This window comes from Citrobacter sp. Cpo148 (assembly GCF_030332375.1).
Taxonomy (GTDB): Bacteria; Pseudomonadota; Gammaproteobacteria; order Enterobacterales; family Enterobacteriaceae; genus Citrobacter; species Citrobacter portucalensis.
Map to the genome: position 1 here is coordinate 113133 of NZ_JAOWHY010000049.1, position 115343 is coordinate 228475.

A 115343-nucleotide genomic window follows, 5' to 3' on the forward strand; every position below is an offset into this window, starting at 1 on the left:
GATTAGCGCATCCGGAAACAGCGGCGCAAACCAGGTGCCAATTTCGCCCATAGCAACCGGGTTATCGCCGACGCCATGAAACAGCAGCAGTAGCTGTTGAGCGGGTTTATCGGGACTTTGAACAACAAAATGGTCATGTTTCATGGCGTTCTCCTTAGCTGATGAGAATCATTCTACGCCGCTTAACCGCAATGACCATGCCAGGAAATTGAAGAAGTTAGTGAAAAAATTGCCATTGCATAATGCGATTATGTAGCCGCTGTTCACGCTCTGCATCCAGCTGATTTAATGCCTGCGCCGCTTCGGCGCGCTGAATGACCAGCAACGCTTTACGACCAGAAATCTTGAGCTGTTGGCACAATTCGGCGTCGCTACGTTTAGCCTGGATGCGTCCGCGCAAGGCCGGAAGAGGTAACTCACTGTGCTCAAGCAGACGACTCAGACAGCCTAGCGACGTCAATAATGGCCGATGCGCGAAGGCAAACCCAGCCAGCTCAGCCCAGTCATCCTCATTAAGCGTAGTCTCTTTCAGCGGGACCAGCGGAATGCTCTCACCGTTCCATTGCGCAAGGATTTCCGCATCACGACGCAAATGCTGGTGCTCCCGCTCGGCAAGGCGTTTCCCCGCTTCGCTAATGGGAAGTAACGCCATGGCGGTATAACAGCCGCTGCTGGCTTCCCGATGATTTCCCATTCGCACCAGCACAAAACCGCAGCGTTGCCAGAAACGCCATAGTTCAGCCGTATAACCAAAGCTGACGGACAGATAATCACACTGCATGGAATAACGCAGGGCCTGCATAATCAACTGCTGTCCGATACCTTCTCGCTGGCGAGCAGGATGAACCGCAATTCGACTGACCCGTCTCCCGACGAGCGTCGCCGCCAACGGGTCACCACCGTGCGCCGCCAGCGACTGCGCAACCAGATTCCCTCTCGGTCGACGATATCCGGCCCAGACGGCCTGGCTTAATTCCGCGGATAGTCCCCCTTCATCGACCAACCAGACAGCCCCCGCCACTGAGTCAGCGGTTGATGCCTGAAGAAAATGCTGACCAGGCGCGTCCATCATCCGCCGCAGGTCCAATGGCGAGGTGCGATAATGCGCTCCAGAAAGCAGCAGGTATACCGCTAACGGCAGCGCCGGATTAGCATGCCAGGACTGTTGCTCAAATGCCGAGAAGTGAAGCTCCCCCAATGGGGCATGCGTGAACGTTTCATCATCAAACACCAGCGCATCGCTGACGATTTGCTCCAGCGGACATCCCTGCGCCCAGCGTACCGGTTGCTGCAACTCATAGCGTTGAAGATTGGGGAAGCGAGCACAGAATTTCAGCAGGAAGCCTCTCCCCGTTCCCTCGTAGCCTTGTACTGTAGTGGTTAACAGCGTACGAGGAAAACGCGCCACCAGTTGGTACAGCAGCGGCGCGGGGATCGCGGCGGCTTCATCCACAATTAGCCAGTCTGCGATTGCAGAACTGCTTAACAGCGCATCCGGGGCCATAAAACGGTAACGCTCTCCGGCAAATTGCGCCAGCACATCGGTTGCCGCTTTGGCAGGCGCTGTCACAATCGCAGTGCCGTTAATCCGCGCTATGAGTTGCCCTGCCAGAGCAGACTTGCCCCGACCCCGTGCGGCCGTCACCGCAACCACACCGGGAGGCATAGCCAGCAAATGATTTAATATCATCGCCTGTTCTGGCTGGGGTTCGCCGGTTGCCGCATGCCAGGCTGCGCGAGCAGGAAAATGCGGACAGGCAACCGGCTGATGCTGTTGCCAGTGCAGAGCCTGTCTATCGCGGGAAATCACCCGTTTGACGTGTTCAATAAAGTGCGGTGTAGGGATAGGTTCAGCACAATCGCTCCAGCGTAGTGAATCCGCGTCCGGATGCGTGTGCCAGGAATGCCAGGGTGGGGTCAGCAAAACCAGCCAACTGCCAGCAAGCAGTGTGCCGCTTAAGGCGGCAAACGCCGCAGCGTCAAAACCCTGCCCTGCGTCAAAAACCGCATGACGAAACTCGCGCCCTAATAATGTTTTTAGCGCCTGCGGCGTACAGCACGGCTCGGTAGGGGCTTGCTCCCCTACCCACAGCCAGTCGCCGGGTAACGTGCTACGTAGCGCTAATGCCTGTTCCTGACACCAGTTATCCTCGCCGCTGATAATCAGCAGACGACGGATCCCTTCGTGGGTCATTTGTTCGGTTAACGCGCTCAGCGCCGTGTTATCGGACATCCCTGCCACAGAGTCTTAAATACCTTTACCAAAAGTATTACATTGCCCCGGATCGCCGCTGTCAAAACCGCGTTTGAACCAGGTAAAACGCTGTTCAGAGGTTCCGTGAGTAAAGCTGTCCGGCACGACGCGTCCTTGTCCCTGCTGTTGCAGACGATCGTCACCAATGGCCTGTGCGGCGTTCAGTGCCTCTTCCAGGTCACCAGACTCCAGTACGCCCTGCTGCTGCATGCTGTGGCCCCAGACACCGGCAAAGCAGTCTGCCTGCAGTTCCATTCGAACGGAAAGACGGTTCACTTCTGCCTGTGAGGCATTCTGCTGCATCTGACGAACTTTAGGTTCAATGCCCAGCAGTTTCTGCACGTGATGACCCACTTCATGGGCGATAACATAGCCCTGAGCAAAATCACCATCAGCGCCCAGCTTGTTTTTCATGTCGTCATAGAATGAAAGGTCGATGTAAACCGTACCATCTGCCGGGCAATAAAACGGCCCCATCACGGACTGACCCGCACCGCAGCCGGTACGCGTCGCGCCCCGGTACATCACCAGCTTCGGCTGTTGGTAGGTGCGGCCCATTTTTTCAAACTGCTGTCCCCAGGTATCTTCTGTTGTAGCCAGAATCACCGAGGTAAATTTTGCCGCTTCATCATCGTTTGGGCTGATGGAGCGTGATGATTGCTGTTGGGAGACCGGCTGGCCAGTCATTAGCCCGGTGAGATCCACGCCATAATAACCCGCCACCAGCACCACAATCAGCAGGATGATGCCGCCTTTACCACTGGGCAGACGAAAACCGGGCCCACCCATAGAGGGGCCGCCGCCAGAGCTGTTTCGTCTGTCTTCCACATTGTCACTTTCACGACGCCCTTGCCAGCGCATAATCACCTCAACTTTTTATTCATTATGATGATGATCGTAGGCGGTTCGGAACAGGATTACCATAAGAAATAGTAATCAAATCAGGTGGGGTTAATGAGCCGGAGAGCGATCGCCGGCTCAGGGGAAGATTAGTCTAACTTCACACCCAGGCGATGCGCGACGGCTTCATAGGCTTCGATCAGGCCGCCCAGACTCTGGCGGAAGCGATCTTTGTCCATTTTATCCAGCGTTTCTTTGTCCCACAGGCGGCTACCGTCCGGTGAGAATTCATCACCCAGGACCACTTCACCTTTATACAAACCAAACTCAAGTTTGAAGTCGACCAGAATCAGACCAGCATCATCAAACATCTTTTTCAGCACGTCGTTAGCTTTGTAGGTCAGCTCTTTCATACGCGCCAGATTCTCTTTGCTCACCCAACCAAAAGTTTCGCAATAGGAATCGTTAATCATTGGATCGTGCATAGCATCGTTTTTCAGGAACAGATCAAACAGCGGCGGATTCAGTTCAATACCTTCCTCAACGCCTAAACGCTTAACCAGAGAGCCTGCCGCGCGGTTACGTACCACACATTCAACCGGTACCATCTCCAGTTTTTTCACCAGACATTCGGTATCAGAAAGCAGTCGCTCCATCTGGGTAGGAATACCCGCTTCTTGCAGTTTAGTCATAATGAAATGGTTGAATTTGTTGTTCACCATGCCTTTACGGTCAAACTGTTCAATGCGCACGCCATCCCCTGCTGACGTATCATTGCGGAATTCGAGCACCAACAGGTCCGGGTTTTCCGTGCTGTATACGGTCTTCGCTTTACCACGATACAACTCAGCTTGCTTTTGCATCTTTATTACTCCTGGGTGTGAATTAACGATAAATATTGCGTTTTTCTGCCGACGCACACGTTTGCGTATCATATCAGAAAAAAAGGGCTGGAGTTATCCAGCCCTTTATTTTTACTTACTGAACGCTGCCTGGAAGACGGCGACCAGCGCGTCGTTCTGGCTTTGCGTCAGGGTATGCCCCTTCGGATCGATAAACTGCAAGCTGCTGCGGTTGTCTAAATCACCGACCTGCAGTTTATAGTCGCCGGATACCAGACCCGGATCGCTTGCGCCCAACTCCTGCCAGTTGCTATCGGACAGTGGTTTGTAGGTCACCGCGATGCTGCCCTGAGAACGGGTGCTGTCGGTTACCTTCATCCCCACTTTCTCAAGCGCTGCCGGCAGACGCTGCCACACCACGTTGAACGGTCCACGTACCACCAGCATTGGTAAACCGGTGTCATCGGCGGCGCTCTGAACATCCATGGTGGCTGCAGAGCGGTTCTGCGCGGCATTCGCGGCGTCGGTGGCGTTCTTATCCAGACCAGCAGAGATAACGTTCATCATCTCAGCGCTGTAACGCTGCATTGATGCCGCATCGGCTACGGGTTTACCCGCCTGCTCGAGGTTAACCAGTTTCACCGTTACCGCTTGCTGATAGCCCTGCGGTTTAACCGAGATTTGATAACGTCCACGGTACTGCTCGTCTTCATCCAGACGGTTCCAGTCAACCCAGTCGGTGGTCAACGTCTGGCTGGCATCATCACGTTTGGTGATCGTGTAGTTTTTAGACTGAATGACGCTAACGACCTGCGGCCACAGTGTGTTGCCACGACCGTTTTCCACCAGTAATGTCGACGTATCACCCGCGATCTGTGTGCGAGCACCGGTGACTAATGCTAACGGCTGAGCCGGTGGACGAATATCCAGCGCTTTACCCACGGCACCACTGCCGTTGGTTACCGGGATATTATAGTCGCCCGACATAACCGGCAAAATCATCCCAGCTGGAGCATGAAGCTCAGCAAGCGGTGCGGCCTCCAGATAGGATTCATCACCGCTCACCTGGCGCTTATAGCGCGAGTCAGAGCTACAGGCCGCGAGCAACATAACAAGCGAAACACCCGCAACCTTGGCCAGGCGCGACTTTTGTACTGAGTAAGCCATCAAATCTCCCTAAACTTTACAGCAAACCGGCATGCTTAAGCGCCGCTTTGACGATTTCACGAGCATTGTCCGTGATTGGCGTCATCGGCAGACGTAGCGTATCGGTCGCCACAAGTCCCAACTCCTTACACGCCCATTTCACGGGGATAGGATTGGGTTCGACAAATAGTTTGTTGTGTAACGGCATCAGACGCTGGTTAATCACCCGCGCCTCGGCAAATTGCCCGGCTGCCGCCAGTTTGCACATTTCAGCCATATCACGTGCCGCAACGTTAGACGTTACGGAAATCACGCCATGACCACCGAGCTGCATAAAATCCAGTCCGGTCGCGTCATCACCGCTGAGCAGAATAAAGTCGTCCGAAACCAGCTCTTTGATCTGGTGAACGCGACTTAAGTTCCCCGTGGCCTCTTTAATAGCGATAATATTTTTAACTTTCGCCAGACGACCAACGGTTTCCGGCAGCATATCGCAGCCAGTACGGGACGGCACATTATACAGAATTTGCGGCAGGTCAGTATGCTCAGCGATGGCTTTGAAATGCTGGAACAAACCTTCCTGGGTTGGGCGGTTGTAGTAAGGCGTCACCGTCAGGCAGCCGACAACACCGCTGTCGTTGAAACGCTGCGTCAGACTAATGGCTTCCGCGGTCGCATTGGCGCCGGTTCCGGCAATCACCGGAATACGCCCGTCAGCCAGTTCCAGCGTCATCATCACCACATCGCCATGTTCATCATGACTCAGGGTGGCGGACTCACCGGTGGTGCCAACAGAAACGATCGCCGAGGTGCCGCTGGCGACATGATAATCAATCAGTTTTTTCAGGCTCGACCGGCAGACTTTACCTTTCTCATCCATCGGCGTAACAAGCGCGACAATACTTCCCGTGAACATGGGCCATCCTCTGTGCAAACAAGTGTCTCAATGGTACGTTTGGTACGACAATAAAAGCAAGCGACCAGAGCCGTTCTGATTGTTGTATGCATGTTTTTTTTATGCTTTCCTTATGATTACCTCACCGCTCAAAGGAAGAACAGGTTTGACATCGTCATCGCAACACTATCTGGTCATTACTGCGCTGGGTGCCGATCGCCCAGGAATTGTGAACACCATCACGCGTCATGTCAGCAGTTGCGGCTGTAATATCGAAGACAGCCGACTGGCCATGCTGGGTGATGAGTTCACGTTTATCATGTTGCTGTCGGGCACCTGGAATGCCATCACCCTGATTGAATCAACCCTGCCATTAAAAGGCGCAGAGCTGGATTTACTCATTGTGATGAAGCGCACGACCGCGCGCCCCCGTCCGGCAATGCCTGCTACGGTATGGGTGCAGGTCGATGTCCCTGATTCTCCCCATTTGATTGAACGCTTCACCGCTCTGTTTGACAGCCACCAAATGAATATTGCGGAACTGGTTTCACGCACGCAACCGGCTGAGAATGGAAAGGCGGCGCAGTTGTTTATTCAAATTACCGCACATAGTCCTGCGTCACATGATTCGGCAAATATTGAAGATGCGTTTAAAGCACTCTGTACAGAACTCAATGCGCAAGGCAGTATTAACGTCGTCAATTACTCACAGCATGATGAACAGGATGGAGTTAAGTAATGAACCCACTGAAAGCCGGTGATATCGCACCGAAATTTAGCTTGCCGGATCAAGACGGAGAACAAGTAAATTTAACCGACTTCCAGGGACAGCGTGTTCTGGTTTATTTTTACCCGAAAGCCATGACACCCGGCTGTACCGTACAGGCCTGCGGCCTGCGCGATAACATGGATGAGTTAAAAAAAGCGGGTGTTGAAGTGCTGGGGATCAGCACTGACAAACCAGAGAAGCTTTCCCGATTCGCGGAGAAAGAAGTCCTGAATTTCACGCTCCTGTCCGATGAAGATCATCAGGTTTGCGAGCAGTTCGGCGTCTGGGGTGAGAAGTCATTTATGGGCAAAACCTACGATGGCATCCACCGCATCAGCTTTCTGATTGATGCCGAAGGGAAAATTGAGCATGTGTTTGATGACTTCAAAACCAGCAACCACCACGACGTGGTAATGAATTGGCTGAAAGAGAACGCCTGACCGTGAAATGCCGGATGGCGGCGTGAACGCCTTATCCGGCCTACAAATGCACGCGCGTAGGCCGGATAAGACGCGTTAGCGTCGCCATCCGGCAGATGACCGCCCGGTTACTCAAACGTCCCTTTCACACACGCTTTCTGCTCCCTGACTACGGCTTTTCCCTTCGCCCACAGGTGATGAACTTCCAGCGCGCCGTTGAGCACCAGAATGTCCGCATCGCATCCCACCGCCAGACGCCCTTTATGCTCCAGTGCCAAAAATTCTGCGACCGTACGCGTCAGCGGACACAGCGCCTGTTCCAGCGGTATGGCATGAACCTTCACCAACTGGCGCACCGTCTCAGCCAGTGATTCAAACCCCGCAACACCGATGCCGGTGAGATTGCCAAGCTCATCAAATTCCGGCTGGCTGCCGTTGCCATCCGAGCTCAGGGTAATGCGCGACAGCGGCACGTTCTGGCGCAGCGCCGTGGCGATAGCCGTGGCGGGGTCGACGGGCTCATCAATGCTGCTGGTAATGTCGATATAACCACCTTTACGGGCATACTCCAGCGCCGCCTGGAACAGCGGTTCCGCACGGTTAACGTGTGTCGGCAACAGTTTAGTAATCGGCACATCGCAACAGTCAAGGATCTGGTACAACGGTTCCAGCATGCGCTGGCTGTCGCCCATATGGAAAACGCTGATCCCCGGTTTGCGCCCTAACAATCCGCCGACACGCGACTGCGCCGCCATATTTGCCAGCGCCGAGGTATCCGGGGCTGAAGAACGATGGTCCGAAACCGCACACTTCACGCCAATCACTTTATCGATCAGCGCCACGTCGCGATCGATGCTGCCGGTGATAGTCGGGGAAGGCAGAGAGTACGCCCCGGTCAGCATCCAGGCGCTGATGCCTTCAAACTCCAGCGCGCGGGTTTTTGCCAGCAGCGATTCCGGGTGACGGGTAATGCCATCGGTACCCAGCAAACCCACCACCGACGTGACGCCAGCTTCAACCAGCCGTGACAAGCGCACTTCCGGCGTGCGGGTATGCGGCCCCGCCTCCCCGCCGCCGCCAATAAGATGGACGTGTTGATCGATAAATCCTGGGCACACAATCGCGCCGTCAAGATTGATACACTCGCAACCGGGAAAGTCTTCAGGAGAAATTGACGGGGCGATGGCAACAATTTTGCTGCCGGAGACCAGTATATCCTGTCGCCCTAAATCTTCCGGCGCATACACGTGTCCCTGCTGGAACAACGTCAAATCAAGAATTGAACAGTTCATAACCTTCCTTGTCAGGCAATAACCTGCATAACCCAAATAGAGAGCAGCGCATTAATGACGCATACCGCAATAATTAGCGGGTAATAACGAGGATGAACCCCCGCGGTCCCCAGACAACGGCCCACATTTTGCACCGGATTGCCCATCAGGTAGATAGCCGGTAACAACACCGTGGCATCATGTCCCGAAAGCGTACCGGCGACAACCAGACTGGCGCACACGCCGACGCCGCCTCCCATACTCATCACCGCTGCCAGCAGCACAGTGGCAGATTCCCCTGGCAGCCCCCACAGCGCCATTACCGGCTCGCATACCCGCCCGACAACCTCGAGCAGCCCTGTCACCTTCAGCGCCTGAATAATCACAAACGCCATCACCACGTTAGGCAACAGACTGGTTGTTGCAATGGTAAACCCGCGCCGTGCGCCATCGATAAACATATCCATGACGTTTTTACGTACCTGTGTTGTCATCTCACGCCTCCTGCTGCATACGGCGATTTTCCAGCTGCGCGATCCACACACGCAACAGGTTCGCACCCACAAATTTGAAGACAAGGATCACCGCCAGCGGCGTAATCACCGGAACGGTCACCATCGTAAACAGCGCTGCGCCAGAAGAAAAATAGTTGGTAATGCACGCGCTACCGCTGGTTTGCCAGCAGGCAAAAATAGCGCGTTCCTGCTCTGTGATAATGCCCTCTTCCGCCATTTCTTTGGTCATCCCGGCCGCGGCATCGGTATTTTGCAAATTCGCAATCAACGCCAGCGAACAAATACCCGGAATGCCCAGTAACGGACGCAGGACAGGCGTCATCAGCTGTTGTGCCGCACGTAAACCACCCAACCCTTCGGTGACGGAAATGATCCCGAGTGAAAGAATGACGGAAGGCGCCAGCTCAAGCGCGAATAAGAAGCCGTCTTTTGCCCCCATCCCCCCAGTGCCACGAAAAGAGACTGCCGTGTCGCCCGCATCATTAATCTGCCCAAACGCACCGTTGAGGACGGTGAAGTCAAAGACCCGCCACCATTCGGTACTTTTCGCAAACATGCCGGAAAAAAGAATAATCGTAATAAAAAAAGCGAGATAACCGCCCCATCCCACCTTTTGCTGCGTGTGTGTGCTGTGACCCATTTTGTTCTCCTGTTGGCCTTAATCCTTGTGTGACTAAAAGACATCACGATGGTCAAGTTAAAGACAAACGCGGAGAAAAACGACACCAAAGGAGATTATTCAGAAAGAGTGGATAGAGGTCAGACAAGTTCAGATCCGGCGACATGATATCGCCGGATCTTGCAGATTAGGGTTCGTCAACGACCTGACCATCCGGCCAGGCATGCATTACCGCTTTGATTAACGTCGCCAGAGGAATCGCAAAGAATACGCCCCAGAATCCCCACAGACCGCCGAAAATCACCACGGAGAGAATAATCACCAGTGGATGCAGATTGACCGCCTCGGAGAACAGCACGGGAACCAGCAAATTGCCGTCCAGTGCCTGGATTATCAGGTACACAGCAAAACAGCTCCAGAACTCAGTGCCAAGCCCGAACTGGAACAGCGCCACGCCAACCACCGGAATCGTCACCACAAAAGCGCCGATATACGGGATCAGCACAGAGAACCCGACCAGTACCGCCAGCAACAGCGAATAGTTGAGACCAAACAGCAGGAAGCCGAGCCAGGTCGCTACGCCGACCACCACCATTTCCAGCACCTTCCCGCGGATATAGTTGGTGATTTGCTGATTCATCTCTTTCCATACCTGCCCCGCCAGCCCGCGGTTACGCGGCAGCACCCGGCGCACGGCGTTCAGCATCTGGCCTTTATCTTTGATCAGGAAGAACACCATCAACGGGACAAGCACCAGATAAACCGCCAGCGTGAGTAATCCGACCAGGGAGGCTAACGAATATTTCACCACTGAATCCCCCATGGTGAGCATTCGTGAGCGCATATTTTCCGCCATCGCATCAATGATGCCCGCATCCATCAGCGCCGGGTAACGTCGTGGCAAGGTGGCGGCAAAATCAGACAATTTATTGAGCATGCCGGGCATGTCGCGGATCAGGTAAATTCCCTGCTGCCACGCAACAGGCATCACAACAAAGGCCATCAGCAGTAAAATACCGACAAATACCACCAGCACAATCGATGTCGCCCAACGCCGTGAACACCCAATATGTTCCAGCCGCACTGTCGGCCATTCAAGCAGGTACGCCAGCACAATGGCGACCAGCAGCGGCGCCAAAAGACCGCTAAAGAAAAACAGGATGCCAAAACCGGCAACAAGAATAATCAGCAGGGCGATGGCTTCGGGGTCGCTAAAGCGGCGACGATACCATTGCATCAACATTTCGAGCATAAAACCCTTCCATGAACCCAATAGCGGGATTGCGATCCCGAATTGTATCGAAATGTCACAAAAAAGACTTCGCTTTTTATGGCTGATTACGCAAAGTGAAAAGACATTTTTCCTGGGTGTTCATCGTCAGGTTTCGCAGTTACACTCCGTAAGCTTGCGGAGTGTGAACGATACTTCACAGCATCGGTCAAATGGCTATCTCAAAAAAGAATACAGGACAGAGGTTATGTTCAGGCAGTTGAAAAAAAACCTGGTTGCTACCCTCATTGCCGCACTGACTATCGGTCAGGTTGCGCCCGCATTTGCTGATACTGCGGACACCCTGCCTGATATGGGAACGTCGGCAGGCAGTACGCTTTCCATAGGACAGGAAATGCAGATGGGCGATTATTACGTACGCCAACTGCGCGGCAGTGCGCCATTAATTAACGATCCATTGCTCACCCAATACATTAATGCGCTGGGGATGCGTCTGGTCTCGCACGCCGACTCGGTAAAAACGCCCTTCACCTTCTTTTTGATTAACAACGATGAAATCAACGCCTTTGCTTTCTTTGGCGGCAACGTTGTCCTGCACTCCGCACTATTCCGCTATTCCGACAACGAAAGCCAGCTGGCATCGGTTATGGCGCACGAAATTTCCCACGTCACGCAACGCCACCTGGCGCGTGCCATGGAAGACCAGAAACGTAGCGCACCGCTAACGTGGGTTGGCGCATTAGGTTCAATTTTATTAGCAATGGCCAGCCCGCAGGCGGGTATGGCGGCGCTGACCGGTACGCTGGCGGGTACACGTCAGGGAATGATCAGCTTTACGCAGCAAAACGAACAGGAAGCAGATCGCATTGGTATTCAGGTACTGCAACGCTCGGGATTCGATCCCCAGGCCATGCCAACGTTCCTGGAAAAACTGCTCGACCAGGCTCGTTACTCTTCGCGTCCGCCGGAAATTTTGCTGACTCACCCCCTGCCGGAAAGCCGTCTGTCTGATGCCCGTAACCGCGCCAACCAGATGCGCCCGGTGGTCGTCCAGTCGTCAGAAGATTTTTATCTGGCTAAGGCACGAACCTTAGGCATGTACAACTCTGGTCGTAACCAGTTGACCGATGACCTGCTGAGTAGCTGGTCGAAAGGCAACGTACGTGAGCAACGTGCGGCGCAGTATGGCCGGGCATTGCAGGCGATGGAAGCCAGTAAATACGACGAGGCGCGTAAAGCGCTGCAACCGCTGCTGGCGGCAGATCCTAACAATGCCTGGTATCTCGACCTGGCAACGGATATCGATCTCGGCCAGAAGAAAACCAGTGATGCCATTAACCGCCTGAAAAACGCCCGCGACCTGCGCACTAACCCGGTTCTGCAGCTCAACCTGGCGAATGCCTATTTACAGGGTGGACAAGCCAAAGAGGCGGCGACCATCCTGAATCGCTATACGTTTAACCATAAAGATGACCCTAACGGCTGGGATCTGTTAGCGCAAACGGAAGCCAACCTGAGCAACCGCGATCAGGAGCTGGCGGCGCGCGCGGAGGGGTATGCCCTCGCGGGACGTCTGGATCAGGCTATTTCGATGCTCAGCAGCGCAAGCTCTCAGGTGAAACTGGGTAGCCAGCAGCAGGCCAGATACGATGCCCGTATTGACCAGCTACGCCAGCTGCAAGAACGCTTTAAACCGTACACGAAAATGTAATTATCGAACCCTTGCCGGATGGCGACGCTGTAGCGTCTTATCCGGCCTACGTCAGACGCAATATGTAGGCCGGATAAGGTCTTTTGGCCGCCATCCGGCAGTATTGTTATGCAAGGAGAAGTCATGTCAGACGCGATTAAAATCTACCATAACCCACGCTGCTCCAAGAGCCGTGAAACGCTGGAATTACTGAAGTCCAACGGCGTGGACCCGGAAGTGGTGTTGTATCTGGAAACGCCGGCTGACGCAGCAACCCTGCGCGAACTGCTGCAAATGCTCGGTATGTCCAGCGCGCGTGAACTGATGCGCCAGAAAGAGGATCTCTATAAATCGCTTAACCTGGCGGACAAAAATCTGAGTGAAGATGCGCTGATTCAGGCAATGGTGGAAAACCCGAAACTGATGGAGCGCCCGATTGTGGTTGCCAAAGGTCAGGCTCGAATTGGACGCCCGCCTGAGCAGGTACTGGAAATCGTCGGTTAACCTGCAACCTGCCGCAGTCTTCTCGGCTGCGGCGCTTACAGCTTCAGAATTTCTTTTACGAACGGAATGGTCAGCTTACGCTGGGCGGTGATCGACGCATGATCTAACTGATCCAACGTCATAAACAGCGTTCGCATTTCACGATCCAGACGCTTCAGCAGAAAACGTCCCACATCTTCCGGCAGTTCAAATCCACGAAGTCTGGCGCGTAATTGCAACGCCTGCAGCTTATCTTCATCGGAAAGCGGTTGTAGCTTGTAGATTTGCCCCCAGTCCAGGCGTGAGGCGAGATCCGGCAACCCCAGATTCAGCTGTCTTGGCGGACGATCGCCGGTGATCAGCAAACGCGTTTTCCCCGACTCCAGGATACGGTTGTAGAGATCAAAGATCGCCATTTCCCACAGCGAATCACCGGCCACACATTCGATGTTATCAATGCAAACCAGCGATAAATGCTCCATCCCGTCGAGCACCTCGGGGACGAACCAGGTGCGTTTGTCGAGCGGCACGTAGCCTACCGCATCGCCGCGCGCGGAGAGTTCCGCACAGGCTGCATGCAGCAAATGACTACGGCCAGCGCCTTCACGCGACCAGAGATAAATATACCCGCTATGTTCCTGACGCAGCACGTTTTGCAGTGCAGCCAGTAAAGAGGAGTTATCCCCCGGCCAGAAACTTGCGAAAGTTTCGTCGTCAGGAAGATAAAGTGGCAAAGAGAGCTGTGCCGGTGTGTTCAGAGATACCTCAACCCAGGATTTCATAAAATCGCGTTGAGTTTAACACAGAAATACGTCGCGATAGAACCGGGCAGCGCTGCCGCCCGGTCAGAGATTTACTGTTGCGGACTGTCTGCATCTTTCGCGTCAAGCACAACTTCTTCCGGACGCAGCAGGCTGATAACTTTGAAAATCAGGCTCAGACAGACACCAACGATGGTCGCCAGCGCCATGCCTTTCAGCTCTGCGGCACCGATGTGAACTTTCGCGCCACTTACGCCGATGATCAAAATAACCGAAGTCAGGATCAGGTTCTGCGCCTTGTTATAGTCAACCTTCGACTCGATCAGTACGCGAATACCAGAAGCGCCAATCACACCGTACAGCAGCAGCGATACGCCGCCCATAACCGGCAGTGGGATAATTTGGATCGCCGCCGCCAGTTTACCCACGCAGGAGAGAAGAATGGCGAAAATTGCCGCACCACCGATAACCCAGGTACTGTAAACGCGGGTGATCGCCATTACGCCGATATTTTCGCCGTACGTGGTGTTCGGCGTAGAGCCGAAGAAACCAGAGATTACCGTAGACAGACCGTTGGCAAACATAGAACGATGCAGGCCAGGATCGCGAATCAAATCTTTTTTCACGATATTCGCCGTCACTACCAGATGCCCGACGTGTTCGGCGATGACCACCAGCGCCGCTGGCAGGATGGTCAGAATGGCAACCCATTCAAAACGCGGCGTGTAGAACGTCGGCAGCGCGAACCAGTGGGCCTGCGCAATCGGCGTAGTGTCCACAACGCCCATCACGAAGGAAAGCGCATAACCGGCCAGCACCCCGATCAGAATCGGGATAATCGCCATAAAACCGCGGAACAATACGGAACCAAAGACCGTTACCGCCAGCGTTACCATAGAAATGATGATGGTTTTTGAATCCGGTAATTGCCCCTCAGCAGGCAGTAACCCCGCCATACCCGCAGCAACGCCAGCCAGCTCCAGACCGATGACGGCAACGATTGCGCCCATCGCCGCAGGCGGGAACATGACATCCAGCCAGCCGGTTCCTGCCTTCTTAACAATGAAAGAAACCAGGCAGAACAAGACGCCGCACATAATGAAACCGCCCAGCGCCACTTCATACCCTAACGGCAGCAGCAGCAGTACCGGGGAAATAAAGGCAAAGCTGGAACCCAGATATGCGGGAATTTTACCCTTACAAATAAAGAGATACAGCAACGTACCAATGCCGTTAAACAGCAGAACGGTAGCCGGGTTGATGTGGAACAGGACTGGCACCAGTACCGTTGCGCCAAACATGGCGAACAGGTGCTGCAAACTAAGCGGGATTGTCTGTAAAAGCGGCGGTCTTTCACTCACCCCGATAGCACGGCGCGTCATAGTGTTTTCCTCTGAGTGTTGTTTGTTATTAGCCATTGGGTTGTTTTATTCAAAAAAAAGCCGACTCTTAAAGTCGGCTTCTTTTCACTTATTCGTTTACTTAGTACCAAAAATCTTATCGCCGGCATCGCCGAGCCCCGGAATAATGTATCCGTGCTCGTTCAGTCCCTGATCGATGGAGGCGGTGTACAGCTCCACATCCGGGTGCGCTTTTTCCAGTGCCGCGATACCTTCCGGTGCCGCAACCAGGACCAGCACTTTAATGCTGGTGCAGCCTGCATTTTTCAGCAGATCGATAGTGGCGATAACAGAGCCGCCGGTTGCCAGCATTGGGTCAACGATCAGCGCCATACGCTCATCGATGTTAGAAACCAGCTTCTGGAAATACGGAACCGGCTCCAGCGTCTCTTCGTTACGGTACATACCAACAACGCTGATACGCGCGCTCGGAACGTTTTCCAGAACGCCTTCCATCATGCCCAGGCCCGCACGCAGGATAGGCACAACGGTGATTTTTTTGCCTTTGATTTGGTCAACTTCAACTGGACCGTTCCAGCCTTCAATGGTCACCTTTTCGGTTTCCAGACCAGCGGTTGCTTCATAAGTCAGCAGACTGCCAACTTCCGAGGCGAGTTCACGAAAGCGTTTAGTGCTGATGTCGTTTTCACGCATCAGTCCCAGCTTGTGTTTGACGAGTGGGTGTTTGACTTCCACGATCTTCATACTCTTCTCCTTTCCTCAGACGAATGGCAACCACAAAAAAAATCGCCGGATTATACCGCTTTTCCTCTCTGGCGCAACACTGCATACGCTTGATATGGATCAACCAAAGTCATTTGCGTCTGAATGATGAGTATAAAACAAGCCCCGCACTGATGGCGGGGCTTGCTGTCAATACTATGAATTTTAAAGATATTCAGCATTGGTCTGGATGACTTTTTGATACCACGAAAAAGATTTTTTAGGTGAGCGCGTTAATGTCCCGCTACCGTCATTATTTTTATCGACATAGATAAACCCGTAGCGTTTTTTCATCTCCCCTGTCCCGGCAGAGACTAAATCAATGCAGCCCCACGGGGTATATCCCATCAGATCCACGCCATCTTCCACCACCGCTTTTTTCATCTCACGTATGTGGGCGGCAAGGTAGTCGATACGGTACTGGTCGTTAACTGTACCATCGTCCTCGCGCACATCAATGGCGCCAAATCCATTCTCCACAATAAATAGTGGCAGTTGATAATGATCCCAGAACCAGTTCAGTGAATAACGTAGGCCAACCGGATCAATCTGCCAGCCCCAGTCCGATTTCTGCACGTACGGGTTGGAAACCAGGCTTTTCGACTCGTCGTAATCCAGCTGTGGGTTGTCCGCCGTTGCCTGGGTCGCGAAAGACATATAATAGCTAAAGCCGATGTAATCAACGCAGCCCTTGGCCAGCGCCTGACGGTCTTCCTCGGTGATATCCAGTTCAAAGCCACGACGGGCAAAGTAGTTGAGAAGATGCCGCGGGTATTTGCCGCGCACATGGACGTCAGTAAACCAGTAACGCCGGTGCATGGCATTCATCGCCATCATCATATCGTCTGGCGCGCAGGTCAGCGGATAGATTGGACACATGGCAATCATGCACCCTATTTGTAATTCCGGGTTAATCTCACGCGCGACCTTTACCGCCAGCGCGCTTGCCACCAGCTCATAGTGCGCCGCCTGGTACATGACCGGCTCGCGGTCTTCGCCAGGCTGGTATTTCAGACCTGAGTTAGTAAAGGGCGCGAAATCTTCGTGATAATTTGCCTGGTTGTTAATCTCATTAAACGTCATCCAGTACTTCACTTTGTGCTGGTAACGAGTGAATACCACCCTGGCAAAACGGACAAAGAAATCGATAAGCTTGCGGTTGCGCCAGCCGCCGTACTCCGTCACCAGATGGTAAGGCATCTCAAAATGCGACAGCGTAATCACCGGCTCAATGCCATATTTCAGGCATTCGTCAAACAGGTCATCATAGAACTGTAGGCCAGCCTCATTGGGTTGTTCTTCATCGCCTAAGGGGAAAATACGTGTCCAGGCAATAGAGGTGCGAAAACATTTAAAACCCATTTCGGCAAACAGCTTTATGTCGTCTTTATAGCGATGATAAAAATCGATGGCCTCATGGTTAGGGTAATTTTTACCGGCAATCACACCGTCGGTAATTTCACGCGCCACCCCATGCGCTCCCGCGGTCATGACATCGGCAACGCTGACGCCTTTTCCGCCCTCCTGCCAGCCACCTTCCAGTTGATGAGCAGCGACAGCACCACCCCACATGAAATCTGCTTTAAATCCTGACATACCCTTCCCCTATCGTGATGACTCTGCGCAAAACGCTGTTGATGAGGTCCGCAACAGAAAACAGAAACCGGTTTCAGTACGATACTGTGCATTCGGCTAACAGGATTCAAGCACAAGACTGTACCCGGTTTCATTTTCGTGGCGCAGCTCAAACAAATAGATAAATGATTGTAAAATGCTGAAAAAACCAGCAGATAAAACTTGATGCAGAGCAGGCTCGCAAACGTTTGCTTTCCCTGTTAGAATTGCGCCGAATTTAACTTTTACTGCAAGTAAACATGTGGGGAAGCAGGCAGTGACCGATAAAACCTCTCTTAGCTACAAAGATGCCGGTGTTGATATTGATGCAGGTAATGCTCTGGTTGATCGAATCAAAGGCGTAGTAAAGAAAACTCGTCGTCCGGAAGTTATGGGTGGTCTGGGTGGCTTCGGTGCGCTGTGCGCATTGCCGCAAAAATATCGTGAACCGGTACTGGTTTCCGGCACTGATGGCGTTGGTACAAAACTGCGTCTGGCGATGGATCTGAAACGCCACGACACTATCGGCATTGACCTCGTCGCAATGTGCGTCAACGACCTCGTGGTTCAGGGCGCTGAGCCGCTGTTCTTCCTCGACTACTATGCAACCGGCAAACTGGATGTGGACACCGCAGCCAGCGTCATTAACGGGATTGCCGAAGGCTGCCTGCAGTCTGGCTGTGCGCTGGTCGGCGGGGAAACAGCTGAAATGCCGGGGATGTACCACGGCGAAGATTACGACGTGGCAGGTTTCTGCGTTGGCGTCGTCGAAAAATCAGAGATTATCGACGGTTCAAAAGTGGCTGACGGTGACGTACTGATTGCGCTCGGCTCCAGCGGCCCGCACTCCAACGGCTACTCTCTGGTGCGTAAAATTGTAGAAGTCAGCGGTTGTGACCCAGAAACCACCGAGCTTGAAGGCAAGCCGCTGGCCGATCACTTACTGGCCCCTACCCGCATTTACGTGAAATCCATTCTGGAACTGATCGAGAAGGTTGATGTGCACGCCATTGCCCACCTGACCGGCGGCGGCTTCTGGGAAAATATTCCACGCGTTCTGCCAGACAACACGCAGGCAGTGATCGACGAATCTTCATGGCAGTGGCCAGCCGTCTTCAACTGGCTGCAAACGGCGGGTAACGTCAGCCAGCATGAGATGTATCGCACCTTTAACTGCGGTGTAGGTATGGTTATCGCCCTGCCAGCTCCGGAAGTGGACAAAGCCCTTGCTTTGCTCAATGAGAAAGGTGAAAACGCATGGAAAATCGGTATCATCAAAGCTTCTGATTCCGAACAGCGTGTGGTCATTGAATGAAAAACATTGTGGTGCTCATTTCCGGCAACGGAAGCAATTTGCAGGCGATAATCGACGCCTGCGAACAGAAAAAAATCAATGGCACCATACGTGCAGTATTCAGTAACAAGGCCGATGCGTTCGGCCTTGAGCGCGCACGCGAAGCGAATATTCCGGCACACTCGCTGGAAGCCGCCCAGTTTGCCAGTCGCGAAGCATTCGACCGCCAACTGATACAAGAGATTGACGCCTATGCACCCGATGTCGTGGTGCTGGCCGGTTATATGCGTATCCTCAGCCCGGCGTTTGTCGCTCACTATGCTGAACGATTGCTGAATATCCACCCGTCTTTATTGCCGAAGTATCCCGGCCTGCATACGCACCGCCAGGTACTGGAAAACGGCGATGAAGAACATGGTACCTCAGTCCATTTCGTGACGGATGAGTTGGACGGCGGACCGGTCATTCTCCAGGCCAAAGTTCCAGTATTTGAAGGCGACAGCGAAGATGATGTCACGGCACGGGTTCAGGCTCAGGAACATACCATTTACCCGCTGGTGGTAAGCTGGTTTATCGATGGTCGCCTGAAGATGCGTGATAACGCTGCATGGCTGGATGGCGTTCGTTTGCCTCCACAAGGCTACGCCGCCGACGAATAATAAAAAAACCAACCTGTAAGCCGAATGTCACCATCCGGCTTACAGGCATAACTACCTTTTCCGGTTAATACCACCGGTATTCATCTACGCTCCCCCTTTCTCTTTGCTATCAGACGGTTTATTGTCATATTTTTCTGGCACAGTTGGACATCTGAGAGCAATGCTCGCCATAATAAATCGGTAGTGTCCCGTGAATGAAACGGAGTAAAAGTGGTAATGGGTCAGGAAAAGCTATACATCGAGAAAGAACTCAGCTGGTTAGCGTTCAACGAACGTGTACTCCAGGAAGCTGCTGATAAGTCAAACCCGTTGATCGAACGGATGCGTTTCTTAGGCATCTATTCCAATAATCTCGACGAGTTTTATAAGGTTCGTTTTGCCGAACTGAAGCGCCGAATCATTATTAGCGAAGAACAGGGTTCAAACTCTCACTCCCGCCATTTGTTAGGCAAAATCCAGGCCCGCGTATTAAAAGCCGATCAGGAATTTGACGGCCTGTACAACGAGTTGCTGTTGGAAATGGCGCGCAATCAGATTTTCTTAATCAACGAACGCCAGTTGTCGGTCAATCAGCAAAGCTGGTTGCGTCATTACTTCAAGCAATATCTTCGCCAGCACATCACGCCGATCCTGATTAACCGCGAGACGGATTTAGTCCAGTTTTTGAAAGATGATTACACCTATCTGGCGGTAGAAATTATCCGTGGTGATACGATCCGCTACGCGCTGCTGGAAATCCCTTCCGACAAGGTTCCCCGTTTTGTGAATCTGCCGCCGGAAACCCCGCGCCGTCGCAAACCGATGATCCTGCTGGACAACATCTTACGTTACTGCCTTGACGACATTTTCAAAGGGTTCTTTGACTACGATGCACTGAACGCCTATTCGATGAAAATGACCCGTGACGCCGAATACGATTTGGTGCACGAGATGGAATCGAGCCTGATGGAGCTGATGTCATCCAGCCTGAAACAGCGTCTGACCGCAGAACCTGTACGTTTTGTCTATCAGCGTGACATGCCCAATGCACTGGTCGAAGTACTGCGTGAAAAACTGACGATTTCTCGCTACGACTCGATTGTTCCCGGCGGGCGTTACCATAACTTCAAAGACTTTATTAACTTCCCTAACGTTGGCAAAGCTAACCTGGTGAACAAACCGCTGCCACGTCTGCGCCATATCTGGTTCGACAACGAGAAATTTCGTAACGGCTTTGACGCCGTTCGTGAACGCGACGTGCTGCTGTATTACCCCTATCACACCTTTGAGCACGTTCTTGAACTGCTGCGCCAGGCCTCTTTCGACCCGAGCGTGCTGGCTATAAAGATCAACATCTACCGTGTGGCAAAAGATTCACGCATCATAGATTCAATGATCCATGCCGCGCACAACGGTAAGAAAGTCACCGTGGTGGTGGAATTGCAGGCCCGCTTCGATGAAGAAGCCAACATCCATTGGGCCAAGCGTCTTACCGAAGCAGGCGTTCACGTCATCTTCTCCGCGCCAGGCCTGAAAATTCACGCCAAACTGTTCCTTATCTCGCGTAAAGAAGGTGATGAAGTCGTGCGCTATGCGCATATCGGGACGGGGAACTTCAACGAAAAAACGGCACGCCTGTATACCGACTACTCGTTGCTAACTGCCGATTCGCGCATTACCAACGAAGTGCGTCGGGTGTTTAACTTCATCGAGAACCCGTATCGCCCGGTGACGTTCGATTATCTGCTGGTTTCCCCGCAGAACTCACGCCGTCTGCTGTACGCGATGATCGACAAAGAGATCGCCAACGCGCAGCAAGGACTGCCTTCCGGCATTACGCTAAAACTGAATAACCTGGTTGATAAAGGTCTGGTTGACCGCCTCTATGCGGCCTCAAGCTCAGGTGTGCCGGTCAATTTGTTGATTCGTGGTATGTGTTCTTTGATTCCGAATCTGGAAGGTATCAGCAACAATATTCGCGTTATCAGCATCGTTGATCGCTATCTTGAACATGACCGGGTCTATATCTTCGAGAACGGGGGTGACAAGCAGGTGTATCTCTCCTCCGCAGACTGGATGACCAGGAATATCGACTATCGTATCGAAGTCGCCACGCCGCTGCTGGACCCGCGTCTTAAGCAACGCGTGCTGGATATTATCGATATCCTGTTCAGCGACACGGTGAAAGCCCGCTTTATTGATAAAGAACTGAGTAATCGCTACGTACCGCGCGGAAACCGCCGTAAGGTTCAGTCACAATTGGCGATTTACGATTACATCAAATCACTCGAGCAACCTGACTAAAGATATGCCAATACACGACAAGACTCCACGACCGCAGGAATTTGCTGCGGTAGACCTTGGTTCAAACAGTTTCCATATGGTCATTGCCCGCGTGGTTGATGGCGCAATGCAAATTATTGGGCGACTGAAACAACGCGTACATCTGGCGGATGGCCTCGGCGAAGATAACAAGCTGAGCGAAGAGGCCATGGAGCGCGGGCTAAGCTGTTTATCACTGTTCGCCGAACGTTTGCAGGGGTTTCCTCCATCAAGCGTATGTATCGTGGGAACCCATACTTTGCGTCAGGCACTGAATGCGACTGATTTTCTCAAGCGAGCGGAAAAAGTCATCCCCTACCCAATTGAGATTATTTCCGGCAACGAAGAAGCCCGATTGATCTTTATGGGCGTTGAACATACGCAGCCGGAAAAAGGTCGCAAGCTGGTTATCGATATCGGCGGCGGCTCAACAGAACTGGTGATCGGGGAAGATTTCGAGCCAAAACTGGTCGAAAGCCGCCGTATGGGTTGCGTCAGCTTTGCCCAGATGTATTTCCCGCGCGGTGTAATTAACCGCGAAAACTTCCAGCGTGCCCGCATGGCGGCTGCGCAAAAGCTCGAAACCTTAACCTGGCAGTTTCGCATTCAGGGCTGGAACGTTGCGCTGGGCGCATCGGGCACCATTAAAGCAGCCCATGAAGTGCTGCTGGAGATGGGTGAAAAAGACGGTTTTATCACCCCCGAACGTCTGGACAAGCTGACATCTGAAGTGTTGAAGCACGCGTCATTTGATGCGCTCAGCTTGCCGGGGTTGTCAGAAGAAAGAAAAGCAGTGTTTGTACCCGGACTCGCGATTCTGTGCGGCGTTTTTGACGCGTTAGCTATTCGCGAACTTCGCCTTTCTGATGGTGCGTTACGTGAAGGCGTGCTGTACGAGATGGAAGGCCGTTTTCGCCACCAGGACGTTCGTAGCCGTACCGCCAGCAGCCTGGCGAACCAGTACAACATTGACAGCGAACAGGCCCGGCGCGTACTAGAAACGACGATGCAAATGTACGACCAGTGGCATACGCAGCAGCCAAAGCTGGCCAATCCCCAACTGGAAGCGTTACTGCGTTGGGCAGCAATGCTGCATGAGGTTGGGCTGAACATCAACCACAGCGGTTTGCATCGCCACTCTGCGTATATCTTACAAAACAGCGATCTACCTGGTTTCAATCAGGAACAACAGCTGATGATGGCAACATTAGTTCGTTATCATCGCAAAGCGATTAAGCTCGACGACTTGCCCCGCTTTACGCTGTTTAAGAAGAAACAGTTTCTGCCGTTAATTCAGCTGCTGCGCCTGGGCGTGCTGTTGAATAATCAGCGTCAGGCGACCACCACACCGCCGACTTTGACCCTGATAACCGACGACAGCCACTGGACCTTACGCTTCCCGCATGACTGGTTTAGCCAAAATGCGCTGGTGCTGCTCGATCTGGAGAAAGAGCAGCAATACTGGGAAGCCGTAACAGGCTGGCGACTCAAAATTGAAGAAGAGAGCTCACCCGATATCGCCGCATAAGATCTCAGCAGGTGTCAGTTCATCTGGCACCTGCTTTTCCAGAGTTTCACTCAACGGCAGTGGCTCACCAATCAGATACCCCTGCATGTAATCAATCCCCAGTGAAATCACCGCACTGCGTATTTCTTCGCTTTCGACGTACTCCGCAACCACCAGCATTCTTTTCATCCGCGCCAGATGGCAAATAGAGGCCACGATTTGGTAGTCGAGGCTGTTCGAAACAATATTGCGAATAAAGCTACCGTCAATTTTCAGGATATCGGCATTCACATTTTTCAGCCGCGCATAGCTGGCATACCCAGTACCAAAATCATCAATCGCAATCTGACAGCCCAGTGATTGCAGCTGCAGCAACGTTGCCTGTGCCTGTTCCGCATTGGTCAAGGCATTGCTTTCCGTCACTTCAAAGATAAGTTGCCATGCTTCAACCTTGTACTTATTCAGTAACTGATTGATGTCATTAGGAAGTCGCGCGCGACATACTGAGGTGGGTGATAAGTTGATAGCAAACCGGTGGGCGGGCATTTTTTCCCGATTCTGCGCCATAAATTTCAACGTATTTTCAATCACCCACAGATCGATACGGGATGACAAACCAAACTCATGGGCTACCGGCAAGAAGTTATCAGGGGCAATAGTTTCACCGTCATCCCCCTCAAGCCGCAGCAGGATTTCGTGATAAACGTCGCCACGCACGCCAAAAATCGGCTGCGCCTTCAGGAAAAAACGATTGTTCTCCAGCGCCTGCTGAATACGGTTCATCATCGCAACTTTATCTTTCAGGTCACGTTGCAGGTGCATCACACCACGCCGCTGCAAATTCTCTGGTGAATTGGTTGCCAGCGATAATTCGGCAATGGTACTTAACTCTCCCAGCAACAAATAGATATGGTTAACAGGAGAACGGACATAGCAAAAGCTGATCCCAACCTGCGGTTGCAAAGGCATTCCGTCCCAGACAAAACGAAACTGCTTGATATGCCTGTCCAGTGCTTCAATGCGTTCCTGGTGTAGCTCAGTGTTAAAACGCAGGATTAAATCATTACCTGACAATTGATAGACATGCTCATCCTGTTCAAGCAACGGTGTTATCCACTGAGCCAGTTTTTGCTTGTACTGGATACGCAGCATAATGCCGTAATTTTTCACCAGCAGCTCCATGCCCGGAACACCCAAAAAGCAAAGCACTGACCATGGCGCGTTTTTCAAATCCCGGTTCAAAGCGCGCAAATTCGGAATATGCACCATAGGGTCAAAGAAGGCCAGGCGATGGTTGCGCCGGGTAACAAAACGTTGACGCGTTGCCAGGACAGCAATGAAATTCACGATGAAGGAAAAAACCAGATAACTTGATGAGGTAATGGCAAGCTGCGTATCGTAACCCGAATACCATGGCATATAGCGCTGATAATAATGAATTGCGGTAATAAGTACGACCGCCCATATCAACGAAATAAATCTATAACCGTAACGCATTGCCCCCCAAAGCATGACGGGAAGTAACAGTGACAAGGTATAATTCGTGCTAAATATTGAGCTTTGTTCATTGAGCGGCATACACAACATTGCCATTAGCACAGTCAATATAATCAACCAGACCGCAAACTCTGTTTTAGTCACTTTGGTATCAAACTGCTGCTTTAACTGAGAAAAATAGCCTCTCAGATGCAAGGGGTTGCGAATTGTTCGAATGATGAAATAACACAACGGCACACCTACAAGATTCCCCGCGAGTATGGACTGATAGTTGATCAATGTGCCTGTATTGAAGGGCATAACGCCCACCATGCCGGATTTGCTTTCATAGACACCCACAAATGCAGCAAACTGGAAGAGTATCAGAAACAGCGTTGCCGGGCAGAAGACCTGCCAGAACATACGCTGAAACATCAGGTGAGAATCCCCGTGGGAAACGTTGTTTCGTCGGGGAGAAAATACTTTATATCCTCCCCAGCTAAGCACGATTGTAACTATAAAGTGCGAAATTATTGAAAGTGTTTCAAATAACCCGACCTGCGGATATTTGTACCAGATAATGGAAATGATAATACCTGGCAATGCCGCCCAGCCAAAAAAAAGCATCAGGCTAATCATCAGCGCTAACGGCAGGTAGAAAAGAATTACGGTCCCCGTACTAATATGGGCATAGGTGGTGGCAGTGCTCAATATAGGCAACAACAAAGAAGGTAAGATGAGAGGTAATGCCCACCATCTATCTCTAATACCAATATAATTTTTATTGAGTTTCATAGATGCTCAGTAGAATCCCACACATCCTGTAGGGGGTATTCAGACAGGCATCCCACCTGACTTTAAAACGATAAAGTAAAATACATCACAATGATTCATCGATTTTAGTTGTCAGCAAAGTGTGATGCTTGATACATATCAAAAAACATGCCCCTCATTCATCAATTATTACTCTTTTCATTATTTTTTATCGTTAATACATTATTCATGCAAATAATAATATTAATTTCCATAACATAAGAAGAAAAAACAACTGAAGCAATTTTACATAAGGAAGAATTGACCATTCCCTCTCAGTGTGCCTTAATGTGAGTATCGCCCTCAGTTGGGTACACTACAAGGAACCTTTTGTGAGCCAGGTTACCAGCCTACGCAAACGACACCGATTTAACAGTCGCATGATCCGGATCGTACTGCTTATCAGCTTTCTCTTCTTCTTCGGACGCTTCGTCTACTCCGCCATTGGTGCGTGGCATCACCACCAGGACAAAAAAGAATCTCAGCAGACCACTCAGCCGCAACAGACAGCTCCTGCACAAACCGACGAACATTGATCGCTCGCGCCTGTGATACCCCCAGCATTAAGATTCCTTACCGGATGGCTAATCGCCTGACATTTAACCATCCGGTAAGGGATTTGAGTGACGAAACTTTACACATATCCCCCTCTCCCGCTTAATTATCAGATAATCGGCCGTATTTTTCGCACAAATGCACAATCTTTTCATCCCACTTCACCGCACCATTCGCGCTGATTTTTACGTTCCGGTTTAGCGGACATAAAAAGACAAACAGTACTCAAATAAACGCTAATTAATATCACCAGCAAATATCACTGACGAAAGCATTTATATTTCGCATGAAAATTAAATAGTTATTTGAATTGTTATCATTTTTAAATACTACAGGGTAATACCATGAGTGGTTTTTTATTATTCCCGAAAATAAGAAGCGGCCTTGAGTGGATCGCCGGGCACAGCGATGCTGTCATTCAATTCGGCTGGAATATCGTTGCCGCCGTGATCTTATTGTTTATCGGTAAATTTATCGCTCGTCTGCTCTCTCGTGGGCTGGAAAAGTTACTGCTTAAACGTAAAGTCGACAGAACGATCATTCAGTTCTTCACCGCGCTGGTACGTTACATTACCCTCGCCTTTTCCGTCGTCGCCGCATTAGGTCGCATCGGTATTGAAACATCCTCCATTATTGCCGTCATCGGTGCCGCCGGACTGGCCATTGGCCTCGCGTTACAAAGCTCGCTTTCCAACTTTGCCGCTGGCGTGCTGTTGGTTTCCCTGCGGCCTTTTCGCGCCGGAGAAGTAGTGCAGATTGGTGCAGTCACCGGAACAGTAGAAAAGGTGCACATCTTCTCCACCACCCTGCTAACCGCGGACAGCAAAGAAGTGGTGATTCCAAACGGTAAGATCATCGCTGACAACATCATTAACTATTCCCGTCACCCTTTTCGTCGTATCGATCTGGTGATTGGTGTGGGTTATCAGAGTCGGATTGCAGAGGTTAAGCAAGTTATTAATCACATTATCGAGCAGGACAGCCGCATCGATAAGCAACGTGGGGTAACCGTTCGTCTGGGCGAACTGGGCGCTTCAGCGTTGAATTTTTACGTGCGCGTATGGGTTCCCAATATCGAATACTGGAACACCTATTACGATCTGCTGGAAAACATTAAAGAGGCGCTGGACGCCAACCACATCGACCTGCCCTATCCGCAGATGGATGTGCGTATTCAGAATGTCGCACCTCAGCAGCAGCCTCAGCTGCAACTGGTCGATTAGCGTACTTTCCTGCAGAACATGCGCCTGAAGTATTTGCTGAAATGCGTGCAATAAAAAACCCTCTGTAAACAGAGGGTTTTTTGCATATTACCGGTTCAAAAACCGCTAACGGAAAGGGATATTATTCCCACTCAATGGTAGCTGGCGGCTTACCGCTGATGTCATACACCACGCGGGAAATACCGTTCACTTCGTTGATAATGCGGTTAGAGACGCGGCCTAAGAAGTCATACGGCAGGTGTGCCCAGTGCGCGGTCATAAAGTCGATGGTTTCGACCGCACGCAGGGAAACAACCCAGTCGTACTTGCGGCCATCGCCCATCACACCAACGGAACGAACCGGCAGGAACACGGTGAACGCCTGGCTTACCTTGTTGTACAGGTCAGCTTTGTGCAGCTCTTCAATGAAGATAGCATCCGCGCGACGCAGCAGGTCGCAGTACTCTTTCTTCACTTCGCCAAGCACACGCACGCCCAGACCCGGTCCCGGGAACGGGTGACGGTACAGCATGTCGTACGGCAGGCCTAGCTCCAGACCAATCTTACGCACTTCGTCTTTGAACAGCTCACGCAGCGGTTCAACCAGACCCATCTTCATCTCTTTCGGCAAACCGCCCACGTTGTGGTGAGATTTGATAACGTGCGCTTTGCCGGTGGCAGATGCCGCGGATTCGATCACGTCCGGGTAGATGGTGCCCTGCGCCAGCCACTTAACGTCTTCCAGCTTCAGCGCTTCTTCATCGAATACTTCCACGAATACGCGGCCAATGATTTTACGTTTAGCTTCTGGGTCGTTCTCGCCTTTCAGCGCGTCCAGGAAACGCTTTTCGCCTTCCACGTGAACGATGTTCAGGCCAAAGTGGTCGCCGAACATATCCATCACCTGCTGAGCTTCGTTGAGACGCAGCAGACCGTTGTCGACGAACACGCAGGTCAGGTTTTTGCCGATTGCACGGTGCAGCAGCATCGCGGTCACGGAGGAGTCAACGCCGCCCGACAGACCGAGGATAACTTTATCATTGCCAACCTGCTCACGAATGCGGGCAACGGCGTCATCGATAATTTTTGCCGGCGTCCACAGCGCTTCACACTGGCAGATGTCGCGCACAAAACGCTCCAGCATGCGCATGCCCTGACGGGTGTGGGTAACTTCCGGATGGAACTGCACGCCGTAGAAGCGTTTTTCTTCGTGCGCCATGATAGCGAACGGGCAGCTGTCGGTGCTGGCAACGGTCACGAAACCTTCCGGAATGGCGGTCACTTTGTCGCCGTGGCTCATCCACACGTCCAGCAGCGGTTTGCCGTCTGCGGTCAGGGAGTCTTCAATACCGCGGACAAGCGCGCTGTCGGTCTGAACTTCAACCTGCGCATAGCCGAATTCACGTTCGTTAGAACCTTCAACATGACCACCGAGCTGCATTGCCATGGTCTGCATGCCGTAGCACACGCCGAACACCGGCACGCCCGCATTGAAAACGTATTCCGGCGCACGCGGGCTGTTTTCTTCGGTGGTACTTTCCGGACCACCGGAAAGAATGATACCGCTTGGGTTGAATTCGCGAATTTGTGCTTCCGTAACATCCCATGCCCACAGTTCACAGTAGACGCCCAGTTCACGTACGCGACGTGCAACCAGCTGAGTGTACTGCGAGCCGAAATCGAGGATGAGAATGCGATGTTTATGAATATTGTCTGTCATTGACGCTAATTCCGAGGCAAGTGAAACAAATTCGCCCGGCATATAGCCGGGCGCGGAAACTTATCAGGAGCCCATGCGGTAGTTAGGGGACTCTTTGGTGATGGTCACATCGTGAACGTGACTTTCCTGAATACCCGCACCGCTGATGCGTACAAACTCTGCTTTCGTTCGCAGCGCGTCGATAGTACCACAGCCGGTCAGACCCATACAGGAGCGCAGGCCGCCCATCTGCTGGTGAATGATCTCTTTCAGGCGACCTTTATAGGCAACGCGACCTTCGATACCTTCCGGGACCAGTTTGTCAGCAGCGTTATCGCTCTGGAAGTAACGGTCAGAAGACCCTTTGGACATCGCGCCCAGAGAACCCATACCGCGGTAAGATTTGTAAGAACGGCCCTGGTACAGTTCGATTTCGCCCGGGGATTCTTCAGTACCCGCCAGCATGGAGCCAACCATCACTGCGGCAGCACCAGCAGCAATCGCTTTAGCGATGTCGCCGGAGAAACGAATACCGCCGTCGGCGATAACCGGAATACCGGTGCCTTCCAGCGCTTCAACGGCATCAGAAACGGCAGTGATCTGCGGAACACCGACGCCGGTCACGATACGAGTAGTACAGATGGAGCCAGGGCCGATACCCACTTTAACTGCGCTACAGCCAGCTTCAGCAAGCGCGCGAGCACCTGCGCCCGTAGCAACGTTACCGCCGATGATCTGCAGGTCAGGATATTTAGCGCGAGTTTCACGGATACGCTGCAGAACGCCTTCAGAGTGGCCGTGAGAGGAGTCAATCAGCAGAACGTCTACGCCAGCGGCAACCAGCGCGTCTACACGCTCTTCGTTACCTGCGCCAGCACCTACCGCTGCACCAACGCGCAGACGACCATGCTCGTCTTTACAGGCGTTAGGTTTACGTTCTGCTTTCTGGAAATCTTTTACGGTGATCATGCCGAGCAGGTGGAAGCTGTCATCAACAACCAGCGCTTTCTCAACGCGTTTTTCGTGCATTTTGGCAAAAACGACATCGCGCGCTTCGCCTTCACGAACGGTCACCAGACGCTCTTTTGGCGTCATATATACGCTAACCGGCTGGTTCAGGTCAGTCACAAAACGCACGTCACGGCCGGTGATGATGCCGACCAGTTCGTTATCTTCAGTCACTACCGGGTAGCCAGCAAAGCCGTTACGCTCGGTCAGTTCTTTCACTTCGCGCAGAGTAGTGGTTGGCAGTACGGTCTGTGGGTCAGTTACCACGCCAGATTCGTGTTTCTTCACGCGGTGAACTTCTTCAGCCTGGCGCTCGATGGACATGTTTTTGTGGATAAAACCGATGCCGCCTTCCTGGGCCAGGGCAATTGCCAGGCGCGCTTCCGTCACGGTGTCCATTGCTGCGGAGAGCATAGGAATGTTCAGGCGAATGGTTTTCGTCAACTGGGTGCTGAGGTCAGCAGTATTCGGCAGAACGGTAGAATGAGCGGGAACGAGGAGGACGTCGTCAAACGTCAGGGCTTCTTTTGCGATACGTAGCATGGGCAATATCTCACCTGGGAGGTTATTAAATATTGCCGCGGCATTATACAGAGCGTAACCGATTGCATCCACACTTTTTTGCAAAAAAACCTTGCGCTCCTCTGTGAGCATGTTACTTTCGACTGAATAACTTGCTGATTTAGAATTTGATCCCGCTCACATGTTATCCTCTCAGACCACCTCAATTTTTACCGTAAGCCGCCTAAATCAGACGGTTCGTTTGCTGCTTGAGCAGGAAATGGGACAAGTTTGGATCAGCGGTGAAATCTCGAATTTCACTCAACCGTCCTCCGGTCACTGGTATTTCACGCTCAAAGATGACACCGCCCAGGTACGCTGCGCGATGTTTCGCAACAGCAATCGACGGGTAACGTTCCGCCCACAGCACGGTCAGCAGGTCCTGGTACGCGCCAACATTACGTTGTACGAACCGCGTGGCGACTACCAGATAATTGTTGAGAGCATGCAGCCAGCTGGTGAAGGTTTGTTGCAGCAAAAATATGAGCAACTCAAAGCCAAACTGCAGGCTGAAGGGCTATTCGATCAGCAGTTCAAAAAATCACTACCCTCACCGGCTCACTGCGTTGGGGTCATTACCTCGAAAACCGGGGCTGCGCTGCACGACATTCTCCACGTGCTGAAGCGCCGTGACCCATCCCTGCCCGTTATTATCTACCCGACCGCGGTCCAGGGCGACGATGCGCCAGGACAGATCGTTCGCGCCATTGAGCTGGCGAACGCGCGGGGCGAGTGCGATGTGCTTATCGTCGGGCGCGGCGGCGGTTCTCTGGAAGATTTGTGGAGTTTTAACGATGAACGCGTAGCACGGGCAATCTTTGCCAGCCGCATTCCGGTAGTAAGCGCCGTCGGCCACGAAACAGATGTCACTATTGCCGATTTTATTGCAGATTTACGGGCGCCTACGCCATCAGCAGCGGCGGAAATTGTCAGCCGCAATCAACTGGAACTGCTGCGTCAAATTCAGCATGGCCAGCAGCGTCTGGAGATGGCGATGGACTACTACATCGCCAACCGTACTCGTCGCTTTACCCAGCTTCATCACCGTTTGCAACAGCAACATCCGCAACTGCGTCTGGCCCGTCAGCAGACCGTGCTGGAGCGGCTGCGTCAGCGGATGAATTTCGCTCTTGAGAATAAGATTAAGCAGGCCAATCAGCGCCAACAGCGCGTAAGTCAACGCCTGAGCCAGCAAAACCCACAGCCGCGAATTTATCGGGCGCAAACCCGTATTCAGCAACTGGAGTACCGTCTGGCAGAGAATATCCGCGCGCGTTTAAGCGCACAGCGAGAACGCTTCGGTAATGTGGTGACGCACCTTGAAGCGGTGAGTCCTCTCTCGACGCTCGCTCGCGGCTATAGCGTCACTACCGCGACGGACGGCAAAGTGCTGAAGCAGACCAAACAGGTAAAAACCGGTGATGTGCTCACTACCCGCCTGTCAGACGGCTGGGTAGAGAGCGAAGTGAAAGGCGTAACGACGGCAAAGAAAACGCGTAAGAAAAAGCCAGATTAAACCGGCACAAATTCCACACGTTTCTTCGAGATCAGACCATGGCCATTCTGACAGAAGTAGTCCACCGCACCGCAGGCTTTTAACACCTGGAGTGGCTGATGGCACTCCGGGCAGCGCGCTTCTAACGGAATATCTTTTTTACAGTTTTCACAGTGTGCCACACCGTTTTGTGGTTCCAGTTCTGCATGACAATCCGGGCAGGTCATCGACATGGTGACTCCTTTAAATGGCGTTCAATTCTGCGCTAATTTTACCATGATACGCTTAGTGTGAACCACGCAACTGTTGCTGTAGGATCAGTAATCGTTCTACCTCCTCCAGCCTGCGCTGCGTCGTGCGGCTCACCTCCTGCGGGCTGCGTTCAAACAGACTTTGCGTCCCCAGAATATGTTCCGCCAGACAATGGGCATAAATCGTACCAGGCAGACACCAGCGTTGCACAACATCACCGTCAATCAATTCGAGCACATCGTCGGCACCCCGTCGGTCGTAGCTGATGATACGCCCATCACGCAGATAAAGGCGCAGACCTTTTTGTCCGCCAGCAGGCCCCGCGTATTTATTCAGCCAGATATCCAACGGTACACCGCTAATCAGTCCTTGCAGATGCGCCTCTCCTTCAGCCGTGGTCAGGTCACCCTGGATGATGTTACGTCCCAGACGGTCTTTAGCGCTCTTCACCTGCAGGGTCATGCTGTCATTACCGCCCAGGTAACGCACTGTTTCACGCAGCATGGCCAGTACGTGTGTGCCAATGTCCAGAATCACACCGTCCGGGTGGCGAAGCTCACGCGTATCTGGCTCACCGGTGGCAAAGTTGAGCGCGATCGGCTCTCCTGTAGCGTTAAATCCGCTCGGCTCCTGCAAAAAACCGTCGATTTTAACAACGTCTGAAAAGTGAGAGACAAGTGCCTGTTGTGGGTTATCGCCCTGCCACTGCGCACCGAGTTTTCCCAATGCCAGCTGCATTACGCCATTACGCGCCATCCAGTGGTCGAGCGCCAGCACACGGTCGGCAGCGTCGGGTTGCTCCAGCAGCGTTTTCAGTTTTTCAATTTGGGAAAGCGTGGCAACAATCGGTTTTTCAACCACGATTCGTGCGATGGGAGCGGCCAGCGCCTGTTCAAGCACATCGAGATGATGCAGAGAAGCGGTGGTGATAAACAGGGTATCAAGCGGTGTTGCAAGAAGTTCAGCGAGCGATGCACAGCGTGTCACACCAGCGGGCTGTTTTGCGGGTTGCACGTCAAATCCCACACAGCACAGGGAATCACCGTAAAGTTTACGCAATGCGGGCAAGTATGCCGTTTCAACGACTGCGCCAAGCCCAACAAACCCTAACAGCATGTTCTCACCTCGTAAATGAATTGGCCGGGACATCACGTCTGCCCCGGCACAATCGAGGTGTTATCAGGCGCTAGTAGCCGGTTTAGTTTGCGTATTCTCCAGCATGCGACGGATCGGCACAATGAGGACGATCAGTACCGCAGCGCAGATAAGCAACGCAATCGAGCAGCGAGCGAAGAGATCCGGCAGCATATCCAGTTGGTCGGCCTTCACATGACCACCAATCAGGCCTGCGGCCAGGTTACCCAGCGCACTGGCGCAGAACCACAGGCCCATCATCTGCCCGCGCATTCTTTCCGGGGCCAGCAGCGTCATGGTCGCCAGACCGATCGGGCTCAGGCACAGCTCACCAAGCGTCAGCATCAGGATACTGCCCACCAGCCAGAATGGGGAGACGCCTGCGCCACCGTTACTGAGAACGTTTTGCGCTGCCAGCATCATCAGACCAAAGCCTGCAGCGGCACAGAGAATACCGATAACGAACTTGGTGATGCTGCTCGGGCGAATATTCATGCTCGCCAGTTTCGGCCACGCCCAGCTGAATACCGGTGCCAGTAGAATGATAAACAGTGCGTTTATCGATTGGAACCAGACCGCCGGGATTTCAAAATCGCCGATCATACGGTTAGTGTAGTCGTTAGCGAACAGGTTGAACGAGGTTGGCTTCTGCTCAAATGCAGACCAGAAGAACGCGGCGGAAACCAGCAGGATAAAGCAGACCAGCAGTCTGGCGCGCTCTTTTCGGTTCAGACCAGCAAAGACAAACAGGTAGATAAAATAAAGCGCGACGGAGGCGGCAATCACATACACCAGCATACTGGCAACCGCGACCGGATTTATCACAATCACGCCCTGCGCAATCAGCGTAACGATAACAGCTACGCCGACGGCCAGCGCCAGCAGCCATGCGCCCACACCGTTACGTTTCACTACCGGGCTGTTCCAGGTTGAGTCCAGACCCACTTCGCTGTCATAACGTTTCATCGATGGAACGGCAAACACGCGGAAGATGATCAACGCCACCAGCATCCCGATACCACCGATGCCAAAGCCCCAGTGCCAACCGTGGGATTTAATCAGCCAGCCGGAGATCAGCGGCGCGATAAACGATCCCATATTGATGCCCATATAGAACAGCGAGAAACCGCCGTCGCGACGCGCATCGCCTTTTTTATACAGCGTGCCAACCATCACTGAGATACAGGTCTTAAACAGACCGGAACCGAGCACGATAAACATCAGGCCGATAAAGAACAGGTTGTTCCCCATAATGGCCGAGAGCGCGATCGACAAGTGACCGAGCGCAATCAAAATGGAACCGTACCACACCGCTTTCTGTTGGCCGAGCCAGTTATCCGCCAGCCAGCCACCAGGCAACGCGGCGAGATACATCGTACCGGCAAAGATACCCACAATCGCCGAGGCATTTTCACGCGCCAGCCCCATGCCGCCGTCATAAACGGTAGCAGCCATAAACAGGATCAGTAACGGGCGAATGCCGTAAAACGAGAAGCGCTCCCACATCTCTGTGAAGAACAGCGAGCCGAGCGGGTAAGGATGACCGAAGAAAGTTCGGCTTTCTTTTTGATTAACAGAGGATTGCATAATTCTCCCGAAAGTTATGTCGTCGTGCGTGTAAACACCGCGATGTACGCCAGCCAGTTACGTATCTGACCGATTTTTTACATGCGGCGAAAAGTTATTTAACCATTTGATAACCTAAGGCTAGTTTTGTCTAGTACCAGCCCCCGGACTTTAAGATGAAAACTCGACAAATGTCTACTTTCTTAGATTTAAACTTGGCAAAAAACGAATAGTGATTGACTTTACACAGGGGGAGATCAGCAATGGGCAGACGAAAAAAAACCCGCGACAAGCGCGGGTTTTTATCTGCATCAGCAACAGTTACTTGCTTTTTTTGATGTGCTTAATCAGACGCTTACGCTTACGCATCTGAGTCGGCGTTAATGTATTACGTTTGTTCGCAAACGGGTTCTCCCCTTCTTTGAACTGAATACGGATCGGCGTCCCCATTACGTCCAAAGACTTGCGGAAATAGTTCATCAGATAGCGCTTGTAGGAATCCGGCAGGTCTTTGACCTGGTTGCCGTGAATCACCACGATTGGCGGGTTATAACCACCGGCATGGGCATATTTCAGCTTCACACGACGACCACGCACCAGAGGCGGCTGATGATCTTCTACTGCCATGGTCATGATGCGCGTCAGCATCGCGGTGCTCACGCGACGTGTAGAGCTATCGTATGCTTCACGGACCGATTCAAACAGGTTACCCACGCCGCTACCGTGCAGAGCTGAGATAAAGTGTACGCGCGCAAAATCAATAAAGCCCAGACGGAAGTCCAGCGTCTCTTTGACCTGCTCTTTTACTTCCTGCGTCAGGCCATCCCACTTGTTCACAACGATAACAAGTGAGCGCCCACTATTGAGGATAAAGCCCAGCAGCGACAGGTCCTGATCGGAAATCCCTTCACGCGCGTCAATCACCAGCATCACAACGTTGGCATCTTCAATTGCCTGCAGCGTTTTGATTACTGAGAATTTTTCTACCGCTTCGGTAATTTTGCCGCGCTTACGCACGCCCGCGGTATCGATGAGCACATATTCGCGTTCATCGCGCTGCATCGGAATATAAATACTGTCACGCGTGGTTCCCGGCATGTCGTAAACCACCACGCGGTCTTCGCCGAGAATACGGTTAGTAAGCGTGGACTTACCTACGTTCGGACGGCCGACGATTGCCAGTTTAATCGGCAAATCCTGCGGGTTGAAATCGTCCTCAGGCTCTTCTTCGCCGTTTTCTTTGGCTTCAAGCTGCGCCCAGTATTCTGCGTCTTCATCCACTTCTTCCTGAGGAGCAACGTCATCCATCCACGGCAGCAGAACATGCTCCAGCAGGCTGAGAACACCACGACCATGGGACGCCGCAATCGGATAAATTTCACCCAGACCCAATGAGTAGAAATCAACAACCGCCTGGTCAGGATCGAGTCCGTCAGTTTTGTTGGCGACCAGGAACGTCGGTTTCTGGCGCGAACGCAGGTGTTTAGCAATAGCTTCATCCGCTGGCATCAGGCCAGCACGCGCATCCACCATGAACAGCACAACGTCTGCTTCTTCGATAGCCAACAGCGACTGTTCCGCCATACGGGTTTCAACACCGTCTTCGGTGCCATCAATACCGCCGGTATCAATACAGATAAACTCACGGCCTTCAATTTCCGCACGACCGTACTTACGGTCACGAGTCAGACCCGGGAAATCCGCAACCAGCGCATCTCGGGTGCGAGTTAGACGGTTAAATAACGTGGATTTGCCAACGTTAGGGCGCCCGACAAGCGCGACCACAGGTACCATGTTTAAAGCCTCATTTAAAAAATCATCAGACAACGGGCACATTTTTTGCCCCGTTGTTAAAAACAGTAAAACGGCCCCTGCACCAGGAGCCGTTTTTCAAAGCGAGCGGCCGGGACGATTAACGCGTAATAGAGTACAGCGTACCGTCTTTCGCCTGGATCAGCAGTTTACCATCAGCAGAGACCGGCTCGGTCAGGAAACCTGAGCTGTCGACTTTCTGCTGGGCAACAAAACGACCATCGTCAACGTTAATCCAGTGCAGGTAGCCTTCGCTATCACCGACGACCAGATTGCCATTATACAATACCGGGGACGTCAGCAGACGGTGCAGCAGATCGCTTTGCGTCCACAGCGTCACGCCGCCATCGGTGGTCAGCGCCAGTACGCGGTCATTCTGGTCAACCAGGTAGATACGGTTACCGTCGACGATGAAATCATTCACCGAGCCCAGTTCGCGTTTCCACATAATCTGACCGCTGCGCAGATCCAGCGCCGTCAGGTTACCATTATAAGCCAGCGCGTAAACAACGCCATTGACGATAACCGGCGTGGTATCAACGTCGCTCAGACGATCGATTTCCGTTGGGCCTGTCGCCTGTGAGATACGCTGCTGCCAAATCATCTGGCCTTGCTGCATCAGCACGGCGCTCACGCGACCGTTATCACCGCCGACAATAGCTGCGCCAAAGGCGGTTGCCGGAGCGGATTCACCACGCAGAGACAGGGAAGGCATGTCGAGGTTAACGGTCCATTTGATGGCGCCATCAGCTTCGTTTAATGCCTGCAACTGGCCGTTGCTGGTGTGGATCAAAACAACGCCATCGCTCACAACAGGACGAGACAGCGCTTCACCGGCGACTTTCGTCTGCCATGCGGTGGTACCGTCGCTGGTATTCAACGCATAAACCTGTGCTTTTTCGCTGCCAATGTAAACATGTCCGCCGGACACGGTTACACCGCCAGAAAGCTGTGCAGATGCACGGGAGAACCAGCCGTCTTTCTCCCCCAGATTCACAGACCAGACTTCTTTACCGTCGCCTGCGTTCAATGCTTTCACTACACCAGCGCGATCGGCTGCATAGACAACGTTATCCGCCAGCGCAGGGTGAAGATTGGAATAGAAATCACCAATACCGTTACCTACGGAGGTGCTCCATTCCGTAGACGGAGTAAACTGGTTTTCAACCACCGGTAATGGGGACATCTTAACGACATCTTCTTCGCCACTAAACAGTGAACAGCCGCTCAATAGGGTAACGGAAAGCAGCCCTGGCAGAAGTAATTTACGCAATTGCATCGGGTCCCTCTCAGATGGACAAATTATTGATTTTCATCTGCATCATTTCGCTCAGAGCAGGAGAGGCATCGCTTTTCACACCCGCTTCCCATGCGCTACGCGCACCTTGTTTGTCGCCTTTGCTCAGCAACGCTTCACCGCGCAGATCGGCAACAATGGCCGTCCACCCTTCACCTTTAATGGTGTCGAGTGTTTTCAGCGCGGTATCAGCCTGTTTAAGCTGAACCTGAACACGAGCCAGACGCAGGTTAATCACCGCTTTGAGATTTTCATCGCTGGTCGCAGCCAAGCCCTGTTGCAGCTGACTTGCGGCTTTCTCAAGTTCATTTTGGTCAACAAACTGCTGCGCAAGTTCCAGTGAAGCTAGCGCGCCGTAGGTATTTTTATTCTCTGCAGCAAATTTCTCAGCGGCAGGAATGCTGTCCGGTTTACCCGCGCTAACCGCAGTCACCGTATTTTGATATGCCAAAGAAGCAGAGCGTGCGGACTCCGTCTGATGGCTGGTCCAGTAACGCCAACCAACCAGCGCGCCAACCCCTAAAATGATCCCAACAGCCAGCGCCTTGCCGTTTTCAGCAAAGAAGCGTTTTACCGCATCAACCTGGTCGTGTTCGTTCTCGTAAATTTCCACGCTGTCCTTCTCCTTAGCCCAGTAAAGTGCGCAAATGCGCGGCAACGCTATCCTGCGCTACTGCCGTTTGCTCACCAGAGCGCAAATCCTTCACTACAACAGTACCGTCAGCCACTTCGGACTCGCCCAGTACCAGTGCAACGCGGGCGCCCCACTTATCGGCACGGGCAAACTGTTTCTTAAAGTTGCCGCCACCGTGGTTTGTCATCAGTTTCACACCAGGAACTTCATCGCGCAGACGTTCTGCAAGCGTCATTGCCGCCGACTGCGTGTCCGCCCCTGAAGCGACCAGGTATATATCGACAACAGGATCTGCGTTAAATTCCGGATTAACTGCCTGAACTAACAAAACAAGTCGTTCCAGCCCCATAGCAAAGCCCACGGCTGGCGTTGCACGACCGCCAAGTTGCTCTACCAGACCGTCGTAACGACCACCGGCACACACGGTGCCCTGAGAGCCCAGGCTGCTGGTGACCCACTCAAATACGGTGCGGTTGTAGTAATCAAGACCACGAACCAGACGCTGATTGACGGTGTAGGCAATGCCTGCGGATTCCAGCAGTTTGCACAAGCCCGCGAAGTGCTCGCGAGAGTCGTCATCAAGATAGTCGCCCAGTGCAGGCGCGTCGTTGAGCAGCGCCTGTACTTCCGGGTTTTTGGAGTCGAGAACGCGCAGCGGATTGGTGTACATACGACGCTTGCAGTCTTCGTCCAGTTTCTCTTTATGCAGTTCCAGGTAGGCGACCAACGCATCACGGTAGTTAGCGCGGGCTTCAAGCGAACCGATTGAGTTCAGCTCAAGGCTAACATGCTGAGAAATACCCAGCGCGCGCCACCAGCGAGCGGTCAGCATAATCAGCTCCGCATCGATGTCCGGGCCTTGCAGGCCAAATACTTCGACACCCAACTGATGGAATTGACGATAGCGTCCTTTCTGCGGACGTTCGTGGCGGAACATCGGCCCGATATACCACAGACGCTGTTCCTGATTGTACAGGAGACCATGTTCGATGCCGGCGCGTACGCAGCCCGCAGTCCCTTCAGGACGCAACGTCAGGCTGTCGCCATTACGGTCCTCAAAGGTATACATCTCTTTTTCAACCACGTCGGTGACTTCACCGATCGCGCGTTTGAATAACGGGGTCTGCTCTACAATCGGCAAGCGGATTTCACTGTAACCGTAGCTACCGAGCACGTTTTTGAGAGTGCCTTCAATGCGCTGCCAGATGGCGGTTTCGCCAGGCAGATAATCGTTCATGCCGCGAATGGCTTGAATGTTTTTTGCCACGTTTATTCTCTTTATGAATATAAAAATGAACCCTCAGCGCTAACCCGAACAATGCGGGCGCCATGCGGGTTCAATCATACACGGGAAGCACGCCGCTTCCCATCACGTTGTTATTTTTCAAGCTGCTGCACGTCGATACGACGCGCTTCGTCCAGAATACTCGCTTTAGCGCGGATGCGGGCTTCAAGCTGCGTAATCATGTCGTCGTTATCGAGTCTGTCCTTACGCACGCCGTCTTCATACAGGCCGCTTTTCTTGTTACCGCCCGTCACGCCCAGCGTAGAAACCAGCGCTTCACCAGGACCGTTTACCACGCAACCGATGATCGAAACGTCCATTGGCGTAATGATATCTTCCAGGCGTTGCTCCAGCGCGTTAACCGTACCAATAACGTCAAACTCCTGACGCGAACAGGTTGGGCAAGCGATGAAGTTGATCCCGCGCGCGCGAATGCGCAGCGATTTCAGGATATCGAAACCCACTTTGATCTCTTCCACCGGATCGGCTGCCAGAGAAACACGCAGCGTATCGCCGATCCCTTCAGATAACAGCAGGCCAAGGCCGATCGCGGACTTCACCGAACCACTACGCAGGCCACCGGCTTCGGTGATCCCCAGATGCAGCGGTTGATCGATCTGTTTCGCCAGCAGGCGATAGGATTCTACGGCGAGGAAAACGTCAGACGCTTTAACACTGACTTTGAATTGATCGAAGTTCAGACGATCGAGGTGATCCACATGGCGCATAGCGGATTCCAGCAGCGCCTGCGGCGTCGGTTCACCGTATTTTTCCTGCAGATCTTTTTCCAGCGATCCGGCGTTGACGCCGATACGGATAGGAATATTTTTATCACGAGCGCAATCCACCACCATGCGAATACGCTCTTCACTGCCGATATTACCTGGGTTAATACGCAGGCAATCAACACCGTATTCCGCTACCTTCAGCGCGATACGATAGTCGAAGTGAATATCGGCAACCAGCGGGACGTTAACCTGCTGTTTGATAAGCTTGAACGCTTCTGCGGCATCCATTGTCGGTACAGAGACACGAACAATGTCTGCGCCTACGCGTTCCAGCGCTTTAATCTGATTAACCGTCGCTTCCACATCCGTGGTACGCGTGTTAGTCATAGACTGTACGGCGATGGGCGCACCATCGCCGATCGGCACGTTCCCAACGTAAATGCGTGTCGATTTTCTACGTTGAATTGGAGCCTGGTTATGCATTAAAAAATCTCCCGCATTGCCGTCTGTTACTGAGCCGGTGATTGTTCGGCATTAACGGTCAGACGCGCAACCTGGTTAGTTCTGATAAAACGACTCAGATCGACAGGTTTACCCTGGAACTGAATCTGCACTGCCGCCGGGGCGCCAATTTTCAGTTTGTACGGCGCTTGACCGGTCAGGTTTAGATTGCCGTCTTTACGCTGCATCCCGCTGAACAGTTTTTTACCGGTCGCATCGGTTACTTCCAGCCAGCAATCGGCGGTAAAGTTCATCACCAGCGCGTTAGGATCGGCTACAGGTGTAGTCACACCTGCCTGATCGGTCGGCAGAGGAGCCGCTGTAGCTGGCGCTGTTGGCGCTGCGGTTGCGGTATCGACGTTAGCCTGAGATGGGGCAACAACGGCGTTCTGTTGCGCATCAGCGGCGGGTGCCGGGGTCGCAGCAACGTCTGGCGTTGGCGCTGCGTCCGCTACCGCACCATCGTCAGGAGCCGGAGGGGTATCCTGCCCTGCTGCTGCGCTGGTATCTAACGGTACGTTCTGCGCACCCTCTTTACCGGCATTCAGCTCAGCAGAGGATTGATCGGCCATGGTGGTGATCTCTTCCTGCTGTGCTTTATGGTTCTGCCACCACCAGGCGCCTGTCAGTCCGACAACGACAAACAGTACCAGCCAGGTAAAGGTCATTAACCAGCCGTCGCGTTTCTTACGACGTTTGCCGAGCGAGAAGCTCTGCATCGGTGCGACTTTAGCTGGTCGAATCGGAGCCTGTTTTTCCAGCCCTGGCAACAGTTCTTCTTCAGGAATATGCACCAGACGCGCATAAGAACGGATATACCCGCGCAGGAATGTTGAAGCAAGATCGGCTGGCGCCTTATCCTCTTCAATATCGCGTACCGTGGAGACCTTCAGGCAAAGTCGCTCCGCGACTGCCTGCTGGCTGAATCCGAGTTGTTCACGGGCATTGCGCAGACGAACGCCGGTGGATAGTGTTTCATTTTTGTCGTGCGTGGCTTCAGTATTCATTCGCTACAGCTGCGTAAATTTGGGTTCTGATGCCGGCGAGCCACAATGCTCACCCACACCGCGAAACATCTGGTCAGTTAACCTTCGTCAGACAGTATAAAACGGTCAGACTATCAATGACAAAACGGCGTAAACCTGAGGGCTAAACACTTGTTACGCCGTTACATACTGCCTTAAAGTCGACAAAAACGCACCGTTATTATTGACCTGACGACGACAACAAAAAACCTCATATGGCTTACGTTGCACTACGGTACAGGAATTATACCGTAGTGCGCCAACATCAAACGGTCTTAATCTCGATAGCGTCGCCCTGCATACGCTTACGCAGAGTACGCTTGGTACGGTCGATAACGTCGCCCGCCAGCTGACCGCAGGCTGCATCGATGTCATCACCACGTGTTTTACGCACGATGGTAGTGAAACCATAGCTCATCAACACTTTGGAGAAACGATCGATACGGCTGTTAGAACTACGGCCATACGGCGCGCCCGGGAACGGGTTCCACGGGATCAGGTTGATCTTACACGGCGTATCTTTCAGCAGTTCTGCCAGCTGATGCGCGTGTTCAGTGCCATCATTGATGTGATCTAACATCACATACTCAATGGTTACACGACCCTGGTTAGCGTTGGACTTCTCCAGATAACGACGAACCGCGCCAAGGAATGTTTCGATATTGTACTTTTTGTTGATAGGTACAATTTCGTCACGAATTTCATCGTTCGGCGCATGCAGAGAAATCGCCAGCGCGACGTCAATCATATCACCCAGCTTATCCAGCGCAGGGACAACGCCTGAGGTGGAGAGCGTGACGCGACGCTTGGACAGCCCAAAACCGAAGTCATCAAGCATGATTTCCATCGCCGGAACCACGTTGGTCAGGTTGAGCAGCGGCTCGCCCATCCCCATCATCACCACGTTGGTAATAGGACGCACGCCCGTAGCCTTTACCGCACCAACGATCTTCGCCGCGCGCCAGACCTGGCCAATGATCTCAGATACCCGCAGGTTACGGTTAAAGCCCTGTTGCGCCGTAGAGCAGAATTTACACTCTAATGCGCACCCGACCTGTGAAGAAACACACAGGGTCGCACGATCGTCTTCCGGGATATACACCGTTTCAACGCGCTGATCGCCAACCGCGATAGCCCATTTGATCGTACCGTCAGAAGAACGCTGCTCTTCCACCACTTCCGGGGCGCGAATTTCAGCCACTTCTTTCAGCTTGTTACGCAGCACCTTGTTGATGTCAGTCATGTCATCAAAGTTGTCGCTGCAATAGTGGTACATCCACTTCATGACCTGATCGGCACGAAACGGTTTTTCGCCCATCTCTTTGAAGAATTCGCGCATTTGCTGACGGTTCAGATCCAGCAGGTTAATTTTTCCATTTTTATTTGGAACCGCAGGAATGACGACTTCAGAGGTGTTAACTAATTCAGACATAATTTTTTCCGGCCTCGTTGTTACACGTTGTGGCCCGTGGAGGGTTAAAAAGAAACGCCCCGGCAAGCGATCTGCTCTTCCGGGGCGTTGCATTGTACAAAGTCTGGCGCAGGGATGCCACGTTTGCACGAAGCATTAGCGAAAATAATATGTAAAGGAAGATCGTAGGCCTGATAAGACGCATCAGCATCGCCATCAGGCAAAGCAGAGCCGGATGCGCAAATGCTTATCCGGCCTACCCCACGAGCTTATTAGCGAGTGCGCGGGCAAACCTCACCTTCACCAAAGAAATAGGCAATTTCGCGCGCCGCTGACTCAACGGAGTCGGAACCGTGAGTACCGTTCTCGGTGAAGCTGTCAGCATAGTCTGCACGCAGAGTACCGGCCAGCGCATTCGCCGGGTTGGTTGCGCCCAGCAGATCGCGATGACGCTGTACGGCATTTTCGCTTTCCAGAACAGAAACAACGATCGGACCGGAGGTCATGAATTCAACCAGACCGTCAAAGAACGGTTTGCCATCGTGCTCAGCATAGAAGCCACGTGCCTGCTCAACGGTCAGGTGCAGCATTTTAGTGCCGACAATTTTGAACCCTGCTGCTTCAAAGCGCGCAAAGATGCTCCCAATAACGTTTTTTGCCACCGCGTTTGGTTTGATGATGGAAAAAGTACGTTCAATAGCCATGATAACCTCTGTAATGTGTTCTGTTGTTGTCTATATAGATGTACGACCTGGCGCGGATTATAAAGAGCATCCCGGCAATTGACTATTGATGAAGGTAACATTTCTTTAAAATAAGATGAATTTTAGCAACAAACAGTCACCAACTGGTCTACTGCATCGAAAATCTCACCGTCGCTACCTGACCAGCGTCATCCATCACCAGCAGTTGATAATCCCCTTTAGTCGCCAGCCGTAGCGTAAGACGACGTCCGCGTTCATCCAGCCTTTCACCGTTAAGAAACCACCAGCGTTCACCGCTCCCACCGCTGGTTTGCACCGGCAATGAGGCCTGAGCAGAACCGGGTAAACGCTTCACAATCGCGCCATCACGAATGCCTGTCAACTGCAACGGCTGTGAAGCGCCTTGTCCCAGCGGCGGACACGTGGCAGAAACTGGCGGTAATCTCGCCCCACGGCGTTCTGATTCCGGTAGCCATGGCTCCAGCGGCAACGGCCAGACGATTAATGTTTGCTCGTGCGCCTGCGGGCAATCCGCCGCCACACGTTTGCCTTCATCATCCAGCCAGACAGGAAAACGAATGCCATTAACCCCTTCCTGCTCGGGCAATAATAACGTTGGCGGCTGACTGCCATCCAGTAACCAGGTTGCCAGACGGCGACGGCAGTTGCTGTCTCCTGGGGCAAGGGATTGCCCGCCCGGCCAGCACACCACGCCGCGACTCACGGAATCAGGACGTGGATCTTCCGGCTGATTGGTCCCGCGAGAGAGCAAAAGATTGTTGACCTGATTGAGCAGCGGCACGGCGCTGGCAAATCCAAACTGGCCCACCACCGGCGTTCCGTCTGGTCTGCCAGTCCAGATACCGATCACATAACGAGCGTTAACGCCAATCGCCCACGCATCGCGATAGCCATAGCTGGTGCCCGTTTTCCACGCCAGCGGAACCACTCTGCTCAGTGCGTTATCCGGCAGCGGTTGCGCTTCGTCGGCCATAATACGGCGAATAATCCACGCCGCACCCGCCGACATCAACGGACGTTCAAGCAGTGGGTCACCCGGCTGCAGACGTAGTTTTCCCGCTTTTCCCTGGCGGGCAAAGGCGCTGTACGCTGCGGCCATATCTTCCAGCCTTGCCCCCGCACCACCTAAAATCAGCGACAGATTTGGCGCAGCCCCTGCGGGCAGATACAGCGGTAAGCCGACGTTACGTAACGATGCGGCAAAGCGCTTCGGACCATAGGCTTCGAGCACCTGCACGGCGGGTAAATTCAACGACCTTACCAGCGCTTCACTCATGCTCACCGGGCCATGAAAACCGCTGTCAAAATTCCCCGGTCGATAATCTCCGGTTCGCCGCGGGACATCCTGCAACAACGAAGCGGGATGAATGAGTCCGTCATCCAGCGCCAGACCGTAAACAAACGGCTTCAGCACCGAGCCTGGCGAACGGATCGCATTCACCATATCCACATGACCAAAGCGGGAGTCGTCATTCATATCTACCGACCCCACCCAACCACGCACGCTCATATCGGTGTGATCGACCACAATCATTGCCAGCGAACTGCGTGCAGGTAAGCGCCCCTTCCAGTTCTGCGCCAGCTCTTCCAGTTGACGCTGCAATCCGGCATCAAGGGTAGTCACGATTTTATCGCTCCGGCTTTTTCCCAGCATCATGCGTGAGAATAACGGCGCTAACTGCGGCATTTGCCGGGGCGCCAGCCAGACCGGTTCTTCACGTGACTCCTGTACCTGTCTGGCAGGCCAAATACCCTGGCTCGCCATACGCTCGAGCACTTTATTACGCGCTGCTTGGGCACGGTCCGGCCAGCGATCTGGACGCAGGCGACTTGGTGCCTGTGGTAAAACAGCCAGCAGCGCGGCATCGGAGTAACTCAATTGCGCGGGTGATTTGCCAAGATAGGCCCAACTTGCCGCCCCCACGCCCTGCAGCGTACCGCCAAACGGCGCACGGTTGAGATACAGTGTCAGGATGTCGCGTTTGGAGAGATGCCATTCCAGCTGCAATGCGCGCCAGAGCTGGCGAAACTTGCCGCCGAAGGTTCGCGGATGGGGATCGAGTAATCGTGCGACCTGCATGGTGAGCGTACTGCCGCCCGAAACCACACGCCCAGAGGAGAGGTCCTGCCATGCTGCGCGCAGTACTGAAAACGGATTGACGCCGGGATGCTTCCAGAACCAGCGGTCTTCATAGTTAATTAACGCCTCAAGGTAGCGGGGCGACACCTCATCAATCGTTACCGGATACCGCCAGATACCTTCGGCATCGGCAAAGCGCCAGAGTGGCGTACCATCATGTGCCACCACGACCCGTGCCGGATCGACTTCGCGCAAAGGCAGCGGCCAGATTTTATCTGCCGCCCAAACTGCCGCCACAATCAATAGCGCAACGGCTGCCAGCCAGAGCCAGCAGCCGCGTTTACCCAACCGGCGCATCATTTACGGTCTGACAATCAAAAGTCCCTCTGTCGCACCGGTCGCGCGCCACTGCGGAACATACATTGATTCCACCTGTGGGACGGGAACCTGGTAGGTCCCCGGCGTTACCGCTCGCGCCAGATACACCAGCGTAACCGGTTGTCCTTCATTGACCGCCACCGCAGCGACAAAACGATCGTCACGGAACTCAACGTGCTGGATATCTGCCTGCTGCATCTGATTAAGCAAATTCGCCACTTCGCTACCGCTATCCTGCAGGCTGGCGCTGCCGTTGGCCAGATTCTGGTTTTCCAGTTCCAGTCCTGCTGGCAGTAAGTCAACCACCAGTGCATCCGGCACGTTCTGGCTGGCTTTCACCTCCAGCCAGACCAGCACCAGCTCGCCGCTGCGCAGAGAATCCAGTGATTTACTGTTTCCGTCGAGCCCCAGGATTTGACGCTCAATATGCAGAACGTTGCTGGCAGGTGTCGGTGAGGTTTGCGGATAACCGCTCACATCCAGACGCAGCCACAGCGGTTGATTACCGGTATTGGTGACGCTCAGCGTAGACAGCGCATCGGCATCCAGATTACGCGTCTGTGATTTCTCCCCGGCTAACGGTTGCTCCGAGAGTGACGTTTGCGCCTGCCATGTGCCTGGCAAGTCCTGTAACGTACGGGCGGCAAGGAACAACGCATTATTTTCCTGAGTCGAGAGCCAGCGCTGCCCAAAGGCCTGTTCTGACAACGTGTTCAGCAGCGTATTCTGCACGTCAGGTTTGAGCTTGTTCTCTTCGAGCAAGGCCATCATCAACGCGTTATCCCGTAACGCACTGCCGTAATCCGCCATCCACTGTTGCGTATCGCGGCGCGGCGTATTCAGCGCCAGCGTCAACGCCTGTTCACTGCGGTTAGCATCGCCCATATTTTTCAGCGCGATCCCCAGTTGTAACAGCGGTAAACCAGAGGCCGCTTGCGCACGACGCTCCCAGATCTCACGCAATGCGCCGAGCGGGGCTTTTTGCTGACGCGCCAGAACCAACGCAGCGTAGGCTTGTACGGCAAACCGGCTTGCTGAAGAGTCGTCGGTATAGCGAATCGACAACATTCCGGGATCCTGCAAATAGCGCAGCAGCCGCTCGTTGCCACGGTTAATGACCTCTACCGGGACGCTGTAGCCCTGTTCATTTGCCCGAACGAGGAAATCCATGACATACGCGGTCAGCCAGTACTCTTCCGACCCGTTTTTATCCCACAACGCGAAACCGCCGTTATCACGCTGCATCTGCACTAAACGAGAAATCCCAATATCGACTGCCGCGCGGCGTTTTTCATCGCTGTCGCCCACAATACCTAACGCCTTCAATTGCGCAGCGTTGGTGTATAAGGATGGGAACAACCCGCTCGCAGTTTGCTCCAGGCAACCGTAAGGGTAAGCCTTCAGTTCGCGGATATAACGCGCCAGATTTAGCGGCGGCTTACCGCTGAACAGCAGTTGTCCCTGCATCGTTGCAGGGGAGAAGTTGGTCAGTTCTTCGCCCGGAAGCTGCCAGGTTGCGCCCGGCTGAAGTGCGACACCGTTATTAACGGTTTGCGCCGGGAACGCCGGACGCACGCCAATCTTCCACTGTTTATGCTGAACTGGCAGCGTTTCACCCGGTAAAGTCAGACCGCTAATTTCTGCCTGAATTTCGCCATCGCCAAACCCCTCCCGCGCACGCACCGGAATAAACAACGTAGTCCGTACGCCTGGTGCCAGATTCAATGGAGCAGGATCTTGCCCCATCAGCTCCAGTAAACCGCTGGCCGCGAGCTTAATATTCAGTGTTTGCGGTTTGTCAGTCAGGTTAGTCACGTCCAGCGTCAGTCGCGAGGTATCGCCTCCAGCCAGAAAACGCGGCATATTCAGTTCAGCAATTACCGGCGCGGCAACAATCACCTTGCTTTCACTGCTGCCAAAGTCATCCGCCGTCCAGGCCTGTGCCATTACCCGTAGCTCGCCGTTGAAATCACCAATCGGTAGCGTCACCGTACCTTCGCCCTGCTCGTTGAGCGTGACCGGCAGCGCCTGTTGCGCCACGATATTGACGTGATTGACCGGTGGCTTACCGCCGCGTTTTAATTCATCGCCATCACCACCAAAACGCAGCGCCGCCAGCCGCCCTTGCCCTTCGATCACCTGGCCGTAAATATCATAAATATCCGCGCCATAGCGTTTTTGTCCGAAAAATGCCTGCCACGGATCTGGCGTGGCGTAATCGGTAATGTTCAACACCCCGCTATCAACGGCAGAGACCAGCACGTTGACCTGTTTTGGTATGTCGCCATTTTTGACGCTGGCTTTAATCTTGACGGTCAACGACTGGTTTGGACGTATTTTCGCCGGGTTTTCCAGCGCCAGCGCCAGACGACGGTTTTCATCACCTAACGGCAAATGCAGTAAACCAACCGCCCGTTTTGGCGTGGCCGAACGGGACTTGTCGCCAGGACGAACCACTAGCGCACTGAGATACAAATCGTGGCGATTCCAGGTTTTATCAATCGGGATGGAGATATCGAGACCATCCGCCGGTACGTCTATTTCTTGCCACCACAGCGGGCCTTCGCTGGACTCCACCATCGCATAACCTTTGCCAGCAGCAGGAGCGGCAACGTGCAGCTTCATGGTATCGCCAGGACGATAGCTGGGTTTGTCCAGTTTCAGAGTCACGCGATCGGGACGCACAGCCCCACTGCCGTCGCTGTTATCCTGCCAGCTATAACCTGCCCAGAAGCGTACGCTGCTCACCGCATCATTCGGGGCTTTCACTTCCAGACGATAGGCACCCCACTCAACCGGGAAGCTGACTTTACCGGTTTCATCGGCCTTAAGATCCAGAGTCTGCTCACCTTCAACCAGATCCTTTTGATCGAACTGTGATTGCCAGCCCTCGCCTTCAGACCAGTTCCAGTAATAATCCCGGCGCTCGCGGATCAAACGCACCTGCAAACCGGACACCGCTTTTTTCTCGCCCTGCGCATCGGCATAAACAATGTCGAAAGCGGCGTTGCTGTTTTCATCAACGATAGGCTGATTCACAGTGGTATCAGTGCGGTAGTCATAGACGGCTTTTGCCGCAAACTGCGGACGAATACCCGGCAGCGTGTCCGCAGGCCAGATGGCTTGTTCAGCCCGACGCGTCACCGGGCGGCCACCTGACTCCAGCAGGCTGGCTTGCAGGATCACCTGTAACGGGGAATGCGTCTCCTGCCATTGGCTGTTGGTGGTCACTTCGCCGCGACCGTGTTCATCCAGCGTAAGCTGAACTTCATCGAGGCTGCGGGACAGGTTTTCTTCGGCAATATTACCAAATTGGAACCCCGGCAATGCCTGCACCGCTTCGCGCAGCGGGCGCAGGAAAAGCTGCCCTTGCAGAGCATTGCCGTTAGCGGGCGCGCCGTACAGGTAGTAGCCCACTACCGAGAACTTCACTTCATCAGCCGGAGCCACCGGAATCTTATTAGCGGAGAGATTGAGCGCCATCCGCTCAGGCATAAAATCTTCGACGTGGAAATCCCACATACGTGACTGGTTGTCGCCCGTATTAGCACGAATATGCCACATACCGGTTGGCGCGTTGGTGTCCAGCGGCCAGCTAAAACGGTACAGACCGTTCTCCGGCTGGCTAACCACCGAACGTAACACTTGCCCGTCGGGCTTCACGACCTCCAGCTTCACCGGCTGGTCGGGCAACGTTTTGCCGTCGCTGTCACGCAGTAATCCGTTGAGGATCACCATTTCGCCAGGACGATAGAGGTCACGGGGACCAAACATAAAGAACTGTTTGCTGTATCCCGGTGCACCGGCAATATCAAATTCAGCCAGATCCAACGCCGGGAGTTTCAGATCCAGCAGCGTGGTTTGCCCGTCTTTGCGGGCCAGCAATAAAGCCGCATCTTTATCAGTCTCCAGTTTGACATGACCCTGCGCGTCGCTGGTAGCCTGCGCCAACGTCTGTCCTTTTTCGTTGAGTAAGGTGACCTCTATACCCTGCTGCGCAGCGCCGTTTTCCAGACTCTGCGTAAAGACATCCAGTTGATTATGGTAACGGTGCGCAGACACACCAATATCGCTGAGCGTGAACAGCGTAGCGGCATTACTGTAGTTGTATTGTCCAGCCTGATTCATCACCGCGATGTAAACTCCTGCTTGCTGCAACGGCTTGATATCGCTCAGCGGCAGCAGCAGCTTCTCACGGGTGTTACGCGCAGGATTGAGGTCAAAGCGTCCGGTATACGCCAGTTCCGCCATTTTCAATAGATTGTCAGATTCCCAGTTCGTCAACGAATTGCGGTATTCCCACTGGCTGACAAATGCGCCGAGCGATTCAGGCTTCACACGAAAGAAGTTCACATCCACGCTGTTAACGTTGAGGGCCATTACCGGCAGGCCTTCAATTACTTTTCCCGGCAACAGCGAGCCGCGACTGGCAAACCCAACGCTTGGCTGTACATCGCGGGTGGTAATGTTTTTTTCATAATCAATAGCGAACGTCGCTTTATTCAGCGCCAGCAAATCACGCTCAATGGTCACCACCAGTTCCCGGTTAGGTTCCAGATGGCGTAAGCGCAGCTCTTTCAGATTTGGCACCAGCTCCCAGGCACCATCCACTTTGCCGCTTTTTTTATCAACAACATGCACGACGCGGGAAAAATCTTGTTCTGGATCGAGGGGAATGGAGAAGGTCAAAACGAGCGTTGCCGCACCGTCGAGCTGGACCTCTGAGGCATCCAGCAGCGTCAGCGACTTGCCCTGGCTTTGCTGCATCAGCTTTTGTAATTGAGCTTTATCTTTTGCTGGCGCAGTCTGTGCCGCAGGCGCATCAGGTTTCGCAGCCGTCGGTGATTTTTCGTTATTATTATCGCACCCGACCAGTGCCAGCATCAGCATGCAGGCCGCTACGCGTAAATGTTTCATTTTTCATCCCTGGCCGTAGTGGCCCGTTAGCTACGTAGAACAACTATTATGCGTCAGATTTCCGGCTGTGGAAGTCAGTAACTGAACAACGTTGTCTTAATTTAAGTGATTAATGTGGATTCACCTGACAAATCAGCCTGTTTTACTTGTCGCTTTACGGTAAACATCCGACAATTTGCCAAAACCTGGTAAAAATGGAGATGCCTATGACCACCGCCTTCTTTGTCGCTGCCGACTGGCTTGCCGAACACATTGACGACCCGGAAATACAAATTCTTGATGCCCGGATGGCACCTCCAGGACAGGAAGATCGCGATGTTGGCGAGGAGTATCGTGCGGGCCATATTCCTGGCGCAGTATTTTTTGATATTGAAGCGCTTTCCGATCATACCTCACCGCTACCGCATATGATGCCACGCCCCGAAGCCTTTGCCGTTGCGATGCGCGAGCTGGGCGTTAATCAGGATAAGCATCTGGTTATCTACGATGACGGTAATCTGTTTTCCGCGCCACGCGCATGGTGGATGCTGCGGACATTTGGCGTCGAAAATGTCTCCATTCTGGCAGGCGGTCTGGCAGGCTGGAAGCGCGATGAGTTAATGCTCCAGGAAGGCGATGAGGATTTACATGAAGGTGAATTTAACGTGGCCTTTACGCCTGACGCAGTTGTGCGCGTTACCGATGTACTGCTGGCCAGTCATGAAAAAACGGCGCAGATCGTCGATGCCCGTCCGGCTGCGCGTTTTAATGGCGAAGTTGACGAGCCGCGTCCTGGTCTGAAACGTGGTCATGTGCCGGGTGCGCTTAACGTACCGTGGACAGAACTGGTTCGTGACGGCGAACTGAAAACCACCGATGAGCTGGATGCTATTTTCTTCAGCCACGGCGTGAGCTTTGACCGCCCTATTATCGCCAGCTGCGGCTCCGGCGTAACGGCTGCCGTCGTCGTGCTGGCACTTGCCACGCTGGGCGTTTCTGACGTCGCATTGTATGACGGCGCATGGAGCGAATGGGGAGCGCGCAACGATTTACCGGTAGAACCGCAATTATAAAGCTGGAAAAGCCGGATAGCACTTCGCTTATCCGGCCTACAATTTAGATAATCCGGTTCTGTTTAAAGTCGCGCAGGAAACCGCCCCAGCGGCGTTCGTAGAACGGTGCGATATGCTCAGTGATAAAGTGGCTCACGCCCTTCTCACCCTTCTTCACCTGGCAGATATCAATAGGTTCATCGCCCGGCAGCGTATCGGTCGCGACGCTGCCAGCAGCGTGGATGATCTCTTCAATATCCCCTTCCGCTTCAATACCAATCAGCAGATTCGGCTGGGCTTCCGCGCTTTCTTTGATTGAGCAGAGAAACGCGCGTTTTACCGGCTTAATGGTTTTAAACAGCGTAGTCAGCGAGTCAATCATCTGCGCCGGAGGTTCAGCGACTTCAGAGAGGATCAGCGATTCACCGCCTTCCAGTACTTCCTGGGTGCTGAGCGGATTCCCCTCTTCCCCCATCAGCAGGCTGATTTCACGCGGCATAAATTCTTTGCCGGTCGGCAGTTTCGCGTTGAGAAAGAGCGTTTCGCCGAGCGTCATTTCAAACAACGTACGCACCGGCATAACGACAAATGCCTGCTCATCTTCCACCGCCTGCTGCAGGGCTTCCAGAGAAGTGAAGAACGGGATCACAGTCGTTCCGTCTTCTTTTTCCCAGTGCTGCAGGTCGAGAGCGCTGTCTTCAACCACCGCCTCGCCTTCTGCGGCAGTACCCGGCACCCAGACTGTGGATTCCAGTAAAGTACGGAAAAATGCCGGACGATGCGCAGGCTCTGTTGCCGCTTGTTCCAGCAATGTTTCTAATTCGTTTTTTGTTTCGGACATAAGTATCACAAATTGGATGAATACATGTAGGCCGGATAAGCGTAGCGCCATCCGGCAATACAGTAATAAATTATGCGGTCAGCAGATTCGCAATCGTGCGCACACCCAGACCGGTTGCGCCCGCAGACCACTGCTCAACCGGCGCTTTGCGATAGGTTGCAGAGCAGTCGATATGCAGCCAGCCCTGCTGGTAGTTTTCCACGAAATGGGACAGGAAGCCCGCCGCGGTGCTTGCGCCAGCCGGGTAAGCCGCGCTACCGGTGTTATTCAGTTCGGCAAAGTTCGACGGCAACTGGCTACGGTGAAACTCTGCCAGCGGCAGACGCCAGAACGGTTCGTTTTCTTGCGCCGCACTTGCCAGCAGGCGAGCAGCCAGCTGATCATCAAAGCTAAACAGCGCGTGGTAATCGTTGCCCAGCGCGGTTTTCGCCGCGCCGGTCAGCGTGGCAGCATCAATGATCAGTTCCGGTTTCTGCGCGCTGGCATCGATCAGGCCATCGGCCAGCACCAGACGTCCTTCGGCATCGGTATTCATCACTTCAACTTTTTTACCGTTGCGATAGTGAATGATGTCGCCGAGCTTAAAGGCGTTGCCGCTAATCAGGTTATCCGCGCAGCACAGATACAACTTCACGCGCTTGTTCAGACCGCGGGTGATGGCAAATGCCAACGCGCCGGTGACCGTTGCCGCACCGCCCATGTCGGACTTCATTGAGTCCATAAATGCGCTTTGCTTGATGCTGTAACCACCGGAATCAAAAGTAATTCCCTTACCAACCAGGCAGGCATAAACCGGGGCTTCTTTGTCGCCTGTTGGGTTGTAGTCCAGCGCCAGCAGCACTGGAGGACGTTCAGATCCGCGACCCACGGTATGCAGGCCCATGTAGTTCTGCTCGCGCAGATCTTCACCTTTGGTGATGCGGTAAGAGACGTTATCGCACGCGACGGAGCACAGCAGATCAACAGCGCGCTGCGCCAGCTGTTCCGGGCCCAGCTCTTCTGCCGGGGCGTTAATGGTATCGCGCACCCAGTCAATAATCTTCAGACGGCTATCCAGCTCTTTGCGCTGCGCTTCGTCCAGAGCGGCCCACTCAACTTTGCGGGTGCCTTTTGGTCCCTTGTAGCCCTGCCAGAACGCCCAGCTGCGTTCGGTATCCCAGCCTTCACCGTCCAGTTGAACGTGTTTAATACCCAGGCCGTCGATTTTACGCGCGGCACGCTGGATAAGGCCGAGGTCATCTTTTCCGTTCAGGTGCAGGGTAATGCCGTCATTATTAATGCTGTATGTCGCCTTTTCACCCCAGCGGGCATCGGCGGGTTGCGTGGAAAGCGTAATTTTCATGGCTTCTGTCATTTTATTTATCCTTATTTTCGCGCATACAGGAAAACGGGCCACCCGTGGGCAGCCCGTTGACTTATTCGGCTTCGTCCAGCCAGACCAGCAAAATGGCCTCAAGGATTTTTTCGTTCGATGCCTGAGGATCATCATCGAACTCTTCCAGGTCACAGATCCACTGGTGCAGATCGGTGAAACGAACGGTCTTGGGATCGAGATCGGGGAAAGCGTCATACAGCGCCTCGCCGATTTCGCGGCTATCGGTCCACTTCAGTCCCATACTACCCTCTGTTAATGCTCACGCGCATGATTGATTGTGTAACGTGGGATTTCGACCACTAAATCGTCCTCGGTTACCCGCGCCTGACAGCTTAAACGGCTCTCCGGCTCCAGTCCCCAGGCTTTATCCAGCATGTCGTCTTCTTCTTCTGTGCTTTCCGGCAAAGAATCAAAACCTTCACGCACGATGCAGTGGCAGGTAGTGCAGGCACAGGATTTTTCACAGGCGTGTTCAATCTCGATCCCGTTACGCAGGGCAACGTCGAGAATGGTTTCGCCGGTCTCAGCTTCCAGAACTGCGCCATCGGGACAGAGATCCTGATGAGGCAAAATAACAATCTTTGGCATATTAAACCTCGTCCACGGAATGGCCTTTCAGCGCGCTACGGACGGATTTGTCCATGCGGCGAGCGGCGAATTCCTGGGTTTGTTTGTCTACGTTTTTAATGGCTTGTTCTATCGCGTCAACATCGTCACCCTGTGCAACCTCGCTCAAGTGCGCGGCGGCGGTGTCGATAGCCTGACGTTCTGCGGCGCTTAACAGCGCGGCATCAGCGTTCAGCGCACCGGATAAACTCTCCAGTACGCGTGCCGCTTCGACTTTCTGTTCTGCCAGCATACGGGCTTTAACGTCCTGCTCGGCAAAACTCATCGAATCCTGAATCATGGAGGCGATTTCACTGTCGGTCAGACCGTAGGACGGTTTAACCTGGATTGAGGACTCAACGCCTGTGGATTTCTCCATGGCGGTGACGCTCAGCAGCCCATCGGCATCCACCTGGAAGGTCACGCGGATATGTGCGCCGCCTGCCGGCAATGCCGGGATGCCGCGCAGCGCAAAACGCGCCAGTGAACGGCAGTCCTGCACCAGCTCACGCTCGCCCTGCATCACGTGAATGGACATCGCGGTTTGGCCATCTTTAAAGGTGGTAAAGTCCTGCGCGCGCGCCACTGGGATAGTGGTGTTACGCGGGATCACTTTCTCCACCAGACCGCCCATGGTTTCCAGTCCCAGAGACAGCGGGATAACGTCCAGCAGCAGCATTTCGCTGTCCGGTTTATTTCCGACCAGAATATCCGCCTGGATTGCCGCACCGATAGCGACCACTTTGTCCGGGTCAATAGAGGTCAACGGCGTACGGCCAAAAAATTCACCGACGCGTTCACGTACCAGAGGCACGCGCGTTGAACCGCCAACCATCACCACTTCCAGCACATCTTGCGGCTCCACGCCCGCATCTTTCAGCGCGCGACGGCAGGCCAGCAGCGTACGCTTGACCAGTGCGGAAATGAGTTCATTAAAGGTTTCACGGGTGATTTCACCCTGCCATCCTGCCACGTTAACCGTTACAGAATCAGCGTCGCTAAGCGCGATTTTCGCTGCAATCGCGGCATCCAGCAGTTCGCGCTGTACGCGGTTATCGCTGCGATCGGCCACGCCCGCCTGCTCGCGAATGTAATCGGCCAGCAGATGGTCAAAATCGTCGCCGCCGAGCGCGGAATCACCGCCGGTCGCCAGCACTTCAAACACGCCACGGCTCAGGCGCAGAATAGAAATATCAAAAGTACCGCCGCCAAGATCGTAGACTGCGATCACGCCTTCCTGACCGGAGTCCAGACCATACGCGATCGCCGCTGCGGTCGGTTCGTTCAGCAGACGCAATACGTGCAGGCCCGCCAGACGCGCGGCGTCTTTGGTCCCCTGACGCTGTGCATCGTCAAAGTAAGCCGGAACGGTGATTACCACGCCGTCCAGTTCGCCGGACAGCGATTCGGTAGCCCGCGCGGCCAGCGCTTTCAGAATATCAGCGGAGACGCGCACCGGATTAAGCAATCCGGCAGCGGTTTCAATCATCGGCAGACCGTTTTCGCTCGCCTGGAACGTGTATGGCAGATGCGGGTAACGCGCCTGGATATCCGCCAGAGAGCGGCCCATCATGCGTTTTACCGAGCTAACGGTGTTTGCCGTATCCAACGCTGCATTGGCGCGGGCATCGTAACCGACAGAGTAGCCCTGCTGCTGATAGTGAACCACTGACGGCAACAGGTGGCGACCTTCATGGTCTGCCAGCGTTTCGGCCTGGCCGCTGCGTACGGTAGCAACCAGGGAGTTGGTGGTGCCTAAATCGATACCTACCGCCAGACGACGCTGGTGCGGCGCGGCGCTCAGACCAGGCTCACTAATTTGTAATAAGGCCATTTTCGCTTCCGGAAATTAAAAATCGAGCAGTTTTTCTTCGAGTTGTTCTGCACTGCTTCGCAGTTTATCGAGAAAACGCAGCTTACGCACGGTATCTGCCGCTGCGTCCCACGTCTCGCTATCCAGCTGTTCCACCATCAGTTGATGGCGAACGTTATACATTTCGCTGACGCGTTTCATAAACGCATCTAAACGTTGACTGTCTTTTGCCTGTTCAATCTCGTCCAGCTCTTCACGCAGCTCAAGTTGCTCCATCAGGAACGCGGTATCGCGCACCGTGTGCTGCTCGCTGCGGATATCAAAACCGTGTAAAGACAATAAGTATTCGGCGCGCATCAAAGGATGACGCAGCGTTTGCCAGGCCTGGTTGATAGTGGCGGACTGCGAAACCGCAGCAAGTTGTTCCGCCTGGGAGCCGCTGGCGAATTTATCAGGATGATACTGACGTTGTAGATCCTGAAAACGTAGGCTCAGCGCCTGAGTATCGAGCTGATAACGGGCCGGTAAGCCAAAGAGGGTGAAGTAGTCCATAACATTCTCAGGGCATCGATTCTCTGTTGTTCGATGAGGCAAAACCAGAGAGTCAGGTAAAACAAACCCCACGCGCAGGCGACCACGGTGGGGTTATCAGTAAGCGCGTTACACGTGGAAGCTTTCGCCGCATCCACATTCGTCTTTCACGTTCGGGTTAGTGAACTTAAACCCTTCGTTCAGACCTTCTTTGACGAAGTCTAACTGCGTACCGTCGAGGAATTGCAGGCTCTTACCGTCGATCACGACTTTTACGCCTTTGTCTTCAAACACGGTATCTTCAGCCGCCGGCTCGTCAACAAATTCCAGTACATAGGCCATACCTGAGCAGCCGGAGGTTCTCACGCCCAGACGCAGACCAAACCCTTTACCGCGGTTTGCCAGGAAGGTATTTACACGCGCTGCTGCACTGTCGCTTAAGGTAATCGACATAATAAAACCTCAACTCTTAATTATTTTGCTTCACGTTTGCTTTTGTAATCCGCAATCGCGGCTTTAATCGCGTCTTCAGCCAGAATAGAGCAGTGAATTTTCACCGGTGGCAGTTCAAGCTCGTCGGCGATATCGGTGTTTTTAATCGCCTGTGCTTCGTCCAGAGATTTCCCTTTTACCCATTCGGTAACCAGAGAGCTGGAAGCAATAGCGGAACCGCAGCCGTAAGTCTTGAAACGCGCGTCTTCAATGATACCCTCATTGTTGACTTTGATCTGCAACTTCATCACGTCGCCACAGGCCGGTGCACCCACCATGCCGCTGCCCACGTTCTCATCGCTGTTATCAAAAGAGCCCACGTTACGTGGATTCTCGTAATGATCGATAACTTTTTCGCTGTAAGCCATGTTGAATTCTCCTTATCGGTGCCGAATTAGTGATGTGACCATTCAATGCTGTTCAGATCCACGCCCTGTTTGAACATTTCCCACAGTGGAGAAAGGTCGCGCAGACGGCCAATGGAGTTGCGAACCAGATTGATGGCATAGTCAATCTCTTCTTCGGTAGTGAAACGACCTAAAGAGAAACGAATTGAGCTGTGTGCCAGCTCGTCGGTCATCCCCAGCGCGCGCAGCACGTAGGATGGCTCCAGGCTTGCAGAAGTACATGCAGAACCGGAGGATACAGCCAGGTCTTTCAGCGCCATAATCAGCGACTCGCCTTCAACAAAGTTGAAGCTGACGTTGAGAATGTTCGGTGCGCCCTGCTCGAGGTCACCGTTGAGGTACACCTCTTCCATATCTTTCACGCCGTTCCACAGACGGTTACGCAGACTGCGCAGGCGCGCCATCTCGGTTTCCATCTCTTCTTTAGCGATACGGTATGCTTCACCCATGCCGACGATCTGGTGCACAGGCAGCGTACCGGAACGCATACCGCGCTCGTGACCGCCGCCGTGCATCTGCGCTTCAATACGAATACGCGGTTTACGACGAACGTACAGCGCGCCGATACCTTTCGGACCATAGATTTTGTGGCCGGAGAAGGACATCAGGTCAACTTTCAGTTGGCTCAGATCGATAGGCAGTTTGCCCACGCTCTGGGTCGCATCAACGTGATAGATGATGCCGCGAGCACGGCACATTTCGCCGATAGTCGCGATATCCTGCACCACGCCGATTTCGTTGTTCACGTGCATGATGGACACGAGGATGGTGTCGTCACGCATTGCCGCTTCAAGTTCTTTCAGGTCGATAATGCCGTTACGCTGCGGGGCGAGGTAGGTAACTTCAAACCCTTCACGCTCCAGCTGACGACAGGTATCCAGCACGGCTTTGTGTTCGGTTTTGCTGGTGATGATGTGCTTGCCTTTTTTCTGATAAAAGTTGGCTGCACCTTTAATCGCCAGGTTATCGGATTCAGTCGCACCGGAAGTAAATACGATTTCACGCGGGTCAGCGCCCACGAGGTCGGCAATCTGGTTACGGGCGATATCTACCGCCTCTTCAGCCTGCCAGCCGAAACGGTGTGAACGAGACGCTGGGTTACCAAAGTTTCCGTCCAGGGTCAGACACTGCATCATTTTCTCGGCAACACGCGGGTCCACCGGCGTGGTTGCGGAGTAATCGAGATAGATCGGTAATTTCATTGCTCTATAAACTCCGTACATCGCTTCAATGCAAGGAATCAGGCAACCGGCTGGATGTACGACCGAGTTAACGGGGTGTGTAGCACCCCGGCCTGATTCTAAAATACTTTTATTATGCGCGTAACTTAACGTCGATCGCGTCTTGAGCACGATTAGTGCGTGGAGCGTCATGGGTATGCTGGCGACCAGACACATCCAGGACTTCCTGATTATTTACCAGTTCGCCCAACGTAATGTTGTTGAGGAAACCGGTCAGACGATCGCTCAGATCGCGCCACAGCGCGTGGGTCAGGCATTTATCGCCGCCCTGACAACCGCCTTTGCCCTGGCAACGGGTCGCATCTACAGACTCGTCAACAGCGCTAATCACTTCACCTACTGCGATGCTGCCGGCATCTTTACCCAGCAGATACCCGCCGCCTGGTCCACGTACGCTGGAAACCAGACCGTTTTTACGCAAACGGGAAAACAGCTGCTCCAGATATGACAGGGAAATTCCCTGACGTTCAGAAATATCAGCCAACGGTACCGGGCCCGTTTCGGAGTTGAGCGCAACGTCCAACATTGCGGTCACGGCATAACGCCCTTTTGATGTCAGTCTCATGTCTTACTTAGCCTCAAACTCGCCCCTGCCCGGGGTTTTTTATTGTAAAATGGGGGTATTGCATAGCAGGGGCAAGTCTGACATTCCCGACTAAATCAGTCAACTATTTACTTGACTAATTTAGTCAGGTATTTAACCTTCAGTGCCATTTTCACTTGCCGGATGCGCTTCGTTTATCCGGCCTGCAAATCGTGCGGCCTGTAGGCCGGATAAGCGAAGCGCATCCGGCATTCGTACAGTTACTTGCTTTTATTCTGCTGCTCGATTGAAGCTAAAATCCCGCGCAGGATGTTCAACTCCTGGCTCTCTGGACGCGCACGGGTAAACAGACGGCGCAGCTTATTCATCACCTGCCCCGGGTGCCCTTCGCGGATAAACCCGGTCGATAGCAGCGTTTGCTCCAGATGACCGTAAAAACGCTCTAAATCATCGACCAGCGGATACTCTGCTTCTTCGTAATCTACGGTCTTGTCGCTTTCCTGCGTCGCCAGCCAGGCCATGCGCACTTCATAAGAGATGACCTGCACTGCCATCGCCAGGTTGAGCGAACTGTATTCCGGGTTCGCGGCAATGGCGACGTGATAATGGCACTTCTGCAGCTCTTCGTTGGTCAGACCAACACGTTCACGACCAAAGACCAGCGCCACCGGCGAGTTCGTCGCTTCAGAGACACTTTTTAAACCGCATTCACGCGGATCCAGCATCGGCCACGGCAGCGTGCGGGAACGCGCACTGGTGCCTACCACCAGGCTACAGCCCGCCAGCGCTTCATCGAGCGTATCGACGATCTGCGCGCTGCCGATCACATCACTGGCACCCGCTGCCAGGGCGATGGCCTGGGAGTCCGGTTTAACCAGTGGATTTACCAGCCACAGATTGGTTAAACCCATGGTTTTCATTGCGCGGGCTACAGAGCCCATGTTGCCAGTGTGAGAGGTTTCCACCAGCACGATTCGAATATTTTGCAGCATTGTATTTCTTCGGCTAAAGATTATTCGGGCATATTATCATAAAACGAAGACATATTCCGAACTCGCTGCTATACTCTGCGCCGTTTTCCCGTTCTTTAACATCCAGTGAGAGAGACCGATGCATCCGATGCTGACCATCGCCGTGCGCGCAGCGCGCAAGGCGGGTAATGTAATTGCCAAACACTACGAAACCCCAGACTCTGTAGAAACCAGCCAGAAAGGCAGCAATGATTTCGTGACTAACGTCGATAAAGCCGCCGAAGCGATTATTATCGAAACGATTCGCAAATCTTACCCACAGCACACCATCATCACCGAAGAAAGCGGTGAACATGTTGGTGAAGATTTGGATGTTCAATGGGTTATCGATCCACTGGATGGCACCACCAACTTCGTAAAACGTCTACCGCACTTCGCGGTATCCATCGCAGTACGCATCAAAGGCCGCACTGAAGTCGCCGTTGTTTACGATCCAATGCGTAACGAACTGTTCACCGCAACCCGTGGCCAGGGCGCACAGCTGAACGGCTACCGTCTGCGTGGCAGCACCGCCCGCGATCTGGATGGCACCATCATCGCCACCGGTTTCCCGTTCAAAGCCAAACAGCACGCCGCTTCTTACATGAAAATTCTGGGCAACATGTTTACCGAATGTGCGGACTTCCGCCGCACCGGTTCTGCTGCGCTGGATCTGGCCTACGTTGCCGCAGCCCGCGTTGACGGGTATTTCGAAATTGGCCTGCGCCCGTGGGATTTCGCCGCAGGTGAACTGATTGCCCGTGAAGCTGGCGCACTGGTTTGCGACTTTACCGGTGGTCATAACTACATGGCGACCGGCAACATCGTTGCAGGTAACCCGCGCGTAGTGAAAGCCATGCTGGCTAACATGCGTGATGAACTGAGCGATGCGCTGAAGCGTTAATCGTTTGATGCCGGATGGCGGCTAGCGCCTTATCCGGCCTACCAGGGAATTCCCCGTAGGCCTGATAAGCGAAGCGCCATCAGGCATTCATCCTACAACAGTGCTAAAACGGTCTTATCCCTCGCCCCACCGGCACCGCACTCATCCACATCACTACCGCAGCAGCGATCAGCACCGCACCACCGGCTAATGCCAGCGTCGTCCAGCCAATCTGTCGCCACAATACCGGCGCTTTATGCCCGCTAAGTTTCACCGCCAGCGAGCGGAAACTGTGTACCAGCAGAGCCAGTGACGTAATCGTCAAAGAGGTTCCTGCCGCCATCGCCAGCGCCGACGCCATACCCCAGCTAAACACGCCAACCACTTTGCTGAACAGTAAAACCATGATGGCCCCCGAGCACGGGCGCATCCCCATAGACAGCACGATCATCAACCGGGCACGCCAGTCATCACCATTTTGCAGCTGTTCAGGATCGGGCAAATGCTGATGCCCGCAGCCGCAACCCTCGTGATGCACATGATGCGGCGTGAAGGCAGTGAATTTTGGGCGGCGCAGCAGCTGGCGCAATTTCTTCAGCGCACGGACGCACAATAAAACACCCAACACGCCAACCAGAGCATAACTCCCTTTCTCCAGCCAGAAACTACTCATATGTAGCTGTCGTGTGGGCAACTGCAAGATGGTAAGCACCACAACCACCAGTCCGATGGCGACCAGCCCCTGTAATAAAGATGAGGCCAGCGTCAGGCCAATACTCGACTTCAGCTTCGAGGGGTGCGTTGCCAGCCAGGTGGTAATGACGACTTTTCCATGTCCCGGCCCCAGCGCGTGCAGAACGCCGTAGATAAAACTAAACAGCAGCAGCGATCCCCCGGCCTGGGCCGGCCTGGCGGCAACTGCTTTCAGCAACCCGCTCATCTGTTGGTTAACGTCGCGCTGCCAGACGACACTTTTCATCATCACCTGCGGCCAGGCCTGCCATAGCCACAGTATGCCGCCTGCCGCCAACAGCAAAAAGACAGCCAGCGGCCATAGCGTCAGCCAGCGACGTCTGGCTGCGCGTTGTTGATAAACTACTGACATTGCAGCGTTACCGTCTGTGCAAACTGTTTACCCAACTCCATATCCTCCGGCGGTGCGTCTTCTTTATCCAGCGACTGCGCAAAGCTCAGCGTTTGTTCATTGGGCGTCGGCGTATGTACTGAAATCCGACATTTCTGGCTTATGGCCTGCCCCAGCCTGGCGTCGCTGTCTTTGTCATAGCTCATATCAACGTAGTAGGTCGGGTCGAAGGTTGAAATGGTATATTTTTGACCACTCAGCGGCTGAGCTTCGGCCAGCGGCAAAACGAACGTCAGCACTGCCTGGTGTTCCACCCGCGCCATGCCATATTCCGTCGGCCTGTTTTTAAACTTTACCTTTTTCCCGTCGTGCCACACTTCGGTGAAATAGTGCTGCCCGAGAACGTTGGCCATCACTTCCGCCGCCAGTTTCTTCCAGATCTCATCACCAGGTTTGGCATTTCCCGCATCGTAAAGCAGATCCGCCGAGGTAATTTCATCCATCGTCCAGCGCATTTTCAGCGCGACGAACTGGTCATTCTCGCTCACTATCTCAGTTTTCAGATGGATAAAGCTGTGGGGATGCGCGCCTGCGCCAAAGGACAGGACAGCGAGAAACAACGTGATAATGATACGTTTAACGCCTTGCATGAGTTCTCCACGATGAAAATCTACACCGCCACAAATAATGATGCCGGGTTTGGCGAAAGTGTGCTGAGGATACCATTGAACGAAAAAATATTGAGCACCCTTTTCCGGTATCGATTCAGTTCTCAATTTCGATAATTTCTTCTTCGGGAAATTCCCCCCAAACACCTTTTAGGCGTCAAAACTTAAGTCAAATGATAACAAAATGTTAATTAATAGTTTCATTTTAATATTTAATTAACACTTAATTTGAAAACCTGAATGTAAAACTATGCAAATTTAACTAATTATTAACCATTTTATTTCTATAAATTCACAATAATGGGCGCATATCACATTTACCAAACTTATGATTCATTCCCTCTTCCATTCATTGTTAACTTCACGCCGTGACATGTCCTGCCCCCTACGAAAGGTACAACTATGAAATTCAAACTCGCATTACTCAGTGCAACCCTGGTTTCTGCATGCATGTTGTCCGGCACGTCCTTTGCGGCGGAAAAATATGAAATTGCTGTGGTTGCCAAAGTCACCGGGATCCCATGGTTTAACCGGATGGAAACCGGCGTAAATGAAGCAGCAAAAAAACTGGATGTGAATGCTTACCAGACCGGACCTTCAACGCCGGATCCGGCGCAGCAGGTGAAAGTGATTGAGGATCTGATCGCCAAAAACGTTAATGCGATCATCGTGGTGCCGAATGATGCCAAGGTCCTTGAGCCGGTACTGAAAAAAGCGCGCGATAAAGGCATCGTGGTGCTGACGCACGAATCCCCGGATGAGCAAATTGGCCAGTGGGATATCGAAACCATCGATAGTGAAAAATACGCACAGGCTAACGTCGATGAGTTAGCGAAAAATATGGGCGGCAAAGGCGGATATGCCATCTATGTTGGTTCGCTGACGGTCCCACTGCATAACGCGTGGGCGGATTATGCAATTAAGTACCAGAAAGAAAAATATCCGGAAATGTTCGAAGTCACTTCACGTCTGCCGGTCGCGGAAAGTATCGATAAATCCTACGCCACAACGCTGGATCTGATGAAAACCTACCCGCAGATGAAGGGCATTATCGGCTTCGGCTCGCTGGGTCCAATCGGTGCGGGTCAGGCTGTGCAGAAAAAACGCGCCAAAGATAAGATCGCCGTCGTCGGGATCGCTATGCCAGCGCAGGCAGCACCTTACCTGATGCGCGGTGATATCAAAAAAGCGCTGCTGTGGGATCCAAAAGACGCGGGCTACGCGCTGGTCACCGTTGCCGATCAGCTGTTGCAGGGCAAAGAAGTGAACGCCGATCTGAGTATCGATGGTTTAGGGAAAGCCGATATCGACACGGAGAAGAAAGTGATCCGCTTTAACAAGATCCTCGAAGTCACCAAAGACAACGCACAATCACTTGGTTTCTAAGGCTTTAGCCAACACCAGGGAACCTTAACGCCGACCGTCTGGTCGGCGCTATCAACCAAACTAACACTCAGCGTCCCCCCGGACGCGCGCAGGGGTATTGTCCATGGCAGACACCACCGCATTTATCACTCTTGAGAATATCAGCAAACAATTCCCGGGCGTGCTGGCGCTGGATAACGTGAATCTGACGCTGAGAAAAGGCGAAGTTCACTGTCTGGCGGGTCAAAACGGCTGTGGTAAAAGTACCATTATTAAAGTGATCTCCGGGGTTTATCATCCGGAAAAAGGCGCGCAGATTTTACTCGACGGAAAATTATTCCATCATCTGACGCCGCAGCTCTCTTCCCATTATGGCATTCAGGTTATTTATCAGGACCTGTCGTTGTTCCCCAACTTTAGCGTCGCAGAAAATATCGCGGTCAACCGCTATCTGCCGGGTGGTGATATCTGGGTGCGTCGTGGTGCCATGAAGCAGCAGGCGCTGGCAGCCATGAAACGTATTGGGGTGAATATCGATCCCGATAAAAAAGTTGAAAAACTCTCAATTGCTGATCGACAGCTGGTCGCCATTTGCCGGGCGATTGCCGCCGATGCGCGTCTGGTGATTATGGACGAGCCCACCGCCTCGCTAACCCGCCAGGAGGTTAATGGCCTACTGCGAGTAGTTAATGAACTGAAAGCGGCCGGAATTTGCGTCGTGTTTGTCAGCCATCGTCTGGATGAGGTGATGGAAGTGGCTGACCGCATCAGCGTAATGCGCGACGGCAAACTGGTGGGTACATACCCTGCCAGCGAACTCGACAGCCACGAGCTGGCCTTCCTGATGACCGGACAACGCTTCCACTACAGCCCGTTGCCGGAAAGGCCCGCGATTGAGCAAGAGCCGCTGCTTGAGCTGCGCAATCTGAGCCGCAGAGGCAAATACCAAAACATTAATCTGTCGCTGCACGGCGGCGAGATCGTCTCCATTGTTGGTCTGCTGGGTGCCGGGCGCACTGAGCTTTGTCTGAGCCTGTTTGGTATGACGCACCCGGAAAGCGGCGAGATTCGCATTAACGGTCAGCCGGTTACTCTGCGCAATAACCATGACGCCATCCAACACGGGATCGGCTATGTCTCAGAAGATCGCCTGACGCAGGGGCTGATCATGGAGCAGTCGATCTACGACAACACCATCGTCACGGTGTTTGATCAACTGCACACCGGTAGCGGTCTGCTCGATCATCGTAAAGCGCAAAAGTTGGTCGCCGATTTAATCCGCGAACTGAATATCAAAGTGTCCGATCCGCACCTGCCGGTCAAAACCCTTTCCGGCGGTAATGCCCAGCGTATCGCCATTGCCAAATGGGTGGCGACCAATCCCCGTATCCTGATCCTCGACTCGCCTACCGTCGGCGTAGATATCGCCAACAAAGAGGGCATTTACCAGATAGCCCGCGATTTGGCGGAACAGGGTATGGCGGTGCTGATGATTTGCGATGAAATCCCGGAAGCGTATTACAACAGCCACCGCGTGCTGGTAATGCGTCGCGGCAAGCTGGTGGCGGAATTTAATCCTCATCAATGCCGTGAAGAGGAGATTGCTGAAGTGGTCGAGGTAATCAATGAATAAGATGCATCTCTCCCGTTTAATCGGGCAACATGAGTTCTGGCTGGGCCTGCTGGTTGTAGCCCTTGCCGTTGGGCTGAGCATCACCACCGACGAGTTCTTGTCTTTGGGGAACCTGACGGATGTGGCCACCAGCTACGCGATTCTCGGCATCCTGGCCTGTGGGCTGTTTGTGGTGCTGATTTCCGGCGGGATCGATATCTCATTTCCGGCGATGACCGCGATAGCCCAGTATGCAATGGCCAGTTGGGTTATCGGTCACGGCGGCAACTTCGCGCTGGCGTTAATCATCGCCATTGCGGTGGGCCTGCTGCTTGGGCTGATCAACGGTTTTCTGGTCTATTGGCTACGCGTTCCGGCAATCATCATTACCATCGCCACGCTGAACGTCTACTACGGTCTGCTGGTTTACGCCACCAAAGGCACCTGGCTGTACGGCTTCCCGGACTGGTTTATGAACGGCATTAACTGGTTCTCGTTCACCGCGGCGGATGGCTACGACTACGGTTTGACCCTCCCCCTGCTGTGCCTGGCGGCGGTGATCATTTTTACCGCCGTGCTGATGAACTATACCCGTCTTGGCCGTCAGGTTTACGCCATGGGCGGCAACCGAGACGCGGCCTCGCGCCTGGGGCTGAATCTGCTGAAGCTGCATTTTTACGTCTATGGCTACATGGGCATTCTGGCAGGCGTTGCCGCCGTGGTTCAGGCGCAAATCACCCAGTCAGTTGCGCCCAATTCGCTGCTCGGCTTTGAGCTGACGGTGCTGGCGGCGGTAGTACTCGGCGGAACCAGCATGAGCGGCGGGCGCGGTACGTTGACCGGAACCCTGCTCGGCGTGGTTCTGCTGGCCTTCTTACAAAATGGCCTGACGCTGCTCAGCGTCTCCTCTTACTGGCACACCGTGTTCAGCGGCGCCATTATCCTGGTCAGCATTAGCGCCACGGCCTGGAACGAAAAACGCAAACTGGCAAGGGAGCTTTGAGATGAAAACAATCGCCAGATTTTTACCCGGTGATGCCATCATTCGTCTGCAATGCGTGATTATTGTGGTCGTCGCCCTGGTCTTCTCGGCCCTGCTCGGCAGCCGTTTTTTCAGCGTCGCTAACTTCCAGTCGATTGGCTCACAGCTACCAATCCTCGGCATGCTGGCCCTCGGGATGGGCATGACCATGCTGACCGGCGGCATTAACTTGTCGATTATTGCCGGGGCGAACGCATGCTCGCTGGTGATGGCGGCGATTATCGTCACCCATCCGGATAACCCGCTGTTTCTGGTGCTGGCGCTGCTGGCAGGCGCTGCCGTGGCGGTGGCTATCGGCACGCTCAACGGTGCGCTGATTGCCTGGGTCGGGGTTTCGCCTATTCTCGCCACGCTCGGCACGATGACGCTTATCTCCGGGCTGAATATTCTGCTTTCCAACGGGACGGTGATTTCCGGTTTCCCGACCGCCATTCAGTACCTTGGTAACGCCACGATTGCCGGTATTCCGGTGGCGCTACTGCTCTTTTTCCTGGTGGCAATCCTGCTGTGGGTACTGCTGGAACACACCACGCTTGGGCGCAGCCTGTATCTCGTTGGTTCCAATGAACAGGCTACCCGCTACAGCGGCGTAAATACCGTACGGGTACAAATTTCGGTGTACGTGATTTCTGCCCTGCTCGGCTGGGTCGCCGCCATTTTGATGATGGCGAAATTCAACTCAGCTAAAGCCGGATACGGTGAATCCTACCTGCTGGTCACCATCCTTGCCTCCGTCCTCGGCGGTATCAACCCGGATGGCGGCTTCGGGCGCATTATCGGCCTGGTGCTGGCACTGATTGTGCTGCAAATGCTGGAAAGCGGCCTTAACTTGCTGGGGGTCAGCAGCTATCTGACGATGGCGCTGTGGGGCGCGGTGCTGATCCTCTTTATCGCATTACAGAATCGTAAAGCCTGATTTCAGGAGAAAAAATTATGGCAAGTTACTTTATTGGTGTGGATGTCGGAACCGGAAGCGCCCGTGCTGGCGTGTTTGATCTCAACGGCAGAATGGTCGGTCAGGCCAGTCGGGCCATCGAGATTTACCGCCCGCAGGCCGATTTTGTTGAGCAGTCTTCCGATAACATCTGGCAGGCGGTGTGTAACGCGGTTCGCGATGCGATTAACCAGTCGGATATCAACCCTATCCAGGTGAAAGGTCTGGGCTTTGACGCGACCTGTTCACTGGTGGTGCTGGACAAAGAAGGTAAACCGCTGACCATCAGCCCGTCCGGGCGCAGCGAACAGAACATCATTGTGTGGATGGATCACCGCGCCATTACTCAGGCCGAGCGCATCAACGCCCTGCATCATCGGGTGCTGGACTACGTTGGCGGCATTATCTCCCCGGAAATGCAGACGCCAAAACTGCTATGGCTGAAGCAACATATGCCCAACACCTGGACCAATGCGGGATACTACTTTGACCTGCCCGATTTCCTGACCTGGCGCGCAACGGGCGATGACACGCGCTCATTGTGTTCGACGGTGTGTAAATGGACCTATATGGGCCATGAAGACAAATGGGATGCCAGCTATTTCCGCCAGATTGGGCTGGAAGATTTGCTGGAGCATGATGCCGCCAAAATTGGTCGCTACGTGAAAACCATGGGCGAACCGCTCGGTCACGGGCTATCTGCGCGCGCCGCCAGCGAAATGGGGCTGATTCCGGGGACCGCTGTCAGCGTCTCGATCATCGATGCCCACGCCGGTACCCTCGGCACGCTCGGGGCAAGCGGTGTTTCCGGCGAGGTGGCGGATTTTGACCGTCGTATCGCGCTGATTGGCGGCACTTCCACTGGACACATGGCGATTTCCAAAGAGCCGCGTTTTATCGGCGGCGTCTGGGGTCCTTACTACTCAGCCGTGCTGCCAGAATACTGGCTCAACGAAGGTGGACAGTCGGCAACCGGGGCGTTAATCGACCACGTTATTCAGTCGCATCCTTGCTACGAAACCCTGCTGGCGCAAGCTAAATCTCAGGGGCAGACCATTTACGAAGTGCTGAATGCGCTGCTGCGTAAAATGGCCGGTGAGCCGGAAGATATCGCATTTTTAACCCGCGATATGCACATCCTGCCCTATTTCCACGGCAACCGCTCGCCGCGCGCTAACCCAACGCTTACGGGCGCAATCACCGGACTGAAACTGTCACGTACGCCGGAAGATATGGCGCTACAGTACCTTGCGACCATCCAGGCCATTGCGCTGGGAACCCGCCATATCATTGAAACGATGAATCAAAGCGGCTACACCATCGATACGATAATGGCCAGCGGCGGCGGGACGAAAAACCCAATCTTCGTTCAGGAACATGCCAACGCCACCGGCTGCGCGATGCTGCTGCCTGAAGAGAGCGAAGCCATGCTGCTGGGTGGCGCCATGATGGGAACTATCGCCGCAGGTGTGTTCGAAACCTTCCCGGAAGCGATGTCGGCGATGAGCCGGATTGGTAAAACGGTTACCCCGCAAACAAATCGCATTAAGCAGTACTACGATCGCAAATATCGGGTATTCCACGAGATGTATCAGGATCATATGAAATACCGCCAGTTGATGCAGGAGGACGCATGAGCGACTCCTGGTCTCAGGCCACCGGCGTATTTCAGCTCTATAGCGATGCCCTGGCGGGTCTGGGGCAGCATCTGACTGAACCGCTCTGGCAGTCGCTGATGGCGGAGCTGCGCGGCTGTCGGGGGAAAATCGTCGTCACCGGCGTCGGCACCTCCGGCATTGCGGCGCGTAAAGTGGCGCATATGCTTGCGTGCGTGGAACGTCCGGCGATTTACCTCAACGCGACGGACGCGGCGCATGGCGATCTCGGTTTTTTACGCGCCAACGACCTGGTGATTATGCTGTCGCGTGGGGGGAATTCGGACGAACTCACCCGGCTGCTGCCCGGACTAAATGCGCGAAATGTGCCGATTCTGAGCGTGACTGAAAACGCCGATTCAGCCATTGCTAAAGCGTCGAGACTGGTGATTTCCACCGGCGTCCAGCGTGAGGCCGACCCGCTGAACATGTTGGCCACCACCTCAATTTTACTGGTGCTGGCTATCTTTGACGCCGCCTGCGCCTGCCTGATGAGCGAAAGCGGTTACTCAAAAGAGACGCTGTTGTCTGTGCATCCAGGTGGTGATGTGGGATTAACACTGAGCCGTGGTAAGTAACGCCAGACAGCGCTCTTGTTACCCACCTATTTGCAGGTGTAATGGCGGTCAGTTAAACATGTAGGGAGAACGTTTTACTCTGAATAAGTTTCCGTTCACCTTATGTGCATCGCTTCTCTGATATCGCTATACCCGTGAACGTGCAAGGGAGGCTCACCGCCGCCTCCCTTGCATCCCAGGCTCCCGGCGGGAAAATCGTCGCTGCGCGAGCTATTCGTCTTATTCCGTCTGCCTGTCGGGTCGGGGCCGAGCCTGCATCCATGCAGGCCGTCCCCTCTGCCCGCATCCCTGCGGGCAGACCCGGTCAGCCGTCAACGCCTCATCGATTTTCAGCCGGACCGGGGTCATCGCTTCAACGCTCTGACTTCCAGTTAAATCTGTTTTGCTGTTTTAACAAAAAACGCAGAAGGTGGGGTGTGAGCTGGTCCGGCTGAAAATTGCCGACGTGTTTCCGTAAGGCCGGGAGAGCCAGCATGAATGCTGGCTCAGGGCGCGCTTTACAGGGACGTTACATCGCGCCCGGCCCTGTAGCCTGGAGGAATAAGCTGAGGGAACCGCGGAGCGGCAATTTTCCCGCCGGGAGCCGGGATTGTTAAGGGTGCGGCGATAGCACCCTTAACACGTTCACTGGCGTTCAGTGTACAGAGAAGCGATGAACATAAGGTGAACGGAACCTTTTCTCGGAGAAAACATATTCATTATGCTCCGCCAACATATGTTGATACAGGAGCATTAACAGTACGTCATTGCGCAACCTGCCGGTTTATTTATATCTAACCAAAAGATAAAACAGTGAAAAAGCGGATTAACGCGCTGCGTTCCACTACCGCTATCTGTTCCGCACGTTAAAAATTCTGTGACGCTCTCCAGCATTCCTGGTGGAAAGCATTCCATTCTCAAAATCTATGAGCAAACTTTAGCTATTCTTATCAAACATACTCACGGGAGAATCTACAGATGATGTCAACGCTTGCCCCACCATCTGTACTTTCCGCTCCCCAGCGCCGTTGCCAGGTGCTGCTGACGCTTTTCCTGCCGGGGCAAATCGCTACTACACAAACCTTCAGCAGCCTCAACGGTGTCGATGATGCCACGGTTCAGGAAGATATTATTGGCGCAGGACTCGAAATCCAGCGCTATCACCGGCTCGCGATAGCCACCGCGCAGAATGGTGGCTATACGATCGAAGGGACCCCGCTAAATCAACGTCTGTGTCTGTTGCAGTGGCTGCGCCGTGGCCTGCGGATTTGCCCTGCCTTTATCGCCCAGCAGTTTACCCCGGCGTTAAAAGCAGAACTTAAACAACGGGGGATCGCACGTACTCTGTATGACGACACCAATCTGCATGCGCTCATTAATCTGTGCTCCCGGCGCTTGCAGAAGCCGTTTGAGTGTCGTGACATCCAGTTCCTGCGCCTGTATTTACAGTATTGCCTGCTACAGCATCACGCGGGGATCACCCCGGAATTTAACCCACTCCAGCAACGCTGGGCGCAATCCTGCGCGGAATATCCGCTCGCAGAGGAAATTGGCCGTCACTGGCAGCGCCACGTCATGCAGCGTGCACCGCTGGGCGAATCGCTGTTTATGGCGTTGCTGTTCTCAATGCTTCGTATCCCCGACCCGATTCGCGATAATCACCATCAGGATCGCCGCCTGCGTCTTGCTATTGCGCGGTTGGTGCTACGTTTTCGCGAGTATGGCAATGTGCGCTTCAGCGATGAGCAAGGGCTGAATGACCAGTTGTATATCCACCTGGCTCAGGCACTGAACCGCAGCGTGTTTGCCATCGGCATTGATAACACGCTGCCGGAGGAGTTCAGCCGCCTTTATCCCCGGCTGGTCCGTACTACCCGCGAGGCGATTCACGGCTTCGAGGCCGAATACGATGTGCAATTTTCCGAAGAAGAGATCGGGCTGGTGGCCGTTATTTTTGGCGCCTGGCTGATGCAGGAGAAGGATTTACACGAAAAGCAGATTATCCTGCTGACCGGTAGTAACGAACAACTTGAAGTGCATATAGAGCAACAGCTGCGCGAACTGACGCTGCTGCCGCTCAACGTAAAACATATGCCGATGCAGGACTTTCAAAAAGAGGGTGCCCCGCGCGGCGTAACGCTGATTATTACGCCTTACACCACGCCGTTACCGCTATTTTCACCCCCGTTGATTCATGCGGATCTGGCGCTTACGCCGCATCAGCAGCAGCAGATCCGCAAAATCCTCGAATCATAACGTTGCAGGCTGCGCGACCACTTTCGGGCGCAGAACGATTGCCGGGAGCGCCACCAGCGCCATCACCCAGAACACGCCGCTGCCCAGATTCTGGTACAGATAGCCCGCGAATACGGTCATGATAGCGATACTGCCGCCCATCGCTATCGCGGAATACACCGCCTGCAAACGAATAACTTCGCTCCCCTGGCGTGCCGCGATATAACGCATTGCCGCCAGGTGGCAGACGGTAAAGGTTCCGCAATGGAGGATTTGCACCACGATCAGCCACGGCAGCTCGGTGCTCCAGCCCATCAATCCCCAACGCACCACCCCGCAAACGGCGGAAAGCAGCAGCAGATCGCGGGCGCTGAAGCGACGGAACAGCTTGTGGCTAAGTGCGAAAATAATCACCTCCGCCACCACACCTAGTGACCATAAATAGCCCACCGCCGAAGCGGAATATCCGGCAGACTGCCAATAGATGGCGCTGAAACCATAATACGCAGCATGCGCCCCCTGTAGCAGACTCACGCAAGCAAGAAAACGCCAGCTCTGGGTTATCAGCGCGCGCCAGGCGGGCCATCCCGCACTCTCCTGCTGACGGTTTTCACCCGCTGGCTGCACGCTCGGGCGAATCATCATGCCCAGCAGCATCGAGGCGACGCCAAGCGATAGCAGGACCAGGATCACCCGATAGTCAAACAGGCTCACCAGTTTGCCGGTTAGCGCGGAGCCGATCACAAAAGCCACGGATCCCCACAGTCGCACCCGACCGTAATCCATGGTTATCTGTTTCTGCCAGGTGTTGGCCAGCGCATCGGTCAGCGGTACCAGCGGTGAGAAAAACAGGTTGAAGCCGACCATCACCACCATCAGCCACGCCACGTTGGTTCCCGCCCAGAAGGCCAGCGCAAACACCAGCGTCAACAGGGCCAGAATACGTAACGCTGAGATCAGCCGAGAGGGATCGCTCACACGCGGCGCAATCAGCAAACTACCGAGAAAACGGGCAATCAGCCCCGCGCCTAGCAGTAAACCGATGGTTTCCGGCGTCAGCCCTAACCCTTCGAGCCAAACGCTCCAGAAAGGCAGAAAGATACCGTAGCTAAAGAAGTAGGTGAAATAACCGAGCGCCAGCCAGCGCGTGGAATGCAAAGCCATGGGTCCTCCCGTTTTGGAAGCCCTAGTCTAATGACTCAAACCACATTCTGAAGAGTACTACCGTTCACATTTACGAAATAATTGTGACAAACATCACCTTTAACCAACACGATTGGTCATCCGCATCCGCAATCGTTTACATCTGTATGATTTTACAGCAGGGAACATGATGGGATGAATAAACAGTAATGCAAGGAATTGAATGGATTTTGCGAAAAATACTCAGCTGAATACCAAAATCCTTAATATCATCACAAGTATATCATTTAGCAGCCAATATTCGTGATTGCAATATTTTGACTCCGTACTAATTTAAAATTATTTAAATGTAATAGCAGTTAGCCCGTTCATTTTTAATAAATATAATCTGAAAATCTCACTTATTAATATGACTGCCAGCGCATATCGAATACCATTGCCCAGCAATTAATTTTGATCTTTGTCTTTTCATTAATTTAATTGCTAACAGGTTAATCAAATAAGAGGGACTTTAATGAACAAAATTGCAAAATCTATAGCGGTTAGCTTGCTGGCGCTTTCTGCGGGAAGCGCATGGGCGACGGACGGTAAAATTGAATTTACGGGTGAAATTCTAACCAGCACCTGTGAATTCGCCGATGGTGACGTCATCAACGTGGAACTGGGTCATTACGCCGCCGCACAGTTTAAAACTGTCGGTGATACCAGCCCGGCGATTCCGGTTAATATTCCGTTGGAAAACTGCCCAGCCTCCCCGTGGGAGCACGTTGATGGCACAACGGACAACTCGTTCCAGCTGTGGCTGGAAACGCGCGCTGGCGGCACTGTAGCCGATCACGACGATCTGGTCACCGTTAGCAGCATGGATACCGCCGCAACCGGCGTGGGCATCCGTATCGCAAGAGCCAGCGACAACGCAACGATGGTGCTGAATAAGCTGCCCGCGGCTGATTCAAAAATCAGCTTTGCCCCGGAAGCCGATGGCACCACTATCGTAGGGCTACAAGCCTATTACGTCTCCACTGTTGATCCTAAAGAGATCTCCCCAGGCGAAGCCAACGCCAGCGTTGACGTCACCATCGACTACCGCTAATCCCGTATACCGTCTCTTTCCATCCCTTCTTCCCGCTGGGATGGAAAGAGACGTTTTTTGACATCAGGTTAAGGATAACAGCGATGAAAAAAAACACCGCGCTCGCTTTGGCATTGGTGCTGGGCAGTTGGGTCAGCCAAAGCCTCGCTGGCGGTATTGTGCTACAGAGAACCCGTGTCATCTACGATGCCGGGAAAAAAGAGGCCGCGCTGCCGGTGGCTAACCACAGTGAAGGCCTGCCTTATTTATTGCAGTCGTGGGTCGACAATGCACAGGGAACCGCACGAGGCCCCTTTATTATTACACCGCCGCTTTTTCGCCTCGATGCTGATAACGATTCATCATTACGAATTATAAAATCATCTGAAAACATTGCTAACGATAAAGAATCGTTGTTCTTTATTAATGTGCGCGCTATTCCTGCCAAAAGCCAAACCACCGATGCGAATAATAATACGCTAACGCTGGTATTTAAAACACGAATAAAACTATTTTATCGCCCGACAAATTTAGTCGGCAAGCCGTACGATGCTTATAAATCTCTTGAATATAAATATAGCAATAATGAGTTAGATATATATAACCCATCGGCTTATCACGTCGTATTCGCCGGTCTTGCGTTAGGGAAAACCGATCTCACGAATAAAATCGATTACATCGCTCCCGGCGAGCATAAACGGCTGGCGGTCCCCGCAGCCGCAGGGAAAACGGTGCGGTGGGCCGCGATCAACGACTATGGCGGTACCACCAAAACAGAAACCCAGACACTGCAATAAGCCACGCCTCACGATGATAGCTCTCAGGGAATGACAAGCGATATGACGCAAAGAACGCCGAATTTATCAACCGTGAAGCCACTTGCCTTCTGGTTGCACTGCGCAATCGCCAGCGGATGCCTGGCCTCCGGCCATGCCTGGGCCGGTGACTTCTACTTTGACCCAACCCTTCTGGAAACGGAGAAAAGCGGCCAGCAGGCGGTGGATCTGGCGGTATTTTCGCAGAATAACGCCCAGCTTCCCGGCGAATATATTGTTGATATTTATATTAACAACAAGAAAACCGGTCAGCGTAGGCTGCCGTTTGTCGCGGGTAAAGACCACCAGTTGATTCCTCAGTTCACCCTCGGGCAACTGCGTGAGCTGGGCTTTAAAATCGACAACTATCCACAGTTGGCGGAGCAGGACAACGCCACGATAGTAGCCGACCTGACGCAGGCGATTCCCGGCAGCATCTCACAGTTTGATATCAACCACAGCCGACTGAATCTCAGCGTGCCGCAGATTGCCCTTTACCGTGACGCCCGCGGCTATGTAGATCCTGCACGCTGGGACGACGGGATGCCGGTTTTGTTCACCAACTACAACTTTAGCGGTTCGCAAAACCAGTACGACAACGACAGCGATCGGCGTCAGTATCTGAATATGCAAAATGGTGCCAACATCGGCCCCTGGCGACTGCGCAATTACTCGACCTGGGCGCACAGCGATAATGACACGCGTTGGGATAGCATTAATAGCTGGCTACAACGGGATATCAAAAGCCTGAAATCGCAGTTGGTGATAGGCGAGAGCGCCACCGAAGGCACGGTGTTCTCCAGCTATCAGTTTACCGGCGTGCGGCTGTACTCTGATGAAACCATGCTGCCCAACAGCCAGCGCGGCTTTGCGCCGACCATTCGCGGCATCGCCAACTCCAGCGCTATCGTGACGGTACGGCAAAACGGCTACACCCTGTATCAAAGCAACGTTCCGGCTGGGGCTTTTGAAATCAACGATCTCTACCCTTCGGCGTTCAGCGGCGACTTAGACGTCACTATCGAAGAAGCCGACGGCAGCATACGTCATTTCGTCCAGCCGTTCTCCGCGCTGCCGCAGATGCAAAGACCGGGTTATCTAAAATACAGCGTCACCGCGGGGCGCTTTCGCGCTGCCAGCTCGCAGGACAGCCACGAGCCGGAGTTCCTTGAAAGCACCGCCAGCTATGGTCTGAACAACGCGTTCACGCTTTACGGCGGCCTGAACGCCTCGCAGGACTACCGAGCGCTGGCGCTGGGCCTCGGCTCTACGCTTGGCGTTCTGGGGGCAGTATCGATGGACGTCAGCCGTGCGGACACTCAGCTTGATAACGATGAAAGCTATCATGGCTACAGCTGGCGCACCCAGTACATCAAAGACCTACCGGAAAGCGGCACCAGCGTGTCGCTAAGCTACTACCGCTACACCAGCAGCGGTTATTTCAACTTCTCCGACGCCAACCAGAAGGGTATCAACGGCGGCGATCACCTGCGCGATGAAGCTCAGTTCACTGTCAGCCAGACGTTGTTTTCTGGTATCAGTTTCTACGCCTCTGGCTCGCAGCAGGAGTACTGGGATCGCGAGCAGCAGGATAAAAACCTGTCCATTGGCCTGAACGGCAATCTGTGGGGCGTGAGCTATAACCTCAGCGCCCAGTTTACCGACTCACATGACAGCGACAACGACCGTACGCTGTCGCTCAGCCTGAGCGTGCCGTTGGATCGCTGGCTGTCGCATGCGCAGGCAACCTGGCGCACCACCGACCAGCGCGATCGCGCTACTCAGCACGAAGTGGGCATCAATGGCTCGCTGCTGGAAGACCGTCGGCTGACCTATAACCTGAAACAACGGCAAAGCGAAGGCGGCGATCCGGGCAGCAGCAGTCTGTACGGCAGCTACCGTTCTGCCTACGGCACCGTGAATGCCGGTTACGACTACAGCAGCGATAACCGCCAACTGAGCTACGGCCTCTCTGGCGGTATTGTCGCCCATCGTCACGGCGTGACCCTGTCGCAGTCACTGGGCAATGCCTTTGCGCTGATTGACGCCAACGGCGCGGCAGGGATCCGGGTGAAAAATTACCCCGGCATCGCCACCGACTATTTTGGCTATGCCGTGATCCCCTATCTGACCGCGTATCAGGAAAACGCCATCTCTCTCGATACCACAATGATGCCGGATAACGTCGACGTCACCGAAACGGTGCGCACCGTAGTGCCTAATCGCGGTGCCGCCGTAACGGCACACTTTATTGCCCAGACCGGCTACCGCGTACTGCTGAAACTCACCGATGCGCGCGGAAAAGCACTGCCCTTCGGCGCCATCGCCAGCAGTCAGACGCAGCAGAGCATCGTCGATGAAGGTGGCGTGCTGTATATCACTGGCGTAAACAGCCAGCCGCAGATCTGGTCCGTGCGCTGGGGTAATCAGCCAGATCAACAGTGCCAGTTTACCTTCAGCCTGCCGGAAGATGCTGCTCGCAACACCGCAATACAAAATGGGAACGCGCTATGTCAATAAAGAGTCTGTGGATGAAAAATGGGATTACCGCCGCGCTACTGGCGCTATCTATCACCCCGGTCTACGCGGTGACCGGGGCCTGCTCCGCGACGGGAAGCTTTAACGTCAATATAGCCAGCGACTGGACGCAAGCACAGAACGTCACGGGAACCTCGCTGGAACTGCCAACGCCGCTCTCAGGCAATGCTTATCAAATCGATTGCAGCTGTAGCGCGGGTAGCAAAGTGGCGTTGTACTATACGGTCACCAGCGCGCTATCTAAAAACGGTAAACTCAGCGGCTTTTACCAGTTGAATGATAATCTGGATATTAAAACTGAAGTTGATGACATTCCCGGGAAGACGGCGGTCACGCCGCAGAACACTAAACCTATCCAGGAAAGTGGCTCTTACAGCCCCAGCAGCAGCAAAGGTAGCGTGTGCACGGCTGACCCAGCGGAGATCCGCGCCGCGCCGGTAAACATTGGCGCGAGCACCCGTTTTACGCTGTACGTCACCAAACCCTTCCTGGGGGAACTGGTAATTCCAGACACCCTGGTCGCCTCAGTACAGGCCGGATGGACCAGTTCGTCCACCCCACCATCGGTGAGCAGCATGGAAGATATCGCCGAACTGCGCATCCAGGGGAGCATCACCGTGCCCCAGGATTGTAAAATCAACCAGGGCGACGTGATTCAGGTCGATCTCGGTTTTATCAACGCCAACCGTTTCACCACCAAGGACCAGATGCCGGACGGCTATACACCGGTCAATTTTGACATTCACTATGACTGCGGTGATACCTCAACCATCAAAAATAGCATGGAAATGAGGATTGATGCTGATGATGTGATTGAGCAGTACACGTTAGTCGCCCGCCGCCAGGAAGCCAATAACGTCCCGGACATCGGTGTGAGAATGGCCCGTATCGACGGCACCCATGTCAATGTCCCGTTCACAAATGGATTGATCAATATCGATCCTTCCGGCAAGGGAGTAATCAACCTGGAAGCCTGGCCGATTAATATGCTCGGCGGCACGCCCGCGCCGGGGAAATTTAGCGGTACCGCGACCATCACCGTTCTCGTGAAATAATGGCTCACAACATCGGCTGGCGCTGAGCCAGTTCGATAAAATGCTGCAGGGCGGGCTTTAGCTCGCCTTTTTTCCACGCCATCAACAGCGCAATGGTCGGAACATCGCCAACAATAGGGCGGAAAACCACCTGTCCGGTATTAAAATTATTCATATAACCGGGTATCAAAGTCACCCCCAGCCCCATGCCGACCAGGTTCATGGTCACCAGAATGTTGGTTGCCACCTGCACAATGTTGGGCTGGCTTTTTTGCTGCTGAAACCAGTTTTTGACAATCATCGCTAACGCGCCGGAGTAGGCCGGATCGGTGCTGACAAAATTCACGCCGTGTAGTTGTTCCGCGGAGATTGCTTGCTCATTAGCTAACGGATGATTCACCGGTAAAACCACGACTAACGGCTCATGAATCAGCTCCAGATAATCGAGATCCGGGCTGTACACCGGGTGGCGCATTAAGCCCACATCCAGCTCTCCACTCAGGATCTTCTCTTCCTGTTCGGTGGTGATCAGACTCACCAGCTCAATGAGCGTATCAGGCTGTTTTAAACGAAACAAAGGCAGCACCTTCGGCAGCAGATTTACCTCTGCGGAAGGGACAAAACCGATGGCGAAATGATTATCTTCCTGCACCGTTTTACGGGCACGAACTTTGGCGTTTTCCGCCTGTTCGAGGATCGCCAGCGCATCTTGTAAAAAGCACTCTCCCGCCGCCGTCAGCGCAACTTTTCGTTTATCCCGCACCAGCAACGGAACGCCCACGCACGTTTCCAGATCGCGGATCTGGCTGCTTAACGACGGCTGAGAGGTATGCAGCTTCTCTGCCGCTCGGGTGAAATTCAGCGCCTGCGCCACCGCTACGAAATAGCGTAAGTGCCTCAGTTCCATGCCCTTCTCCTTGTTATCGAAAAAATGTCTCAACTGGTAGAAATTTACTATTTCACAGATTGATAACTAACCAGCAACATCCTTAAGGTACAAAAAAAGAAGGTCAATACATCTTAGCTTTCAGGATTAAAAAATATGACCACACCCTCAAATTTAGACATCTACCAACTGATCGACACGCAAAACGGTCGCGTAACCCCACGAATTTATACCGACCCTGAAATTTACCAACTGGAGCTGGAACGCATCTTCGGACGCTGCTGGTTATTTCTCGCCCACGAAAGCCAAATCCCCAAACCCGGTGATTTTTTTAACACCTACATGGGCGAGGATGCAGTTGTGGTGGTTCGCCAGAAAGACGGCAGCATCAAAGCGTTTCTCAACCAGTGTCGCCACCGCGCAATGCGCGTCAGCTACGCCGACTGCGGTAATACCCGCGCCTTCACCTGCCCGTATCACGGCTGGTCGTACGGCATTAACGGCGAGCTGATCGACGTTCCGCTGGAACCGCGCGCCTACCCGCAAGGGCTGTGCAAATCGCACTGGGGGCTGAACGAAGTTCCTGGCGTAGAGAGCTACAAGGGACTGATTTTCGGCAACTGGGATACCTCCGCGCCTGCGTTGCGCGATTATCTCGGCGATATCGCCTGGTATCTCGACGGTGTGCTGGATCGTCGTGAAGGCGGCACCGAAATCGTCGGTGGCGTACAAAAGTGGACCATCGATTGTAACTGGAAATTCCCCGCCGAACAGTTTGCCAGCGACCAGTATCACGCGCTGTTCAGCCATGCCTCGGCCGTGCAGGTGCTGGGGGCAAAAGACGACGGCAGCGACAAGCGCCTGGGCGACGGACAAACCGCCCGCCCGGTATGGGAAACCGCCAAAGACGCGCTACAGTTCGGTCAGGATGGGCACGGCAGCGGATTTTTCTTTACCGAAAATCCCGATGCCAACGTCTGGGTCGACGGCGAAGTCTCCAGCTACTACCGTGACACCTACGCGGAAGCCGAGCAGCGTCTGGGAAAAGTTCGCGCTCTGCGTCTGGCCGGTCACAACAACATTTTCCCAACGCTTTCCTGGCTCAACGGTACTGCCACCTTAAGGGTCTGGCATCCGCGCGGGCCGGATCAAGTTGAAGTATGGGCATTCTGTATTACCGATAAAGCCGCCTCTGATGAAGTGAAAGCCGCGTTTGAAAACAGCGCCACGCGCGCCTTTGGCCCCGCCGGATTCCTGGAGCAGGACGACTCGGAAAACTGGTGTGAAATTCAAAAACTGTTGAAGGGTCATCGCGCACGCAACACCAAGTTGTGTCTGGAAATGGGGCTTGGCCAGGAGAAACGTCGTGAAGACGGCATTCCGGGGATCACCAACTACATCTTTTCGGAAACCGCCGCGCGCGGCATGTATCAGCGCTGGGCCGATTTACTCAGCAGCGAAAGCTGGCAGGAAGTGCAGGAAAAAACCGCCGCTTACCAGCAGGAGGTGATGAAATGAGCACCTTAGTTTCTCAGGAACTACACCATCGCATTACACAGTTTCTCTACCATGAAGCCAGCCTGCTGGATGACTGGAAGTTTCGTGACTGGCTGGCACAACTGGATGAAGACATTCGCTACACCATGCGTACGACGGTCAATGCCCAGACGCGCGATCGTCGCAAAGGCGTGCAGCCGCCGACCACCTGGATTTTCAACGACAACAAAGACCAGCTCGAACGTCGTATCGCGCGGCTGGAAACCGGCATGGCCTGGGCGGAAGAGCCACCGTCGCGTACCCGGCACCTGATCAGCAACTGCCAGGTCAATGAAACTGGAGTTCCCGACGTCTTTGCCGTTCGCCTTAATTATCTGCTGTATCGCGCGCAAAAAGAGCGCGATGAAACCTTTTACGTCGGCATGCGCATAGACAAAGTGCGCCGTTTGCCGGGCGATGAGTGGCGCTTACTGGAGCGTGAGATCGTGCTGGATCAAGCGGTGATCACCTCCCATAACCTGAGTGTACTGTTCTGATGAGTCGTGTTTATGCTTGCCCCGTAGGGGATTTGCCGGAGGGTGAAGCGCTCCGGCTTGATACCTCGCCCGTCATCGCGCTGTTCAACGTTGGCGGCGAATTCTATGCCATTAACGATCGCTGTAGCCACGGTAACGCCTCGATGTCGGAAGGCTATCTGGAAGACGACGCTACGGTGGAATGCCCGCTGCATGCCGCCAGTTTTTGCCTGAAAACCGGCAAGGCGTTGTGTCTACCCGCCACCGATCCGCTAACCACCTACGCGGTATATGTGGACGGTAGCGATGTGTTTGTTGATATTCCAGAGGACGCTAGATGAGCGATTTACGCGATAACGTGGTCTTTATCTCCGGCGGCGGCTCCGGTCTTGGCCTGGCGCTGGTCGAGCGTTTCATCGAAGAAGGTGCGCGGGTCGCCACACTGGAGCTGTCGCCAGCTAAAGTTGCCAGCCTGCGTCAGCGCTTTGGCGAACATGTGCTGGCAATCGAAGGCAACGTCACCTGCTACGCCGACTATCAGCGCGCGGTAGATCAAATCCTGACGCATTACGGTACGCTGGACTGTTTTATCGGAAATGCGGGGATATGGGATCACAATGCCTCGTTGGTCAATACGCCTGCGGATGCGCTGGAGAGCGGCTTTCATGAGCTGTTTAACGTCAACGTGCTGGGCTATCTGCTGGGCGCGAAAGCCTGTGCCGCTGCGCTTATCGCCAGCGAAGGCAGCATCATCTTTACCCTGTCCAATGCGTCGTGGTATCCCGGCGGCGGCGGCCCGCTGTATACCGCCAGCAAACATGCGGCTACCGGGCTGATTCGCCAGCTGGCCTACGAGCTGGCACCAAAGGTACGTGTTAACGGTGTCGGTCCGTGCGGTATGGCGACAGATCTACGCGGCCCGCAGGCGCTGGGACAAAACGATACATCGATTATGCAGTCACTGACGCCGGAAAAAATCGCCGCTATTTTGCCGCTACAGTTTTTCCCTGAGCCTGCGGATTTTACCGGCCCGTATGTAATGCTGGCGTCAAAACGCAACAACCGCACATTAAGTGGCGTGATGATCAATGCCGACGCCGGTCTGGGTATTCGCGGTATTCGTCACGTCGCCGCCGGACTGGCTCTCTGAGGAGATGTTATGAACCCAAAAACTATCGCTATCGTCGGCGGCGGTCAGGCGGCGGCTATGGCTGCCGCTGCACTGCGCCAACAAGGTTTTGACGGCGAATTACACCTGTTTTCCGATGAGCATCATCTGCCCTATGAACGCCCACCGCTCTCCAAAGCGATGCTACTGGACGACAATCCGCAACTTCAGCCGATACTCCCCGCTGACTGGTGGCGGGAACACAACGTACAGCTGCATCTGGGGGTTACTGTGCAGACGCTCGGCCGCCAAACGCATCAGTTGGTGCTGGCTAATGGGCAGAGTTATCCATGGGATCGGCTACTGATTGCAACGGGCGCTGCGGCACGCCCCTTTCCGCAACTGGATAAGCTGGGCGATCGTTGCTTCACCCTGCGCCACGCGGGCGATGCCGAGCGCCTGCGCGACAATTTATTGCCGGGCAAGTCGATTGTCATTGTCGGTGCGGGCACCATTGGTCTGGAACTGGCGGCCAGCGCGACTCAACGCGGCTGTCAGGTGACAGTGGTGGAGCTGGCGCCAACGGTCATGGGCCGCAACGCGCCTGCTCCGGTGCGCGACTACCTGCTAGCCCGCCACCAACTTGCGGGCGTGCGGGTACTGCTTAACAGCGCTATTGAGCATGCCGAAGCGGGAGAGTGTCTCTCGCTCATGCTGCAAAACGGCGAAACTCTCACCGCCGATGCGGTGATCTATGGTATCGGTATCGTGGCGAACGATATGCTGGCCCGCGAAGCGGGACTGGAGACAGTGAACGGCATTATCGTTGATGCCGCCTGCACCACCTCCGATCCCGCGATTTTCGCCGCCGGTGACGTAGCGATAACGCGCCAGGCTGACGGTTCGTTAGTACGCGTGGAAAGCTGGGAAAACGCCAATTTTCAGGCACAGGTTGCCGCCGCCGCGATGCTCAATCAACCGCAGCCAGCAGCAACGCCGGGCTGGTTCTGGACCGATCAGTACCGTGATAATCTACAGTTTGTCGGCGAAATGCAGGGTGAGAACTGGCTCCTACGCGGCGATCCTGATGCGCAGAAAGCAATATGGTTTAACCTACAGGATGGCATGATTGTCGGCGCAGTAACGTTGAATCAGGGCCGAGAAATACGTTTATTGAGAAAATGGATTCAGGCAAAGAAAAAGCCGCCAGTGGCGACTTTAATCGATGAAACAATCTTGCTTAAGTCAATATAACTGCCGGATGGCACTTCGTTTATCTGGCCTACATGTGAGTTACCTGTAGGCCGGATAAGGTGTTTACACCACCATCTGGCAATCCGTATTACTTACGCGTAAACCGGGAAACGTGCACAGATATCCAGCACTTTACCTTTGACGCGCTCGATAACAGCTTCGTCATTGATGTTGTCCAGAACGTCACACATCCAGCCAGCCAGCTCTTTCACTTCAGCTTCTTTAAAGCCACGGCGAGTCACAGCCGGAGAACCGATACGGATACCGGAAGTCACAAACGGGCTCTTCGGATCGTTCGGTACGCTGTTTTTGTTAACGGTGATGTTAGCACGGCCCAGCGCGGCGTCAGCTTCTTTACCGGTCAGGTTTTTATCAACCAGATCCAGCAGGAACAGGTGGTTTTCAGTACCGCCAGAAACCACTTTGTAGCCACGGTTCAGGAACACTTCCACCATCGCTTTGGCGTTTTTGGCAACCTGCTGTTGGTAAACCTTGAACTCAGGCTCCATCGCTTCTTTCAGCGCCACAGCTTTCGCCGCGATCACGTGCATCAGCGGGCCGCCCTGCGCGCTTGGGAACACAGCGGAGTTCAGTTTTTTGTACAGCTCTTCGTCACCGCCTTTCGCCAGGATCAGGCCACCGCGTGGACCTGCCAGGGTTTTGTGGGTGGTGGTGGTCACAACGTGTGCGTGTGGAACCGGGTTCGGATAAACGCCTGCGGCAATCAGACCTGCAACGTGCGCCATATCGACGAACAGATATGCACCGATGCTGTCGGCGATTTCGCGCATTTTTGCCCAGTCAACAACGCCGGAGTAAGCAGAGAAGCCACCGATGATCATCTTCGGTTTGTGCTCTTTGGCCTGCTTCGCCATGTCTTCGTAGTCAATTTTGCCGGACTCATCAATACCGTAAGGGATGATGTTGTACAGTTTGCCGGAGAAGTTAACCGGGGAGCCGTGAGTCAGGTGGCCGCCTTGTGCCAGGTTCATACCCAGAACGGTATCGCCCGGTTGCAGCAGAGCGGTGTAAACAGCAAAGTTAGCCTGAGAGCCGGAGTGCGGTTGTACGTTAGCGTAGTCAGCGCCAAACAGCTCTTTTGCGCGATCGATAGCCAGTTGCTCAACGATATCAACGTACTCGCAACCGCCGTAGTAGCGCTTGCCCGGATAACCTTCAGCATATTTGTTGGTCAGCTGAGAACCCTGCGCCTGCATAACACGCGGGCTGGTGTAGTTTTCGGAGGCGATCAGTTCGATGTGCTCTTCCTGACGTACTTTTTCCTGCTCCATAGCCTGCCACAGTTCGGCATCATAATCGGCAATGTTCATTTCACGCTTTAACATCCGCATCTCCTGACTCAGCTAACAATAAAATTTTCGGCCTTAAAAGGCGGTCCGTAGGACAACGGCGAACAGTATAACCGAATCATTCTTCGATAACAGGTCTTGACAAAGGATTTTACGCAAACGATTACCTTCACGGTACGCAAGGCTTTGGAGAACAAAGGTCTGCTGAATTTCAACGGATTTCTTTTCAGGTTTGTGATGCAGATTTTTCACGATGTAACCTTTACAACGCAAAGTTACAAAGAACCATTTACAATGCAGGGGTATTTTTTATAAGATGCATTTGACATACATCATTAAAGTTTCAGATAAAGGAAGACCGTATGCTTGACGCACAAACCATCGCTACAGTGAAAGCCACCATTCCCCTGCTGGTTGAAACAGGTCCGAAGCTGACCGCCCATTTCTACGACCGCATGTTTACGCATAACCCAGAGCTGAAAGAAATCTTCAACATGAGTAATCAGCGTAATGGCGATCAGCGTGAAGCGCTGTTTAACGCTATTGCCGCGTATGCCAGCAATATCGAAAACCTGGCGGCACTGTTGCCGGCTGTTGAGAAAATCGCACAGAAGCATACCAGCTTCCAGATTAAACCCGAGCAGTACAACATCGTGGGTGGCCATTTACTGGCAACGCTGGACGAAATGTTCAGCCCAGGCCAGGAAGTTCTGGATGCGTGGGGCAAAGCATACGGCGTGCTGGCGAACGTTTTCATCAACCGTGAAGCGCAAATCTACAGCGAAAATGCCAATAAAAATGGCGGCTGGGAAGGTACCCGTCCTTTCCGTATCGTGGCAAAAACCCCACGCAGTGCACTTATCACCAGCTTTGAATTTGAACCTGTCGACGGTGGCGCAGTAGCTGAATATCATCCGGGGCAATATCTGGGCGTCTGGTTAAAGCCGGAAGGTTTCCCGCATCAGGAAATTCGTCAGTACTCACTGACCCGTAAACCCGATGGCAAAGGCTACCGTATTGCGGTTAAGCGTGAGGACGGTGGTCAGGTTTCAACCTGGCTGCACAACCATGCGAATGTTGGCGACGTTGTTCACCTAGCCGCACCTGCGGGCGATTTCTTTATGGACGTTGCGACCGACACCCCGGTATCTCTGATCTCCGCGGGCGTGGGACAAACCCCAATGCTGGCGATGCTGGATACGCTGGCAAAAGCGAAGCATACGGCACAGGTTAACTGGTTCCACGCGGCAGAAAATGGTGACGTGCATGCCTTCGCTGATGAAGTCAATGAACTCGGCAAAACGCTGCCACGCTTTAGCGCACACACCTGGTATCGTGAGCCAACCGAAGCCGATCGTGCGAAAGGTGCCTTTGATAGCGTAGGTCTGATGGATTTGAACAAACTGGAAAGCGCAATCAGCGATCCGGCGATGCAGTTTTATCTGTGCGGTCCGGTTGGTTTCATGCAGTTCGCCGCGAAGCAGTTGGTCGGTCTGGGCGTGAAAAACGAGAACATTCATTACGAATGCTTCGGTCCGCACAAAGTCTTGTAATGTGTTACGCGAGTAGGCCGGATAAGGCGTTTACGCCGCCATCCGGCAATCACTCTGCCTGATGCGCTACGCTTATCAGGCCTACAAATTAACGGCGCGGCTTAGATTGCCGCGTCGTCTTCTTCACCGGTACGAATACGAATAACGCGTGCCACGTCGAAGACAAAAATCTTACCGTCACCGATCTTGCCGGTCTGGGCAGTACGGATAATGGTGTCGACGCAGGTATCGACGATGTCGTCGGTAACCACAATTTCAATTTTTACCTTCGGCAGAAAATCCACCATATATTCCGCGCCACGGTACAACTCGGTATGGCCTTTCTGACGGCCAAAACCTTTCACTTCTGTCACAGTCATACCGGTAATGCCGACTTCTGCCAGCGCTTCGCGGACGTCGTCCAGCTTGAAGGGTTTAATAATCGCATCAATCTTTTTCATGCTATTCCTTGAAAAGGTCGCCTGTCTTTTGATCGAATAAAGCTAACATAATCCGCAGATTTATTCTTTGAAATCGTTTGCATCCAGCTCGTGCCGAGAAAGCAATTTATAGAATTCGGTGCGGTTGCGCCCCGCCATTCTTGCCGCGTGGGTCACATTGCCCTTGGTGATTTGCAGCAGCTTACGCAGATAGTTGAGCTCAAACTGGTTACGCGCCTCAACAAAGGTCGGCAGCGCGGTGTTTTCCCCTTCCAGCGCCTGCTCCACCAGCGCGTCGCTGATCACCGGCGAAGAGGTCAACGCCACGCACTGCTCAATTACGTTGACCAGCTGACGCACGTTGCCCGGCCAGCTGGCGGTCATTAACCGCTTCATGGCATCGGTTGAAAAGGCGCGTACGAACGGTTTGTGCCGTTCAGCAGACTGGCGCAGCAGATGGTTCGCCAGCAGCGGAATATCTTCCGTACGCTCGGCCAGCGCAGGGATCTTCAGGCTCACCACATTGAGGCGATAGTACAAATCCTCGCGAAATTCGCCCCGTGCCATCGCTTTGGGTAAATCGCGGTGGGTCGCAGAAACGATCCGCACATCAATGTCGATATCGCGGTTACTGCCCAACGGTCTGACTTTTCGTTCCTGCAATACGCGCAGCAGTTTCACCTGTAACGGCGCAGGCATATCGCCAATCTCATCGAGAAACAGCGTACCGCCTTCTGCGGCCTGAAACAGCCCTTCACGATTGCTCACCGCACCGGTAAAAGCACCGCGCGCATGACCAAACAGTTCTGATTCCAGCAGTTGTTCCGGCAACGCGCCGCAGTTAATGGCAATGAAAGGTTTTTGGCTGCGTGGGCTGGCATTGTGAATAGCCTGAGCGAAAACTTCTTTCCCGGTTCCGCTTTGACCGTTGATCAAGACGCTAACGTCCGATTGCGCCACCATCCGCGCCTGTTCCAGCAGGCGTAGCATCAGCGGGCTGCGGGTAACGATAGATTCGCGCCAGCTGTCATCGGTGGCGGGCGCAGACTGTTCCAGCGCCCCGTCAATCGCGTGATATAACGCGTCCTTGTCGACTGGTTTAGTGAGGAAACTGAACACCCCTTGCTGGGTCGCCGCAACGGCGTCCGGGATGGAGCCGTGAGCGGTCAGGATAATCACCGGCATTCCAGGCTGTACTTTCTGGATTTCAGTAAACAGCTGCATGCCATCCATTTCATCCATGCGCAGATCGCTAATAACCAGATCCACTTTTTCACGGTTCAGCACCCGTAACCCTTCCTGCCCACTTTCCGCGGTCACGACGCTGTAGCCTTCGCTGGTCAGTCGCATTCCAAGTAATTTCAACAGGCCCGGATCGTCATCCACCAGCAGCAGATGCGCGGGCTTACGGCTTATCATGGCGTAACCTCATCGGCAGACGGCGCTGCGCCTTCTTCGTTATCAGGCGTAGTGAGTTTATCGTTCCCGTGCAGCGCATCAGGATTGTAGTTACCGCCAGGTTTGCGCGTGGAAAGCTGGCGCTCAATATCGGTCAGATTCTCCAGCTTGCGGGTCGTGAGATCGAGCTGGGACTGCAAATGCTGTTGCTGTTGGCGCAGCGTATCGAGATCGCTGTCGGACGCCTGCTGGAGTTTACTGTAGCGCATACGCTCTTCGGCAAGCTGCAACTGCAACGTTTGGCTACTGCGCCATACCTGATACAGCGGGCGTACCTGCGGCGGAATTTGCGGGCTTAACGCATCGAGGCGCGTAACAGCCTCCCGCCTTTCAGGTGGCGTAATGTTGGCGTTATCGAGCAGGATCCCACGCCTGAATGCGCCCTGCCAGGTATCTGTCATCAGGGTGCTGGCTTCACTACGCGCCTGCACCGGCATCAGGCGATTGGCACAATCCATCGCCCGCAGCCAGTACAACGGATTGGTTTCTGTAGACTGGCCAGACAGCGACCAGATATCCGTACAGTCGGTTGCAAGGTAGTCCGCCAGTTGATTAGGCGGAATTTTCTCCTGCGAGGGATCGCCGATAATATGATTCACCGCGTTCGGGACACAACCAACCAGCGCCAGGCACGGCAGGCTTGCGAGGATGACGCGACGAAGAAAATGTCGTTTAAGCATTCGGACAACAACGTATGGCATACTCACCAGACTTAAGTTTATTTTAGTGATTTTTCGCAGCAGCTAGCGGCAGTTCTATGCGAAAACAAACGTTTTGCGCATGGTCATCAACCAGATACAGCTTGCCCCGCATACGGCGGATGCAATCTCTGGCAATGCTTAGCCCCAACCCGCTTCCTTTTACCGCCCCTTTTCGCTGATGACTCCCCTGGAAAAAAGGCTCGAAGATCATGGTCTGTTCTGCTTCTGGAATCGGTGTGCCGGTATTCATTACATCGATGTATACCGTTGAGCCATGCAAACTGCTGCGGATCCAAATGTTACCGGATTCAGCACCATAGTGCACAGCATTGGAATAAAGATTGTCCAGCACGCTCATCAACAGCATCGGTTCTGCCAGGCAGGTGTTCACCGCAAGCGCAACATCAGTATGTATCATTTTGGCGCGAGCGGGCAGGCTATGCGCAGAAACAACGCTTTCCACCAACGGCGCGATTTCCACACTTTCAAGTTCCACCTCGTCATCCGCCAGCTTGCGGTTGTAATCGAGGAGTTGTTCAATCAGCTTTTGCAGGTTGCGGCTGCTGTCATCCAGAATACCGACCACCTCTTTTTGCTCCGGTGTTAACGGACCAACCACCTGATCGGCCAACAATTCGGTACCTTCGCGCATGCTCGCCAGCGGCGTTTTCAGCTCATGGGAAAGATGGCGTAAAAACTGATGCCGTTGCGACTCAAGCCAGGAGAGGCGTTCGCTTAACCAGATGATACGCTGCCCCACAGATCTCAGCTCCCGTGGCCCGGTAAATAATATGCTATCCCCCAGCGAGCGCCCTTCTCCCAGACAGTTGATCATCCGTTCAATGCCCTTCACCGGGCCGATAATCATGCGGGTAAACAGCAAGACCATCGCCAGGCTGACGAGAAACAGCACCAGTGCCTGCCAGCCAAAAAACTGCCCGCGTTCGGCTATTTCCTGCTGTAACTGCTGCCCACGAGAAAAGACCACGGTACGCGTCGCTTGCACCATCTCGGTATTGGCATTGGCGAACGCTTCCAGCCGTGCAGCCGACACACTGTCAGGACCACTGTTTTTACACTGCAACTGCGCGAGATCGTTAAGATCCTGACGCAACGCCTGGTAGAGCTTGGTATCCGGCAACACCCCCGCATGCGCATCCAGCATGTCGCTGTAGCGTTTACGCTGGCTTTGGTAGACCCTGGCCAATGTTGGGTCATCAAGCACGCAGTATTGCCGATAGCTGCGCTCCATCTCCAGCGCGACGTTGGTCATCGCCTCGCTGCGTCTGGCATCAATCAGCGTGGTGCGGTTTGTCAGCGCAGCCTGCGCGCTCAGGGCATTCAGACTTTGCCATGCCTGCCAGGCCAGAACTAACAACGGCAGCAGGATAAGCAAGAAGGCCAACGTCACCAATTGACGTAAAGATCGGGGAAAAACTGACCAGCGCTTCAAGGCGTTACTCTCAATGGACAGGAATAGATTGATGCTAACTGAGGGGAACGCCAGATACAACAAAGCCGGGATTAACCCGGCTTTGTTGTGGAATAAGGCGGTGCCTAACTCGACGTTTCGCCCGGAGGTTGATATGAGCAATGCTAATATCAGATGTTGGACGGCAGGCACCTTGTTGTGCGTCATTCGAAGTTTATGTAGCACGTCCCGAAGGGGCTGACATAAGAAGGTGAATGAGCCACTGGTTAATATTATGCAGCATCTGTGCCAATATTCAAAACACTTTATTAACACAATGATAAGTATGAAAAATATTATTATTTTCACAAATAACAATTCTGGCTGTTTTTTGTTCTCTCTGTCGCCAATCAGCAACACTTGCAGTACTTAAAAACAAATCCCTATTAAATCAAATAATTAAACGTCTCTTTTTGACGACACCACAACCCTGTCCATGTCGGCATTTCCCGACACTTTACTTTTAGGTGCAAGCGCTGAGTTTATTGCCGGATGGCGGCGTGAACGCCTTATCCGGCCTACAACCGCATTTTCCCTGTAGGCCTGATAAGCGTAGCGTCATCAGGCGGGTTTCATCCGGCAGACAAAAAAAAGCCCCTCGCGAAGAGGGGCTTGATGACTATTGAGCGAATTAACCGAGCTGTTTACGCGCGTTGCGGAAAATACGCATCCACGGGCTATCCTCGCCCCAGTTTTCCGGGTGCCAGGAGTTGCTCACGGTACGGAACACACGTTCCGGGTGCGGCATCATAATGGTGACGCGACCATTTTCAGTGGTCACTGCAGTAATACCGTTCGGCGAACCGTTCGGGTTAGCCGGATAGGTCTCGGTCACCTTACCGAAGTTATCAACGTAGCGCAGCGCCACCAGACCTTTGCTCTCAAGCTGAGCCAGATGCGCACCGTCACGCACTTCGACACGACCTTCACCGTGAGAAACGGCAATCGGCATCATCGAACCCACCATATCGGCAAGCAGCAAAGACGGGCTTTGCGTCACTTCGACCAGGCTGAAGCGGGCTTCAAAGCGGTCGGAGTGGTTACGCACAAAGCGCGGCCACAGGTCGCTTCCTGGGATCAGCTCACGCAGGTTAGACATCATCTGACAACCGTTACACACGCCGAGTGCCAGCGTTTGCGGGCGATGGAAGAAGGTTTCGAACTCATCACGGACGCGGTTGTTGAACAGAATCGACTTCGCCCAACCTTCACCAGCGCCAAGCACATCGCCATAAGAGAAGCCGCCGCAGGCCACCAGTGCCTGGAAGTTACCCAGGCCGATACGTCCGCCCAGCAGGTCGCTCATGTGCACATCGATGGCGTCAAAACCCGCACGGTGGAAGGCAGCTGCCATTTCAACGTGGGAGTTCACACCCTGCTCGCGCAGTACGGCCACTTTGGGACGCGCACCGGTGGCGATGTACGGAGCGGCAACATCTTCGTTGATATCAAACGACAGTTTAACGTTGAGACCAGGGTCCGCATCGTTGGTTTTAGCATCGTGTTCCTGATCGGCGCATTCCGGGTTGTCACGCAGGCGCTGCATCTGCCAGGTGGTTTCCGCCCACCACATACGCAGGGTAGTACGGCTTTCGCTAAACACCGGCTGGCCGTTAGCGGTCAGGGTGAAGCGGTCACCTTCAACGGCTTTACCGAGGAAGTGTACGCAGTCTGCCAGGCCGTGAGTAGCCAGAATCGCTTCCACCGCCTCACGCTCAGCAGCACGAACCTGAATCACCGCACCCAGTTCTTCGTTAAACAGCGCCGCCAGACGATCTTCACCCAGAGAGTGGATATCAGCGTCAATACCGCAGTGACCGGCGAAGGCCATTTCCGCCAGCGTAACCAGCAGACCGCCGTCAGAACGGTCATGGTAGGCCAGCAGCTTACGCGCAGCGACCAGCGCCTGAATCGCATCGTAGAAGCCTTTCAGTTGCTCAACGTTACGCACGTCGGCAGGCTTATCGCCCAGTTGACGGTAAACCTGCGCCAGCGACGTAGCGCCCAGCGCATTGTGACCAAGACCGAGGTCAATCAGCAGCAGGGCGTTGTCTTCAGTAGACAGCTGTGGGGTAATGGTGTGGCGCACATCGTCTACGCGGGCAAAGGCGGTGATCACCAGCGACAGCGGCGAGGTCATTTCACGCTGCTCGTTACCTTCCTGCCAGCGGGTTTTCATCGACATAGAGTCTTTGCCCACTGGAATGGTCAGGCCGAGCGCCGGGCATAGCTCTTCCCCAACGGCTTTTACTGCTTCGTACAGGCCAGCATCTTCACCAGGGTGACCCGCAGCCGCCATCCAGTTTGCCGACAGCTTAATACGTTTGATGTCGCCAATCTGCGTTGCCGCAATGTTGGTCAGCGCTTCACCGACCGCCAGACGCGCAGAGGCAGAGAAGTCCAATAGCGCAACCGGCGCGCGCTCGCCGATAGACATCGCTTCGCCGTAGTAGCTATCGAGGCTTGCGGTAGTGACCGCGCAGTTGGCGACCGGGATCTGCCATGGACCAACCATCTGGTCACGCGCCACCATGCCGGTAACGGTACGGTCACCGATGGTCACGAGGAACGTTTTCTCCGCGACAGTCGGCAGATGCAGCACGCGGTTAACCGCATCTGCAATCGAGATTTCACCACGATTCAGGGCATCGCCTTTGGCTTTCAGCGTCTGCACATCGCGGGTCATTTTCGGTGTTTTACCCAGCAGCACATCAAGAGGCATGTCGATCGGCTGGTTGTCGAAGTGGCTGTCGCTCAAGGTCAGATGCTGTTCTTCGGTAGCTTCACCAATCACCGCATACGGCGCGCGCTCACGCTTACACAGTTCATCAAACAGCGGCAATTGATCGGCAGCAACCGCCAGCACGTAGCGTTCCTGGGATTCGTTACACCAGATTTCCAGCGGGCTCATGCCCGGCTCGTCGCTAAGAATATCGCGCAGTTGGAACTTACCGCCGCGCCCACCATCGCTTACCAGCTCCGGCATAGCGTTAGACAGTCCACCCGCGCCAACGTCATGGATAAACAGAATCGGGTTCGCATCACCCATCTGCCAGCAACGGTCGATAACTTCCTGGCAACGACGTTCCATTTCCGGGTTGTCACGCTGTACGGAAGCGAAATCAAGATCGGCATCAGACTGGCCGGAAGCCATAGAGGAAGCAGCCCCGCCGCCAAGACCGATGTTCATCGCCGGACCGCCAAGGACGATAAGCTTAGCGCCAACGACGATCTCGCCCTTCTGCACGTGATCGGCACGGATGTTACCGATCCCGCCTGCCAGCATGATCGGTTTATGGTAACCGCGCAGCTCTTCGCCGTTGTGGCTGTTGACCTTTTCTTCATAGGTACGGAAGTAGCCGGTCAGCGCCGGACGACCAAATTCGTTGTTAAACGCCGCGCCGCCCAGCGGGCCTTCGGTCATGATATCAAGCGCGGTAACAATACGGTCCGGCTTACCGAAGTCTTCTTCCCACGGCTGTTCAAAGCCAGGAATACGCAGGTTGGAAACGGAGAAACCCACCAGCCCGGCTTTCGGTTTTGCACCGCGACCTGTTGCGCCCTCGTCGCGGATTTCGCCACCGGAGCCGGTTGCAGCACCTGGCCACGGAGAGATAGCCGTCGGGTGGTTGTGAGTTTCAACCTTCATCAGGATGTGGGCTGGTTCCTGATGGAAATCGTAGCGGCCGGTTTTGTGATCGGCAAAATAGCGGCCCACTTCAGAGCCTTCCATTACCGCAGCGTTGTCTTTATAGGCAGACAGCACGTGGTCCGGCGTGGTTTCGAAGGTATTCTTGATCATCTTGAACAGCGACTTCGGCTGCTGTTTACCATCGATAATCCAGTCGGCGTTAAAAATCTTGTGGCGGCAGTGCTCAGAGTTGGCCTGCGCAAACATGTATAGTTCAATATCGTTCGGGTTACGTCCCAGTTTGGTGAACGCATCCTGCAGATAGTCAATTTCGTCTTCCGCCAGCGCCAGACCCAGACGCAGGTTAGCGTCGATCAGCGCCTGACGCCCCTCACCCAGTAGATCAACGCTGGAGACCGGCGCCGGTTGGTGATGGGCAAACAGTTTTTCGGCATCGTTCAGCGAAGAGAAAACCGTTTCCATCATGCGATCGTGCAGTTCGTCGGCCACCATCTGCCATTGCTCAGCGGTCAGCGTGGAGGCTTCTACATACCAGGCAATGCCACGTTCCAGGCGGCTAATCTGGTGCAGACCGCAGTTGTGGGCAATATCAGTCGCTTTAGAAGACCACGGGGAGATGGTGCCAGGGCGAGGCGTAACCAGCAGCAGTTTGCCTTCCGGGGCGTGGCTTTGCAGAGCAGGACCATATTTCAGCAAGCGTGCAAGCTGCGCGTGCTCATCTTCATTTAACGGTGCATTCAGATCGGCGAAATGGACGTACTCGGCGTAAATGTTGTGGACCTGGAGGTTGGCAGCCTGAAAACGTGCCAGCAGTTTGTTAATACGGAATGCAGACAGTGCAGGTGAACCACGCAGAATTTCCATCATAAGTCTCTCGTCTTCTAAGCTTTCGGTGTGCCCAAGTGGGGGAAACGGGCGTCATTATAAAGAATCTACCGCGCCGACGAAACCGTTTGCGTCGAAATAAAATCACGACCGTCACTTATCATCAAATGCGGTCAGATTTCTGAATAAGTTGCCAACTGACGCAAGTTTAAGCAAAATGCCGTTCATTAATGACGACTTCACTTCTTAATCAACACCACAGCAGACAGAGACAACGTACGGTTCAGAGAATTAACTAATTGAAAAAATTAAAGATTAATTATCTGTTCATCGGCATATTGACGCTGTTGTTGGCAGCGGCCCTTTGGCCATCTATCCCCTGGTTCGGTAAAGCCGAAAATCGTATCGCCGCCATTCAGTCGCGGGGAGAGCTGCGCGTCAGTACCATTGATTCGCCATTAACTTACGCGACCCTCAATGGCAAAAAATTCGGTCTGGATTATGAACTGGCCCAGGAATTTGCCGACTACTTAGGCGTGAAGTTAAAAGTTACCGTACGCCAGAACATCAGCCAGCTTTTTGACGACCTGGATAACGGCAATGCCGACCTGTTAGCCGCAGGTCTGGTCTATAACAGCGAGCGGGTTAAAAATTACCAGCCCGGACCGACCTATTATTCGGTTTCACAACAGCTGGTGTACCGGGTTGGGCAATACCGCCCGCGCACGCTTGCCACCGTGAACGAAAACCAACTGACTATCGCCCCGGGGCACGTGGTGGTTAATGACCTCCAGCAGCTAAAAGAGAAAAAATTTCCCGATCTGAGCTGGAAAGTCGATGACAAAAAGGGCACCACCGAACTGCTTGATGATGTAATCGCCGGAAAGCTGGATTACACCATTGCCGATTCTGTTGCCATCAGCTTATATCAACGCGTGCATCCTGAGCTGGCCGTAGCGCTCGACGTCTCTGACGAACAACCGGTGACATGGTTTAGTCGGCTGGACGATGACAACACGCTGTCTGCCGCCCTACTGGATTTCTTCAACACCATGAATGAAGACGGTTCTCTGGCGCGGCTGGAAGAGAAATATCTCGGGCATGGCGATGATTTTGACTATGTCGATACCCGCTCCTTTTTACGCGCCGTAGACAGCGTGTTGCCGGACCTCAAGCCGCTGTTTGAGAAATATGCGCAAGAGATAGACTGGAGACTACTGGCCGCTATCTCATATCAGGAATCACACTGGGACGCGCAGGCCACCTCTCCAACCGGCGTACGCGGGCTGATGATGTTGACTAAAAATACCGCTCAGAGTCTCGGGCTGACCGACCGTACCGATGCCGAACAGAGTATCAGCGGCGGCGCGCGATACTTGCAGGATATGATGAGTAAAGTACCGGATACCGTCCCCGAAGGAGAACGCATCTGGTTTGCCCTTGCAGCCTATAACATGGGTTATGCGCACATGCTGGATGCGCGGGCGCTGACGGTGAAAACCAAAGGCAATCCGAACAGTTGGTCCGACGTAAAACAGCGATTACCGCTGCTCAGCCAAAAACCGTATTATAACAAGTTGACCTATGGCTATGCACGCGGCCACGAAGCTTACGCCTATGTGGAAAATATCCGTAAGTACCAAATTAGCCTGGTGGGATATCTGCAAGAGAAAGAAAAACAGGCGCTAGAAATGCAGCAACTGGCGCAGGATTACCCGACGGTGACGCCCGCAGAGCTATTAGGTAAAGAGAAATTCCCGCTTTCGGCATTTCTGTCTCAAACGTCGTCAAACTACCTGACGCACTCCCCTTCCCTGCTGTTTTCACCGCATAAAAAAGAGGAGAAGTAGTCTTGTACGCCTGATAAGCGCACTGCCGTCAGGCTGAGAGTTACTGATTAGCGGATTTTTTCAGGGCTTTGATTTCCTGCCGGCGCATGCGGAAGAAATCACTGAGTAACGTGGCACATTCATCCCGCAGCACCCCCTCTGTCACTTCAACCCGATGATTCATTCCAGGGTGATGCAGTACATCCATTAATGACCCGGCAGCGCCCGTTTTCGCATCGCGCGCGCCAAAAACGACCCGACCGATACGGCTGTGCACCATCGCGCCAGCGCACATCACGCACGGCTCCAGAGTGACGTACAGCGTGGCATCTAACAGACGGTAGTTTTGCAGCACCAGGCCGCCCTGACGCAGCGCCATAATCTCAGCGTGGGCAGTCGGATCATGATGTCCAATAGGGCGGTTCCAGCCTTCGCCAATCACTCGGTTGTGATGTACCAATACCGCACCCACCGGGACTTCACGCTCATCCCAGGCGCGCTTAGCCAGCGTTAAAGCATGACGCATCCAGTATTCGTGGCTAAATTCAACATCTGACAAAGGGGTAACTCCAGTAATCAAAGCGGGCGCATTATACACGTCATACTTCAAATTGCATGTGCGTTAGCTATTCGAGTTGCTGAAGCTCTCCGCGCGGCGTGACGCGCCAGCGATGCTGGCAAAAAGAGAGCAGAGGATTGTCCTGATTACTGTCACTATAGCCACTGTAAAGCTGTAGCGGCGCGCCAATGTGGCGTTCCAGTTGTGTCACTTTCTCATGGCCCAGACAGCGCAAAGTCAGTACCCAGCCGCCGTATCCCCGCGCCATTTTGCTGGCAATCAGATTGACTCGCGGTAGCCATGGAGTATCAAAGTAAACCTGCTCGACCAGTGACTGCGGAGAGCCGGTAATAAGCCAGATATCAGCGTCAGAGCTTAACAGGTAGGTTGTCAGCCGCTGCTGCACGAGCGGAAACGCCGTCACGTTACTGCGAAACCAGCGCACAAAGTCGGCCTGATGCGCTTTCAGACGCGCCTCGCTGCGGCCAAAAGTGCATCCCCATAACAGCAGGCTCATTGGCCAGCGGGCGGCACGTCCCTTTATCAGCAACGCCAGCGCAATCACCGGTAACAGAGGCAGCACAAGCAACGCATTCAGCGGCTGGCGACGCAGCAGATAACGAATAAAACTACCGAACATATCCTGCTGGTGTAACGTGCCATCCAAATCAAAAAAGACAACGCGGCGCTGGTGATTGGTCAAACCTTATTCCTCTGGATCAGTGAATCCCAATAGCCAGGTAAACAGGAACCCGGCGATAACTGCTACCAGATAGCCTAACAGATAGAACATCACTTTTCCGGCAACAATCGTCAGTGCCAGCGGTAACCCGGAGATGCCAAAGGTGATGACCGTCGCCACCTTCCAGTAGCTAATCAGCGCCCCACCTACCGCGCCGCCAAGACAGGCACCGATAAACGGCTTACCCAACGGCAGCGTTACGCCAAAAATCAGCGGCTCGCCAATCCCCAGCAGTCCGACCGGTAGCGCCCCTTTGATCACTTTCTTTAGCCGCGCATTACGAGTTTTCATCAGAACCGCGATCGCAGCACCTATTTGCCCAACGCCCGCCATAGCCAGGATCGGAAAAAGCGCGTTATAACCGTGTGCCTGAACCAGCTCAACGTGGATGGGCACCAATCCCTGATGAAGTCCGGTGAGCACCAGCGGCAGAAAGGTTCCTGCCAGCACGGCACCGACCAGAAAACCGCCGCGATCGATAGCCCATGATGCGCCGTGAGCGATAGATTCAGAAATCCATCCGCCAAGCGGTTGCAGCGCCACAATCGCGATTACGCCGGTAATGATGGTGGTTAGCAGCGGGTTAAGGATAAGCTCCAGTGATTCCGGCAACAGCGTGCGGAATTTACGTTCGATCCAGCACATCAGCGCAACCACCAGCAATACCGCGATCACCCCACCGCGCCCCGGCTGCAACGCTTCGCCAAACAGGGTAATTTGCGCCAGCTGAGGGCTGGAAAGGATCCCCGCCATCACCCCGCCCATTGCCAGGGAGCCACCGAAAACTTTGGCGGTATTCACCCCGACCAGAATATTCATAATGGCAAACACGGCGCTGCCAAATATGCCCATCAACCCCAGCATATTTGGATAGTGGGTCGCAAAATCCCCCACGATATCCGGGCGCTTAAGGATGTTAATAATGCCGGTAATCAAACCGGAGGCGATAAACGCCGGAATAAGAGGGATAAAGACGTTCGCCAGCTTGCGCAGCGCATCGCTCATCGGCGCTTTGTACTTCGCTTTGGCCTCTGACTTGGTGCGCTCAATATCATTGGCACCTGCTCGCTCGCCGCCATCGGCAATCAGGGAACGCATGGCATCCACCACTTTGGCAGCTTTACCGGGGCCGACAATAATCTGGTGCTGTGCGCCCTGCTTCACGTAGCCGCTAACGCCGGGCAGTTGCCTGAGGCGGGGAATATCGATCTGCCCGTCATCCTGAACTTCCACCCTGACACGGGTCATACAGTTTTCCAGACGCAGAATATTGTTCTCTCCGCCAACGCCCAGCAGGATGTCGCTGGCCAGCAACGCCGTCTTATCCATATACACCTCTTAGTGTTCTAACGCCGCGCGTAAAAAACCCTGGTGAGCGGCAAGCTTTTCGCGGGCGGCAGCGGCATCCAGGCCGGTGAGCGCCATTAAAATAGCTGGCTTAACATCATAATCCGTCTGCTTCAGCAGCGTTTCAGCTTGAGCCCGCGCAATACCGGTGGCTTCAACCACCATACGGCACGCCCGATCGACCAGTTTGACGTTGGTTGCCTGCATATCCACCATCAGGTTCTGGTACACCTTGCCAAATTTCACCATCGCGCCGGTGGAGATCATATTGAGCACCAGCTTTTGCGCGGTGCCGGATTTCAGTCGTGTTGACCCGGTCAGCGCCTCAGGCCCCACTACAGGAGAAATAGCAATATCCGCTTCATGCGCGATAGGGGAATCCGGATTGCAAGAAATAGCCGCCGTTGTACAGCCCACCGAACGCGCATATTTCAACCCGCCAATTACATACGGCGTGCGACCAGAAGCTGCCAGCCCCACCACCAGATCCTGTGCGGTAAGATTGAGCCCGCGCAGATCGTCTTCGCCTAGCTGCGGGTTGTCTTCTGCGCCTTCTACTGCCTTCAGCAAAGCGCCCGGTCCCCCGGCAATCAGCCCAACCACCAGACCGTGCGGGACGCCGAAGGTCGGCGGGCATTCAGATGCGTCCAGCACCCCAAGACGCCCGCTGGTACCTGCTCCCATGTAAATAATGCGTCCACCGGCTTTTAGCGCGTCAGCTGCCGCATCGACCGCACGCGCAACTTCGGGAAGAGTTGCTTTTACTGCTTCAGCTACCAGCGTATCCTGTTGATTAAAACGATGAACCAACTCCAGAGTGGAGAGCGCATCCAGATCCATGGTCTGAGGATTGCGGCTTTCTGAAACTAACGCACCGAGATTCATTTTTTGTTCCTTAGGAATTTTTAATTCATAATAATCTGTCATAATGGAATATTATATTCACTAAGGCGAGTGATATTTTGTTTTGTAATCGCCATCACATTTTCGCCAGGAGAAAGCATGAACTGTTTAATTCGCATTCGTCAGCGTTATCCGGATCTCGCGCAAAGCGATAAAAAACTTGCGGATTATCTTCTTGCTCAGCCGGATACTGCGCGTCATCTCAGTTCACAACAGCTGGCCTTTGAAGCGGGCGTCAGCCAGTCCAGCGTGGTGAAATTCGCGCAAAAGATGGGCTTTAAAGGATTCCCGGCACTCAAACTGGCGATTAGCGAAGCATTGGCCAGCAATCCCAATCCCCATTCCATTCCGGTACATAATCAGATTCGCGGTGACGACCCGATGCGAATGGTAGGCGAGAAACTGATTAAGGAGAACGTGGCGGCGATGCATGCGACGCTGGACGTCAACAGCGAAGAGAAACTGATGGAGAGCGTCACGATGCTGCGTTCAGCCCGTCGCATTATCGTGACCGGGATTGGCGCATCGGGTCTGGTAGCGCAGAATTTTGCCTGGAAGCTGCTGAAGATTGGTTTTAACGCGGTGGTGGAACGCGATATGCACGCCCTACTGGCGACGGTGCAGGCGCTTTCGCCCAACGATCTACTGCTGGCCATTTCGTATACCGGAGAGCGTCGCGAGCTCAACCTGGCTGCGGATGAAACGTTGCGCACCGGCGCGAAAATCCTCGCCATCACCGGATTTACACCGAACGCCCTGCAGCAACGGGCAAGTCATTGTCTGTACACCATTGCCGAGGAGCAGGCCACGCGCAGCGCAGCGATTTCCTCCACCCATGCGCAAATGATGCTCACCGATTTACTGTTTATGGCGCTGGTACAGCAGGATCTGGAGCATGCCCCGGAACGTATTCGCCACAGTGAGGCACTGGTAAAAAAACTGGTCTGAGCAAAGAATGCGCGTATAATGCCCGCCCGATTTGTGATGTTTTGAGAGTTTCCTGATGGCCCTGTTAATCACTAAAAAGTGTATCAATTGCGATATGTGCGAGCCCGAATGCCCGAATGAGGCGATTTCGATGGGTGATAGCATTTACGAGATTAACAGCGACAAGTGTACGGAATGCGTAGGCCATTACGACACGCCAACCTGCCAGAAGGTGTGCCCGATCCCCAATACTATTTTGAAAGATCCGGCGCATGTCGAAACAGAAGAGCAGCTGTGGGATAAGTTTGTGCTGATGCACCACGCCGATAAACTTTAGCCACGTCGCCATCTGGCGATGAAGCCCCTACCCTGCCCCTGCAACAAACGCATAACCCATAGGCCGGATAAGACGCTACGCGTCGCCATCCGGCATCGTCCTGAATCTAACTTTCGATAATCACCGTGGCGCAGGCGTAGTGACGCTCATCGGCCAGCGTCACATGCATGTACGCAACGCCGAGTTTTTCCGCCAGTTTTAACGCCTCTCCCCATAATCGCAGACGCGGCTTACCGAGTTCATCGTTAAAGACTTCAAACTGATTAAACGCCAGCCCATTGCGAATACCCGTGCCAAAGGCTTTTGCTGCCGCCTCTTTGACTGCAAAACGCTTCGCCAGAAAACGCACCGGCTGCTGATGCGTTTCCCAGATTGCCCATTCGTTGTCGCTGAGCACACGTCTTGCCAGGCGGTCGCCGGAACGGGAGATCACCGCTTCGATGCGGGCAATCTCCACGATATCCGTACCTAATCCCAGAATCGCCATTAGCCACGCGCTTCCAGCATCAGGCGCTTCATTTCTACTACGGCCTCTTTCAGGCCGCTCATCACCGCACGTCCAATAATGGCATGGCCAATGTTCAGCTCGTGCATTTCCGGGATCCGCGCGATAGCTTTAACGTTGTGATACGTCAGACCGTGACCCGCATTCACCTTCAGGCCAAGACTTGCAGCATAGGTTGCCGCTTTGGCGATACGCGCCAGTTCGCTGGCCTGTTCTGCGTCGGTTTTCGCATCGGCGTAACAGCCGGTGTGAATCTCAATAAACGGTGCGCCAACTTCGGCAGCGGCCTTAATCTGTTCTTCATCGGCATCGATAAACAGCGAAACCAGAATGCCTGCGTCCGCCAGCCGTTTGCAGGCATCGCGCATCTTGTCACGCTGACCGGCGACGTCCAGCCCACCTTCAGTGGTAACTTCCTGACGTTTTTCCGGCACCAGGCAGCAAAAATGCGGCTTAGTCTCAACGGCAATCGACAGCATCTCTTCGGTGACTGCCATTTCCAGATTCATGCGCGTATCCAGCGTCTGGCGCAAAATACGTACGTCACGGTCGGTGATATGACGACGGTCTTCACGCAGGTGTACGGTAATACCGTCCGCGCCCGCCTGTTCAACGATAAACGCTGCCTGAACCGGGTCCGGATATGCGGTACCGCGTGCATTACGTAAAGTGGCAATGTGGTCAATGTTGACGCCTAACAGTAATTCGGCCATGACAATCCTCGTTTTTTATTTTCGCTTCGGCATAAACTGCCGGAATAATTCGCGGCTCTTTAAGGGCTTACCACCAAGATACGGCTTTAACGCCATGCGGGTAAAGCGTTTCGCGGCGCGAAGCGTATCAGCATCCGGAAATTCCCGCGATTCGAGTGCTTTCAGATGGCGTCCGGTAAAGGTGGCGTTATCAATCACTACGCTTGCGATAAACCCTTTTTCTTCCCGGTAGCGATAGGTCATGGTGTCGTCTACCGGCTCGCCGCTGCCCGCACAGTGGGTAAAATCGACGCCATACCCCAGATGACCAAGTAAGGCCAGCTCAAAGCGACGCAATGCAGGTTCTGGCGAACCCGTCGCGCCAGCCAGCGCCTGAATACAGTTCAGGTAATCGAAAAAGAGTGCAGAAAAGCGGGTTTCGTATTCGAGTACGCGCGAGATAAGCTCGTTAATATACAAGCCGCTATACAGCGTGATTCCGCTAAGGGGGAGTGCCAGAGAAACGGCTTCGGCGCTGCGCAAGGTTTTGACCTCGCCACGTCCACCAAAGCGAAGCAACAACGGGGTAAAAGGCTGGAGTGCGCCTTTAAGATTGGAGCGTTTGGAACGTGCGCCTTTAGCCACAAGGCGCACGCGACCCGACTCTTCCGTGAAGACGTCCAGCACGAGACTGGTTTCGCTCCAGGGGCGACTGTGCAGGACAAAAGCGCGTTGCCATCCTTCCATCATAATACTCGTCGTCTTTCAAGTTGCAGGTGCGTTGGCTGCGCCCGTTCACCCCAGTCACTTACGAGAGTAAGCTCCCGGGGATTCACGGACTTGCCGCGTGACTCTGCCTCTGGCCTCGCTCCTTCGGAGCCAGCGCAAGCGCTGTTCAAAACACTATGTGTTTTGTCCTGCACCTCGAAAGCCATAGAGTATTAAAACTACTGGTCGTCGCCGTAACCGAGGCTACGCAGCGCGCGTTCGTCATCGGCCCAGCCGGATTTCACTTTCACCCACAGTTCGAGGTGAACGGGCGCTTCGAACATCTCCTGCATGTCTTTACGCGCTTCGATGCCGATGGTTTTAATCTTGGCCCCTTTGTTGCCAATAACCATCTTCTTCTGCCCTTCACGTTCAACGAGGATCAGACCGTTGATGTCGTAGCCACCGCGCTCGTTAGAGATAAAACGCTCAATCTCCACGGTAACGGAGTACGGCAGTTCAGCACCCAGAAAACGCATCAGCTTTTCACGGATGATTTCAGAGGCCATAAAGCGCTGAGAACGGTCGGTGATGTAATCTTCCGGGAAGTGATGAATAGCTTCCGGCAAATGCTTACGCACGATGCCCGCAACGGTATCGACATTCAAGCCGGTTTCGGCAGAAATCGGTACGATATCAAGGAAGTTCATCTGGCTTGCCAGGAACTGCAGGTGCGGCAGCAGATCGGCTTTTTCCTGAACGTTGTCGACTTTGTTGACGGCCAGAATAACCGGGGCTTTGCCATCACGCAGCTTGTTGAGCACCATTTCGTCGTCCGGCGTCCAGCGGGTGCCTTCGACAACGAAAATAACCAGTTCAACATCACCGATCGAGCTGCTCGCCGCTTTGTTCATCAAGCGGTTAATAGCCCGTTTTTCTTCCATATGCAGACCCGGGGTATCAACATAAATCGCCTGATACGCGCCTTCGGTATGGATGCCAACAATACGGTGACGTGTTGTCTGAGCCTTACGTGAGGTAATAGAAATCTTCTGCCCAAGCAGATTATTCAACAGGGTGGATTTGCCGACGTTCGGGCGACCGACGATAGCAATAAATCCGCAGTAGGTTTTCTCTTCGCTCATTCCAGCTCCAGTTTTTTCAACGCCTGTTCGGCGGCAGCCTGCTCAGCCTTACGACGGCTCGAACCTGTGCCAACCACCGGTTCACTCAGGCCGCTGACCTGGCAGTGGATAGTAAATTCTTGATCGTGTGCTTCACCACGGACCTGTACAACCAAATAAGACGGCAGAGGCAGGTGGCGGCCCTGCAAATATTCCTGCAGGCGCGTTTTCGGATCTTTTTGTTTGTCGCCTGGGCTAATTTCATCCAGACGAGTTTGATACCAGTTCAGGATCAATTGCTCAACGGTTTGAATATCGCTGTCGAGGAAGACGCCGCCGATCAAAGCTTCAACGGTATCCGCCAGGATTGATTCACGACGGAAGCCGCCGCTTTTCAGCTCACCTGGCCCCAAACGTAAACATTCACCGAGATCAAACTCACGGGCTAATTCAGCCAGCGTATTGCCGCGAACCAGCGTCGCGCGCATGCGGCTCATATCACCTTCATCCACACGCGGGAAACGGTGATACAGCGCATTAGCGATAACAAAGCTCAAAATAGAGTCGCCTAAAAATTCTAAACGCTCGTTATGTTTGCTGCTGGCGCTCCGGTGAGTTAATGCCTGCTGCAACAGCTCCTGATGATTAAAAGTGTAGCCCAGCTTCCGTTGAAGCCGATTAATTACGATGGGGTTCATGCGATACCAATAAATGAATGCGTCAACAATTCAGCACACGAAACAGACCTGATATACGCACTTCGCTGAGCCATCCGGCTTCGCCTGCATGCTTTTGTATACAAACCAACGCTGTTTCGTGTGCCGTGGCAACCTGTCGGTGCCAACCTAAAACTTCGGGGGAATATTCTATACACAACGACAAGGGATGTCGTTAGTCTGCGGGAATTTATCCGAGAAATAATTCACGCTGCCGCCGTAATGACGACAACGTGAACGATTATCGGTGATTAGTGAATGCCACCAATACGGCTTAAACGCACACCGGTCGGCCATTCACCTTCTTGCTTATCAAAACTCATCCAGATAGCGGTTGCTTTACCAACCAGATTCGCTTCAGGTACAAATCCCCAGTAACGGCTGTCCGCGCTGTTATCACGGTTATCACCCATCATGAAGTAGTGTCCCGGCGGAACGATCCAGGTTGCCAACGGCTGACCAGGTTGACGGTAATACATCCCCACCTGATCCTGCGCAATCGGCACGGTCAGAATGCGGTGCGTAACCTCACCCAGCGTTTCTTTACGCTCAGAGAGGCGAATACCGTTCTCTTTCGTTTCGTTCAGCGGAACTTCAAAGAAGCCGCTGGTCGCTTCACCGCCGTTACGACGAGCAAAGGTCTGTACAAAATCACTTGGCTGAACATCAGAGTACGTTACCGGCAGCGCGTTTTCACACGCCTGACCGGAACGGCATCCTGGCTGAATAGTCACCTCTTTCGCCACTGGATCGTACGTTACTTTGTCTCCCGGTAAACCGACAGCACGTTTAATGTAGTCCAGACGCGGATCTTCCGGGTATTTAAACACCACGATATCACCGCGTTTCGGATGACCGGTTTCGATCAACGTTTTCTGGTAAATCGGATCTTTAATCCCGTAGGCGAATTTCTCCACCAGGATAAAGTCACCGATAAGCAGCGTCGGCATCATCGAACCTGATGGGATCTGGAATGGTTCATAGATAAATGAACGCACCACCAGCACAATCGCCAGTACCGGGAAAACGGACGCCCCGGTTTCCAGCCAGCCTGGCTTAGGTGCCACTTTTTTCAGCGTAGCTTTATCCAGTGAATCACCTGCAGCAGCTTGCGCTGCTGCCTGACGCTCCCGGCGCTTTGGCGCGAAGATGAATTTATCTACGCACCATAAAATGCCCGTCACCAGTGTGGCAATCACCAGAATCAGGGCAAACATGTTCGCCATGCCAACTCCTTAAGATTATTTGCTGTCTTTACCGACATGCAGAATGGCGAGGAACGCTTCCTGCGGCAGTTCGACGTTACCGATCTGCTTCATGCGCTTTTTACCCTCTTTCTGTTTTTGCAGCAGCTTTTTCTTACGGCTGATATCGCCACCGTAGCATTTCGCCAGAACGTTTTTACGCAGCTGCTTAACCGTTGAACGCGCGATGATGTGCGTACCAATGGCCGCCTGGATCGCGATATCAAACTGCTGGCGAGGGATCAGATCTTTCATCTTCTCAACCAGTTCACGGCCACGGCTCTGGGAGTTGTCGCGGTGGGTAATCAGCGCCAGCGCATCGACACGTTCGTTGTTGATAAGGACATCAACACGCACCATGTCAGACGCCTGGAAGCGTTTGAAGTTATAGTCCAGCGACGCGTAGCCGCGAGAGGTCGACTTCAGACGGTCGAAGAAATCGAGTACGACTTCCGCCATTGGAATCTCATACGTCAGCGCCACCTGGTTACCGTGGTAAACCATGTTGGTCTGGACGCCGCGCTTCTCGATACACAGGGTGATGACGTTGCCAAGGTAAGCCTGCGGCAGCAGCATGTGACACTCAGCGATCGGCTCACGCAGTTCGTAGATGTTGTTCAGCGGCGGCAGCTTGGACGGGCTATCGACGTAGATAGTCTCTTTCGCCGTGGTTTCGACTTCGTAGACTACGGTCGGCGCGGTGGTGATCAGATCCAGATCGTATTCACGCTCCAGACGTTCCTGAATGATCTCCATGTGCAGCAGACCAAGGAAGCCACAACGGAAGCCGAAGCCCAGCGCGGTAGAGCTTTCCGGTTCGTAGAACAGGGAGGCGTCGTTCAGGCTCAGTTTGCCAAGCGCGTCACGGAAGTTTTCATAGTCGTCAGAGCTCACCGGGAACAGACCGGCGTAAACCTGCGGCTTCACTTTTTTAAAGCCTGGCAGCGGTTTGTCTGCCGGGTTACGCGCCTGCGTCAGGGTATCGCCAACCGGTGCGCCGAGGATGTCTTTAATCGCACAAACCAACCAACCTACCTCGCCGCATTTCAGCTCGGTACGGTCAACCTGTTTTGGCGTGAAGATGCCCAGACGGTCAGCGTTATAGACCTGACCGGTGCTCATTACTTTAATTTTGTCGCCTTTACGCATGGTGCCGTTTTTAATACGCACCAGTGACACCACGCCAAGGTAGTTATCGAACCAGGAGTCGATGATCAGCGCCTGCAATGGGCCTTCCGGATCGCCTTCCGGCGGCGGAATGTCGCGTACCAGACGTTCAAGAACGTCAGTGACGCCAACGCCGGTTTTCGCCGAGCAGCGAACGGCATCTGTCGCATCGATACCGACGATATCTTCGATCTCTTCCGCTACGCGTTCAGGATCGGCGGCTGGCAGGTCAATTTTATTCAGTACCGGTACTACTTCCAGATCCATTTCCATGGCGGTATAGCAGTTAGCCAGGGTCTGCGCTTCTACGCCCTGTCCGGCATCAACAACCAGCAATGCGCCTTCACAGGCAGCAAGCGAGCGGGAAACTTCATACGAGAAGTCAACGTGGCCCGGGGTGTCGATAAAGTTAAGCTGATAGGTTTCACCATCAGATGCTTTGAAATCGAGCGTCACGCTCTGCGCTTTGATAGTAATACCGCGCTCACGCTCAAGATCCATCGAGTCGAGAACCTGCGCTTCCATTTCACGGTCAGACAGGCCACCGCAGATCTGGATAATACGGTCAGACAGCGTCGATTTACCGTGGTCGATGTGAGCTATGATTGAAAAGTTACGTATGTTCTTCATATAGTGTAATTATTGTGCCTTACGCCCGCCGGAGCAGGCTCTGAGAAGTCGCTGATCTGAGCTTAACGTCTGTTTAAGTGAAACGCCGCATTCTACACTACAACGCTGAGGCGAGGAAACGTTCATAGAGCAAGGATAGCGGGAACTGGAAACAACCTTGCAAAGTCGGTGAAACTTTTGCCGGATGGCGGCATAAACGCCTTATCCGGCCTACGCCTGCATCTGAGCACGCTGTAGACCAGATAAGCGCAACGCCATCAGGCAAAGATATCACTGCTGGGTTTCGACGCGAATAAGATCGGGTGGGAGAGCAACGTTTAGAATGACCGGCTGCCAGGCTTCGCGCTCAGCAAGCTTACGAGAGTATCCACGAGCAATCAGGAATCCGCCCACGCCCCCCAGCACTGCGCCGCTTAATGCCGCAAGATCGGAACCAAACAGCACCTGGAACAGCGCCGCGAAAAGAAACAGTCCCGCCAACGGAGACATGTAGACCAGCATCGCCGAACCCAGCAGGCTACCTTCGGCAATGCCCAGTTCAACTTTTTGACCAGGGGTCAAGGGTTCGTCGCAGGGCACCACGATAGTGTGTGTGGTCTGTGGTCCCAGTTTGTTCAGTACGCGGCTCCCGCATCCGGCCCGGGAAGCACAGCTGCTACATGATGCTTTAACATCACAGCTGACCGTCGCCAGACCATTTTGCCAGGAGACGACCGTCGCCCACTCTTTAATCATTGTGCTGCCCTGAACTTGATATTGTCCGCGATACGCTTCGCCGTTTGTGGCGGAAGCTCGCCCACAATCGTAATTTCCGCGTTATCACGCACGCTGGTGCTAACCGTTCTGCGGCCAGTACGCAGCAGTTGATCGGCGCTGTTCTGCGTCGCACGGTTTACGTTCACGGAGAAACTAAACAGGCCATCAGAATAAAGGCGTGATTCAATCGGCATGTTATCCATCGTCGGCAGCGGACGTCGACTGCTTGAGACCTCACTGAAACCTTGTGGCAACCACGACGGACTCCAGTTGAAGTTGGTTTTCTCGCCTGCAGGAACCGACAGCAACGGTGGTAAATTCGCTTTTGCTAACGTCTGCATGCTGTCGCTAACACCGTTATTCACGGTAAAGGAGATCACACGGAACTGTTCCAGCGTTTCGCCATCACGATCGAGGAGATCGACACGCATTGGCAGTTTGGTCTCCGTGTCCATCCAAACGATATAGCTGTAACGGGTGCCGTCACGCGCCACAACGCGGATCACTTCACAGAGCCGATCGGCAATACGGGTGCGGCCTACTGAGATAAAATCATAGTAGGGAGCAAGGCGTTTGAAATCGGTGTAAATCAGGGATGGCAGAGAGTCAACGATATAATCGCCGTTCAGCGTGAACGGTTCGAGACCAGGCTCAAAATAGCTAATTTCGTTGCCGCGTTGCACCACTTCCCGGCGCGGTCCATCCATTTGTAATAGTTGCGCGAGTGGACGGTTATCCTGGCGGGCATGACGATAACGTAGGGATTCAACACCCTGCTTATTGATGCTGACAAATGACAGCTCATAGGTTAGCGACTGGCTGGCCAGATTCATCTGCTGCAACAAAGCCCCGGACGCAGGATTGGCCGAGGCGTTTACAGAGAAGAACAGGCTACCAGCCACAAGTGACATGGCAAACCAAAGTTGCTTCATTACTGCGATTGCGTTCCTAAAGTTTGAATTCCTGGCACCTGCACAGCGGCTTGCTGTGTTTGGGCCTGCTCAAACTGAAGCTGTTCAGAGTGCAGTCGACGTTGCAATTCGTAATCCTGCAACATGGCATTAATACGACGACGCTGCTCCTGTACCTGCTGTTGTTGACCGCCGCTGGCCGTCGCGTCAGAAGGTACACCCAAGCTAACCGGACTGGCTTTACCCATCATCGGTAATGTATTAAATACCGGTGTTTCGGGCTGCTGGGACGTTTCAGATTGCCCATTATAGTGCTGGACGCCAACGATAACTGCAAGTGATACGCACGCGGCCACACCCATTTGGGTAAGCTGCGCGGCCCACGGACGCATTTTCTTCCAGAATGGCATTTTCTGCCACTGGTGCGGTGCTGGCTGGGCCTCAGGAATCAATGGCGCCGTCTGGCGTACTGGCTCATCCTGGATGGCGGCCATTACGCGGGCGGAAATATCGAAATGGAGAACGTCGGCGGTATCACCTCGCATGGAATCGCGAATCAGGTGATAACTCTCCCAGGTTTTTTGCATTTCCGGGTCGTGAGTTAGCTCTTTGAGTAACTCAGTATCCAGCGTTTCGCCATCCATTAAAGCGGAAAGTTTCTCTTTCTGCATGCCTAATACCTTTTCCAGTATCCCGCTATCGTCAACGCCTGATAAGCGGTTGAACTTTATTATCAATAGCTTCCCTCGCTCGGAAGATACGTGAACGCACCGTACCTACCGGACAATCCATGATAGCGGCTATCTCTTCATAGCTCAGGCCATCCAGCTCCCGCAAGGTTATTGCCATGCGTAAATCTTCCGGGAGGGACTCAATAGTTCGGAAAACTATCTGTCTCAGTTCTTCTGACAACATTAAGTTCTCAGGGTTCGAAATTTCTTTCAGCGCACCGCCACTTTCGTAATTTTCTGCTTCAATCGCATCAATATCACTGGAAGGTGGACGACGCCCCTGAGCGACCAGGTAATTCTTCGCTGTATTGACTGCAATACGATACAGCCAGGTATAAAAAGCACTATCTCCCCGGAACGAGTCCAGCGCACGATAGGCTTTGATAAATGCTTCTTGTACTACATCGGGTACATCACCCGACGGTACATAGCGAGAAACCAGACTCGCCACCTTATGCTGATAGCGCACTACCAGTAGGTTAAAGGCTTTCTGATCTCCCTTCTGGACCCGTTCTACCAGGACCTGGTCCGTTAACTGCTCGCTCATCCGAGGTAAAGTCTCCCCAAACCAAATTTCCACGCGCTTTCGAAACGCCACTCCATCAGCTTCACTATGAGCAAGCAAATGCTTAGAGTGCTCAAGTTTCGTAAAGTTCCGTTACGCATTGTTTTTTGTTTGTCATGTTGTAGACAGGTCTTATCTCTCATTATAAGTCTACATAACCCGATCAACGCACTATCTGTACAGAAATGCCCATTTCACCGCTTGCAGAGTAACCCAACGGGCACTTTATTTCATCACATAATCTGATGCTAACGGCCTGCTTCACAAAATATTTTTGCCTATTTCGCCTTCATCATGCTTTTCCTTCATGTTTAGTCATTGCAACACATTTAAAAATAAAACGTGCAGTATCGCGCAATGTGGTGCTATGGTGACCAAACACTGTTTAGTAAATTAAACAAACATCATGAATACGACTCCTGAATTATCCTGTGACGTGCTGATCATTGGCAGCGGGGCTGCCGGACTCTCACTGGCGCTGCGCCTGGCTGAAAAACATCAGGTTATTGTCCTGAGCAAAGGGCCGGTCAGCGAAGGCTCGACATTTTATGCCCAGGGGGGTATTGCCGCGGTTTTCGATGAAACCGACAGTATCGACTCCCACGTTGAAGATACGCTGATTGCCGGGGCCGGGCTGTGCGATCGCCATGCGGTTGAATTTGTCGCCAGCAATGCTCGCACCTGCGTTCAATGGCTTATCGATCAGGGCGTCTTATTCGATACACAGGTTCAGCCTAACGGCGAAGAGAGCTATCACCTGACCCGTGAAGGCGGTCACAGCCATCGACGCATCCTGCACGCTGCGGATGCTACCGGCAAAGAAGTCGAAACCACCCTCGTCAGCCAGGCACAAAATCACCCCAATATCCGGGTTCTTGAGCGTAGCAACGCCGTCGACCTGATTGTCTCCGATAAAATCGGTCTGCCGGGAACGCGTCGGGTTGTCGGCGCATGGATCTGGAATCGTAATAAAGAAGCCGTCGAAACCTGCCATGCGAAGTCGGTAGTGTTGGCCACCGGCGGCGCATCAAAGGTGTATCAATACACCACCAATCCGGATATTTCCTCGGGTGACGGGATTGCAATGGCCTGGCGCGCAGGATGCCGCGTCGCCAACCTGGAGTTTAACCAGTTTCACCCGACAGCGCTGTATCATCCGCAGGCGCGCAATTTTCTGCTGACCGAAGCGCTGCGCGGCGAAGGAGCGCACCTGAAGCGCCCGGACGGTTCACGCTTTATGCCCGATTTTGACGAACGTGGCGAACTGGCTCCCCGCGATATTGTCGCCCGCGCCATTGATCATGAAATGAAGCGCCTTGGTGCAGATTGCATGTTCCTCGATATCAGCCATAAGCCGGAAGAATTTGTTCGTCAGCATTTCCCGATGATTTATGAAAAGTTGCTGGGATTGGGCATTGATTTAACCAAAGAGCCGGTTCCCATCGTGCCTGCCGCGCACTATACCTGCGGCGGTGTGATGGTGGATGACTTTGGCCGTACCGATGTCGACGGGCTGTATGCGATCGGCGAGGTGAGTTACACCGGCCTGCATGGTGCCAACCGGATGGCATCGAACTCATTGCTGGAGTGTCTGGTTTATGGCTGGTCCGCGGCTGAAGATATCGACAGGCGCATGCCTTATGCTCGCGGCGTTAGCACGCTCCCGGGCTGGGATGAAAGCCGGGTAGAAAATCCGGATGAGTTGGTTGTTATCCAGCATAACTGGCATGAGCTGCGGCTGTTTATGTGGGATTACGTCGGTATTGTGCGTACGACCAAGCGCCTGGAGCGCGCTCTGCGCCGTATCACCATGCTGCAACAGGAAATCGACGAGTATTACGCCCATTTCCGCGTGTCGAACAATTTGCTGGAACTGCGTAACCTGGTGCAGGTTGCCGAGTTGATTGTCCGCTGCGCAATGATGCGCAAAGAGAGTCGGGGCCTGCACTACACGCTGGATTACCCAGAGCAGCTTCCAGAAGCCGG

General features: G+C 53.7%; 101 protein-coding genes (2 of these 101 cut by a window edge). 34 read left to right on the forward strand and 67 right to left on the reverse strand.

Features of this window, described 5'->3' with window-relative positions; translation table 11 throughout:
* From ypfH to dapA, 6 genes are all read right to left on the reverse strand, one after another.
* On the reverse strand, nucleotides 1-144 hold the beginning of the coding sequence (gene ypfH, locus OGY10_RS20790; protein ID WP_048234750.1) for an esterase. The gene continues 555 nt to the left of window position 1, outside the view; 144 of the gene's 699 nt are visible here — the first part of the coding sequence; the start codon lies at nucleotides 142-144; the stop codon falls past the left edge of the window.
* Nucleotides 145-217: 73 nt separating this feature from the next.
* Entirely contained in the window at nucleotides 218-2233 is a 2016-nt protein-coding gene (locus OGY10_RS20795; protein ID WP_286577355.1) for a tRNA(Met) cytidine acetyltransferase TmcA, read from the reverse strand.
* Between the two features lie 15 nt (nucleotides 2234-2248).
* Entirely contained in the window at nucleotides 2249-3115 is an 867-nt protein-coding gene (gene ypfJ / locus OGY10_RS20800; protein WP_003037967.1) for a KPN_02809 family neutral zinc metallopeptidase, read from the reverse strand.
* A 128-nt stretch (nucleotides 3116-3243) separates the two neighbouring features.
* Entirely contained in the window at nucleotides 3244-3957 is a 714-nt protein-coding gene (gene purC / locus OGY10_RS20805) for a phosphoribosylaminoimidazolesuccinocarboxamide synthase (RefSeq protein ID WP_286577357.1), read from the reverse strand.
* Between the two features lie 111 nt (nucleotides 3958-4068).
* Nucleotides 4069-5103, reverse strand: a complete 1035-nt coding sequence (gene bamC / locus OGY10_RS20810; protein ID WP_003835088.1) for an outer membrane protein assembly factor BamC — start codon at nucleotides 5101-5103, stop codon at nucleotides 4069-4071.
* Nucleotides 5104-5119: 16 nt separating this feature from the next.
* On the reverse strand, nucleotides 5120-5998 hold the full coding sequence (dapA, locus tag OGY10_RS20815; RefSeq protein ID WP_003037957.1) for a 4-hydroxy-tetrahydrodipicolinate synthase: 879 nt from the start codon (nucleotides 5996-5998) through the stop codon (nucleotides 5120-5122).
* Nucleotides 5999-6143: 145 nt separating this feature from the next.
* On the opposite strand from dapA, the gene OGY10_RS20820 reads away from it, so the two are divergent.
* Nucleotides 6144-6716, forward strand: a complete 573-nt coding sequence (locus OGY10_RS20820) for a glycine cleavage system transcriptional repressor (RefSeq protein WP_003037954.1) — start codon at nucleotides 6144-6146, stop codon at nucleotides 6714-6716.
* Nucleotides 6716-7186 (forward strand): thioredoxin-dependent thiol peroxidase, encoded by a 471-nt coding sequence (gene bcp, locus OGY10_RS20825; protein WP_003835095.1) that lies wholly within the window; start codon nucleotides 6716-6718, stop codon nucleotides 7184-7186. The genes OGY10_RS20820 and bcp overlap by 1 nt, the downstream gene beginning before the upstream one ends.
* A 107-nt stretch (nucleotides 7187-7293) precedes the next feature.
* Here bcp and iadA read toward each other — a convergent pair whose 3' ends face one another.
* The 4 genes from iadA to OGY10_RS20845 form a co-directional block, all read right to left on the reverse strand.
* Entirely contained in the window at nucleotides 7294-8457 is a 1164-nt protein-coding gene (gene iadA / locus OGY10_RS20830) for a beta-aspartyl-peptidase (protein WP_191226941.1), read from the reverse strand.
* An 11-nt stretch (nucleotides 8458-8468) separates the two neighbouring features.
* On the reverse strand, nucleotides 8469-8930 hold the full coding sequence (locus OGY10_RS20835; RefSeq protein ID WP_003835099.1) for a YjiG family protein: 462 nt from the start codon (nucleotides 8928-8930) through the stop codon (nucleotides 8469-8471).
* 1 nt (nucleotide 8931) lies between these two features.
* Complete coding sequence (locus OGY10_RS20840; RefSeq protein ID WP_191226940.1) at nucleotides 8932-9591, reverse strand: nucleoside recognition domain-containing protein; 660 nt, start codon at nucleotides 9589-9591, stop codon at nucleotides 8932-8934.
* A 166-nt stretch (nucleotides 9592-9757) separates the two neighbouring features.
* On the reverse strand, nucleotides 9758-10822 hold the full coding sequence (locus OGY10_RS20845) for an AI-2E family transporter (RefSeq protein ID WP_003037941.1): 1065 nt from the start codon (nucleotides 10820-10822) through the stop codon (nucleotides 9758-9760).
* Between the two features lie 226 nt (nucleotides 10823-11048).
* On the opposite strand from OGY10_RS20845, the gene bepA reads away from it, so the two are divergent.
* Both bepA and arsC read left to right on the forward strand, forming a co-directional pair.
* A complete protein-coding gene (bepA, locus tag OGY10_RS20850; protein ID WP_008785438.1) occupies nucleotides 11049-12512 on the forward strand; it encodes a beta-barrel assembly-enhancing protease in 1464 nt (487 codons plus the stop codon).
* Between the two features lie 123 nt (nucleotides 12513-12635).
* Nucleotides 12636-12995: an arsenate reductase (glutaredoxin) gene (gene arsC, locus OGY10_RS20855; protein WP_003037937.1), complete on the forward strand. Its 360-nt coding sequence runs from the start codon at nucleotides 12636-12638 to the stop codon at nucleotides 12993-12995.
* Between the two features lie 35 nt (nucleotides 12996-13030).
* On the opposite strand, the gene OGY10_RS20860 is transcribed toward arsC, so the two are convergent.
* From OGY10_RS20860 to OGY10_RS20875, 4 genes are all read right to left on the reverse strand, one after another.
* Nucleotides 13031-13732 (reverse strand): DnaA inactivator Hda, encoded by a 702-nt coding sequence (locus OGY10_RS20860; protein ID WP_211924219.1) that lies wholly within the window; start codon nucleotides 13730-13732, stop codon nucleotides 13031-13033.
* Nucleotides 13733-13827: 95 nt separating this feature from the next.
* Nucleotides 13828-15117 (reverse strand): uracil permease, encoded by a 1290-nt coding sequence (gene uraA, locus OGY10_RS20865; protein ID WP_003835107.1) that lies wholly within the window; start codon nucleotides 15115-15117, stop codon nucleotides 13828-13830.
* A gap of 96 nt (nucleotides 15118-15213) precedes the next feature.
* Entirely contained in the window at nucleotides 15214-15840 is a 627-nt protein-coding gene (gene upp / locus OGY10_RS20870; RefSeq protein ID WP_003835110.1) for a uracil phosphoribosyltransferase, read from the reverse strand.
* 183 nt (nucleotides 15841-16023) lie between these two features.
* Nucleotides 16024-17454: a 6-phospho-beta-glucosidase gene (locus OGY10_RS20875; RefSeq protein WP_071446833.1), complete on the reverse strand. Its 1431-nt coding sequence runs from the start codon at nucleotides 17452-17454 to the stop codon at nucleotides 16024-16026.
* Between the two features lie 295 nt (nucleotides 17455-17749).
* On the opposite strand from OGY10_RS20875, the gene purM reads away from it, so the two are divergent.
* The 4 genes from purM to ppx all read left to right on the forward strand — a co-directional run bounded on the left by purM (nucleotide 17750) and on the right by ppx (nucleotide 23254).
* Nucleotides 17750-18787: a phosphoribosylformylglycinamidine cyclo-ligase gene (purM, locus tag OGY10_RS20880; protein ID WP_020996702.1), complete on the forward strand. Its 1038-nt coding sequence runs from the start codon at nucleotides 17750-17752 to the stop codon at nucleotides 18785-18787.
* Nucleotides 18784-19425 (forward strand): phosphoribosylglycinamide formyltransferase, encoded by a 642-nt coding sequence (gene purN, locus OGY10_RS20885; RefSeq protein ID WP_008785442.1) that lies wholly within the window; start codon nucleotides 18784-18786, stop codon nucleotides 19423-19425. Before purM ends, purN begins: the two co-directional genes overlap by 4 nt.
* Before the next feature lie 216 nt (nucleotides 19426-19641).
* Nucleotides 19642-21708 (forward strand): polyphosphate kinase 1, encoded by a 2067-nt coding sequence (ppk1, locus tag OGY10_RS20890; protein ID WP_286577361.1) that lies wholly within the window; start codon nucleotides 19642-19644, stop codon nucleotides 21706-21708.
* A 4-nt stretch (nucleotides 21709-21712) separates the two neighbouring features.
* The gene (ppx, locus tag OGY10_RS20895) at nucleotides 21713-23254 is read left to right on the forward strand and encodes an exopolyphosphatase (RefSeq protein WP_032944195.1); all 1542 of its coding nucleotides are present in this window, start codon (nucleotides 21713-21715) and stop codon (nucleotides 23252-23254) included.
* On the opposite strand, the gene OGY10_RS20900 is transcribed toward ppx, so the two are convergent.
* A complete protein-coding gene (locus OGY10_RS20900; RefSeq protein ID WP_191226938.1) occupies nucleotides 23234-25504 on the reverse strand; it encodes a bifunctional diguanylate cyclase/phosphodiesterase in 2271 nt (756 codons plus the stop codon). The genes ppx and OGY10_RS20900 overlap by 21 nt on opposite strands.
* Nucleotides 25505-25854: 350 nt before the next feature.
* Here OGY10_RS20900 and OGY10_RS20905 point away from each other — a divergent pair, with 350 nt between their 5' ends.
* Both OGY10_RS20905 and mscS read left to right on the forward strand, forming a co-directional pair.
* Complete coding sequence (locus tag OGY10_RS20905; protein WP_008785446.1) at nucleotides 25855-26058, forward strand: YfgG family protein; 204 nt, start codon at nucleotides 25855-25857, stop codon at nucleotides 26056-26058.
* A gap of 363 nt (nucleotides 26059-26421) precedes the next feature.
* On the forward strand, nucleotides 26422-27300 hold the full coding sequence (gene mscS / locus OGY10_RS20910; RefSeq protein WP_008785447.1) for a small-conductance mechanosensitive channel MscS: 879 nt from the start codon (nucleotides 26422-26424) through the stop codon (nucleotides 27298-27300).
* 121 nt (nucleotides 27301-27421) lie between these two features.
* Here mscS and guaA read toward each other — a convergent pair whose 3' ends face one another.
* Together guaA and guaB are read right to left on the reverse strand one after the other, a co-directional pair.
* Nucleotides 27422-28999 (reverse strand): glutamine-hydrolyzing GMP synthase, encoded by a 1578-nt coding sequence (guaA, locus tag OGY10_RS20915; protein ID WP_008785448.1) that lies wholly within the window; start codon nucleotides 28997-28999, stop codon nucleotides 27422-27424.
* A gap of 63 nt (nucleotides 29000-29062) precedes the next feature.
* Nucleotides 29063-30529 carry an IMP dehydrogenase gene (gene guaB / locus OGY10_RS20920; RefSeq protein WP_191226936.1) on the reverse strand — a complete coding sequence of 489 codons (1467 nt, stop codon included), beginning with the start codon at nucleotides 30527-30529 and terminating at the stop codon, nucleotides 29063-29065.
* 160 nt (nucleotides 30530-30689) lie between these two features.
* Between guaB and xseA the strand changes: the two genes are divergently transcribed.
* Complete coding sequence (gene xseA / locus OGY10_RS20925; RefSeq protein WP_032944201.1) at nucleotides 30690-32063, forward strand: exodeoxyribonuclease VII large subunit; 1374 nt, start codon at nucleotides 30690-30692, stop codon at nucleotides 32061-32063.
* Here xseA and OGY10_RS20930 read toward each other — a convergent pair.
* From OGY10_RS20930 to OGY10_RS20990, 13 genes are all read right to left on the reverse strand, one after another.
* A complete protein-coding gene (locus OGY10_RS20930; protein ID WP_003835160.1) occupies nucleotides 32060-32275 on the reverse strand; it encodes a zinc ribbon domain-containing protein in 216 nt (71 codons plus the stop codon). The two genes, xseA and OGY10_RS20930, sit on opposite strands and share 4 nt — an antisense overlap.
* A 52-nt stretch (nucleotides 32276-32327) precedes the next feature.
* Nucleotides 32328-33410, reverse strand: coding sequence for a Gfo/Idh/MocA family oxidoreductase (locus tag OGY10_RS20935; protein ID WP_191226935.1), 1083 nt, complete (start codon nucleotides 33408-33410; stop codon nucleotides 32328-32330).
* A 63-nt stretch (nucleotides 33411-33473) separates the two neighbouring features.
* Nucleotides 33474-35015 carry a peptide MFS transporter gene (locus OGY10_RS20940; protein ID WP_003835166.1) on the reverse strand — a complete coding sequence of 514 codons (1542 nt, stop codon included), beginning with the start codon at nucleotides 35013-35015 and terminating at the stop codon, nucleotides 33474-33476.
* Nucleotides 35016-35315: 300 nt separating this feature from the next.
* Nucleotides 35316-36788: a ribosome biogenesis GTPase Der gene (gene der / locus OGY10_RS20945; protein ID WP_003835168.1), complete on the reverse strand. Its 1473-nt coding sequence runs from the start codon at nucleotides 36786-36788 to the stop codon at nucleotides 35316-35318.
* A gap of 118 nt (nucleotides 36789-36906) precedes the next feature.
* Nucleotides 36907-38085, reverse strand: a complete 1179-nt coding sequence (gene bamB, locus OGY10_RS20950) for an outer membrane protein assembly factor BamB (RefSeq protein ID WP_008785453.1) — start codon at nucleotides 38083-38085, stop codon at nucleotides 36907-36909.
* A gap of 10 nt (nucleotides 38086-38095) precedes the next feature.
* Complete coding sequence (locus OGY10_RS20955) at nucleotides 38096-38716, reverse strand: YfgM family protein (RefSeq protein WP_003835172.1); 621 nt, start codon at nucleotides 38714-38716, stop codon at nucleotides 38096-38098.
* Between the two features lie 13 nt (nucleotides 38717-38729).
* Complete coding sequence (gene hisS, locus OGY10_RS20960; protein ID WP_003835173.1) at nucleotides 38730-40004, reverse strand: histidine--tRNA ligase; 1275 nt, start codon at nucleotides 40002-40004, stop codon at nucleotides 38730-38732.
* A 110-nt stretch (nucleotides 40005-40114) separates the two neighbouring features.
* The gene (ispG, locus tag OGY10_RS20965; protein WP_003037720.1) at nucleotides 40115-41233 is read right to left on the reverse strand and encodes a flavodoxin-dependent (E)-4-hydroxy-3-methylbut-2-enyl-diphosphate synthase; all 1119 of its coding nucleotides are present in this window, start codon (nucleotides 41231-41233) and stop codon (nucleotides 40115-40117) included.
* Between the two features lie 26 nt (nucleotides 41234-41259).
* A complete protein-coding gene (rodZ, locus tag OGY10_RS20970; protein ID WP_008785454.1) occupies nucleotides 41260-42258 on the reverse strand; it encodes a cytoskeleton protein RodZ in 999 nt (332 codons plus the stop codon).
* A gap of 283 nt (nucleotides 42259-42541) precedes the next feature.
* Nucleotides 42542-43708: a dual-specificity RNA methyltransferase RlmN gene (rlmN, locus tag OGY10_RS20975; protein ID WP_008785455.1), complete on the reverse strand. Its 1167-nt coding sequence runs from the start codon at nucleotides 43706-43708 to the stop codon at nucleotides 42542-42544.
* 251 nt (nucleotides 43709-43959) lie between these two features.
* Nucleotides 43960-44391 carry a nucleoside-diphosphate kinase gene (ndk, locus tag OGY10_RS20980; RefSeq protein WP_003037710.1) on the reverse strand — a complete coding sequence of 144 codons (432 nt, stop codon included), beginning with the start codon at nucleotides 44389-44391 and terminating at the stop codon, nucleotides 43960-43962.
* Between the two features lie 148 nt (nucleotides 44392-44539).
* Entirely contained in the window at nucleotides 44540-46852 is a 2313-nt protein-coding gene (pbpC, locus tag OGY10_RS20985; protein WP_279850718.1) for a peptidoglycan glycosyltransferase PbpC, read from the reverse strand.
* Nucleotides 46853-51787 carry an alpha-2-macroglobulin family protein gene (locus tag OGY10_RS20990; RefSeq protein WP_071446841.1) on the reverse strand — a complete coding sequence of 1645 codons (4935 nt, stop codon included), beginning with the start codon at nucleotides 51785-51787 and terminating at the stop codon, nucleotides 46853-46855.
* 206 nt (nucleotides 51788-51993) lie between these two features.
* Between OGY10_RS20990 and sseA the strand changes: the two genes are divergently transcribed.
* Nucleotides 51994-52839 (forward strand): 3-mercaptopyruvate sulfurtransferase, encoded by an 846-nt coding sequence (sseA, locus tag OGY10_RS20995; RefSeq protein WP_286577365.1) that lies wholly within the window; start codon nucleotides 51994-51996, stop codon nucleotides 52837-52839.
* Between the two features lie 43 nt (nucleotides 52840-52882).
* On the opposite strand, the gene sseB is transcribed toward sseA, so the two are convergent.
* The 11 genes from sseB to trmJ all read right to left on the reverse strand — a co-directional run bounded on the left by sseB (nucleotide 52883) and on the right by trmJ (nucleotide 61660).
* Nucleotides 52883-53659 (reverse strand): enhanced serine sensitivity protein SseB, encoded by a 777-nt coding sequence (sseB, locus tag OGY10_RS21000; RefSeq protein ID WP_016157136.1) that lies wholly within the window; start codon nucleotides 53657-53659, stop codon nucleotides 52883-52885.
* Nucleotides 53660-53729: 70 nt separating this feature from the next.
* Nucleotides 53730-55013: an aminopeptidase PepB gene (pepB, locus tag OGY10_RS21005; protein ID WP_008785461.1), complete on the reverse strand. Its 1284-nt coding sequence runs from the start codon at nucleotides 55011-55013 to the stop codon at nucleotides 53730-53732.
* A 61-nt stretch (nucleotides 55014-55074) separates the two neighbouring features.
* Nucleotides 55075-55275 (reverse strand): Fe-S cluster assembly protein IscX, encoded by a 201-nt coding sequence (iscX, locus tag OGY10_RS21010; RefSeq protein WP_003037694.1) that lies wholly within the window; start codon nucleotides 55273-55275, stop codon nucleotides 55075-55077.
* 11 nt (nucleotides 55276-55286) lie between these two features.
* Nucleotides 55287-55622 carry an ISC system 2Fe-2S type ferredoxin gene (gene fdx, locus OGY10_RS21015; protein WP_003037690.1) on the reverse strand — a complete coding sequence of 112 codons (336 nt, stop codon included), beginning with the start codon at nucleotides 55620-55622 and terminating at the stop codon, nucleotides 55287-55289.
* A 1-nt stretch (nucleotide 55623) separates the two neighbouring features.
* Nucleotides 55624-57474, reverse strand: a complete 1851-nt coding sequence (gene hscA, locus OGY10_RS21020; protein ID WP_003838439.1) for a Fe-S protein assembly chaperone HscA — start codon at nucleotides 57472-57474, stop codon at nucleotides 55624-55626.
* A gap of 15 nt (nucleotides 57475-57489) precedes the next feature.
* Complete coding sequence (gene hscB, locus OGY10_RS21025) at nucleotides 57490-58005, reverse strand: co-chaperone HscB (protein WP_003835201.1); 516 nt, start codon at nucleotides 58003-58005, stop codon at nucleotides 57490-57492.
* A gap of 108 nt (nucleotides 58006-58113) precedes the next feature.
* Complete coding sequence (iscA, locus tag OGY10_RS21030) at nucleotides 58114-58437, reverse strand: iron-sulfur cluster assembly protein IscA (protein ID WP_003835203.1); 324 nt, start codon at nucleotides 58435-58437, stop codon at nucleotides 58114-58116.
* Between the two features lie 20 nt (nucleotides 58438-58457).
* Nucleotides 58458-58844: a Fe-S cluster assembly scaffold IscU gene (gene iscU, locus OGY10_RS21035; RefSeq protein WP_002913991.1), complete on the reverse strand. Its 387-nt coding sequence runs from the start codon at nucleotides 58842-58844 to the stop codon at nucleotides 58458-58460.
* Nucleotides 58845-58870: 26 nt separating this feature from the next.
* Nucleotides 58871-60085, reverse strand: coding sequence for a cysteine desulfurase (gene iscS / locus OGY10_RS21040; protein WP_003835233.1), 1215 nt, complete (start codon nucleotides 60083-60085; stop codon nucleotides 58871-58873).
* Between the two features lie 112 nt (nucleotides 60086-60197).
* A complete protein-coding gene (gene iscR / locus OGY10_RS21045; RefSeq protein WP_003037674.1) occupies nucleotides 60198-60689 on the reverse strand; it encodes a Fe-S cluster assembly transcriptional regulator IscR in 492 nt (163 codons plus the stop codon).
* A 239-nt stretch (nucleotides 60690-60928) separates the two neighbouring features.
* Nucleotides 60929-61660: a tRNA (cytosine(32)/uridine(32)-2'-O)-methyltransferase TrmJ gene (trmJ, locus tag OGY10_RS21050; RefSeq protein WP_003835235.1), complete on the reverse strand. Its 732-nt coding sequence runs from the start codon at nucleotides 61658-61660 to the stop codon at nucleotides 60929-60931.
* A 118-nt stretch (nucleotides 61661-61778) separates the two neighbouring features.
* Here trmJ and suhB point away from each other — a divergent pair, with 118 nt between their 5' ends.
* On the forward strand, nucleotides 61779-62582 hold the full coding sequence (gene suhB / locus OGY10_RS21055; RefSeq protein WP_003835237.1) for an inositol-1-monophosphatase: 804 nt from the start codon (nucleotides 61779-61781) through the stop codon (nucleotides 62580-62582).
* A gap of 103 nt (nucleotides 62583-62685) precedes the next feature.
* Here suhB and OGY10_RS21060 read toward each other — a convergent pair whose 3' ends face one another.
* Nucleotides 62686-63666: a nickel/cobalt transporter gene (locus OGY10_RS21060; RefSeq protein WP_286577367.1), complete on the reverse strand. Its 981-nt coding sequence runs from the start codon at nucleotides 63664-63666 to the stop codon at nucleotides 62686-62688.
* Complete coding sequence (locus OGY10_RS21065) at nucleotides 63657-64295, reverse strand: DUF1007 family protein (protein WP_286577368.1); 639 nt, start codon at nucleotides 64293-64295, stop codon at nucleotides 63657-63659. The genes OGY10_RS21060 and OGY10_RS21065 overlap by 10 nt, the downstream gene beginning before the upstream one ends.
* Before the next feature lie 420 nt (nucleotides 64296-64715).
* On the opposite strand from OGY10_RS21065, the gene OGY10_RS21070 reads away from it, so the two are divergent.
* The 7 genes from OGY10_RS21070 (at nucleotide 64716) to csiE (ending at nucleotide 73734) form a co-directional block, all read left to right on the forward strand.
* Complete coding sequence (locus OGY10_RS21070) at nucleotides 64716-65699, forward strand: autoinducer 2 ABC transporter substrate-binding protein (RefSeq protein WP_003037665.1); 984 nt, start codon at nucleotides 64716-64718, stop codon at nucleotides 65697-65699.
* A 103-nt stretch (nucleotides 65700-65802) separates the two neighbouring features.
* Nucleotides 65803-67311 carry a sugar ABC transporter ATP-binding protein gene (locus OGY10_RS21075; RefSeq protein ID WP_008785466.1) on the forward strand — a complete coding sequence of 503 codons (1509 nt, stop codon included), beginning with the start codon at nucleotides 65803-65805 and terminating at the stop codon, nucleotides 67309-67311.
* Nucleotides 67304-68293 (forward strand): ABC transporter permease, encoded by a 990-nt coding sequence (locus OGY10_RS21080; protein ID WP_191226929.1) that lies wholly within the window; start codon nucleotides 67304-67306, stop codon nucleotides 68291-68293. Before OGY10_RS21075 ends, OGY10_RS21080 begins: the two co-directional genes overlap by 8 nt.
* Before the next feature lies 1 nt (nucleotide 68294).
* Nucleotides 68295-69248 (forward strand): ABC transporter permease, encoded by a 954-nt coding sequence (locus tag OGY10_RS21085; protein WP_003037658.1) that lies wholly within the window; start codon nucleotides 68295-68297, stop codon nucleotides 69246-69248.
* Between the two features lie 17 nt (nucleotides 69249-69265).
* Nucleotides 69266-70903: an FGGY-family carbohydrate kinase gene (locus tag OGY10_RS21090; protein ID WP_191226928.1), complete on the forward strand. Its 1638-nt coding sequence runs from the start codon at nucleotides 69266-69268 to the stop codon at nucleotides 70901-70903.
* Entirely contained in the window at nucleotides 70900-71499 is a 600-nt protein-coding gene (locus tag OGY10_RS21095) for a KpsF/GutQ family sugar-phosphate isomerase (RefSeq protein ID WP_153752480.1), read from the forward strand. Before OGY10_RS21090 ends, OGY10_RS21095 begins: the two co-directional genes overlap by 4 nt.
* A gap of 957 nt (nucleotides 71500-72456) precedes the next feature.
* Entirely contained in the window at nucleotides 72457-73734 is a 1278-nt protein-coding gene (csiE, locus tag OGY10_RS21100) for a stationary phase inducible protein CsiE (protein WP_008785471.1), read from the forward strand.
* On the opposite strand, the gene OGY10_RS21105 is transcribed toward csiE, so the two are convergent.
* Nucleotides 73729-74877, reverse strand: a complete 1149-nt coding sequence (locus OGY10_RS21105; RefSeq protein ID WP_008785472.1) for a 3-phenylpropionate MFS transporter — start codon at nucleotides 74875-74877, stop codon at nucleotides 73729-73731. The genes csiE and OGY10_RS21105 overlap by 6 nt on opposite strands.
* A 493-nt stretch (nucleotides 74878-75370) precedes the next feature.
* On the opposite strand from OGY10_RS21105, the gene OGY10_RS21110 reads away from it, so the two are divergent.
* The 4 genes from OGY10_RS21110 (at nucleotide 75371) to OGY10_RS21125 (ending at nucleotide 80336) form a co-directional block, all read left to right on the forward strand.
* A complete protein-coding gene (locus OGY10_RS21110; protein ID WP_191226927.1) occupies nucleotides 75371-75949 on the forward strand; it encodes a fimbrial protein in 579 nt (192 codons plus the stop codon).
* An 83-nt stretch (nucleotides 75950-76032) separates the two neighbouring features.
* Nucleotides 76033-76725 carry a fimbrial biogenesis chaperone gene (locus OGY10_RS21115; protein WP_032944234.1) on the forward strand — a complete coding sequence of 231 codons (693 nt, stop codon included), beginning with the start codon at nucleotides 76033-76035 and terminating at the stop codon, nucleotides 76723-76725.
* A gap of 42 nt (nucleotides 76726-76767) precedes the next feature.
* Nucleotides 76768-79263: a fimbria/pilus outer membrane usher protein gene (locus OGY10_RS21120; RefSeq protein WP_286577374.1), complete on the forward strand. Its 2496-nt coding sequence runs from the start codon at nucleotides 76768-76770 to the stop codon at nucleotides 79261-79263.
* Complete coding sequence (locus tag OGY10_RS21125; protein ID WP_050592534.1) at nucleotides 79254-80336, forward strand: fimbrial protein; 1083 nt, start codon at nucleotides 79254-79256, stop codon at nucleotides 80334-80336. Before OGY10_RS21120 ends, OGY10_RS21125 begins: the two co-directional genes overlap by 10 nt.
* Nucleotides 80337-80340: 4 nt before the next feature.
* On the opposite strand, the gene hcaR is transcribed toward OGY10_RS21125, so the two are convergent.
* Complete coding sequence (hcaR, locus tag OGY10_RS21130; RefSeq protein WP_032944239.1) at nucleotides 80341-81222, reverse strand: DNA-binding transcriptional regulator HcaR; 882 nt, start codon at nucleotides 81220-81222, stop codon at nucleotides 80341-80343.
* Nucleotides 81223-81357: 135 nt separating this feature from the next.
* Between hcaR and hcaE the strand changes: the two genes are divergently transcribed.
* The 5 genes from hcaE to hcaD are packed head-to-tail and all read left to right on the forward strand — an operon-like array spanning nucleotide 81358 to nucleotide 85575.
* Nucleotides 81358-82719, forward strand: a complete 1362-nt coding sequence (gene hcaE / locus OGY10_RS21135; protein WP_032944240.1) for a 3-phenylpropionate/cinnamic acid dioxygenase subunit alpha — start codon at nucleotides 81358-81360, stop codon at nucleotides 82717-82719.
* Nucleotides 82716-83234: a 3-phenylpropionate/cinnamic acid dioxygenase subunit beta gene (hcaF, locus tag OGY10_RS21140; protein ID WP_191226925.1), complete on the forward strand. Its 519-nt coding sequence runs from the start codon at nucleotides 82716-82718 to the stop codon at nucleotides 83232-83234. The genes hcaE and hcaF overlap by 4 nt, the downstream gene beginning before the upstream one ends.
* Nucleotides 83234-83554, forward strand: a complete 321-nt coding sequence (gene hcaC, locus OGY10_RS21145) for a 3-phenylpropionate/cinnamic acid dioxygenase ferredoxin subunit (protein ID WP_003037633.1) — start codon at nucleotides 83234-83236, stop codon at nucleotides 83552-83554. Before hcaF ends, hcaC begins: the two co-directional genes overlap by 1 nt.
* Nucleotides 83551-84363: a 3-phenylpropionate-dihydrodiol/cinnamic acid-dihydrodiol dehydrogenase gene (gene hcaB, locus OGY10_RS21150; protein WP_191226924.1), complete on the forward strand. Its 813-nt coding sequence runs from the start codon at nucleotides 83551-83553 to the stop codon at nucleotides 84361-84363. Before hcaC ends, hcaB begins: the two co-directional genes overlap by 4 nt.
* A 9-nt stretch (nucleotides 84364-84372) precedes the next feature.
* The gene (hcaD, locus tag OGY10_RS21155) at nucleotides 84373-85575 is read left to right on the forward strand and encodes a phenylpropionate dioxygenase ferredoxin reductase subunit (RefSeq protein WP_191226923.1); all 1203 of its coding nucleotides are present in this window, start codon (nucleotides 84373-84375) and stop codon (nucleotides 85573-85575) included.
* A gap of 92 nt (nucleotides 85576-85667) precedes the next feature.
* Here the strand turns inward: hcaD and glyA are convergent, their stop codons facing one another.
* Nucleotides 85668-86921 (reverse strand): serine hydroxymethyltransferase, encoded by a 1254-nt coding sequence (gene glyA, locus OGY10_RS21160; protein WP_003835277.1) that lies wholly within the window; start codon nucleotides 86919-86921, stop codon nucleotides 85668-85670.
* Nucleotides 86922-87247: 326 nt separating this feature from the next.
* Between glyA and hmpA the strand changes: the two genes are divergently transcribed.
* Nucleotides 87248-88438, forward strand: a complete 1191-nt coding sequence (gene hmpA / locus OGY10_RS21165) for an NO-inducible flavohemoprotein (RefSeq protein WP_003037624.1) — start codon at nucleotides 87248-87250, stop codon at nucleotides 88436-88438.
* 101 nt (nucleotides 88439-88539) lie between these two features.
* Here the strand turns inward: hmpA and glnB are convergent, their stop codons facing one another.
* The 5 genes from glnB to purL all read right to left on the reverse strand — a co-directional run bounded on the left by glnB (nucleotide 88540) and on the right by purL (nucleotide 97006).
* Nucleotides 88540-88878: a nitrogen regulatory protein P-II gene (gene glnB / locus OGY10_RS21170; RefSeq protein ID WP_002914032.1), complete on the reverse strand. Its 339-nt coding sequence runs from the start codon at nucleotides 88876-88878 to the stop codon at nucleotides 88540-88542.
* 60 nt (nucleotides 88879-88938) lie between these two features.
* Complete coding sequence (gene glrR, locus OGY10_RS21175; RefSeq protein WP_304502732.1) at nucleotides 88939-90273, reverse strand: two-component system response regulator GlrR; 1335 nt, start codon at nucleotides 90271-90273, stop codon at nucleotides 88939-88941.
* Entirely contained in the window at nucleotides 90273-91016 is a 744-nt protein-coding gene (gene qseG / locus OGY10_RS21180; RefSeq protein ID WP_003835304.1) for a two-component system QseEF-associated lipoprotein QseG, read from the reverse strand. Before qseG ends, glrR begins: the two co-directional genes overlap by 1 nt.
* Nucleotides 91017-91038: 22 nt before the next feature.
* On the reverse strand, nucleotides 91039-92469 hold the full coding sequence (qseE, locus tag OGY10_RS21185) for a two component system sensor histidine kinase QseE/GlrK (RefSeq protein WP_191227201.1): 1431 nt from the start codon (nucleotides 92467-92469) through the stop codon (nucleotides 91039-91041).
* A gap of 649 nt (nucleotides 92470-93118) precedes the next feature.
* Entirely contained in the window at nucleotides 93119-97006 is a 3888-nt protein-coding gene (gene purL / locus OGY10_RS21190) for a phosphoribosylformylglycinamidine synthase (protein ID WP_286577379.1), read from the reverse strand.
* A 257-nt stretch (nucleotides 97007-97263) separates the two neighbouring features.
* On the opposite strand from purL, the gene mltF reads away from it, so the two are divergent.
* Nucleotides 97264-98814: a membrane-bound lytic murein transglycosylase MltF gene (gene mltF, locus OGY10_RS21195; RefSeq protein ID WP_167820766.1), complete on the forward strand. Its 1551-nt coding sequence runs from the start codon at nucleotides 97264-97266 to the stop codon at nucleotides 98812-98814.
* A gap of 40 nt (nucleotides 98815-98854) precedes the next feature.
* Here the strand turns inward: mltF and tadA are convergent, their stop codons facing one another.
* The 4 genes from tadA to murQ are packed head-to-tail and all read right to left on the reverse strand — an operon-like array spanning nucleotide 98855 to nucleotide 102326.
* Nucleotides 98855-99391, reverse strand: a complete 537-nt coding sequence (tadA, locus tag OGY10_RS21200; RefSeq protein WP_071941323.1) for a tRNA adenosine(34) deaminase TadA — start codon at nucleotides 99389-99391, stop codon at nucleotides 98855-98857.
* A gap of 28 nt (nucleotides 99392-99419) precedes the next feature.
* Nucleotides 99420-100055 carry a phosphatidylglycerophosphatase C gene (yfhb, locus tag OGY10_RS21205; protein ID WP_048234700.1) on the reverse strand — a complete coding sequence of 212 codons (636 nt, stop codon included), beginning with the start codon at nucleotides 100053-100055 and terminating at the stop codon, nucleotides 99420-99422.
* 3 nt (nucleotides 100056-100058) lie between these two features.
* A complete protein-coding gene (locus OGY10_RS21210) occupies nucleotides 100059-101423 on the reverse strand; it encodes a PTS transporter subunit EIIC (protein ID WP_008785492.1) in 1365 nt (454 codons plus the stop codon).
* Between the two features lie 9 nt (nucleotides 101424-101432).
* Entirely contained in the window at nucleotides 101433-102326 is an 894-nt protein-coding gene (gene murQ, locus OGY10_RS21215; RefSeq protein ID WP_286577382.1) for an N-acetylmuramic acid 6-phosphate etherase, read from the reverse strand.
* A gap of 117 nt (nucleotides 102327-102443) precedes the next feature.
* On the opposite strand from murQ, the gene OGY10_RS21220 reads away from it, so the two are divergent.
* Nucleotides 102444-103292: a MurR/RpiR family transcriptional regulator gene (locus tag OGY10_RS21220; protein ID WP_032944256.1), complete on the forward strand. Its 849-nt coding sequence runs from the start codon at nucleotides 102444-102446 to the stop codon at nucleotides 103290-103292.
* A 55-nt stretch (nucleotides 103293-103347) separates the two neighbouring features.
* A complete protein-coding gene (locus tag OGY10_RS21225; RefSeq protein ID WP_003037590.1) occupies nucleotides 103348-103608 on the forward strand; it encodes a YfhL family 4Fe-4S dicluster ferredoxin in 261 nt (86 codons plus the stop codon).
* A gap of 106 nt (nucleotides 103609-103714) precedes the next feature.
* Here OGY10_RS21225 and acpS read toward each other — a convergent pair whose 3' ends face one another.
* The 12 genes from acpS to rseD all read right to left on the reverse strand — a co-directional run bounded on the left by acpS (nucleotide 103715) and on the right by rseD (nucleotide 113500).
* Entirely contained in the window at nucleotides 103715-104095 is a 381-nt protein-coding gene (gene acpS / locus OGY10_RS21230) for a holo-ACP synthase (RefSeq protein WP_103285650.1), read from the reverse strand.
* On the reverse strand, nucleotides 104095-104826 hold the full coding sequence (gene pdxJ / locus OGY10_RS21235; RefSeq protein WP_008785494.1) for a pyridoxine 5'-phosphate synthase: 732 nt from the start codon (nucleotides 104824-104826) through the stop codon (nucleotides 104095-104097). Before pdxJ ends, acpS begins: the two co-directional genes overlap by 1 nt.
* Nucleotides 104827-104841: 15 nt before the next feature.
* A complete protein-coding gene (recO, locus tag OGY10_RS21240) occupies nucleotides 104842-105552 on the reverse strand; it encodes a DNA repair protein RecO (RefSeq protein ID WP_008785495.1) in 711 nt (236 codons plus the stop codon).
* Nucleotides 105553-105752: 200 nt separating this feature from the next.
* Nucleotides 105753-106658 (reverse strand): GTPase Era, encoded by a 906-nt coding sequence (gene era, locus OGY10_RS21245; protein WP_032937937.1) that lies wholly within the window; start codon nucleotides 106656-106658, stop codon nucleotides 105753-105755.
* A complete protein-coding gene (rnc, locus tag OGY10_RS21250) occupies nucleotides 106655-107335 on the reverse strand; it encodes a ribonuclease III (RefSeq protein ID WP_003037579.1) in 681 nt (226 codons plus the stop codon). Before rnc ends, era begins: the two co-directional genes overlap by 4 nt.
* 269 nt (nucleotides 107336-107604) lie before the next feature.
* Nucleotides 107605-108579: a signal peptidase I gene (lepB, locus tag OGY10_RS21255; protein WP_003835329.1), complete on the reverse strand. Its 975-nt coding sequence runs from the start codon at nucleotides 108577-108579 to the stop codon at nucleotides 107605-107607.
* Between the two features lie 15 nt (nucleotides 108580-108594).
* Nucleotides 108595-110394: a translation elongation factor 4 gene (lepA, locus tag OGY10_RS21260; RefSeq protein ID WP_003037577.1), complete on the reverse strand. Its 1800-nt coding sequence runs from the start codon at nucleotides 110392-110394 to the stop codon at nucleotides 108595-108597.
* Nucleotides 110395-110664: 270 nt separating this feature from the next.
* Nucleotides 110665-111129, reverse strand: a complete 465-nt coding sequence (rseC, locus tag OGY10_RS21265) for a SoxR-reducing system protein RseC (protein WP_003037576.1) — start codon at nucleotides 111127-111129, stop codon at nucleotides 110665-110667.
* Complete coding sequence (gene rseB / locus OGY10_RS21270) at nucleotides 111126-112082, reverse strand: sigma-E factor regulatory protein RseB (protein ID WP_003835334.1); 957 nt, start codon at nucleotides 112080-112082, stop codon at nucleotides 111126-111128. The genes rseC and rseB overlap by 4 nt, the downstream gene beginning before the upstream one ends.
* The gene (gene rseA, locus OGY10_RS21275; RefSeq protein ID WP_008785497.1) at nucleotides 112082-112732 is read right to left on the reverse strand and encodes an anti-sigma-E factor RseA; all 651 of its coding nucleotides are present in this window, start codon (nucleotides 112730-112732) and stop codon (nucleotides 112082-112084) included. Before rseA ends, rseB begins: the two co-directional genes overlap by 1 nt.
* Nucleotides 112733-112763: 31 nt before the next feature.
* Nucleotides 112764-113339, reverse strand: a complete 576-nt coding sequence (gene rpoE, locus OGY10_RS21280; RefSeq protein ID WP_003037573.1) for an RNA polymerase sigma factor RpoE — start codon at nucleotides 113337-113339, stop codon at nucleotides 112764-112766.
* Nucleotides 113336-113500 (reverse strand): rpoE leader peptide RseD, encoded by a 165-nt coding sequence (gene rseD / locus OGY10_RS21285; RefSeq protein ID WP_122973798.1) that lies wholly within the window; start codon nucleotides 113498-113500, stop codon nucleotides 113336-113338. Before rseD ends, rpoE begins: the two co-directional genes overlap by 4 nt.
* A gap of 263 nt (nucleotides 113501-113763) precedes the next feature.
* On the opposite strand from rseD, the gene nadB reads away from it, so the two are divergent.
* Nucleotides 113764-115343, forward strand: the 5' portion of a protein-coding gene (gene nadB / locus OGY10_RS21290) for an L-aspartate oxidase (RefSeq protein WP_003037572.1). 43 nt of this gene lie beyond the right edge of the window; 1580 of the gene's 1623 nt are visible here — the first part of the coding sequence; the start codon lies at nucleotides 113764-113766; the stop codon falls past the right edge of the window.

Excerpts from the sequence above, each read along its gene's own strand:
- OGY10_RS20795 (WP_286577355.1), bottom strand. The coding sequence starts at position 2,233 with ATGTCCGATAACACGGCGCTGAGCGCGTTAACCGAACAAATGACCCAC.
- ypfJ (WP_003037967.1), bottom strand. The coding sequence starts at position 3,115 with ATGCGCTGGCAAGGGCGTCGTGAAAGTGACAATGTGGAAGACAGACGA.
- purC (WP_286577357.1), bottom strand. The coding sequence starts at position 3,957 with ATGCAAAAGCAAGCTGAGTTGTATCGTGGTAAAGCGAAGACCGTATAC.
- bamC (WP_003835088.1), bottom strand. The coding sequence starts at position 5,103 with ATGGCTTACTCAGTACAAAAGTCGCGCCTGGCCAAGGTTGCGGGTGTT.
- dapA (WP_003037957.1), bottom strand. The coding sequence starts at position 5,998 with ATGTTCACGGGAAGTATTGTCGCGCTTGTTACGCCGATGGATGAGAAA.
- bcp (WP_003835095.1), top strand. The coding sequence starts at position 6,716 with ATGAACCCACTGAAAGCCGGTGATATCGCACCGAAATTTAGCTTGCCG.
- iadA (WP_191226941.1), bottom strand. The coding sequence starts at position 8,457 with ATGAACTGTTCAATTCTTGATTTGACGTTGTTCCAGCAGGGACACGTG.
- OGY10_RS20835 (WP_003835099.1), bottom strand. The coding sequence starts at position 8,930 with ATGACAACACAGGTACGTAAAAACGTCATGGATATGTTTATCGATGGC.
- OGY10_RS20840 (WP_191226940.1), bottom strand. The coding sequence starts at position 9,591 with ATGGGTCACAGCACACACACGCAGCAAAAGGTGGGATGGGGCGGTTAT.
- OGY10_RS20845 (WP_003037941.1), bottom strand. The coding sequence starts at position 10,822 with ATGCTCGAAATGTTGATGCAATGGTATCGTCGCCGCTTTAGCGACCCC.
- bepA (WP_008785438.1), top strand. The coding sequence starts at position 11,049 with ATGTTCAGGCAGTTGAAAAAAAACCTGGTTGCTACCCTCATTGCCGCA.
- arsC (WP_003037937.1), top strand. The coding sequence starts at position 12,636 with ATGTCAGACGCGATTAAAATCTACCATAACCCACGCTGCTCCAAGAGC.
- uraA (WP_003835107.1), bottom strand. The coding sequence starts at position 15,117 with ATGACGCGCCGTGCTATCGGGGTGAGTGAAAGACCGCCGCTTTTACAG.
- upp (WP_003835110.1), bottom strand. The coding sequence starts at position 15,840 with ATGAAGATCGTGGAAGTCAAACACCCACTCGTCAAACACAAGCTGGGA.
- OGY10_RS20875 (WP_071446833.1), bottom strand. The coding sequence starts at position 17,454 with ATGTCAGGATTTAAAGCAGATTTCATGTGGGGTGGTGCTGTCGCTGCT.
- purN (WP_008785442.1), top strand. The coding sequence starts at position 18,784 with ATGAAAAACATTGTGGTGCTCATTTCCGGCAACGGAAGCAATTTGCAG.
- ppk1 (WP_286577361.1), top strand. The coding sequence starts at position 19,642 with ATGGGTCAGGAAAAGCTATACATCGAGAAAGAACTCAGCTGGTTAGCG.
- ppx (WP_032944195.1), top strand. The coding sequence starts at position 21,713 with ATGCCAATACACGACAAGACTCCACGACCGCAGGAATTTGCTGCGGTA.
- OGY10_RS20900 (WP_191226938.1), bottom strand. The coding sequence starts at position 25,504 with ATGAAACTCAATAAAAATTATATTGGTATTAGAGATAGATGGTGGGCA.
- mscS (WP_008785447.1), top strand. The coding sequence starts at position 26,422 with ATGAGTGGTTTTTTATTATTCCCGAAAATAAGAAGCGGCCTTGAGTGG.
- guaA (WP_008785448.1), bottom strand. The coding sequence starts at position 28,999 with ATGACAGACAATATTCATAAACATCGCATTCTCATCCTCGATTTCGGC.
- guaB (WP_191226936.1), bottom strand. The coding sequence starts at position 30,529 with ATGCTACGTATCGCAAAAGAAGCCCTGACGTTTGACGACGTCCTCCTC.
- xseA (WP_032944201.1), top strand. The coding sequence starts at position 30,690 with ATGTTATCCTCTCAGACCACCTCAATTTTTACCGTAAGCCGCCTAAAT.
- OGY10_RS20930 (WP_003835160.1), bottom strand. The coding sequence starts at position 32,275 with ATGTCGATGACCTGCCCGGATTGTCATGCAGAACTGGAACCACAAAAC.
- OGY10_RS20935 (WP_191226935.1), bottom strand. The coding sequence starts at position 33,410 with ATGCTGTTAGGGTTTGTTGGGCTTGGCGCAGTCGTTGAAACGGCATAC.
- OGY10_RS20940 (WP_003835166.1), bottom strand. The coding sequence starts at position 35,015 with ATGCAATCCTCTGTTAATCAAAAAGAAAGCCGAACTTTCTTCGGTCAT.
- der (WP_003835168.1), bottom strand. The coding sequence starts at position 36,788 with ATGGTACCTGTGGTCGCGCTTGTCGGGCGCCCTAACGTTGGCAAATCC.
- bamB (WP_008785453.1), bottom strand. The coding sequence starts at position 38,085 with ATGCAATTGCGTAAATTACTTCTGCCAGGGCTGCTTTCCGTTACCCTA.
- ispG (WP_003037720.1), bottom strand. The coding sequence starts at position 41,233 with ATGCATAACCAGGCTCCAATTCAACGTAGAAAATCGACACGCATTTAC.
- rodZ (WP_008785454.1), bottom strand. The coding sequence starts at position 42,258 with ATGAATACTGAAGCCACGCACGACAAAAATGAAACACTATCCACCGGC.
- rlmN (WP_008785455.1), bottom strand. The coding sequence starts at position 43,708 with ATGTCTGAATTAGTTAACACCTCTGAAGTCGTCATTCCTGCGGTTCCA.
- ndk (WP_003037710.1), bottom strand. The coding sequence starts at position 44,391 with ATGGCTATTGAACGTACTTTTTCCATCATCAAACCAAACGCGGTGGCA.
- pbpC (WP_279850718.1), bottom strand. The coding sequence starts at position 46,852 with ATGATGCGCCGGTTGGGTAAACGCGGCTGCTGGCTCTGGCTGGCAGCC.
- OGY10_RS20990 (WP_071446841.1), bottom strand. The coding sequence starts at position 51,787 with ATGAAACATTTACGCGTAGCGGCCTGCATGCTGATGCTGGCACTGGTC.
- sseA (WP_286577365.1), top strand. The coding sequence starts at position 51,994 with ATGACCACCGCCTTCTTTGTCGCTGCCGACTGGCTTGCCGAACACATT.
- sseB (WP_016157136.1), bottom strand. The coding sequence starts at position 53,659 with ATGTCCGAAACAAAAAACGAATTAGAAACATTGCTGGAACAAGCGGCA.
- pepB (WP_008785461.1), bottom strand. The coding sequence starts at position 55,013 with ATGACAGAAGCCATGAAAATTACGCTTTCCACGCAACCCGCCGATGCC.
- iscX (WP_003037694.1), bottom strand. The coding sequence starts at position 55,275 with ATGGGACTGAAGTGGACCGATAGCCGCGAAATCGGCGAGGCGCTGTAT.
- fdx (WP_003037690.1), bottom strand. The coding sequence starts at position 55,622 with ATGCCAAAGATTGTTATTTTGCCTCATCAGGATCTCTGTCCCGATGGC.
- hscA (WP_003838439.1), bottom strand. The coding sequence starts at position 57,474 with ATGGCCTTATTACAAATTAGTGAGCCTGGTCTGAGCGCCGCGCCGCAC.
- hscB (WP_003835201.1), bottom strand. The coding sequence starts at position 58,005 with ATGGACTACTTCACCCTCTTTGGCTTACCGGCCCGTTATCAGCTCGAT.
- iscA (WP_003835203.1), bottom strand. The coding sequence starts at position 58,437 with ATGTCGATTACCTTAAGCGACAGTGCAGCAGCGCGTGTAAATACCTTC.
- iscU (WP_002913991.1), bottom strand. The coding sequence starts at position 58,844 with ATGGCTTACAGCGAAAAAGTTATCGATCATTACGAGAATCCACGTAAC.
- iscS (WP_003835233.1), bottom strand. The coding sequence starts at position 60,085 with ATGAAATTACCGATCTATCTCGATTACTCCGCAACCACGCCGGTGGAC.
- iscR (WP_003037674.1), bottom strand. The coding sequence starts at position 60,689 with ATGAGACTGACATCAAAAGGGCGTTATGCCGTGACCGCAATGTTGGAC.
- trmJ (WP_003835235.1), bottom strand. The coding sequence starts at position 61,660 with ATGCTGCAAAATATTCGAATCGTGCTGGTGGAAACCTCTCACACTGGC.
- suhB (WP_003835237.1), top strand. The coding sequence starts at position 61,779 with ATGCATCCGATGCTGACCATCGCCGTGCGCGCAGCGCGCAAGGCGGGT.
- OGY10_RS21060 (WP_286577367.1), bottom strand. The coding sequence starts at position 63,666 with ATGTCAGTAGTTTATCAACAACGCGCAGCCAGACGTCGCTGGCTGACG.
- OGY10_RS21065 (WP_286577368.1), bottom strand. The coding sequence starts at position 64,295 with ATGCAAGGCGTTAAACGTATCATTATCACGTTGTTTCTCGCTGTCCTG.
- OGY10_RS21070 (WP_003037665.1), top strand. The coding sequence starts at position 64,716 with ATGAAATTCAAACTCGCATTACTCAGTGCAACCCTGGTTTCTGCATGC.
- OGY10_RS21075 (WP_008785466.1), top strand. The coding sequence starts at position 65,803 with ATGGCAGACACCACCGCATTTATCACTCTTGAGAATATCAGCAAACAA.
- OGY10_RS21080 (WP_191226929.1), top strand. The coding sequence starts at position 67,304 with ATGAATAAGATGCATCTCTCCCGTTTAATCGGGCAACATGAGTTCTGG.
- OGY10_RS21085 (WP_003037658.1), top strand. The coding sequence starts at position 68,295 with ATGAAAACAATCGCCAGATTTTTACCCGGTGATGCCATCATTCGTCTG.
- OGY10_RS21090 (WP_191226928.1), top strand. The coding sequence starts at position 69,266 with ATGGCAAGTTACTTTATTGGTGTGGATGTCGGAACCGGAAGCGCCCGT.
- OGY10_RS21095 (WP_153752480.1), top strand. The coding sequence starts at position 70,900 with ATGAGCGACTCCTGGTCTCAGGCCACCGGCGTATTTCAGCTCTATAGC.
- csiE (WP_008785471.1), top strand. The coding sequence starts at position 72,457 with ATGATGTCAACGCTTGCCCCACCATCTGTACTTTCCGCTCCCCAGCGC.
- OGY10_RS21105 (WP_008785472.1), bottom strand. The coding sequence starts at position 74,877 with ATGGCTTTGCATTCCACGCGCTGGCTGGCGCTCGGTTATTTCACCTAC.
- OGY10_RS21110 (WP_191226927.1), top strand. The coding sequence starts at position 75,371 with ATGAACAAAATTGCAAAATCTATAGCGGTTAGCTTGCTGGCGCTTTCT.
- OGY10_RS21115 (WP_032944234.1), top strand. The coding sequence starts at position 76,033 with ATGAAAAAAAACACCGCGCTCGCTTTGGCATTGGTGCTGGGCAGTTGG.
- OGY10_RS21120 (WP_286577374.1), top strand. The coding sequence starts at position 76,768 with ATGACGCAAAGAACGCCGAATTTATCAACCGTGAAGCCACTTGCCTTC.
- OGY10_RS21125 (WP_050592534.1), top strand. The coding sequence starts at position 79,254 with ATGTCAATAAAGAGTCTGTGGATGAAAAATGGGATTACCGCCGCGCTA.
- hcaR (WP_032944239.1), bottom strand. The coding sequence starts at position 81,222 with ATGGAACTGAGGCACTTACGCTATTTCGTAGCGGTGGCGCAGGCGCTG.
- hcaE (WP_032944240.1), top strand. The coding sequence starts at position 81,358 with ATGACCACACCCTCAAATTTAGACATCTACCAACTGATCGACACGCAA.
- hcaF (WP_191226925.1), top strand. The coding sequence starts at position 82,716 with ATGAGCACCTTAGTTTCTCAGGAACTACACCATCGCATTACACAGTTT.
- hcaC (WP_003037633.1), top strand. The coding sequence starts at position 83,234 with ATGAGTCGTGTTTATGCTTGCCCCGTAGGGGATTTGCCGGAGGGTGAA.
- hcaB (WP_191226924.1), top strand. The coding sequence starts at position 83,551 with ATGAGCGATTTACGCGATAACGTGGTCTTTATCTCCGGCGGCGGCTCC.
- hcaD (WP_191226923.1), top strand. The coding sequence starts at position 84,373 with ATGAACCCAAAAACTATCGCTATCGTCGGCGGCGGTCAGGCGGCGGCT.
- glyA (WP_003835277.1), bottom strand. The coding sequence starts at position 86,921 with ATGTTAAAGCGTGAAATGAACATTGCCGATTATGATGCCGAACTGTGG.
- hmpA (WP_003037624.1), top strand. The coding sequence starts at position 87,248 with ATGCTTGACGCACAAACCATCGCTACAGTGAAAGCCACCATTCCCCTG.
- glnB (WP_002914032.1), bottom strand. The coding sequence starts at position 88,878 with ATGAAAAAGATTGATGCGATTATTAAACCCTTCAAGCTGGACGACGTC.
- qseG (WP_003835304.1), bottom strand. The coding sequence starts at position 91,016 with ATGCCATACGTTGTTGTCCGAATGCTTAAACGACATTTTCTTCGTCGC.
- purL (WP_286577379.1), bottom strand. The coding sequence starts at position 97,006 with ATGATGGAAATTCTGCGTGGTTCACCTGCACTGTCTGCATTCCGTATT.
- OGY10_RS21210 (WP_008785492.1), bottom strand. The coding sequence starts at position 101,423 with ATGGATAAGACGGCGTTGCTGGCCAGCGACATCCTGCTGGGCGTTGGC.
- murQ (WP_286577382.1), bottom strand. The coding sequence starts at position 102,326 with ATGAATCTCGGTGCGTTAGTTTCAGAAAGCCGCAATCCTCAGACCATG.
- OGY10_RS21220 (WP_032944256.1), top strand. The coding sequence starts at position 102,444 with ATGAACTGTTTAATTCGCATTCGTCAGCGTTATCCGGATCTCGCGCAA.
- OGY10_RS21225 (WP_003037590.1), top strand. The coding sequence starts at position 103,348 with ATGGCCCTGTTAATCACTAAAAAGTGTATCAATTGCGATATGTGCGAG.
- acpS (WP_103285650.1), bottom strand. The coding sequence starts at position 104,095 with ATGGCGATTCTGGGATTAGGTACGGATATCGTGGAGATTGCCCGCATC.
- pdxJ (WP_008785494.1), bottom strand. The coding sequence starts at position 104,826 with ATGGCCGAATTACTGTTAGGCGTCAACATTGACCACATTGCCACTTTA.
- recO (WP_008785495.1), bottom strand. The coding sequence starts at position 105,552 with ATGGAAGGATGGCAACGCGCTTTTGTCCTGCACAGTCGCCCCTGGAGC.
- era (WP_032937937.1), bottom strand. The coding sequence starts at position 106,658 with ATGAGCGAAGAGAAAACCTACTGCGGATTTATTGCTATCGTCGGTCGC.
- rnc (WP_003037579.1), bottom strand. The coding sequence starts at position 107,335 with ATGAACCCCATCGTAATTAATCGGCTTCAACGGAAGCTGGGCTACACT.
- lepB (WP_003835329.1), bottom strand. The coding sequence starts at position 108,579 with ATGGCGAACATGTTTGCCCTGATTCTGGTGATTGCCACACTGGTGACG.
- lepA (WP_003037577.1), bottom strand. The coding sequence starts at position 110,394 with ATGAAGAACATACGTAACTTTTCAATCATAGCTCACATCGACCACGGT.
- rseC (WP_003037576.1), bottom strand. The coding sequence starts at position 111,129 with ATGATTAAAGAGTGGGCGACGGTCGTCTCCTGGCAAAATGGTCTGGCG.
- rseB (WP_003835334.1), bottom strand. The coding sequence starts at position 112,082 with ATGAAGCAACTTTGGTTTGCCATGTCACTTGTGGCTGGTAGCCTGTTC.
- rseA (WP_008785497.1), bottom strand. The coding sequence starts at position 112,732 with ATGCAGAAAGAGAAACTTTCCGCTTTAATGGATGGCGAAACGCTGGAT.
- rpoE (WP_003037573.1), bottom strand. The coding sequence starts at position 113,339 with ATGAGCGAGCAGTTAACGGACCAGGTCCTGGTAGAACGGGTCCAGAAG.
- rseD (WP_122973798.1), bottom strand. The coding sequence starts at position 113,500 with ATGAGAGATAAGACCTGTCTACAACATGACAAACAAAAAACAATGCGT.